General features: G+C 67.9%; 100 protein-coding genes, 1 tRNA gene, 1 pseudogene and 2 riboswitches (2 of these 104 only partly in view). Of the genes and pseudogenes, 57 read left to right on the top strand and 45 right to left on the bottom strand.

What is annotated here, in order from left to right:
• On the top strand, positions 1-1,964 hold the 3' portion of the coding sequence (locus AC3ARF_RS12360; protein ID WP_498928347.1) for a bifunctional diguanylate cyclase/phosphodiesterase. 628 nt of this gene lie to the left of the window's left edge; only the last 1,964 of its 2,592 coding nucleotides appear in the window; its start codon lies off the left edge, out of view; its stop codon occupies positions 1,962-1,964.
• 13 nt (positions 1,965-1,977) lie between these two features.
• Here AC3ARF_RS12360 and AC3ARF_RS12355 read toward each other — a convergent pair whose 3' ends face one another.
• The 5 genes from AC3ARF_RS12355 to rph form a co-directional block, all read right to left on the bottom strand.
• Positions 1,978-2,313, bottom strand: a complete 336-nt coding sequence (locus tag AC3ARF_RS12355; RefSeq protein ID WP_498928345.1) for a PilZ domain-containing protein — start codon at positions 2,311-2,313, stop codon at positions 1,978-1,980.
• Entirely contained in the window at positions 2,310-4,535 is a 2,226-nt protein-coding gene (locus AC3ARF_RS12350) for a DUF1631 domain-containing protein (protein WP_498928343.1), read from the bottom strand. The genes AC3ARF_RS12355 and AC3ARF_RS12350 overlap by 4 nt, the downstream gene beginning before the upstream one ends.
• 170 nt (positions 4,536-4,705) lie before the next feature.
• Positions 4,706-5,869 carry a radical SAM family heme chaperone HemW gene (gene hemW / locus AC3ARF_RS12345; protein ID WP_498928341.1) on the bottom strand — a complete coding sequence of 388 codons (1,164 nt, stop codon included), beginning with the start codon at positions 5,867-5,869 and terminating at the stop codon, positions 4,706-4,708.
• Between the two features lie 41 nt (positions 5,870-5,910).
• Entirely contained in the window at positions 5,911-6,528 is a 618-nt protein-coding gene (rdgB, locus tag AC3ARF_RS12340) for an RdgB/HAM1 family non-canonical purine NTP pyrophosphatase (protein WP_498928339.1), read from the bottom strand.
• Between the two features lie 26 nt (positions 6,529-6,554).
• Positions 6,555-7,298, bottom strand: coding sequence for a ribonuclease PH (rph, locus tag AC3ARF_RS12335; protein ID WP_498928337.1), 744 nt, complete (start codon positions 7,296-7,298; stop codon positions 6,555-6,557).
• Positions 7,299-7,375: 77 nt separating this feature from the next.
• Here rph and AC3ARF_RS12330 point away from each other — a divergent pair, with 77 nt between their 5' ends.
• The 10 genes from AC3ARF_RS12330 (at position 7,376) to AC3ARF_RS12285 (ending at position 17,754) form a co-directional block, all read left to right on the top strand.
• On the top strand, positions 7,376-8,236 hold the full coding sequence (locus AC3ARF_RS12330) for a YicC/YloC family endoribonuclease (RefSeq protein WP_498928336.1): 861 nt from the start codon (positions 7,376-7,378) through the stop codon (positions 8,234-8,236).
• Between the two features lie 2 nt (positions 8,237-8,238).
• Positions 8,239-8,853: a guanylate kinase gene (gene gmk, locus AC3ARF_RS12325; RefSeq protein ID WP_498928334.1), complete on the top strand. Its 615-nt coding sequence runs from the start codon at positions 8,239-8,241 to the stop codon at positions 8,851-8,853.
• Between the two features lie 140 nt (positions 8,854-8,993).
• Positions 8,994-9,293 (top strand): DNA-directed RNA polymerase subunit omega, encoded by a 300-nt coding sequence (gene rpoZ / locus AC3ARF_RS12320; protein WP_498928332.1) that lies wholly within the window; start codon positions 8,994-8,996, stop codon positions 9,291-9,293.
• Between the two features lie 122 nt (positions 9,294-9,415).
• On the top strand, positions 9,416-11,596 hold the full coding sequence (locus tag AC3ARF_RS12315) for a RelA/SpoT family protein (protein WP_498928331.1): 2,181 nt from the start codon (positions 9,416-9,418) through the stop codon (positions 11,594-11,596).
• Between the two features lie 69 nt (positions 11,597-11,665).
• The gene (locus AC3ARF_RS12310) at positions 11,666-12,049 is read left to right on the top strand and encodes a RidA family protein (protein WP_498928329.1); all 384 of its coding nucleotides are present in this window, start codon (positions 11,666-11,668) and stop codon (positions 12,047-12,049) included.
• 20 nt (positions 12,050-12,069) lie between these two features.
• Positions 12,070-14,202: an ATP-dependent DNA helicase RecG gene (gene recG / locus AC3ARF_RS12305; RefSeq protein ID WP_498928327.1), complete on the top strand. Its 2,133-nt coding sequence runs from the start codon at positions 12,070-12,072 to the stop codon at positions 14,200-14,202.
• 42 nt (positions 14,203-14,244) lie between these two features.
• Complete coding sequence (locus AC3ARF_RS12300) at positions 14,245-15,180, top strand: nucleoside hydrolase (protein WP_498928325.1); 936 nt, start codon at positions 14,245-14,247, stop codon at positions 15,178-15,180.
• Positions 15,181-15,253: 73 nt separating this feature from the next.
• On the top strand, positions 15,254-15,496 hold the full coding sequence (locus AC3ARF_RS12295) for a type B 50S ribosomal protein L31 (RefSeq protein WP_498928323.1): 243 nt from the start codon (positions 15,254-15,256) through the stop codon (positions 15,494-15,496).
• Between the two features lie 321 nt (positions 15,497-15,817).
• The gene (locus AC3ARF_RS12290) at positions 15,818-17,119 is read left to right on the top strand and encodes a citrate synthase (protein WP_498928321.1); all 1,302 of its coding nucleotides are present in this window, start codon (positions 15,818-15,820) and stop codon (positions 17,117-17,119) included.
• 5 nt (positions 17,120-17,124) lie between these two features.
• Positions 17,125-17,754 carry a hypothetical protein gene (locus AC3ARF_RS12285; protein WP_498928319.1) on the top strand — a complete coding sequence of 210 codons (630 nt, stop codon included), beginning with the start codon at positions 17,125-17,127 and terminating at the stop codon, positions 17,752-17,754.
• On the opposite strand, the gene AC3ARF_RS12280 is transcribed toward AC3ARF_RS12285, so the two are convergent.
• A complete protein-coding gene (locus tag AC3ARF_RS12280) occupies positions 17,726-18,352 on the bottom strand; it encodes a hypothetical protein (RefSeq protein ID WP_498931873.1) in 627 nt (208 codons plus the stop codon). The two genes, AC3ARF_RS12285 and AC3ARF_RS12280, sit on opposite strands and share 29 nt — an antisense overlap.
• Before the next feature lie 113 nt (positions 18,353-18,465).
• On the bottom strand, positions 18,466-20,988 hold the full coding sequence (locus tag AC3ARF_RS12275) for a penicillin-binding protein 1A (RefSeq protein ID WP_498928317.1): 2,523 nt from the start codon (positions 20,986-20,988) through the stop codon (positions 18,466-18,468).
• A 220-nt stretch (positions 20,989-21,208) separates the two neighbouring features.
• Between AC3ARF_RS12275 and AC3ARF_RS12270 the strand changes: the two genes are divergently transcribed.
• The 15 genes from AC3ARF_RS12270 (at position 21,209) to AC3ARF_RS12200 (ending at position 37,858) form a co-directional block, all read left to right on the top strand.
• On the top strand, positions 21,209-22,267 hold the full coding sequence (locus AC3ARF_RS12270; RefSeq protein WP_498928315.1) for a pilus assembly protein PilM: 1,059 nt from the start codon (positions 21,209-21,211) through the stop codon (positions 22,265-22,267).
• Complete coding sequence (locus AC3ARF_RS12265; protein ID WP_498928313.1) at positions 22,267-22,989, top strand: PilN domain-containing protein; 723 nt, start codon at positions 22,267-22,269, stop codon at positions 22,987-22,989. Before AC3ARF_RS12270 ends, AC3ARF_RS12265 begins: the two co-directional genes overlap by 1 nt.
• A complete protein-coding gene (locus AC3ARF_RS12260; protein ID WP_498928311.1) occupies positions 22,986-23,663 on the top strand; it encodes a type IV pilus inner membrane component PilO in 678 nt (225 codons plus the stop codon). Before AC3ARF_RS12265 ends, AC3ARF_RS12260 begins: the two co-directional genes overlap by 4 nt.
• A gap of 1 nt (position 23,664) precedes the next feature.
• Entirely contained in the window at positions 23,665-24,219 is a 555-nt protein-coding gene (locus tag AC3ARF_RS12255) for a pilus assembly protein PilP (protein WP_498928309.1), read from the top strand.
• Between the two features lie 17 nt (positions 24,220-24,236).
• Entirely contained in the window at positions 24,237-26,204 is a 1,968-nt protein-coding gene (locus AC3ARF_RS12250; protein ID WP_498928307.1) for a type IV pilus secretin PilQ, read from the top strand.
• A gap of 171 nt (positions 26,205-26,375) precedes the next feature.
• Positions 26,376-27,371 (top strand): AAA family ATPase, encoded by a 996-nt coding sequence (locus AC3ARF_RS12245; RefSeq protein ID WP_498928305.1) that lies wholly within the window; start codon positions 26,376-26,378, stop codon positions 27,369-27,371.
• Positions 27,372-27,381: 10 nt separating this feature from the next.
• A complete protein-coding gene (locus AC3ARF_RS12240) occupies positions 27,382-28,374 on the top strand; it encodes a DUF58 domain-containing protein (protein WP_498928303.1) in 993 nt (330 codons plus the stop codon).
• A 2-nt stretch (positions 28,375-28,376) separates the two neighbouring features.
• Complete coding sequence (locus tag AC3ARF_RS12235; protein WP_498928301.1) at positions 28,377-28,829, top strand: DUF4381 family protein; 453 nt, start codon at positions 28,377-28,379, stop codon at positions 28,827-28,829.
• Positions 28,829-29,845 carry a vWA domain-containing protein gene (locus tag AC3ARF_RS12230; protein ID WP_498928299.1) on the top strand — a complete coding sequence of 339 codons (1,017 nt, stop codon included), beginning with the start codon at positions 28,829-28,831 and terminating at the stop codon, positions 29,843-29,845. The genes AC3ARF_RS12235 and AC3ARF_RS12230 overlap by 1 nt, the downstream gene beginning before the upstream one ends.
• Before the next feature lie 2 nt (positions 29,846-29,847).
• Complete coding sequence (locus AC3ARF_RS12225) at positions 29,848-31,551, top strand: VWA domain-containing protein (protein ID WP_498928297.1); 1,704 nt, start codon at positions 29,848-29,850, stop codon at positions 31,549-31,551.
• Positions 31,548-33,341, top strand: a complete 1,794-nt coding sequence (locus tag AC3ARF_RS12220) for a BatD family protein (protein ID WP_498928295.1) — start codon at positions 31,548-31,550, stop codon at positions 33,339-33,341. The genes AC3ARF_RS12225 and AC3ARF_RS12220 overlap by 4 nt, the downstream gene beginning before the upstream one ends.
• A 51-nt stretch (positions 33,342-33,392) precedes the next feature.
• A complete protein-coding gene (locus tag AC3ARF_RS12215; RefSeq protein ID WP_498928294.1) occupies positions 33,393-34,715 on the top strand; it encodes a dicarboxylate/amino acid:cation symporter in 1,323 nt (440 codons plus the stop codon).
• A gap of 111 nt (positions 34,716-34,826) precedes the next feature.
• Positions 34,827-36,815 (top strand): transketolase, encoded by a 1,989-nt coding sequence (gene tkt, locus AC3ARF_RS12210; protein WP_498928291.1) that lies wholly within the window; start codon positions 34,827-34,829, stop codon positions 36,813-36,815.
• A 240-nt stretch (positions 36,816-37,055) separates the two neighbouring features.
• On the top strand, positions 37,056-37,523 hold the full coding sequence (locus tag AC3ARF_RS12205) for an Hsp20/alpha crystallin family protein (protein WP_498931871.1): 468 nt from the start codon (positions 37,056-37,058) through the stop codon (positions 37,521-37,523).
• 65 nt (positions 37,524-37,588) lie between these two features.
• Entirely contained in the window at positions 37,589-37,858 is a 270-nt protein-coding gene (locus AC3ARF_RS12200) for a hypothetical protein (protein WP_498928289.1), read from the top strand.
• Between the two features lie 48 nt (positions 37,859-37,906).
• Here the strand turns inward: AC3ARF_RS12200 and AC3ARF_RS12195 are convergent, their stop codons facing one another.
• The 10 genes from AC3ARF_RS12195 to AC3ARF_RS12150 all read right to left on the bottom strand — a co-directional run bounded on the left by AC3ARF_RS12195 (position 37,907) and on the right by AC3ARF_RS12150 (position 47,610).
• Complete coding sequence (locus AC3ARF_RS12195) at positions 37,907-40,189, bottom strand: DUF5916 domain-containing protein (protein WP_498928287.1); 2,283 nt, start codon at positions 40,187-40,189, stop codon at positions 37,907-37,909.
• The gene (locus tag AC3ARF_RS12190) at positions 40,182-41,195 is read right to left on the bottom strand and encodes a hypothetical protein (protein ID WP_498928285.1); all 1,014 of its coding nucleotides are present in this window, start codon (positions 41,193-41,195) and stop codon (positions 40,182-40,184) included. Before AC3ARF_RS12190 ends, AC3ARF_RS12195 begins: the two co-directional genes overlap by 8 nt.
• A 43-nt stretch (positions 41,196-41,238) precedes the next feature.
• Positions 41,239-41,670 (bottom strand): nuclear transport factor 2 family protein, encoded by a 432-nt coding sequence (locus tag AC3ARF_RS12185; protein ID WP_498928283.1) that lies wholly within the window; start codon positions 41,668-41,670, stop codon positions 41,239-41,241.
• 107 nt (positions 41,671-41,777) lie between these two features.
• On the bottom strand, positions 41,778-42,596 hold the full coding sequence (locus AC3ARF_RS12180; RefSeq protein ID WP_498928281.1) for a LytR/AlgR family response regulator transcription factor: 819 nt from the start codon (positions 42,594-42,596) through the stop codon (positions 41,778-41,780).
• A gap of 1 nt (position 42,597) precedes the next feature.
• Positions 42,598-43,674 carry a sensor histidine kinase gene (locus AC3ARF_RS12175; RefSeq protein ID WP_498928280.1) on the bottom strand — a complete coding sequence of 359 codons (1,077 nt, stop codon included), beginning with the start codon at positions 43,672-43,674 and terminating at the stop codon, positions 42,598-42,600.
• A gap of 224 nt (positions 43,675-43,898) precedes the next feature.
• Positions 43,899-44,282, bottom strand: coding sequence for a nuclear transport factor 2 family protein (locus AC3ARF_RS12170; RefSeq protein ID WP_498928278.1), 384 nt, complete (start codon positions 44,280-44,282; stop codon positions 43,899-43,901).
• Between the two features lie 136 nt (positions 44,283-44,418).
• Entirely contained in the window at positions 44,419-45,327 is a 909-nt protein-coding gene (locus AC3ARF_RS12165; protein ID WP_498928276.1) for a type 1 glutamine amidotransferase domain-containing protein, read from the bottom strand.
• Positions 45,328-45,398: 71 nt separating this feature from the next.
• The gene (locus AC3ARF_RS12160; protein WP_498928275.1) at positions 45,399-46,436 is read right to left on the bottom strand and encodes a helix-turn-helix transcriptional regulator; all 1,038 of its coding nucleotides are present in this window, start codon (positions 46,434-46,436) and stop codon (positions 45,399-45,401) included.
• A gap of 258 nt (positions 46,437-46,694) precedes the next feature.
• Positions 46,695-47,120 (bottom strand): PspC domain-containing protein, encoded by a 426-nt coding sequence (locus AC3ARF_RS12155; protein WP_498928272.1) that lies wholly within the window; start codon positions 47,118-47,120, stop codon positions 46,695-46,697.
• A gap of 112 nt (positions 47,121-47,232) precedes the next feature.
• Complete coding sequence (locus AC3ARF_RS12150; RefSeq protein ID WP_498928271.1) at positions 47,233-47,610, bottom strand: DUF5329 family protein; 378 nt, start codon at positions 47,608-47,610, stop codon at positions 47,233-47,235.
• Between the two features lie 213 nt (positions 47,611-47,823).
• Between AC3ARF_RS12150 and AC3ARF_RS12145 the strand changes: the two genes are divergently transcribed.
• Together AC3ARF_RS12145 and AC3ARF_RS12140 are read left to right on the top strand one after the other, a co-directional pair.
• Entirely contained in the window at positions 47,824-48,195 is a 372-nt protein-coding gene (locus tag AC3ARF_RS12145) for a BlaI/MecI/CopY family transcriptional regulator (RefSeq protein WP_498928268.1), read from the top strand.
• Positions 48,182-49,855 (top strand): M56 family metallopeptidase, encoded by a 1,674-nt coding sequence (locus AC3ARF_RS12140; protein ID WP_498928267.1) that lies wholly within the window; start codon positions 48,182-48,184, stop codon positions 49,853-49,855. The genes AC3ARF_RS12145 and AC3ARF_RS12140 overlap by 14 nt, the downstream gene beginning before the upstream one ends.
• A 65-nt stretch (positions 49,856-49,920) precedes the next feature.
• Here AC3ARF_RS12140 and AC3ARF_RS12135 read toward each other — a convergent pair whose 3' ends face one another.
• Genes AC3ARF_RS12135 through AC3ARF_RS12125 form a run of 3 tightly spaced genes read right to left on the bottom strand, consistent with a single transcriptional unit; the run spans position 49,921 to position 51,546 of the window.
• Positions 49,921-50,799: an MBL fold metallo-hydrolase gene (locus AC3ARF_RS12135; RefSeq protein WP_498928265.1), complete on the bottom strand. Its 879-nt coding sequence runs from the start codon at positions 50,797-50,799 to the stop codon at positions 49,921-49,923.
• Positions 50,799-51,152, bottom strand: coding sequence for a metalloregulator ArsR/SmtB family transcription factor (locus AC3ARF_RS12130; RefSeq protein ID WP_498928263.1), 354 nt, complete (start codon positions 51,150-51,152; stop codon positions 50,799-50,801). Before AC3ARF_RS12130 ends, AC3ARF_RS12135 begins: the two co-directional genes overlap by 1 nt.
• A gap of 7 nt (positions 51,153-51,159) precedes the next feature.
• Positions 51,160-51,546: a rhodanese-like domain-containing protein gene (locus tag AC3ARF_RS12125; protein ID WP_498928261.1), complete on the bottom strand. Its 387-nt coding sequence runs from the start codon at positions 51,544-51,546 to the stop codon at positions 51,160-51,162.
• A 123-nt stretch (positions 51,547-51,669) separates the two neighbouring features.
• On the opposite strand from AC3ARF_RS12125, the gene AC3ARF_RS12120 reads away from it, so the two are divergent.
• From AC3ARF_RS12120 to AC3ARF_RS12090, 7 genes are all read left to right on the top strand, one after another.
• Positions 51,670-52,953, top strand: a complete 1,284-nt coding sequence (locus tag AC3ARF_RS12120; protein ID WP_498928259.1) for an NAD(P)/FAD-dependent oxidoreductase — start codon at positions 51,670-51,672, stop codon at positions 52,951-52,953.
• A gap of 43 nt (positions 52,954-52,996) precedes the next feature.
• Positions 52,997-53,209: a YgaP family membrane protein gene (locus tag AC3ARF_RS12115; RefSeq protein WP_498928258.1), complete on the top strand. Its 213-nt coding sequence runs from the start codon at positions 52,997-52,999 to the stop codon at positions 53,207-53,209.
• A gap of 81 nt (positions 53,210-53,290) precedes the next feature.
• Positions 53,291-54,388 carry an efflux RND transporter periplasmic adaptor subunit gene (locus AC3ARF_RS12110; protein ID WP_498928256.1) on the top strand — a complete coding sequence of 366 codons (1,098 nt, stop codon included), beginning with the start codon at positions 53,291-53,293 and terminating at the stop codon, positions 54,386-54,388.
• Positions 54,381-57,620, top strand: coding sequence for an efflux RND transporter permease subunit (locus tag AC3ARF_RS12105; protein WP_498928254.1), 3,240 nt, complete (start codon positions 54,381-54,383; stop codon positions 57,618-57,620). The genes AC3ARF_RS12110 and AC3ARF_RS12105 overlap by 8 nt, the downstream gene beginning before the upstream one ends.
• Positions 57,621-57,706: 86 nt before the next feature.
• Entirely contained in the window at positions 57,707-58,186 is a 480-nt protein-coding gene (locus tag AC3ARF_RS12100; RefSeq protein ID WP_498928252.1) for an OsmC family protein, read from the top strand.
• Positions 58,183-58,629 carry a thioredoxin TrxC gene (gene trxC / locus AC3ARF_RS12095; RefSeq protein WP_498928250.1) on the top strand — a complete coding sequence of 149 codons (447 nt, stop codon included), beginning with the start codon at positions 58,183-58,185 and terminating at the stop codon, positions 58,627-58,629. The genes AC3ARF_RS12100 and trxC overlap by 4 nt, the downstream gene beginning before the upstream one ends.
• Positions 58,630-58,743: 114 nt before the next feature.
• Entirely contained in the window at positions 58,744-59,340 is a 597-nt protein-coding gene (locus AC3ARF_RS12090) for a protein tyrosine phosphatase family protein (protein WP_498928249.1), read from the top strand.
• Between the two features lie 7 nt (positions 59,341-59,347).
• Here AC3ARF_RS12090 and AC3ARF_RS12085 read toward each other — a convergent pair whose 3' ends face one another.
• Complete coding sequence (locus AC3ARF_RS12085; protein WP_498931869.1) at positions 59,348-60,076, bottom strand: S1/P1 nuclease; 729 nt, start codon at positions 60,074-60,076, stop codon at positions 59,348-59,350.
• Between the two features lie 182 nt (positions 60,077-60,258).
• Positions 60,259-60,879: an OmpW/AlkL family protein gene (locus AC3ARF_RS12080; RefSeq protein ID WP_498928247.1), complete on the bottom strand. Its 621-nt coding sequence runs from the start codon at positions 60,877-60,879 to the stop codon at positions 60,259-60,261.
• Between the two features lie 224 nt (positions 60,880-61,103).
• Between AC3ARF_RS12080 and gap the strand changes: the two genes are divergently transcribed.
• The 4 genes from gap to AC3ARF_RS12060 all read left to right on the top strand — a co-directional run bounded on the left by gap (position 61,104) and on the right by AC3ARF_RS12060 (position 65,022).
• Positions 61,104-62,108 carry a type I glyceraldehyde-3-phosphate dehydrogenase gene (gene gap / locus AC3ARF_RS12075; protein ID WP_498928245.1) on the top strand — a complete coding sequence of 335 codons (1,005 nt, stop codon included), beginning with the start codon at positions 61,104-61,106 and terminating at the stop codon, positions 62,106-62,108.
• A gap of 73 nt (positions 62,109-62,181) precedes the next feature.
• The gene (locus AC3ARF_RS12070; protein ID WP_498928243.1) at positions 62,182-62,607 is read left to right on the top strand and encodes a group III truncated hemoglobin; all 426 of its coding nucleotides are present in this window, start codon (positions 62,182-62,184) and stop codon (positions 62,605-62,607) included.
• 496 nt (positions 62,608-63,103) lie between these two features.
• Positions 63,104-64,276, top strand: coding sequence for a phosphoglycerate kinase (locus AC3ARF_RS12065; protein ID WP_498928241.1), 1,173 nt, complete (start codon positions 63,104-63,106; stop codon positions 64,274-64,276).
• A 95-nt stretch (positions 64,277-64,371) separates the two neighbouring features.
• Positions 64,372-65,022, top strand: coding sequence for an HAD-IIIA family hydrolase (locus AC3ARF_RS12060; protein WP_498928240.1), 651 nt, complete (start codon positions 64,372-64,374; stop codon positions 65,020-65,022).
• A gap of 7 nt (positions 65,023-65,029) precedes the next feature.
• On the opposite strand, the gene AC3ARF_RS12055 is transcribed toward AC3ARF_RS12060, so the two are convergent.
• Complete coding sequence (locus AC3ARF_RS12055; RefSeq protein ID WP_498928238.1) at positions 65,030-65,620, bottom strand: GNAT family N-acetyltransferase; 591 nt, start codon at positions 65,618-65,620, stop codon at positions 65,030-65,032.
• A gap of 62 nt (positions 65,621-65,682) precedes the next feature.
• Between AC3ARF_RS12055 and pyk the strand changes: the two genes are divergently transcribed.
• The 3 genes from pyk (at position 65,683) to AC3ARF_RS12040 (ending at position 69,171) form a co-directional block, all read left to right on the top strand.
• A complete protein-coding gene (gene pyk / locus AC3ARF_RS12050) occupies positions 65,683-67,149 on the top strand; it encodes a pyruvate kinase (RefSeq protein ID WP_498928236.1) in 1,467 nt (488 codons plus the stop codon).
• 66 nt (positions 67,150-67,215) lie between these two features.
• Positions 67,216-67,974: a hypothetical protein gene (locus AC3ARF_RS12045; RefSeq protein ID WP_498928234.1), complete on the top strand. Its 759-nt coding sequence runs from the start codon at positions 67,216-67,218 to the stop codon at positions 67,972-67,974.
• Positions 67,975-68,163: 189 nt separating this feature from the next.
• Positions 68,164-69,171: a class I fructose-bisphosphate aldolase gene (locus tag AC3ARF_RS12040; protein ID WP_498928232.1), complete on the top strand. Its 1,008-nt coding sequence runs from the start codon at positions 68,164-68,166 to the stop codon at positions 69,169-69,171.
• Positions 69,172-69,234: 63 nt separating this feature from the next.
• Here the strand turns inward: AC3ARF_RS12040 and cysK are convergent, their stop codons facing one another.
• Positions 69,235-70,191, bottom strand: a complete 957-nt coding sequence (cysK, locus tag AC3ARF_RS12035; protein WP_498928230.1) for a cysteine synthase A — start codon at positions 70,189-70,191, stop codon at positions 69,235-69,237.
• A 295-nt stretch (positions 70,192-70,486) separates the two neighbouring features.
• On the opposite strand from cysK, the gene AC3ARF_RS12030 reads away from it, so the two are divergent.
• The 4 genes from AC3ARF_RS12030 (at position 70,487) to AC3ARF_RS12015 (ending at position 77,590) form a co-directional block, all read left to right on the top strand.
• Positions 70,487-71,653 (top strand): efflux RND transporter periplasmic adaptor subunit, encoded by a 1,167-nt coding sequence (locus AC3ARF_RS12030; RefSeq protein ID WP_498928229.1) that lies wholly within the window; start codon positions 70,487-70,489, stop codon positions 71,651-71,653.
• A gap of 6 nt (positions 71,654-71,659) precedes the next feature.
• Positions 71,660-74,785 (top strand): efflux RND transporter permease subunit, encoded by a 3,126-nt coding sequence (locus AC3ARF_RS12025; RefSeq protein ID WP_498928227.1) that lies wholly within the window; start codon positions 71,660-71,662, stop codon positions 74,783-74,785.
• Between the two features lie 227 nt (positions 74,786-75,012).
• Positions 75,013-76,521: an alanine/glycine:cation symporter family protein gene (locus AC3ARF_RS12020; RefSeq protein WP_498928225.1), complete on the top strand. Its 1,509-nt coding sequence runs from the start codon at positions 75,013-75,015 to the stop codon at positions 76,519-76,521.
• Positions 76,522-76,771: 250 nt separating this feature from the next.
• Positions 76,772-77,590, top strand: coding sequence for a TrmH family RNA methyltransferase (locus AC3ARF_RS12015; RefSeq protein WP_498931867.1), 819 nt, complete (start codon positions 76,772-76,774; stop codon positions 77,588-77,590).
• Between the two features lie 97 nt (positions 77,591-77,687).
• Here the strand turns inward: AC3ARF_RS12015 and AC3ARF_RS12010 are convergent, their stop codons facing one another.
• The 4 genes from AC3ARF_RS12010 to AC3ARF_RS11995 all read right to left on the bottom strand — a co-directional run bounded on the left by AC3ARF_RS12010 (position 77,688) and on the right by AC3ARF_RS11995 (position 80,778).
• A complete protein-coding gene (locus AC3ARF_RS12010; RefSeq protein ID WP_498928224.1) occupies positions 77,688-79,106 on the bottom strand; it encodes a M28 family peptidase in 1,419 nt (472 codons plus the stop codon).
• Positions 79,107-79,215: 109 nt separating this feature from the next.
• Positions 79,216-79,623 carry a large-conductance mechanosensitive channel protein MscL gene (gene mscL, locus AC3ARF_RS12005; protein ID WP_498928222.1) on the bottom strand — a complete coding sequence of 136 codons (408 nt, stop codon included), beginning with the start codon at positions 79,621-79,623 and terminating at the stop codon, positions 79,216-79,218.
• 46 nt (positions 79,624-79,669) lie between these two features.
• Positions 79,670-80,404: a fumarylacetoacetate hydrolase family protein gene (locus AC3ARF_RS12000; protein ID WP_498928218.1), complete on the bottom strand. Its 735-nt coding sequence runs from the start codon at positions 80,402-80,404 to the stop codon at positions 79,670-79,672.
• Between the two features lie 80 nt (positions 80,405-80,484).
• Positions 80,485-80,778 (bottom strand): hypothetical protein, encoded by a 294-nt coding sequence (locus AC3ARF_RS11995; protein WP_498928216.1) that lies wholly within the window; start codon positions 80,776-80,778, stop codon positions 80,485-80,487.
• A gap of 73 nt (positions 80,779-80,851) precedes the next feature.
• Between AC3ARF_RS11995 and AC3ARF_RS11990 the strand changes: the two genes are divergently transcribed.
• Positions 80,852-81,205 (top strand): Rieske (2Fe-2S) protein, encoded by a 354-nt coding sequence (locus AC3ARF_RS11990; protein WP_498928214.1) that lies wholly within the window; start codon positions 80,852-80,854, stop codon positions 81,203-81,205.
• Between the two features lie 44 nt (positions 81,206-81,249).
• Here the strand turns inward: AC3ARF_RS11990 and AC3ARF_RS11985 are convergent, their stop codons facing one another.
• From AC3ARF_RS11985 to thiS, 4 genes are all read right to left on the bottom strand, one after another.
• Complete coding sequence (locus AC3ARF_RS11985; RefSeq protein ID WP_498928212.1) at positions 81,250-83,091, bottom strand: SLC13 family permease; 1,842 nt, start codon at positions 83,089-83,091, stop codon at positions 81,250-81,252.
• Positions 83,092-83,114: 23 nt separating this feature from the next.
• Positions 83,115-83,858, bottom strand: coding sequence for a tRNA (guanosine(46)-N7)-methyltransferase TrmB (gene trmB / locus AC3ARF_RS11980; protein ID WP_498928210.1), 744 nt, complete (start codon positions 83,856-83,858; stop codon positions 83,115-83,117).
• Between the two features lie 30 nt (positions 83,859-83,888).
• Entirely contained in the window at positions 83,889-84,695 is an 807-nt protein-coding gene (locus AC3ARF_RS11975) for a thiazole synthase (RefSeq protein ID WP_498928208.1), read from the bottom strand.
• A gap of 185 nt (positions 84,696-84,880) precedes the next feature.
• A riboswitch (cyclic di-GMP riboswitch) is annotated at positions 84,881-84,970 on the top strand.
• 97 nt (positions 84,971-85,067) lie between these two features.
• Positions 85,068-85,268 carry a sulfur carrier protein ThiS gene (gene thiS, locus AC3ARF_RS11970; RefSeq protein WP_498928206.1) on the bottom strand — a complete coding sequence of 67 codons (201 nt, stop codon included), beginning with the start codon at positions 85,266-85,268 and terminating at the stop codon, positions 85,068-85,070.
• 220 nt (positions 85,269-85,488) lie between these two features.
• On the opposite strand from thiS, the gene AC3ARF_RS11965 reads away from it, so the two are divergent.
• The 6 genes and pseudogenes from AC3ARF_RS11965 to AC3ARF_RS11940 all read left to right on the top strand — a co-directional run bounded on the left by AC3ARF_RS11965 (position 85,489) and on the right by AC3ARF_RS11940 (position 91,457).
• Positions 85,489-87,285: an autotransporter domain-containing protein gene (locus AC3ARF_RS11965; RefSeq protein ID WP_498931865.1), complete on the top strand. Its 1,797-nt coding sequence runs from the start codon at positions 85,489-85,491 to the stop codon at positions 87,283-87,285.
• A 74-nt stretch (positions 87,286-87,359) separates the two neighbouring features.
• Positions 87,360-87,433: transfer RNA gene (locus tag AC3ARF_RS11960), tRNA-Gly, on the top strand.
• A 162-nt stretch (positions 87,434-87,595) separates the two neighbouring features.
• Positions 87,596-88,072, top strand: a complete 477-nt coding sequence (locus AC3ARF_RS11955) for an ATP-dependent zinc protease family protein (protein WP_498928204.1) — start codon at positions 87,596-87,598, stop codon at positions 88,070-88,072.
• Positions 88,069-88,938 (top strand): annotated as a pseudogene (gene rimK, locus AC3ARF_RS11950) (30S ribosomal protein S6--L-glutamate ligase); the annotation flags it as partial. The gene AC3ARF_RS11955 and the pseudogene rimK, both read left to right, overlap by 4 nt.
• Positions 88,939-89,455: 517 nt before the next feature.
• Positions 89,456-90,139: a response regulator transcription factor gene (locus tag AC3ARF_RS11945; protein WP_498928202.1), complete on the top strand. Its 684-nt coding sequence runs from the start codon at positions 89,456-89,458 to the stop codon at positions 90,137-90,139.
• A complete protein-coding gene (locus AC3ARF_RS11940) occupies positions 90,126-91,457 on the top strand; it encodes a sensor histidine kinase (protein WP_498928200.1) in 1,332 nt (443 codons plus the stop codon). The genes AC3ARF_RS11945 and AC3ARF_RS11940 overlap by 14 nt, the downstream gene beginning before the upstream one ends.
• 108 nt (positions 91,458-91,565) lie before the next feature.
• On the opposite strand, the gene AC3ARF_RS11935 is transcribed toward AC3ARF_RS11940, so the two are convergent.
• From AC3ARF_RS11935 to metF, 5 genes are all read right to left on the bottom strand, one after another.
• Entirely contained in the window at positions 91,566-92,486 is a 921-nt protein-coding gene (locus AC3ARF_RS11935; protein WP_498928198.1) for a branched-chain amino acid transaminase, read from the bottom strand.
• Positions 92,487-92,590: 104 nt separating this feature from the next.
• Positions 92,591-93,862, bottom strand: a complete 1,272-nt coding sequence (locus AC3ARF_RS11930; RefSeq protein WP_498928196.1) for a M12 family metallo-peptidase — start codon at positions 93,860-93,862, stop codon at positions 92,591-92,593.
• Positions 93,863-93,965: 103 nt separating this feature from the next.
• The gene (locus AC3ARF_RS11925) at positions 93,966-94,526 is read right to left on the bottom strand and encodes a DUF4124 domain-containing protein (RefSeq protein ID WP_498928194.1); all 561 of its coding nucleotides are present in this window, start codon (positions 94,524-94,526) and stop codon (positions 93,966-93,968) included.
• A gap of 119 nt (positions 94,527-94,645) precedes the next feature.
• Positions 94,646-95,284, bottom strand: a complete 639-nt coding sequence (locus tag AC3ARF_RS11920; protein ID WP_498928192.1) for a hypothetical protein — start codon at positions 95,282-95,284, stop codon at positions 94,646-94,648.
• A 93-nt stretch (positions 95,285-95,377) separates the two neighbouring features.
• On the bottom strand, positions 95,378-96,211 hold the full coding sequence (gene metF / locus AC3ARF_RS11915; RefSeq protein WP_498928190.1) for a methylenetetrahydrofolate reductase [NAD(P)H]: 834 nt from the start codon (positions 96,209-96,211) through the stop codon (positions 95,378-95,380).
• A gap of 148 nt (positions 96,212-96,359) precedes the next feature.
• Between metF and AC3ARF_RS11910 the strand changes: the two genes are divergently transcribed.
• Positions 96,360-96,755 (top strand): DUF3224 domain-containing protein, encoded by a 396-nt coding sequence (locus AC3ARF_RS11910; protein ID WP_498928188.1) that lies wholly within the window; start codon positions 96,360-96,362, stop codon positions 96,753-96,755.
• A 110-nt stretch (positions 96,756-96,865) separates the two neighbouring features.
• On the opposite strand, the gene ahcY is transcribed toward AC3ARF_RS11910, so the two are convergent.
• Positions 96,866-98,308 carry an adenosylhomocysteinase gene (gene ahcY / locus AC3ARF_RS11905; protein ID WP_498928187.1) on the bottom strand — a complete coding sequence of 481 codons (1,443 nt, stop codon included), beginning with the start codon at positions 98,306-98,308 and terminating at the stop codon, positions 96,866-96,868.
• A gap of 79 nt (positions 98,309-98,387) precedes the next feature.
• Positions 98,388-98,484, bottom strand: a riboswitch (S-adenosyl-L-homocysteine riboswitch).
• Positions 98,485-98,635: 151 nt separating this feature from the next.
• Here ahcY and AC3ARF_RS11900 point away from each other — a divergent pair.
• A complete protein-coding gene (locus AC3ARF_RS11900) occupies positions 98,636-101,158 on the top strand; it encodes a S9 family peptidase (RefSeq protein WP_498928184.1) in 2,523 nt (840 codons plus the stop codon).
• 178 nt (positions 101,159-101,336) lie between these two features.
• Here the strand turns inward: AC3ARF_RS11900 and metK are convergent, their stop codons facing one another.
• Positions 101,337-102,572: a methionine adenosyltransferase gene (metK, locus tag AC3ARF_RS11895; protein WP_498928182.1), complete on the bottom strand. Its 1,236-nt coding sequence runs from the start codon at positions 102,570-102,572 to the stop codon at positions 101,337-101,339.
• A gap of 228 nt (positions 102,573-102,800) precedes the next feature.
• Between metK and olsF the strand changes: the two genes are divergently transcribed.
• Complete coding sequence (gene olsF / locus AC3ARF_RS11890; protein ID WP_498928180.1) at positions 102,801-104,573, top strand: bifunctional ornithine lipid synthase OlsF; 1,773 nt, start codon at positions 102,801-102,803, stop codon at positions 104,571-104,573.
• Positions 104,570-105,397: a UDP-2,3-diacylglucosamine diphosphatase gene (locus AC3ARF_RS11885; RefSeq protein ID WP_498928178.1), complete on the top strand. Its 828-nt coding sequence runs from the start codon at positions 104,570-104,572 to the stop codon at positions 105,395-105,397. The genes olsF and AC3ARF_RS11885 overlap by 4 nt, the downstream gene beginning before the upstream one ends.
• An 8-nt stretch (positions 105,398-105,405) precedes the next feature.
• On the opposite strand, the gene AC3ARF_RS11880 is transcribed toward AC3ARF_RS11885, so the two are convergent.
• The 6 genes from AC3ARF_RS11880 to AC3ARF_RS11855 all read right to left on the bottom strand — a co-directional run.
• Entirely contained in the window at positions 105,406-109,656 is a 4,251-nt protein-coding gene (locus tag AC3ARF_RS11880) for a WD40 repeat domain-containing serine/threonine protein kinase (protein ID WP_498928176.1), read from the bottom strand.
• 6 nt (positions 109,657-109,662) lie between these two features.
• Positions 109,663-110,364, bottom strand: coding sequence for an RNA polymerase sigma factor (locus AC3ARF_RS11875; RefSeq protein WP_498928174.1), 702 nt, complete (start codon positions 110,362-110,364; stop codon positions 109,663-109,665).
• Positions 110,365-110,459: 95 nt separating this feature from the next.
• Entirely contained in the window at positions 110,460-111,113 is a 654-nt protein-coding gene (locus tag AC3ARF_RS11870) for a YkvA family protein (protein ID WP_498928172.1), read from the bottom strand.
• 126 nt (positions 111,114-111,239) lie between these two features.
• A complete protein-coding gene (dusB, locus tag AC3ARF_RS11865) occupies positions 111,240-112,253 on the bottom strand; it encodes a tRNA dihydrouridine synthase DusB (protein ID WP_498928170.1) in 1,014 nt (337 codons plus the stop codon).
• Between the two features lie 32 nt (positions 112,254-112,285).
• Positions 112,286-113,263 (bottom strand): ribokinase, encoded by a 978-nt coding sequence (locus tag AC3ARF_RS11860; RefSeq protein WP_498928168.1) that lies wholly within the window; start codon positions 113,261-113,263, stop codon positions 112,286-112,288.
• A 3-nt stretch (positions 113,264-113,266) separates the two neighbouring features.
• Positions 113,267-113,539: the 3' end of a NupC/NupG family nucleoside CNT transporter gene (locus tag AC3ARF_RS11855; RefSeq protein ID WP_498928167.1), read on the bottom strand. The gene runs 1,023 nt beyond the window's last position; only the last 273 of its 1,296 coding nucleotides appear in the window; its start codon lies off the right edge, out of view; its stop codon occupies positions 113,267-113,269.

Genomic DNA, 113,539 nt, shown 5'->3' with positions numbered 1-113,539 from the left:
TGCAACGCGAGAGCCGCGACGCGTTGCGTGTGCGGGTGGCGGATGTGACCGATGGGCCCGCCACCTTGCTGTTCGATTCCAATCCGCAGCATCGCGTCGTCGCCAACGCGCCGGCCTTTGATCGATTGCTGCGGTACGGTGGGCGAACCTGGCAGGTGCAGATCCAGCCCTTGCACTACCAGCCGGCGGGGCTGGGCTGGCGCGAGTCGGTGTTTTGGCCAGGGTTGCTCGCAAGCGTGCTGCTGGCGCTGCTGGTGTGGTCACTGGCCACCACTCGTCATCGCGCACTGCAGCTGGGTTTGCGAATGAGCCATCAGTACCGGGAGAGCGAGGAGCGCTTCCGCGCGCTCAACGAGCTGCTGCCGGCACTGGTGCTTCTGGCTGATCGCAAGGACGGCCAGATCAGTTATGCCAACCAGGCGGCACGCGCACGATTGGGTCGTGCACGACTGGGTCAGGGCTTGGCCGCACTCTTCGAAGACCCGGCGGTCCACGAGGAGTTGGTGTCCGAGGGTAGCGAAGGAATTGACACGGTGGAGGTGGCCCTGCGCGACGCTGAGGGGCAACGGTTCTGGGCGAGCCTGTCGCTGTCCCCCGCCATGCTCGACGAGCACGAGCAATGGCTCATGGTTGCGACCGACGTCTCCGAGCAGCGTCAATTGACCGAGATGCTCAGCTACCAGGCGAGCCACGATGGACTGACCGAGCTGTTCAACCGGCGTGAGTTCGAGCGGCGCGCGGAGCTGGTCGTCGAGTCCGTGGTGGCCGGCGGTTTGGCTGCCGCGCTGTTCTACATCGACCTGGACCAGTTCAAACTGATCAACGACACGTCCGGCCACATCGCGGGCGACCAGTTGCTGATCCAGCTGGCGACGCTGATGCACGAACAACTGCGCGGCGGCGACATCCTGGCACGCTTGGGCGGCGATGAGTTTGGCGTGCTTGCCTGCCATGTGGGTGATCGCGAGGGAGCGCGCCTGCTGGCCGAGCGCATCCGCGAGCATATCGACGGATTCGTCTTCGTATGGGAGCAGAGCACGTACACCATCAGCGCGAGCATCGGCGCGGTGATGATCGACCATCCCGGGGTAACGCTGAAGGATGTGATGGCGCAGGCGGATACCGCCTGCTACCTCGCCAAGGAAGCCGGACGCAATCGGGTGCACTTCTACTCCGAACAGGATGACGAAACCACCCGGCGTCGCAGCGAAATGGAATGGGCCAACCGCCTGCGATGGGCGATCGATGAGGGCCGGCTGCAACTGCTGTACCAGGAAGTGCGCGCTCTGGATCCGGCCGACGGCGGCGAACCACGCGTCGAGCTGCTGTTGCGTTTCCGCGACGAAGCGGGACGGCTCGTCGTGCCGGGTGCCTTCATCCCGGCGGCGGAGCGCTACGGCCTGATGCCGATGATCGACCGCTGGGTGATCGAGAATGCGTTGGCCAATTTCGATCGTCTCCATCCCAGCGGCGAGGGCCTGGCGCTGGCCACCATCAACGTATCCGGCGCAAGCCTTGAGGACGAGTGGCTGACCGAGTTGATCCTGCAGTTGCTCCAGCGATACCGCGTGGCGCCGCAGCGGGTGTGCTTCGAGATCACCGAGACGGTGGCCGTGCGCAACCTCTCGCAGGTGTCGCGTTTCATCGAGCGGTTGCGCGAGGCCGGTTGCCGCATCGCGCTGGACGACTTTGGCGCCGGCATGTCCTCGTTCGGATATCTCAAGAACCTGCCGGTCGACATCATCAAGATCGACGGTAGTTTCATCCGCGACCTGCTGAACGATCCGATGAGCCATGCCATTGTCCGCGCGGTGACAGACATCGGTCATCAGCGGGGTCTGCAGGTCGTGGCCGAATGGGTCGCCAGCGAGGAAATCCTGCAGGCGCTGGTCGCGCTGGGCGTGGATTACGCGCAGGGATTTGCCTTGCACCAGCCCACGGTGGTGCCGTTCCAAGCCGACTGAGGACTGGCGAGTTTCAGCGTGCGGGGGCGAGCCACGTACGCAGGCGGGCCTGCGAGGCGTCGGTGAGGGTAATGAAGCGAAGACCCGCCCACGCCTGCCCGGGGGCGCTGGCGAGGTTTTGCCACAGCAGGTGCGCACCGACTTCAATCGGGTCGTTGCCGTTTGAGTCGGGTAGCTGGAAGCGCAACTGGTACAACGCATCATCGACCAGCGAGCTGCCCGAGATCAGCAGCATGCCGGTTTCGGAAAGATTGCCCAGTCGGCCGATGACCCGGTCGGTCATCGTGTCGACCACGTCGATGTCTTCCGGCGTGGGCTGACGCGGCGCTCGGCGGAATTCCTCGGTCATCTCGACACCTCGGCGTTTCGGGCAGGGTGGGCGAAGTTGCGCAGCGCGGACAGGGTGGCCTGCCAGGCACGATCGATCAGGCGGCCGCGGGTCGCGGTGACCACCCGGGCCTGACTCTTCGCCATCATGCGAGCGAGGCTGTCCAGTGTCTGCTCGTCGGCGCGTTGTCCGCGCTGGTTGACGAAGAGCACATGGCCCGTGATGGAGCTGAACCAGGCCAAGCGTCGGCGAACCACGTCGCCCTGCTGGTTGGTGACGAACTCGAACCAGGTGCCGAACGGCAGCTGCGACAATTGCTGGAAGCAGGCTTCTTCGGCGTCGTCGCGGGGCGGCGGTGGCGCCTTGTCGTTCTGGGCCTGTTCGCCCAAGCGCGCGCGAGCCTTGAGCTTGACTGCCAGTTCGGTCCGCGAGGCGGGGTCCTCGGTGGTTTGCACACTCGACCCGCACAGCCGGCCGGCGATCAGCGCCGCCTCCTCGCCGTGGTAACCGACCAGCCCCAGGCCCTGCATCACACGCTGCTCCAGCCCATTGGGCGCCGCGACGCCATCGCCGTTGGCGGCGACGATGCTGCGCGTGTCCTCGCGCTGGCGTTGCCACGCTTCGGATTCCTCGCCGCTGCGCAACAGCGTCAGCGTCAACACGTCCGTCCAGGCCTGCTCGAGCAGGGCGAGGATGAAACGAGGCAGCACTCGGGGGCCGATGAGTTCGTGGAGCACTTCCTGGGCGCGCCGCTTGGAAACCTCCAGCTTTTCCTTGCCGCGCGCGGCTTCGACGTGGCGACGTTCGCTGACCTCGGCCTTCCGCGCCATCGAATGGAGGTGGTCCTGCAGCGGCTGGTTGGCCGCCGCAAATACCGATGCATCGCCCCGGTAGTGCTCCACCACGTGGTCGACGGCACGCTTGAGGTGCTCCTCCAGCACCGGGTCGCGCTCGTCATCCGCGAGCCAGCTGGCGCCGGATTCGGCCACCGCGTTCAACAGCTGGCGGGCAGGGTGGTGGGTACGCGCGAAAAAGCCGTGATCCTGCAGTGCGACGCGCAGCAGAGGCACCTGCAGGCGCTCAAGCAGGGAGCTGCTTGGCGACTCGCGGCGCACGTCGCGTGCCAACTCGCCGTACAACATTCCCAACAGCTCGATGGCGTCATTGTCCTCCTGCGACAGCGAGATCGCCTCGCCGTACTTGCGCCGGCCATGGGCGAGCAGGGTCTGGCGCAAATCCGACAGCCCTGCGGGGCCTGGGCGGGGCGGGCGGGCCTGGCTCTGCTGGGCCTCCAGGGCCGCCTGGACGTCGCTGGGCGACATCTGCTGGCGCAGGGGGGTCGAGACCTCCGGCCGCAACTTGCCGATCAGGCCGCTGCGCCCGGAAAGCAGCTCCTGCAGCAACGGGAAGGTGACACTGTCTTCGTCCTTGCTGCTGCCGTCGTCCTCGTCCCCCATCCAGGCGGTGTGGGGACGCAGCAGCGCAGGTGCGGGCGTCGCGGTGGCGCGCTGGCCGGCCGGGGCGCGTTGCGCGGAAGCGGCGGCGGCCACCGGGTTGACCGCCCGGGTACGCAGCGGCACGTAGGACAGGTTGGGCAGCACGCCTTCCTGGGCCAACAGGCTGTTCAGCGCTTCCACGAGGTGGGCATAGCCGCCCAGGACATGGGTGTCGAAGCTGTGGAAGAGCTCCAGCCGTGCCTCCTGGCTGATCTGCAGCACATGGCTGGCTTCGGCGAGGATGCGCGACAGCTGTTGCGGGCCCACGGGCAGGTGCTCGGCTTCAACTGCCGGCGACCCGGCCAGCACGCCGAAGCGCTGGCCCAGCAGCAACAGCGGCAGGCTGCAGCGCGCCTCGTGGCGCACCGCCATGGCCCGCAGCGCGCCCGCCTCGGTCACCACTTCGTCTTCGACCAGGCGCAGGTGACCAAACCCGGCCACGGGGTGCGGCGCCTCGATGGCCTTGACCGCAGGCTGGCGGATGCCACTGAGCGAGCGCTCCACCTCGTGCAGGAAGCGCGGAATCAGGTCCGAGCGATTGACCCGCACGCTGCGCAGCGTTTCGAAGTGCACCGTTTGCTGGGTCGGATTGCGCGCCTGCTCCGCGTGGCGGAACAACTGCTCCTCATAATCGGCCAGCATCCGCTCCAGGCGGCGGGCCAGGTCATCGGACAGCAGGGCCAGGACGCGTTCCAGGATGCGCTGTACGCGGGGTGGCAGCCGAGCCGATTCAAGCGTGGACCGCATGGGAAGCACTCCCGGGGCTGCATAGGTATCCATGGCTGCACCTGGCCTGACGAAGATCCTGAGGCCACGGGCCGGAAGTCCGCGACGACCTCCGGTCGGACGGATGCGGCAGGTGAAGCCCCCCCTGATGGCCCTTACGTTACACCGACTCGGGACCGGACAGGAGCCCGTCAGGCGGCTTCGTCCAGGAACAGGCTGACCACGTCATTGGTGAAGCGGCGACCCAGCTCGGTGGGGCGGACCAGGTCGGCACTGCGTTCCAACCAGCCGGCCTTGCAGGCGGCATCGATGCGGGGAGCGATGTCTGCCGGAGCCAGCCCGGTCCGCGCCGCGAACTCCGTCAGGGCGAAACCGTCCACCAGCCGCAACGCATTGAGCATGTACTCGAACGGACGCTTGTCCAGCGCCACCCGTTCCTCGCCGCCGATGGCCGCGGCACTGCCTGCATGCGCCATGTAGGTGGCCGGGTGCTTGTGCTTCCAGCGCCGCAGGATGTCCTGTTCGCTGCCCAGGGTGAGCTTGCCATGGGCCCCGGCACCGATGCCCAGGTAATCGCCGTAGCGCCAGTAGTTGAGGTTGTGGTCGCAGCGCCGGCCCGCTTGGGCATAGGCACTCACCTCGTACTGCGCGTACCCGGCGTCTGCCAGCAGGGCCTGGCAGTGCTCCTGCATGTCCCAGCTGGCATCGTCATCGGGAATGCCTGTCGGGGGACGCGCGGCGAACACCGTGTTCGGCTCCAGCGTCAACTGGTAGTGCGAAACATGGGTAGGTCGCAATGCGAAGGCGCGTGCCAGATCTTGCTCGGCCATCGCCAGACTCTGGCCGGGCAGTGCGTACATCAGGTCAAGATTGATGTTGTCGAAGCCCGCGTCCTGCGCCAGTTTGATCGCGGCTTCGGCTTCCGCGCTGTCGTGGATGCGGCCCAAGCGCTGCAGGCAACCGTCGTCGAAACTCTGCACGCCGAAGCTGAGGCGATTGATGCCCGCCGCGCGGTAGCCCTCGAAGCGGCCGTGCTCGGCGGTGCCCGGGTTGGTCTCCAACGTGATCTCGCAGCCCGGCGCGAAGCGCAGCCGCGCGCTGGCGCCCTGCAGAAAGCGGTCGATGGCCTCCGGCGGCATCAGGCTGGGCGTGCCGCCGCCGAAGAATACGGTGCGCACGTTGCGACCCCAGACCAGCGGCAGGTCGTGGTCGAGGTCGGCCAGCAACGCGTCCACATAAGCCTCGAAAGGCGGCTCGCCGCGCCGCTCATGCGAATTGAAGTCGCAGTACGGACATTTGCGCACGCACCACGGGATGTGGACGTACAGGGACAGCGGCGGGGTGGTGAGCGTCATCTGAGTATTGTCCCACCCCGGCACGTGGGCTGCTGGCCGTTTCAGCGCGGCCGCAGCGGGTCGTTCAGCGACAGCGTCCGCAGGCGGGCTTTGAGTTCGGCCAAGGCCTGGCCGCGGTGGCTGACACGGTTCTTGGTGGCAGGATCGAGCTCCGCCGCAGAACGCCCGGACGCGGGGTCCAGGAACACCGGGTCGTAGCCAAAACCGCCGGCGCCACGACGGGCATGCAGCACGCTGCCATGCCAGCGGCCCTCGACCACGAGCGGCTGCGGGTCGTCGGCCGCGCGCAGCAGCACCAGCACCGCATGGAAGTGGGCGGTACGTGCCTCGTCCGGCACACTTTCCAGGACGGCCAGCAACTTGTCGATGTTGGCCTGGGCATCGGCTCCGGGCCCTGCATAACGGGCGGAGTACAGGCCCGGCGCGCCCCCTAGCGCATCCACGCACAGCCCGGAGTCGTCGGCCAACGCGGGCAGGCCCGTGAGCTGCGCCGCATGGCGTGCCTTGAGCAGCGCGTTCTCGATGAAGGTCAGCCCGGTTTCCGGCACGTCGCCTACGCCCAGGCTGGCTTGGGTGACGAGCGTGCAGCCCTCATCGCGGAGGATCGCGTTGAGCTCGGCGAGCTTGCCGGGATTGCTGGAGGCGAGGACCCACTTCATTCGAGATTCCAGCGTGGGCGACGGCCTCAGCCGGCCAACGCAGCGCGCTGCAGCTCGACGAGGCGGGCAATGCCGGTCTCCGCCAGCGCGGTCATCGCGTGGAGTTCTTCCCGGCGGAACGCATGGCCCTCGGCGGTGCCCTGCACCTCGATGAAACCGCCGCCGTCGTTCATCACCACGTTCATGTCGGTGTCGCAGTCGCTGTCCTCGGCGTAATCCAGGTCCAGCACGGGCACCCCGCGGTAGATGCCCACCGACACCGCCGCCACCGCGCCGAACACCGGGTCGCGGGTGATCTCCTTGCGCGCCTGCAGCCAGCGAACCGCGTCCACCAGTGCCACGTAGGCGCCGGTGATTGCCGCAGTGCGGGTGCCGCCGTCAGCCTGCAGCACGTCGCAATCCAGGGTGATGGTGCGCTCGCCCAGCTGCCTGCGGTCCACGCACGCGCGCAGCGAGCGGCCGATCAGGCGCTGGATCTCCAGCGTGCGTCCGCCCTGCTTGCCGCGCGCAGCTTCGCGGTCGGTGCGGGTGTTGGTGGCGCGGGGCAGCATGCCGTACTCGGCGGTGACCCAGCCTTCGCCTTTGCCCCGCAGGAATGCCGGCACCCTGTTCTCGATGCTGGCGGTGCACAGTACCCGCGTGTCGCCAAAGCTGACCAGTACCGAGCCCTCGGCGTGGCGGGTGTAGCCACGCTCGATCCGCACCTCGCGCAACTGGTCGGGGGCGCGGCCGCTGGGCCGGGTGACGCCTTGCGGCAGGGTGCTGGTCATCGACGTGATTACCGTGATCGGGGCCGGCGAGTTTACCATTCGCCCCTCACCGCCCCGGTTCCGGACAGGACAAACGCATGATCCGCAGCATGACCGCCTTCGCCAATGGCGAGCGCGACACCGAATGGGGCACGCTTTCGTGCGAACTGCGTTCGGTAAACCACCGCTTCCTCGAAGTGGGCCTGCGCCTGCATGACGAGCTGCGCGCCATGGAGCCTGCCTTGCGCGAACGCGTCGCCGCGCGCGTCGCACGTGGCAAGCTGGAACTGAGCTTGCGCCTGCGCACGCCCGAAGGCGAGGGGGAGCTGCACGTCAACGCCGACCGTATCGGCGAGCTGTCGGACCTGGCGTTGAAGCTGTCCTCCCGCTTCCCCGCCATGCGCACCGATTTCACCGACCTGATGCAATTCCCCGGCGTGCTGCAGGCCAAGGCGACCGATCCGGCGGCGCTGCAGGCCGAGGCGCTTACGCTGCTGGACGCGGTGCTGGACGAATTCGTCGCTGCGCGCGAACGCGAAGGCGCCAAGCTGGCCGCCGTGATCATCGAGCGCGTGGATGGCATCGCGGCGATCACCGCTGAGGTGCGCGAGCTGATGCCAACGATCCGCGCCGGCCAACGCGCCAAGCTGGAAGCGCGCCTGTCCGAACTCGCCCAACCCGCCGACCCCGGCCGCTTGGAACAGGAGCTGGTGATGTGGCTGCAGAAGCTTGACGTGGAAGAGGAGTTGGATCGGCTCAACGCCCACGTTGGCGAGGCGCGGCGCGTTCTCAAGCTCAAGGAAGCCGTCGGTCGCCGGCTTGACTTCCTTCTGCAGGAATTCAACCGCGAGGCGAATACGCTGGGCTCCAAGTCGGTGGATGCCCGTACGTCGTCCGCGGCCATCGAGTTGAAGGTCCTGATCGACCAGGTCCGCGAACAGATCCAGAACATCGAATGACCATGCGCGGAACCCTGTTCATCGTCGCGGCGCCGTCGGGCGCGGGCAAGTCAAGCATCGTCAACGCGGTGCTGGCACGCGACCCCAACATCGCCCTGTCGATCTCGTTCACCTCCCGCAAGCCACGGCCCGGTGAACGACATGCGGAGCATTACCACTTCGTCAGCGCCGCGGAGTTCGAAGGCATGGTCGCCGCGGGTGACTTCTTCGAGCACGCCCTGGTGCACGGCGACTGGAAGGGCACCGCTCGCCAGTCGGTGGAGCCGCAGCTCAATGCCGGCAAGGACGTGCTGCTGGAAATCGACTGGCAGGGCGCGCGCCAGGTGCGCGACAAGGTGCCGGGCGCGGTCAGCGTGTTCATCCTGCCACCGTCGCGCGAAGCGCTGGAACAACGGATGCGCAACCGCGGCCAGGACTCCGAGGACGTCATCCAGCAACGCTTGGCCGCCGCGCGCGAGGAGATGTCGCACTACGGCGAGTTCGACTACGTGATCGTCAACGAGCACTTCGCGGTGGCGGTGGACGAGATGTGCTCGGTCTTCACCGCCAGCCGGTTGCGGCGCGAGCAGCAGGTGGCGCGCCATGGGCGGCTGATTACCGCGCTGTTGGCCGATTGAACAGACGGTTGCGGGCGGGAGAATGCCCGGGGGGGCAGAAACGTGTTCTGAAACAACGGGTTGCGCCATGGGCTGGCGGACCCGTATAATCACCGGTCCCACCGAGTCTGTACGGACGGCCCCCGGCCGCCAGGAGCCCCATGGCCCGCATTACCGTTGAAGATTGCCTGGAAGTGGTCAACAACCGCTTCGAACTCGTCATGATGGCCGCCAAGCGCGCCCGCCAGCTGGCCAACGGCGTCGAGCCGCAGCTGGACAACAGCGAAGCCAATGACAAGCCGACCGTGCTTGCCCTGCGCGAGATTGCGGCGCGCCGCATCGATCTCGAGTACATCGACGCGGTCGAGAAGGCCGAGCGCGAGCGCAAGGAACGCGAGGCGCTGGAGTGGGCCGCCGCTGAAGTCGTGGCCGACGACGACATGTCCAAGGGCGACGACTGATTTGCCCGTCGCGCGCTTCGGCGCGTGAATGGAATCCTGCGGCCCCGCCTACGCGGGGCCGCGTCGTTTCCGCCATTCAGCTTTGCGTTGCCGCCCCGCGCTGCGCCGCGTAGATTGCAGGTATGAACTCCCGCGAGACCGCCCTGCGTCCGGCCCCGTCGCCCGCGTCCGATGACGCAGGCGTGCCGGACTACGTGCGTGACCTCGAGCGCGTGGCCGCGTACCTGCCGCCGGAGCAGTTGCGGCTGCTGCGGCGCGCCTGGGTTGTCGGTGCTGCCGCGCATGCCGGGCAGACGCGCAAGTCGGGGGAGCCCTACATCACCCACCCGGTGGCGGTTGCGCAGGTACTGGCCGAACAGGGGCTGGACGTCGAAACCCTGGTCGCGGCGATCCTGCATGACACCATCGAGGACACCCCGCTGACCTATGACGGCCTGGCCGCCGAGTTCGGCGAAACCGTGGCCGAACTGGTGGACGGCGTCACCAAGCTGGACAAGCTGCAGTTCCGCGACCGGCAGGAAGCGGCCGCGGAAAGCTTCCGCAAGATGCTGCTGGCCATGGCGCGCGACCTGCGTGTGATCCTGATCAAGCTGGCCGACCGCCTGCACAACATGCGCACACTGGGTGCGCAGAGCATCGAGGCGCGGCATCGCATCGCCCGCGAGACGCTGGAAATCTACGCGCCCATCGCCCAGCGCCTGGGCATGAATCTGATCAAGGCCGAGCTGCAGGACCTGGGCTTCCGCGCCCTCCATCCGTGGCGGCATGCGGTTATCGAGAAGCGCATCCGCACCCAGCCGGTCGTGCGTCGCGAGGCGCTGGTGCAGATCGAAGCCACCTTGGCCCAGCGACTGGCCAAGGAGAAGCTGATCAACCGGCTGGTGAGCCGGGTCAAGTCGCCGTGGAGCATCTACGGCAAGATGCGCGCCGAGCACAAGAACTTCGCCCAGGTGATGGACGTGTTCGGCTTCCGGATCGTGCTGCGTAGCGTGGCCGACTGTTACCACGCGCTGGGTGTCGTGCATGCGGCATACAAGCCGCTGGATGCGCGTTTCCGCGACTTCATCGCCATTCCCAAGGCCAACGGCTACCAGTCGTTGCACACCGTGCTGTTCGGCCCGTATGGCTCGCCGATCGAAGTGCAGATCCGCACCGAGGACATGGACCTCATCGCCGAGCGCGGCATCGCCGCACACTGGTCGTACAAGCACGGGGGAGAAGGCTCGTCCAGCGCGCAGAACCGGGCGCAGAACTGGATCACCGGGCTGGTTGAGGCTCAGCACGCCACCGGCTCTTCGCTGGAGTTCCTTGAGAACGTCAAGGTCGACCTCTTCCCCGACGAGGTGTACCTGTTCACGCCCCAAGGCGACATCCTCGCATTGCCGCGCAACTCCACCGCGCTGGACTTCGCCTACGCGGTGCACACGGACGTCGGCAACCGCGCGGTGGCAGCGCGCGTCGACGGCAAGCTGGTGCCGCTGCGCAACAAGCTGGCCAGCGGCCAGCGCGTGGAGATAATCACCGCCAAGTCGTCCGCGCCCAAGCCGCAGTGGCTGGAGTTCGTGGTGTCCGGCAAGGCCCGCACTTCGATCCGCCAGCAGCTCAAACAGCTGGAGCATGAGGACGCCGTACAACTTGGCCACCGCATGCTCGACCGCGCGCTGGAGGTGCTGCAAACCTCGCTGGAGCGCGTGCCCGCGGTGCGCATGGACGCCTACCTGGGCGAGCAGCGTTACGCGCGCCTGGAAGCCTTGCTGGCCGATATCGCCCTCGGCAACCGCATGCCCGCCCAGGTTGCGCAGGCGCTGGTGCGCTCCGCGCCGGAAAAGCTGGACCGCCGCGAAGTGCGCGCGCCGACGGCGGAAGACCGCATCCTCATCACCGGCCGCGAACGCGGCGTGATCAGTTTCGCCAACTGCTGCCTGCCGGTGCCCGGCGACGAGATCATGGGCTACCACACCGCGGGCAAGGGCATCGTGGTGCATCGCCTGGACTGCCCCAACGTGGTGGAGTACCGCAAGTCGCCCGACCGCTGGGTGCCCATTGGCTGGGACCGCAAGGTGGAAGGCGATTTCGGCGCAGCGCTCAAGATCGAGGTCGACAATCGCCCCGGCGCGCTGGCCCAGGTCGCCGCCGCGATCGCCGAAGCGGATTCCAACATCGACCGCGTGGAATACCTGGAACGTGATTCCAACATGGCGGTGATGCGTTTTGGCGTGGAAGTGCGCGATCGCCGCCACCTTGCCGACGTCATGCGCCGGGTGCGCCGACTCGGCGTGGTGCTCGGCATCCAGCGATTCTGACCTTGGACACGACCGGGCCGGCGCTCCGCTAAACTGGGCCATTGCACGCCGCTTCCCGAGGAGCCCCCGATGTCCCGCCAGATCATCCACACCGACAAGGCCCCCGCTGCCATCGGTCCGTATTCGCAGGCCGTGCGCGCCGGCAACACCGTGTACCTGTCCGGCCAGATTCCGCTCGATCCGGCCACGGGCCTGGTGGTCGAAGGCGGCATCGATGCGCAGACGCGTCGCGCCTTCGATAACCTGGTCGCCGTCTGCGAGTCCGCGGGCGGATCGCTGGAGAAGATCGTTCGCCTCGGCCTGTACCTGACCGATCTCGGCGAGTTCAGCACCGTCAACGCGGTGATGGGCGAGTACTTCAATGCCCCGTTCCCCGCGCGCTCCACCATCGAGGTGTCGGGCCTGCCGCGCGGCGTGCTGTTCGAAGTCGATGCGGTGATGGTGCTGGACTGACGCCGCACCGCGCCTGACGGATGCCCCGCGCCGCCCGACCCGCACCCGCACTCGCCGCCATCGGTGAAACGCCGCTGACGGCGCTGCCCGGTTGCGGCCCGAAGGTGGCGGAGAAGTTGGCGGCGCGCGGCCTGCTCACGCTGCAGGATCTGTGGCTGCAACTGCCGCGTCAATATGAGGACCGCACCCGACTGACGCCGATCGCCATGCTGCAACCCGGCGTTCCCGCGCAGGTGGAAGGGCGGGTTGAGGCGGTCGAGCGCGGCTTTCGCTACCGCCCGATGCTGCGCGTCGCGCTGGGCGACGAGTCGCGCGGCACGCTCGTCTTGCGTTTCTTCCATTTCCGCGCCGCGCAGGTGGCGCAGTTCCGCCCCGGCGTTCGCGTGCGCTGCTACGGCACTCCTCGGCCGGGACAGCATGGACTGGAAATCGTCCATCCCAGCTATCGGGTCGTAGGTGACGTCGAGGACGCGCTTGGCGAATCCCTGGACCCGGTCTATCCGGCGGTCGAAGGCATTGGCCCCGCGTCCCTCCGCCGCCTGATCGGGCTGTCACTGGACCGGCTGCCGGCAGCCGAAACGCTGGAGCTGTTGCCCGAACAGTTGCGTCGCGACCTCCAGTTGCCGACGCTGCGCGAGGCCCTGCTCACCGTGCACCGGCCCCCGCCCGACGCCGACGTGGCCGCGCTGCTCGGCGGGACGCATCCGGCGCAGCGTCGCTTGGCACTGGAAGAGTTGCTGGCGCATCACCTCAGCTTGCGGCGCCAGCGCATCGCCCAACAGGCGCATGCCGCCGTGGTCCTGCGCGAGATGGCGCTGGCCGAGCGCCTGCGTGCCGCGCTGCCGTTCGCGCTGACCGGTGCGCAGCAGCGCGTTTTTGCGCAGATCCGCGCGGACCTTGCGCGGCCGTCGCCGATGCTGCGGCTGGTGCAGGGCGACGTCGGCTCCGGCAAGACCGTGGTGGCCGCGCTCGCGGCAATGATGGCTGTCGCGGCCGGCCGCCAGGCCGCGCTGATGGCGCCCACCGAATTGCTCGCCGAGCAGCACCTCAGCAACCTGCGCGGCTGGCTTGAGCCGCTGGGCGTCAACGTGGCATGGCTGGCCGGCAAGGTCACCGGCCGCGCGCGCGCCAAGGTGCTGCAAGCCGTCGCGTCTGGCGAAGCGCAGATGGTAGTCGGGACCCACGCGCTGATGCAGGCGGGAGTCGCGTTCCACGACCTTGCCTTGGCCATCGTCGACGAGCAACACCGCTTCGGCGTGCACCAGCGACTAGCGCTGCGCGACAAGGGCGCGGGCGTACTGGCCGGCGACGTGGGTGACCGCATCGAGGTGGTGCCGCACCAGCTGGTCATGACCGCCACGCCGATCCCACGCACGTTGGCCATGGCCGCCTATGCCGACTTGGACGTGTCCGCCATCGACGAACTCCCGCCAGGCCGCACGCCGGTCCAGACCGTCGCCCTCGGCGCGGAGCGTCGTCCCGAGCTGGTGGAACGCATCCGCAAGGCGTGCGCCGAAGGCCGCCAGGCCTATTGGGTGTGCACGCTGATCGACGACAGCGACGAGGTCGCGGCGCAGGCCGCGCAAAGCACGTACGAGGAGCTCGGTCGCCAGTTGCCCGGACTGCGCGTGGGGCTGGTGCACGGCAGGATGAAGGCGGCCGACAAGCAGGCCACCATGCTGGCGTTCAAGCGCGGCGATATCGAGCTGCTGGTGGCCACCACCGTCATCGAGGTCGGCGTGGACGTGCCCAACGCGTCGCTTATGATCATCGAAAATGCCGAGCGCCTCGGCCTTGCGCAGTTGCACCAGTTGCGTGGCCGGGTGGGGCGGGGCAGCGCCGCGTCCAGTTGCGTGCTGCTGTACCAGCCACCGCTTTCGCAACTCGCGCGGCAGCGGCTGGAGACCATGCGCGAGACCAACGACGGCTTCGTCATCGCCGAGAAGGACCTCGAGTTGCGCGGCCCCGGCGAGCTGCTCGGCACCCGCCAGACCGGGCTGGCGGCATTCCGGTTGGCCGACCTCGCCCGCGACGCGGACCTGTTGCCGCGCGTGCAGCTGCTGGGCGAACGCCTGCTCGCCGAATCACCGGACATCGCGGAACGCATCGTCGCGCGCTGGGTCGGCGGCGCCGCACGCTATGCGGCGGCATGACGTTCGTCCGACAGCTTTGATGGAAATGCGCATAATCAACGCATGACCGACCCGATTCCGTTGCTGATCGACACCGACCCCGGCGTGGACGACGCGCTGGCCCTGCTCATGGCGTTCAACGATGCCGACCACCGCGTGGTTGGCCTCACCATCGCCGCTGGCAACGTCGGATTGCGCCACACCGTGGCCAATGCGCTCAAGCTGTGCGAGGTCGCTGGCGTGGACGTGCCGGTGTTCGCCGGCTGTGCTTCGCCGCTCGTGCACGAGGCGGAGGATGCTGCGCACGTACACGGTCAGGACGGGTTCGGCGACATCGGCTACCCGCCCGCCAGCGCGCAGGTGCAAGCCGAACATGCCGCGCTGGCCATCCTGCGGCTCTCCCATCAGCACGCGGGCCGGCTGCTGCTGGTCGCGCTGGGGCCGCTGACCAACGTTGCCTTGGCCCTGCGCCTGGATCCCACCCTGCCGCAGCGCATCGGGCGCCTGGTGGTGATGGGGGGCGCGGTGACCGCGCACGGCAACATCACCCCCGCCGCCGAATTCAATGTCGCCTTCGATCCTGAAGCAGCGCACGTGGTATTCAGCGCCTTCCCGCGGTTCGACCTGGCCGACTGGGAGGCGACCGTCGCCCACGGCCTGCTGCATGACGAAGTGGTGGGCTGGTTGCGCGCCGATTCGCCACGGGCGCGCTTTTACGAAGGCATTTCACGCAAGACCCGGGAATGGTCGGCCGACCGCCGCGGCGCCTACTGGCATTCGGCTGATGCGTTGGCGATGGCCTTCGCCCTGCAGCCCGATGGCGCTATCGAGCAGGTGGCGCGGCCGGTGGTGGTGGAACTGGAGGGCCGGCACACCCGGGGTGCCACCGTGGTCGACTGGAGCCGCCAGACGGGGCGCGCGGACAACGCCCGCGTGCTGCGGCGCTATGACCAGGGGCGGTTCCAGGCCTTGATCCGGGACGCCCTCGCGGCCGTTTGAGGGTTGGGGCTTGCCCAAGACCAATTTGCCCGCTAGAATGCCGCTCTTTCCCGTTTACAGATTGGTGAGTGCCATGAAGGCCGGCATCCATCCCGAATACCGCGACGTCGTCTTCCAGGACGTCACCACCGAATTCCAGATCCTCACCCGCTCGACGCTGGGTTCCAAGGAGAAGGTCAAGTGGGAAGACGGCAACGAGTACCCGCTGATCAAGGTCGATATCTCCTCGGCCTCGCACCCGTTCTACACGGGCAAGCACAAGATCTTGGATACTGGCGGTCGCGTGGATAAGTTCCGCAAGCGTTACGGCAAGTAATCCTCGTCGTTGCGCGATGCATTACGGCCGCCTCCGGGCGGCCGTTTGCATTTGCGCCCGTCGCTTCGCCGATGTCTTCCGGGCCACGCCCAGTGTGGTCCCACGCCCGCGATAGCGTGTTTCCGCGCCGGTCGGCAAGGGTCCGCCAGCGCCGCCACATGCCCTCCGCCTGACTAAAGTCAGAGTCCGGACTCAGGGGCATTGTGCGATAATTCAGGATCGCAAGTCCGGGCCGGCTGTGCATCCGCCGCCGGGTCGACCTGCTCCCTTCCCCCTTACGTTCCGCGGGTTTCCCGCCGTACGCAGACCGAGGAGTGCTTCGTGTCCGATACCAAGTCTGGCCTGACCCAGGTCACCCTTGCCGCTGGCGACAAGAGCGTCGTCCTGCCCGTGCAGCACCCGACTCTGGGCGCGCCCTGCATCGACATCGCCAAGCTGCCCAAGGAAACGGGTTGCTTCACCTACGACCCGGGCTTCGGCGCCACCGCCAGCTGCAAGTCGGCCATCACCTACATCGATGGCGACGCCGGCGTATTGCTGTACCGCGGCTACCCGATCGAACAGTTGGCCGAGCACTCGAGCTTCCTCGAAGTCGCCTACCTGCTGATGCACGGTGAGCTGCCGACCAAGGAGGAGTTCTCCTCGTTCGAGCACGAGGTCACGCATCACACGATGATGCACGAGGCCTTCCGCACCTTCCTGTACGGCTTCCGCCACGACGCCCACCCGATGGCCATGCTCACCGGCATGCTGGGTTCGCTGGCCAGCTTCTACCACAACGATCTTGACCTCGAGGACCCGGACCAGCGCCGCCTGGCCGCGATCCGCCTGATCGCCAAGATCCCGACGATTGCCGCCGCCTGCTACCGCTACTCCATCGGCTGGCCGATCCGCTATCCGAAGAACAACCTCGAATACACCACGCGCTTCCTGCACATGATGAAGGAAGTGCCGTCGGAGCCGCTGGAACTCAGCCCGATGGCCGCCAAGGCCATGGACCTGCTGTTCATCCTGCACGCCGACCACGAGCAGAACGCCTCGACCTCGACCGTGCGCCTGGTCGGCTCGACGGGTGCCAACCCGTACGTCAGCGTTGCTGCCGGCGTGGCCGCGTTGTGGGGACCTGCCCACGGCGGTGCCAACGAAGCCGTGCTCAAGATGCTGGAAGAGATCGGCCGCCCTGAGAATGTCGGTTCGGCGATTGCCAAGGCCAAGGACAAGGAGTCGGGCTTCCGCCTGATGGGCTTCGGCCACCGCGTCTACAAGAACTTCGATCCGCGCGCCAAGATCATTCGCGAGATGACCCACAAGGTGCTGGGTGAGCTGGGCATCAACGACCCGCTGCTGGAGGTCGCGATGAAGCTCGAGGAGGCTGCGCTGAAGGACGAGTACTTCGTGCAGCGCAAGCTCTACCCGAACGTCGATTTCTACTCGGGCATCATCTACAAGGCGCTGGGGATCCCGACCGAGATGTTCACGGTCATGTTCGCCATCGCCCGCACCGCGGGCTGGGTCAGCCACTGGCTGGAACAGCAGACCGATGCGGAAGCCCGCATCGGCCGCCCGCGCCAGATCTACACCGGCTCGGCGGTCCGCGACTACAAGGGCATGGACCAGCGCTGATCCGGATGGGTCTTCCGTTGGCCGGCGCCCGCGCCGACGCGATGATGGAGCCGCGGCCTCGCCGCGGCTTCGTCGTTTTCAAGTGGCTGATGTATGCGCTACTGGCCGGCGACGTGGTGCTGTACGCGCTGTTCGGACGACTGACCGAGCTGGTCGACACGGCGGCCTGGCTGGTGCTGCTGCTGTTGTTCGAATGGGAGACGGGGGGCTGGTCGCTGCCCTCGCGGTTGCGTCCGGCGCTGCACAGCGTGCGTGCCATCGCGGCACTGGCGGTGCTGGTGGCCTGCGTCGGTTATGCGCTGGAACGGCAGTGGCTCGACTTTTCCAACGAGATGGTGTGGCTGGGCGTGGTGGCGCTGCTGGAGCTCGAGGTGCGGTTGCCGGCTGACGCCGTGCGCCTGCACCGGTGGCGGCGCGGGGCCGCCGCCGCGCTGTACCTGGTCCTTGTGGCTTTCCTGGTGTCGTGGGCGGTGGAGGGCGCCACCGGCCCGCAGCCCATGCACGCCTGGTTGGACGCCTGGGACGCGCTGTTGTGGCTGGCGGCTTTCGTGGTGATCGAACTCAACGTGTTCGGCTACGGGCACCCTCGTCAAGGCGACCGTGGAATCAGCCGCGGCCCTGTTCGAAACCACTGATGTCCTCGTCCACCAGCATCTGTCGCAATTGCAGCACGGTTGCGCGTCGCATCGGCTTCTCATCCACGCTGGACAGGGGCGCCTGACGCAGCACGGCCCGCGGCAGCACGGTGACGTCGAAGGCCAGGTCCTCGGCAGTGAACACCCAGACCGGGAAATCGCCCTCGCGTTCACGGTCCAGCCGCAGGCGGCGACTCCGCGCCTCCGCGGGAATGCCGTGCTGCTCCAGGAAACGGGGCACCGCGTCGGGATCGTCATCGTGCAGGTGCAGCGCCACGGGGCTGCGCACGTCGGCGGTGCCATCCAGCACCGGCCCGACCAGCCGGGGGTCGAACCCGTTGAAGAATTCCATGGCGCGCAGCGCGACTTCGCGTCGCTGCCGGATCGCGTCGACATTGCCGGGCTGGAACAGTCGCTGGTACTCGCGCAGCGCCTCCTCGATCTCGCGGTTGCGGGGAAGGGAGGCGTCGTCATGGATGCCCAACCGCTCAGCGGCCTTGAGCTTGGCTTGGTGGAAGTCGCGGATACCGCCTTCCGCCATCAGGCGGGCCGCTTCATGCGCCAACCGGTGGCGGCGCTCGCGGGTGCGCGTCTGCATGTGCAGGTGTGCGTGCTGTCGGGCGTGGCTCACGAGGACCTCCGCGGCTGCACTGCGCGGGCGGGAACCGCCGCGGTCGGCCACGAGGGCCGACCATCAAACCCTACCACACGTCAGAAAATGTCGAAGGACTCTTCTTCCGTCGGAGCTTCAGCTTCTTCCGGGCCGTAGTCCACATAGGTTTCCATGCGTTCCAGGTCTTCGGCCTTGACCCACTCGACGATGCCACTGCCGCCGTCGGGGATCAGGCGGCCGCCCGGGCCAACCGACACCTGCACCATCCCATCGGGCGGATCGTTGGCGCGGATCGGCTGGTCCTTGAGGGCCACCCGCATGTAGTCGATCCAGATCGGCAGGGCGGCCTTGCCGCCGTACTCGCGGTAGCCCAGCGACTGGAAGTTGTCGCGGCCGACCCACACGGTGGTCACCAGCGGTCCGCCGAAGCCGGAAAACCAGGCATCGCGATGGTCATTGGTGGAGCCGGTCTTGCCGCCGACGTCCTCGCGCTCCAGGACCTTGGCCGCCGTTCCGGTGCCGCGCAGCACCACGTCGCGCAGCATCGACACGATCTGGTAGGCGATGCGGTTGTCGATCGCGCGCGGGGCCAGGGACAGCTTGTCGAGGTCCAGAGGGGCCGCCGCGGGCGCCGGTTTGGCCTCGGGCTTGGCTTCCGCCGTGTCCGCCGGTTTGGTTGCCGCGGAGGCGCCGCCCGCCGGGCCGAGGTCAAAGCCATCCACCACCGTGCCGGTAGCCGGCGCGGCTTTCGCCGTGGTCGCGCCCACCGCGCAGGTACGACAGGCCACGGCCGGCTTCTCCTTGAACACCACCGCGCCGTCGCGGTCCTTCACTTCGTCAATGAACCACGGCGTGATGCGGAAGCCGCCATTGGCGAACGCCGCGTACCCCTGCGCCACGGAGATCGGGGTCAGGGATGCCGTGCCCAGCGACATCGACAGGTTGGGCGGCAGTTCCGACTCGGGGAACCCGAAGTGGCTGATGTACTTGCGGGCGTAGTCCACGCCGATCGCATCGAGCATGCGCACAGAGACCAGGTTGCGCGATTGCACCATTGCCTCGCGCAGGCGCATCGGGCCCTTGAAGTTGCCGGTGTCATTCTGCGGGCGCCAAATATGCCCGCGCCGGTCCTGGAACACCACCGGCGCATCCAGCACGATGGAGGCCGGGTTGAAGCCGCGCTCCATCGCCGCGGCGTACACAAACGGCTTGAAGCTCGATCCCGGCTGGCGCCGCGCCTGGGTGGCGCGGTTGAACTTGTTGCCGGCGTAGCTGTAGCCGCCCGAGAGCGCGCGCAGCGCGCCCGTGTCGGCATCAAGCGACACGAGCGTCGCCTGTGCCCGCGGAATCTGCGACAGCCGGTAGCGCACCGGGGGCGCTGGGGCCTCTGGCTTCGCGTCGGCAGGCGCTTCGACCCGGGTCACGCGGACAATGTCGCCACGCTTGACCAGGCTGGCCGGGCTGCGCCCACCCCAGCCCTGGTCGGCGCCCAGCTCGACGGTGGTGCCGTCGGCCAGCACCACGGTCGCGGCACGGTCGGCGGTAGCCAGCACCAGCGCCGGCCGCAGTGCCGCTTGTGCAGAGATGCCGCGCAGCCGGGTGCGCGCCTGGGCCGCGGTCTCGCCCGCGGCCAGTTCCACATGTTTCTCGACGCCGTGCCAGCCATGGCGTACGTCGTAGACGTGCAGGCCGTCGCGCAGCGCCTTGTCCGCCGCGGCCTGCAGCACCGGGTCGATGGTGGTGGTGACGTGGTAGCCCTTGGTCAGCGCCTCGGCGCCAAACTTGTCGACCATGGCCTGGCGCACCATTTCGGCCACATAGGGGGCCTCGATCTCGACCGGCCGCTCATGCGGGGAGGCGTGCATCGGCACGGCCTTGGCCGCCTCGGCTTCGGCGCGGGACACGAACTTCAGTTCCGCCATGCGCTGCAGGATGTAGTCGCGGCGTTCCTTGGCGCGCTCGGGATTGCTCAGCGGGTTGCCACTGGACGGGAACTTGGGGATGCCGGCCAGCGAGGCCATTTCGTCCAGGGACAGCTCGCTCAGGTTCTTGCCGTAGTAGAACTCTGCGGCCGCGGCCACGCCGTAGGCGCGGTTGCCGAAGAAGCTCTTGTTGAGGTACAGCTCGAAGATCTCGTCCTTGCTCAGCTCGCGCTCCATGCGCATCGCCAGCAGCATCTCGGTGAGCTTGCGGGTGTAGCTGACTTCCGAGCTCAGATAGAACTGGCGCGCCACCTGCTGGGTAATGGTGGAGCCGCCGGGGACGCGCTTGCCATCGGTGGTGGCCAACAGCCACACGGCGCGGAACGTGCCTTTGTAATCCACGCCATGGTGCTGGTAGAAGCGGGCGTCCTCGATGGCGATGAAGGCCTGCTTCAGCCGCTGGGGCACCTCCTCGATCTTCACCGGATAGCGTCGAGTCTCGCCAAAGAGGGCCATGAGCTTGCCGTCCCGGGAGTAGACGTACATCGGCTCCTGCATCTCCACGTCGCGGAGGGTTTCCACGTCCGGCAGGTTGGGCGCGATCAGGTAGTACAGGACGCCAACGGCGACCAGGCCCAGCAGGAACAGGCCGGCGGCGGCGACCAGCGCCCAGCGGAACAGGCGGCGAAGTGGGGGCATCTGGGAAGCGGTCCGATTGCGGGTGTATTGGCGGAGGAGTATAGATGAGGCGGGGGTCGGGCCCGGGCGTCCGGTCACGCTTCCAGATGCCGTTTTGGGGGAAGACGGAATCGGCTCGTCAGTTTCTGACAAGAAGTGGTTGCCAGCCGGGGGAAAGTCCGTTATTTAAGACGCGGCCACACAAAGTTCGCGCAAGCGCTTGTGGCAAGGGGAGAATATTGTGGGCGTCATCACGAAAAGCCAGCCGGCCCTCGTCGGCGTGGACATCAGTTCGACTGCGGTGAAGCTGCTGCAGTTGTCCCGGTCGGGCAACCGCTACCGGGTGGAGCACTATGCCGTGGAACCGCTGCCGCCCAATGCGGTGGTGGAAAAGAACATCGTCGAGGTCGAGGCGGTGGGCGAGGCCATCAAGCGTGCCGTGGCACGCTCGGGCACGCGCGCCAAGTTCGCGGCGGCGGCCGTCGCCGGCTCGTCGGTGATCACCAAGATCATCCCGATGCCCGCCGACCTGGACGAGGACGACCTCGAATCGCAGGTCGAGTTGGAGGCGGTCAACTACGTGCCGTACCCGATCGAGGAAGTGAACCTCGATTTCGAGGTGCTCGGCCCGATGCCCAACAGCCCCGATTCGGTGCAGGTTCTGCTGGCGGCCTCGCGCGCCGAGAACGTCGAGGTCCGCTCCTCCGCGCTGGAACTTGGCGGCCTGACGCCCAAGATCATGGACGTGGAAGCCTTTGCGGTCGAGAACGCGTTCGCGCTCATCGCCGACCAGTTGAAGACCCCTCGTGATGGCCTGGTGGCCCTGATCGACTCGGGTGCGACCATGACCACCCTCAACGTGCTGCGCAACGGCCGCACCATCTACAGCCGTGAGCAGGTGTTCGGTGGCAAGCAACTCACCGACGAGGTGATGCGCCGGTACGGCCTCAGCTATGAGGAAGCGGGCCTGGCCAAGCGCCAGGGCGGTCTGCCGGAGAGCTACGAGGCCGAGGTGCTGGAACCGTTCAAGGAGGCGATGGTCCAGCAGATCAGCCGCCTGCTGCAGTTCTTCTATGCGGGCAGCGAGTTCAACCGCGTCGACCAGATCGTCATCGCCGGCGGCGGCGCCTCCATCCAGGGCATCGCCCAGATGGTGGAGGAGCAGCTCGGCGTGCCGACCGCGGTCGCCAACCCGCTGGCGCAGATGACGCTGGGACCGCGCGTGCAGGCGCACGCCCTGGCCCAGGATGCCCCGGCGCTGATGATTGCCTGCGGCCTGGCCCTGAGGAGCTTCGACTGATGGCACGGATCAACCTGCTCCCCTGGCGCGCGGAGCGCCGCAAGCAGCGGCAGAAGGAGTTCGCCACCATGCTGGGCCTGTCGGCCCTGGGCGCGGTGCTGCTGTCGTTCCTGATCATCAGCTTCTACAACGGCCAGATCAGCGGCCAGAACGAGCGCAACCAGTTCCTGCGCGACCGCATCACCGAGGTCGACAAGCAGATCGTCGAGATCGAGGAGCTGGACAAGAAGAAGGCCAAGCTGCTGGCGCGCAAGGAAGTCATCGAGCAACTGCAGGCCAATCGCTCGCAGATGGTGCACCTGTTCGATTCGCTGGTGCGGACCATTCCCGACGGCGTGATCCTCACTTCGATCAAGCAGGACACGGAGATGTTGACGTTGGAAGGGCGCTCGCAGTCGAACGCGCGCGTGTCCACCTACCTGCGCAACCTCGAAAGCTCGGGCTGGATGACCAACCCCGACCTGTCGATCATCGAGGCGAAGGGCGCGGACAAGGGCCTGCCGTACATGTTCAGCCTGCAGGTCAAGCTGGCCAACCCGAACGCGCCCAAGGACACGGATGGAGATGGCGTGCCTGATGCGCCGGCGGCACCTCCGCCGGCTGCCGAAAGCGCGACGCCGGCTGGATCTCCGACCGCTACTCCGGCCCAGCCCGCGCCGTCCACGACCGCGCCGGCAACGGCCCCGAACACTGCAGCGCCGGCAACAGGAGCCTCGTCGTGAGCCAGAAGAAGGTTTCACTCAAGGAACTCGATTTCAACAACATGGGCGCGTGGCCGCAGCAGGCCAAGATCGGCTTTTGCGCGCTGGTGGCCATACTCATCGTCGGCCTGGCCTGGTACCTGTTCGTACGTGACAAGAAGACCGAGCTGGAGGGGCTGGAGCGCCAGGAGTCAGACCTGCGCACGGAGTTCGAGACCAAGCAGGGGCGCGCCGCGAATCTGGAACCGCTGAAGCAGCAGCTCGCGCAGATGGAACAGCAGTTGCAGCAGATGCTGCGCCAGTTGCCCAGCAAGACCGAAATGCCGGACCTGATCGTCGACATTTCGCAGACCGCGCTGGCCACCGGCATCACCAATGAATTGTTCCAGCCCGGTCCGGAACAGCCCAAGGAGTTCTACGCCGAGAAGCCGATCGCGCTGCGCATGGTGGGTACCTACCACCAGTTCGGGGGCTTCGTGAGTGGCGTCGCGTCGCTGCCCCGCGTGGTCATCATGACCATGCACGACATCCAGTTGCGACCGCGCGCGACCCAGGGCAAGGACGGCGCAATCACGCCGAACAGCCCGCTTGAGCTGGCCGGCACGGTAAAGACGTATCGTTACCTCGACGAAGAGGAAGTGGCCGAGCAGCAGAAGACTGCGGCCGCGCCTGCGTCGGGCCAGGGGGGAACCTGAGATGGGTGAATTGACTGTCCGCAGTGGGTCGCCCAGGGTGCGCCACGCTCTTGCGATTGCGCTGGTGGCCACGCTGGCCGGTTGCGCACGCGGTGTGACCAGCACGCCGGGCGAGGCGCCCAACCTGGAAACCTGGGTGGCCGAGGTGAAGGCACGGCCCGCGCCGCCGCTGGATCCCCTGCCGGTGATGCAGCAGTTCGAAACGTTCGAATATGCGGCGCAGGCGCTGCGCGACCCGTTCAGTACGGCCTTCACCGATGACGGTGGTGGCAGCGGGCCGCGCCCGGATGCGTCCCGACGCAAGCAGGTGCTGGAGCAGTTCCCGCTCGACAGCCTCGACATGGTCGGCACGCTCGGCCGCGGTGGAGGTTTGGTGGCGCTGGTGATGGCGCCCGACAAGGTGACATATCGCGTGCAGCCCGGTGCCTACATGGGCCAGAGCGACGGTCGAGTGACCGGCGTTTTCGAGGACCGCATCGAGCTGGTGGAACTGGTGCCGGATGGCGCGGGTGGTTGGCTGGAACGTCCAGCCACGGTCGCGTTGGAAGATCAATGATTCTGGGGGATAGGAAGATGACCGATTTCAACGCCAACCGCTCCCGGCCCGGCCGGCGCCCGTTGATCCTCCGGACGGGGGGCATTGGCCTCGCGATCGGCGTGGTCGCGGCACTGAGTGCGGCCCATGCGGCAGCGCCCTCGGCCCCGGCAACGGTTTCCATGCCGGTCTCGCTGGCCAACGGCGCGACCGTGGCAACCGATCCTGCCAAGCAGGTCCCGGGTGCCGTGCAGGTGTCCAACATCGACTTCAAGCGAGGCGATGGTGGTTCGGGCCGACTCGTGATCAAGTTCGACGGCAACGGCGCCGCGCCGGACCTGAAGAACCAGGGTCAGAAGATCGTGATTGATGTCGGCAACGCGCAGTTGCCGGCGTCTCTGCAGCGACCGCTGAATGTCACCGACTTCGCCACGCCGGTGCAGCGCATCGATGCGCGCTCAGCAGGTGCCGGTACCCAATTGGTGCTGGATACCCGCGGCGGATTCGAGTCGATGGCGTACCAGATGGGCAACGAGTACATCGTCGAAGTGATGCCCAAGGCTGCGGTGGCCAGTGCCAAGGCGGCCGGCGGCCGCGCGGTCGGCGCGACGGGCACGGTGATTCCGAGCAAGGCCTACGCCGGCAAGCCGGTAACCTTCAACTTCCAGGACGTGCCCGTGCGCACGGTGCTGCAGTTGATCGCCGAGGAATCCGGACTCAACATCGTCGCTTCTGACACGGTGCAGGGCAACGTCACCCTGCGCATGATCAATGTGCCGTGGGACCAGGCGCTGGACATCGTCCTGCAGGCCAAGGGCCTGGACAAGCGCCGCAGCGGCAACGTCGTGTGGGTTGCGCCCCAGGCCGAACTAGCCAAGTACGAGCAGGACAAGGAAGACGCGCGTATCGCCCTGGACAACCGCGTCGACACGGTGACCGAGTACATCCAGATCAACTACCACAATGCTGCGCAGATCTTCAAGGCGCTGTCCGAGGCCAAGGGTGTGGGCAGTGCCGGTAGCGGCGGGGGTGGGGCCGGTGGCCAGGGTGGTAGCAATCAGGACAGCGGCTTCATGTCGCCGCGCGGCCGCATGGTGGCGGACGAGCGCACCAATACCCTGATGATCAGCGACATCCCGAAGAAGGTTGCGCAGATGCGCGAACTGATCCGGGTGATCGATCGTCCCGTCGACCAGGTGGTGATCGAAGCCCGCGTCGTCATCGCGACGGAAAGCTTCTCGCGTGAATTGGGCTCGCGCTTCGGCATCAATGGAGCGGCGGGTAAGGACGGTGACCGCAGTACCTTGGGTTTCGGTGGCAGTGCCGATGCCTCGTCGGAAACCGCGCTCTCGCGTTCCAATGCGCTTATGGCTGGCGAGCCGGGCTTTACCGTTACCCGTCAGATGATGACGAATCTGGCAGTGAACAACCCCGCTGGCGCCGTGGCGCTATCGATACTGAATGCGGGCTACCTGCTCGACGTCGAATTGTCGGCCATGCAGCAGGAAGGCCGCGGCGAAGTCATCTCCAACCCGCGCATCGTCACCGCCAACCAGCGGGAAGCGGTGATCAGCCAGGGCCAGGAAGTGGGCTACGTGACCATTTCGCCCCAGCAGGGTGGCAACTCGATACCGATCCCGAACGTGCAGTTCAAGGATGTGCTGCTGGAGATGAAGGTGGTCCCGACCATCACCAATGACGGCCGTGTGTTCCTGAACATGGACGTCAAGAAGGATGAAATCGACGGATTCATCAACACCTCGATCGGTGACGTGCCGCAGATCAGCAAGCGTGCGATCAACACGGCGGTGCTGGTCGACGACGGCCAGACGGTCGTCATTGGCGGCGTGTACGAGTTCCGTGATCGCAACGACGTTTCCAAGGTTCCGTTCCTGGGTGACATTCCGTTCCTGGGCAACCTCTTCAAGAAGAAGGGTCGTCTGAAGGAGAAGGCGGAGCTCCTGATCTTCGTGACACCGAAGGTCTTGCGCGTCTCGCAGCGCTGACCTGTACTGCAAATTGTTGCGCCAAGGGCTCCTTACGGGAGCCCTTGGCGTTTCTAGGCCACCTGAATCACCATCCAAAGGCAATGGCCCCCAGCTGAACCTGAGACATCGTCGTTGAACCATGCGGCACGCGATGGGTCAGAATCCAAGCATCACCGGCATGGAACGACGATGGACGGAGCGGACAATCAGCCAGCGGCGCTGCACGCGACCTTTTCGGCCCTTCGGGACGATCTGGGCAGGCGCATCATTGGCCAGGTGGCGCTGGTCGAGCGCTTGTTGGTCGCCTTGCTCGCCGATGGCCACCTGCTGGTGGAGGGCGCGCCCGGCCTGGCGAAAACCACTGCCATCCGTGCGCTGGCCGCGCGGCTGGATGCGGATTTTGCCCGCGTGCAGTTCACCCCGGACCTGCTGCCGGCCGATCTGACCGGCACCGAGGTGTGGCGACCGCAGGAGGGACGCTTCGAGTTCCAGCCGGGTCCGATCTTCCACTCGATCCTGCTTGCCGACGAGATCAACCGCGCCCCGGCGAAGGTACAGTCGGCGCTGCTCGAGGCAATGGGCGAGCGCCAGGTTACGGTGGGTCGGCACACCTATGGGTTGCCGCCGCTGTTCCTGGTGATGGCGACGCAGAATCCCATCGAGCAGGAGGGCACCTTCCCGTTGCCCGAGGCGCAGCTGGACCGGTTCCTGATGCACGTCCGCATCGGTTACCCGCAGGTCGACGCGGAAGCCGAAATCCTGCGCTTGGCGCGTGAGCAGGCGCGGATGGCCGTGACACCCACCCCACACTCCGAGCCCCACAGGATTACCCAAGCTGAGGTGATCGCTGCCCGCGCTGCCGTGCTGGATCTGCACGTGGCGCCCTCGGTCGAGCGCTACATCATCGAGCTCGTCGTCGCCTCGCGCGATGCGGCGCGCTACGACCCGAACCTCGCCCGGCGAATCGGCTGGGGTGCAAGCCCACGTGGTTCGATCGCCCTGGAGCGCTGCGCGCGCGCCCACGCCTGGTTGGCCGGGCGCGACTTCGTGACGCCGGACGACGTTCGCGCGGTGGCGCCTGACGTGCTGCGCCACCGCATTCTTCCTTCCTACGAAGCCACGGCCGAAGGTTGGGACGGCGACCGGCTGGCTGCCGAGCTGCTGCGGCTGGTGCCGCTGCCCTGAGGACTGCTGCGTGCGACCGCGTCCGCCTTCCAACACCCCAGGTCCGCCGCCGTCGACGGAATCGAAGGATGCGGCTGTGACTCCGGGATCGATACAGGCGCGGGGGGATTACGAGGGCGTAGTGCCCTCCCTGAAGGAGTTGGTGGCGCTACGGTCCGTGGCGCTCGGGCGCCATCAGGCGCGACACGGCCGTCACGGCGTCACCGGCCAGGCGCTGTCCCCGTTGCGGGGGCGGGGCATGGAGTATGCCGAATCACGCGAGTACATCCCCGGCGATGACGCTCGCCACATCGATTGGCGTCTGACCGCGCGCAGCGGTCGCCCCCACACCAAACTTTTCCAGGCCGAACGCGAACGGATGACTGTCGTGGTGGCCGACACCGCCCCTTCGCTCTATTTCGGTACCCGGACCCGTTTCAAATCTGTGCAGGCCGCGCGGGCCGGCGCCCTGGCGGCGTGGGTCGCCACCGCTGAGGGCGATCGCATCTGCGCGTTGCGTGGCTCACGCCGCGAGGCGCCCCTCGTGCCGGCGGCAGGCGCCCGAGGGGCCTTGCGGGTGCTGGATGCCTTGGTCCGCTGGTACCGTGAACCCCCCGCCGATGACGAAGGCCTAGGCGCCGCACTCGACCGCGCGCGACGCATTGTGCGGCCCGGTTCGCGAGTGATTGTGCTCGCCGATCCCGCCAGCCTCGTCGAAGTGCCGGCCGATCGCTGGCCACCGCTCAGTCAACATCACGAAGTCATCGTGTTGCTGTTCACCGACCCTCTGGAGCTGCAGCCGCCTGCGAAGCTGCTGCCGCTGGCTTCCGGTACTTCACGGCTTGAACTGGACCTGGGCAGCCCGACGCAACGCAGGCAGTGGATGGCTGCCTTCTCGGAGCCCGTGCGCGCCGCAATGGCCGCACTTCCCCTGCGAGGAGTGCGCGTGCAGGCGGTATCCACGGATGAGCCCAGCGACGCGTGGCTTCCGCTGCTGGGGCGGCTGCGGCCATTGGTGGCGTGAACATGGATCCCACCCTCGTACTGCGCGACATTCATCTCTCGCCGGCCCCTTCGTGGTGGCCGCCCGCTCCGGGCTGGTGGCTGGTGGGCGCCGCGCTACTGGCGGCGCTGGGTGCTGTCGCCTGGCTTCACGGGCGGCGCCGTCGGCGGCACGCGCGCATCGCCGCGATGTTCGATCAGGCGATGGTGGCGGCGCCCTCCCGGCCACAGGCCGTCGCGGCGATGTCGGAGTTGTTGCGGCGAGCGGCCCGATTGCACGATCCGGAGGCCGATCGCCTGCAGGGAGACGCGTGGCTGACCATGCTCGACCGCGGCCATGACACTGCCGTCTTCAATACTCCCCAGGGCCGCCTGCTGCTCGACGCGCCGTTCCGCCCCGACGTGCGGCCCGACGATGTGCAGGCGCTGCAGCGGATCGCACGTGCCCGCTTCATCAGCTGGATGATCAAGCGGTGATGGAGTGGCTGCCGCTGCCCTTGCACTGGCGCGATGTATCGCTGGCATGGCCGTGGCTGCTGCTGGCACTGCCGTTGCCGGCACTGGTCTCGTGGTGGGCCAAGCCCGCGCCCAGCCACGATGCGGCGTTGCGTGTCCCCTATGGCGAGCGCGTGCAGGCGACCCACGCGGCGCGTGGCAGCCCGCGACGGCTGCTGGCGGCGGGCGGTGTGGCATGGGCGGCATGGGCCCTGCTGTGCCTGGCCGCAGCGCGTCCGCAGCAACTGGGTGATGCGGTGCAGCCGCCGCATGCGGGGCGCGAACTGATGCTCGCCCTCGACTTGTCGGGAAGCATGAGCGAGCCGGACATGGAGCTGGGTGGGCAGCGCGTGGATCGATTGACCGCCGCGAAAGCCGTGCTAGCTGACTTCCTCGACCGTCGCGCCGGTGACCGCATTGGCCTGCTGGTGTTCGGCCGAAATGCCTACGTGCTCACCCCGGCCACCCTGGACCACCAGTCGGTGCGTGAGCAGTTGCAGGACAGTGTGGTCGGCCTTGCGGGGCAGGAGACGGCGGTGGGCGATGCCATCGGTTTGGCCGTCAAACGCCTGCGCACCCAGACGGAGGGGCAGCGCGTGCTGGTGCTGCTCACCGATGGCGTGAACACCGCCGGAGCCCTGCAGCCGGCCAAAGCCGCGGAACTGGCGCGCGACGCCGGGGTGCGCGTGCACACCATCGCGTTTGGCGGCGAGGGTGTGCTGTCGCTGTTCGGGTTCCAGCTACCGATGCCGGGCGGGGGCGACGAGATCGACGAGAAGGGCCTGGCCGCCATCGCCAGGACCACCGGGGGGCAGTTCTTCCGCGCCCGCGACACCGCCCAGCTCGCGGGCATCTACGCCGAGATCGATCGTATCGAACCCATCACCCGTGCCGGGGAAGCGGTGCGACCGCGCCTGGAACGCTACCCGTGGCCGTTGGGTGCCGCCTGGCTGCTGGCCATCGTAGCCTTCCTGCGACCACAGCGAAGGCGGGCCTGAGCATGGACGCCGGATTGGTGTACTGGCTGCGCCCGCTGTGGCTCTGGGCCTTGTTGCTGTTGCCACTGGGCTGGTGGTTGGCGGCGCGCCGCGCCAAGCGAACCGAAGTGTGGCGCGGGGTCGTGGACGCGCACCTGCTCCGCCACCTGCTGGCAAACGAGGCAGCACCCGCGCACAGGCGCGGTCGTTGGCTGGCGGGCGTCGCCTACGTGCTGGCGGTGCTGGCCTTGGCCGGGCCGAGCTGGCGCCAGGTCGAGCAGCCGCTGTGGCAGGACCATGCGCCACTGGTGGTGGCATTGGACCTGTCGAGTGCGATGGGTCGACGTGATCTTCCTCCTTCCCGGCTCGCGCAGGCCCGGGCCAAGTTGGCGATGCTCCTGCAGCAACGCCGTGGCGGCCAGGTAGGCCTCGTCGCCTACGCCGGCGATGCCTTCACCGTGGCCCCGCTCACTGACGATGCTGGCAATGTCGCGGTGTTCCTGGATGCGTTGTCCCCGGAGGTGATGCCGGTGGATGGCCAGCGGATCGACCGGGCCATTGCGTGGTCGGTGAAACTGCTGCGCCAGGCTGGGTTCGCGCAGGGCGACATCCTCGTCATGGGCGACCACGCTACCAGCGCAGATGTGGCCGCCAGCACCGCAGCTGCCTCGGCGGGGTTTCGCGTGTCCGTCCTCGGCGTGGGCGCAGCGGCGGGCGTGACAGGCGGGTTCGATGAACCCTCCCTGCAGAGGCTGGCAAGTGTGGGCAACGGCCGCTACCAGCGCATCACGATCGACGACGCGGATCTGCGCGCACTTGGCGTGCTGGCGCCGCGTGGCGCCACCGGCTCGGGCGACGCGGAAAGCGGCGGGCGCCATTGGTTGGATGAGGGCTATTGGCTGCTGCCCTTGTTGATGTTGTTGGTGCTGCCGCTGTTCCGCCGCGGTGCGGGGGTGGCGGTACTGGTCCTGGCGGTCGGTTGGCCGCTTGGCGCCGCGCAGGCAGCCGAGCTCTGGCGGCGTCCTGACCAGGTGCAACATGCGGCCATGGAGGCAGCCACGCGGCGATATCGGCAAGGCGACTTCGCCGGCGCGGCCCAAGGCTTCGCCCAGGTGGATAGCGCAGACGCGCACTACAACCGGGGCAACGCGCTGGCCCGTGCGGGGCGTTACCGGGAGGCCATCCGTGCCTACGACCAGGCATTGCAGCGTGCGCCTGGCATGGCCGACGCGGAAGCGAACCGCCGCGCGGTAGAAGCGGCGATGAAGCGCAAGCCGCCGCCGGGCGCCCAACCGGCTGCGGGCAAGGGGCGTCCCGGGGCCGGCGAGGGTCGGCCTGGTGAACGTGGTTCGGCGGGAGCCGATCAGGGACAGGGCAATCCCGCTGCGCCAGGGCAAACAGGCGCATCGCCCTCCAGTCCTGCGACGGGCACGACACCGCGACCGACGCCTGCGCAGGGTGCTGACGCGGCCGCGCAAGCCAAAGCCGATGCGGCCCAGCGCGCGCGCATGCGCCAAGCCATGACCCAGGACGCGCAGGCGGGCAAGGGCGGGAAGCCGCGGCAGGGCGACCGCCCGGCAGCGACCGAAACTGCCGCCGAGCGTGAACGACGGATCGCCAACGAGGCGTGGCTGCAGCGTGTGCCCGATGAGCCGGGGGGGCTGCTCCGGGAAAAGTTCCGGCTGGAGTACCAGCGACGGCAGCAGCAGGGAGGTTCATCGCGGTGACCGTTGATTGCACTGTCCGCCAACACGCCATCCCAGCGATCTGGATCGGCGTAGCATTGCGCGCGCGCCGATGGGCCAACGCCCGGGTTGGATGGACGCTGTGCTGCGCCCTGGTCCTGCAGTTCGGCCTCGTTGCGGCGGCTTCGGCACAGACGCGGGCATGGCTGGACCGGGACCGGATCGGCGCCAGTGAAACTGTCACCCTCAACGTGGAAACCACGCAGTCGGGGAACCCCACGCCGGACTTCGCACCGCTGCAGCGTGACTTCGTGGTCAGCGGCAACACCAGCCGCCGCGAGTTTGTCGTGCGCAATGGGCGGACAACGGTACGCGCACTGTACGGCGTTGCGCTGCGCCCCCGCCGCGACGGCGTGCTCACGGTGCCCGCATTGGCCGTGGGCGCGGCGCGTACCTCGCCACTGACCCTGGTGGTTTCCGCGGCTTCGGCCCGGATTCCAGCGCCAACGCGCGCGGGAGACAACGTCTTCATCGAAAGCGAGCCGGATGACGAGACGCCGTACGTGCAGCAGGCGGTGGGCTGGGTGGTGCGGCTGTACTCGGCGGTGCCGCTGGTCTCCGGCCAGCTTGACCAGCCCGCACCCGATGGCGCGACGCTGCAGCGCGTGGGCGAGGACGCGCAGTACACGCGTGACTTCGGTGGCCGTCGCTACATGGTGGTGGAGCGGCGCTACCTGCTGCTGCCCGAGCGCAGCGGCACGCTGACGCTGCCCGGTGCGGTTTTTGAAGGGCGCGGCACCGGGGGCTTCTTCGACGACCTGTTCGGGGATCGCGGCGGGGTGCTCAAGGCGCAGGCCCGCCCGCGCTTCCTCCAGGTGCAGGCGCCGCCGGCCACCGCGCCGCAACCCTGGTTGCCCTTGCACGCCCTCGAGCTGCGCTATCGCGCCGCACCGGGCGTATTGCGCGTGGGTGAAGCCACCGACCTGGTGGTCGAGATCAGCGCCGATGGCGCGATGGCCGCGCAGATGCCCGAGGTGCGGTTGCCGACCATCGACGGCGTGCAGGTCTTCGCCGAACCGGTGAAGAGCGACGAAGGCTTCGCGGGCGGTCGACCGCGGGTGAAGCAGTTGCGGCGATTCTCGCTGGTGCCCGCGCGCCCCGGCGCGGTGCACGTGCCCGCACTGAAATTGGCGTGGTGGGATGTGCGTAGCGGCAGTACGCGGGTGGCCAGCCTGCCCCCGCTGCAGCTCAACGCATCCCCGGCGTCGGCAGCGAAGGCGTCATCGCCCGCGCCCGCCACTGCGAAGGACCGGGCAGATGCCCTTTTGCCGCCGGTACCTGGCGACTCCGACGGGGCAACCTGGCGCGGCCTTCGCAATCCGTGGGTGGTCGCCACCGTGGTTTTCGCGGCGTTGTGGCTGCTGACGCTGCTGTGGTGGCTGAGCCATCGTGGGGGGCGTGCGGCCGCGGCCGGACGTCCAGCAGGGGACGCCGGCACCACGCGGATCCCACCGGCGGCCGCGAACACCCTGTCCGCCAATCCCGATGTGCTGCGCCGCGCACTCGACACCGGCAGCCTGGGCGACGTGGCCGAGGCGCTGCTCGCGCTGGCACCGCAGCCCTGCATTGGCATGGACCCGTTGCGCGAGCAGCTGGCTGATCCCCGCCAGCGTGATGCCGTTGATCAGTTGCAGCGGGCCCGCTGGTCCGATGGCGATGGCCGGGCTGCGCGCGTTGCGCTGCGGGAGGCTTTCGCCAAGGGCGCGCGTTGGCGGCCCGCTCCGGCAGCAGGCAAGGCCGACCCGCTGCCGCCGCTGTACCCGGAGCGCTAAGCCCCTCGAGCGGGTTTGCTAAGCTCCCCGGATTCCACCGGGGACCCCACGATGACCGAAGCCCACGCCGCCGCCCAGGGCAAGAAGAAGCTGCCGCTGCACTGGAAGATGGCCATCGGCTTCTTTGCGGGTCTGTTGTTGGGCATGTTCGTGCACTACAGCGCCGGCGCCGACGCGGCCTGGGTGCAGTGGCTGACCACCTACGTGACGCAGCCCGCCGGTACGCTGTTCCTGCGGTTGATCTTCATGCTGGTGATCCCGCTGCTGTTCTCCGCGCTGGTGGTCGGCATCGCGGAAATGGGCGACATCCGTTCACTCGGCCGGGTGGGCTGGCGGACGCTGGCCTACACCGTGGTGGTGTCCGCGATCGCAGTGCTGATCGGCCTGGTGCTGGTGAACTGGCTGCAGCCGGGCGTGGGCGTGGACCGCGCCGCGGCGCAGCAGATGCTGGCCGAAGGTTCCGAGCGCGCGCAGTCCATCATCAGCAGCAGCGCCGAGCAGCCCAAGGGCATGGACATGCTGCTGTCCATCGTGCCGGACAACGTGGTCGCCGCCGCATCCAACAACGCCATCCTGGCCGTGATGTTCTTCGCGCTGATGCTCGGCATCGGCCTGGTCGCCACGCGCAGCGAAGCCGCCGATACGCTCAAGCGCGGCATCGAAGGCCTGTTCGAAGTGTCGATGACGCTGATCGGCATGGTCATCAAGCTGGCCCCGTATGCGGTGTTCTGCTTCATGTTCAACCTGGCCGCGCTGTTCGGCTGGGACCTTCTGGTGCGGCTGGGTGCATACGTCGGCGTGGTAGTGCTGGCGCTGGCGCTGCACATGTTCGTGACGTACTCGCTGGCGCTGAAGTTCGTGGGCAACTACTCGCCGGCGAAGTTCTTCAAGGGGTCGCAGGAAGCGATGGTGATGGCGTTCTCGACCGCGTCGAGCAACGCCACGCTGCCGACCGCGTTGCGCGTGGCGGAGGAGAACCTGGGCCTGCCGAAGCGCGTGTCGCGTTTCGTGTTGACCGTCGGCGCGACCGCCAACCAGAACGGCACGGCGCTGTTCGAGGGCGTGACCGTGCTGTTCCTGGCGCAGTTCTTCGGCGTGGAGCTGTCGATGGCGCAGCAGGTGACAGTGATGTTCGTATGCATCCTCGGCGGCATCGGCACTGCGGGCGTGCCCGCCGGTTCGCTGCCGGTGGTGGCGCTGATCTGCGGAATGGTGGGGGTGCCGCCCGAAGGGATTGGCCTGATCCTCGGCGTGGATCGGTTCCTGGACATGTGCCGGACTACTTTGAACGTCACGGGTGATTTGGCTGCGGCGGCGGTGGTGTCTCGCGGGGAAGTGGATTCGCCTGCGACAATGAAAGGCTGCGAAACCTGAACGGCCCCGAGGGCGACACGGGGGGCTGCCGGATGGGACAATAGGCGTCCGGCCCGCCCGTCCAGGCCCGGCCGCGCCTCCTTCCGCCTCCCAGAAAGCCCCCGCCGACCCATGACGACGCCCAGCCGCCGCGATCTCGCCAACGCCATTCGTTTCCTCGCCATTGATGCCGTACAGGCCGCCAACTCCGGCCACCCCGGCATGCCGATGGGCATGGCCGACATCGCCGAGGTGCTGTGGAACGACTATTACAGCCACAACCCCAACAACCCGAAGTGGTTCAACCGCGATCGCTTCGTGCTGTCCAACGGCCACGGCTCGATGCTGCAGTACGCGCTGTTGCACCTGTCCGGCTACGACCTGCCCCTCGATGAGCTGAAGAACTTCCGCCAGTTGGGCAGCAAGACCGCCGGCCACCCGGAGAACACCCACACCCCGGGCGTTGAGACCACCACCGGCCCGCTCGGCCAGGGTTTCGCCAATGCCGTGGGCATGGCGCTGGCCGAGAAGCTGCTCGCGCAGCGCTTCAACAAGCCCGAGCTCGAGATCGTCGACCACCGCACCTGGGTGTTCATGGGTGATGGCTGCCTGATGGAAGGCGTCTCGCACGAGGCCGCATCGCTGGCCGGCACGTGGGGCCTGCACAAGCTGGTCGCGTTCTGGGACGACAACAAGATCTCGATCGATGGCAACACCGACGGCTGGTTCACCGACAACACCCCGGCGCGTTTCGAGGCCTATGGCTGGAACGTGATCCGCGGCGTCGATGGCCATGACGCCACCGAGATCAAGACCGCGATCGAAACCGCGCTGAAGTCCACCGACAAGCCGACCCTGATCTGCTGCCGCACCACGATTGGCTTCGGTTCACCGGCGAAGGCGGGCAAGGAATCCAGCCACGGCGCACCGCTGGGCAAGGACGAAGTGGTCGCCACCCGCGCCGCGCTGGGCTGGGAGCACGGTCCGTTCGAGATCCCGCAGGCCATCGCCGATGGCTGGCGCGCGGGCAACGCCGGCCTGGTGCGCGAGGACCAATGGAACCGCGTGTTCGACAGCTACGCCAGGCAGTACCCGGAACTGGCCGATGAGTTGGTGCGCCGCTCGCACACCGAGCTGCCGGCCAACTTCGTCGCCGACGCCGACGCCTACATCGCCAAGCTCCAGGCCGAAGGCCCGGTCGTGGCCTCGCGCAAGGCTTCGCAGATGGCCATCGAAGCCTATGCGCCGCTGCTGCCGGAACTGGTCGGCGGCTCGGCCGACCTGGCGCATTCCAACCTGACCCTGTGGAAGGGCAGCAAGTCGGTCGCGACCGACGACCCCAACGCCAACTACATCTACTTCGGCGTGCGCGAGTTCGCGATGACCGCGATCAGCAACGGCCTGAGCCTGCACGGCGGCTTCATCCCGTACGACGCCACCTTCCTGGTGTTCAGCGACTACGCGCGCAACGCGGTGCGCATGAGCGCGCTGATGGGCGCGCAGGCCATCCACGTCTACACCCACGACTCCATCGGCCTGGGCGAGGACGGCCCGACCCACCAGCCGATCGAGCACCTGGCCAGCCTGCGCTACATCCCGCACAACGACGTGTGGCGCCCGTGCGATGCGGTGGAATCCGCTGTGTCGTGGAAGGAAGCGATCATGCGCCATGACGGCCCGAGCTGCCTGGTGTTCTCGCGCCAGAACCTGGCGCACCAGCCGCGCAGCGCGCAGCAGGTGGCTGACATCGCGCGCGGCGGTTACGTGCTGAAGGACAGCGTCGGCGCGCCGGAGATCATCCTGATCGCCACCGGTTCGGAAGTCGGGCTGGCCACGCAGGCCGCCGAGCAGCTGGGCGACAAGGTGCGCGTGGTGTCGATGCCGTCGACGGACGTGTTCGACCGCCAGGACGCGGCTTATCGCGAGGCCGTGCTGCCCAGGGCCTGCCGCAAGCGCGTGGCCATCGAAGCCGGCGTCAGCGACTTCTGGCGCAAGTACGTGGGCCTGGACGGTGCGGTGATCGGCATCGACGAGTTCGGCGCCAGTGCGCCGGCGGAGAAGCTGTTCGAGAAGTACGGCTTCACTGTGGAGAAGGTGGTCGAGGCGGCGAAGGCGCTCTGAGCGCCGCCCCTTGGCGGGATCAGGACGGGGCCTGCGGGCCCCGTTCTTTTTGCACGCGCGGCGGGATTCACGCCGAAGAGGTGGCGAGGGGCGCAGCCCCGCTTCGGGAGCATGAATGCATCTTGAATGAGTCGCCGACTGCGCACCCCACCTGCTTGAAAGTGTGGGGGCCGCTCACATCTGCGCATCGGACGGACGTTCCACCGTCCCTACCATCCAGGAGACCATGCTATGAACAAGATGGTTCGCAACCCCCAGTGGCAATCCCCAAGCTTGGCGCAGGACCCCATCAAGCAGATATTCGACCGCCTCTTCGAGGGGAGCCTGATGCAGGCCGGATCCTCGGACGAATCCTCCGTGGTGACCAGTCAGTGGGTCCCCCTCGTCGACATAAAGGAAGAGGGCGATCGATTCGTGTTGTACGCCGACCTGCCCGGCGTCGATCCCCAGGACATCGAAGTGCAGATGGACAAGGGAATGCTGACGATCAAGGGCGAACGCCAGAGTGAAGCGATCGTGGAAAGCGAGCGTTTTTCCCGGGTCGAACGCCGCCACGGCAGTTTCCATCGTCGTTTTGCGCTGCCCGACAGCGCGGACCCGGACGGTATCACTGCCTCTGGTCACAACGGCGTGCTGCAGATCGTGATTCCAAAGCGCCCCGAGACCACGCCTCGCCGCATCCAGGTCGGTTCGGTGCTCAACTCGTAAGGCGATTTCCCGGCTGCCCGGGGCATCTCCTCGGGCAGTCCTGCAGGCTGCTGGCGGAGATGCCCATGGATCGAGAGACCGAAGAGGCCGTGTGCGACCTCCAGGCGCAGGTGTATGTGCTCCGATTGGCCTTGCGTGCGTTGCTGCGCACGCACCCGGATCCGGATGCCGCGCTGGTCGCATGGCGGCAAGCCTTGGCCGAGGCGGCCACGACCAGCCCCGCAGCACCTTCCAACGCCCGGGCCAGCGAATACCTGGCCGATCGCTGCCAGGTGTTCGCCGAGGATTGGACCGCCGAGCTGGTGGATCGTGCCGTGCGGGCGCAACCCAGTTGATGTCCGCTCGGGCGTGAGTCGCGACGCGGGCGGTGCATCGATCCCGGGCTACAGCTCCCAACGCAGCTTGACCAGCAGCTGATCCGCATCGCGCAGGTCACTCGCACCGCCCACCAGGTCGCCCAAGCCCTGGCTGGACTGCAAGTCGCCAGCGCGGGCGAGGGTCTCGTCGCCCCCACGCGCATAGACCACGTACAGCTCCCGCCGCTGCCCCAACTCGTAGCGATACCGCAACTGCATGCCGAAGTTGTTGACCGTGAACGCATCGACCGAGTCGGAGCTCTCAACCAGAAGACCATCCGTGCCGATGCGGTACGCCACCGGGTCTTCAGCCTTCAGGCCAAGCCACTGCAGTTTCAAGCGCAGTTCGTGACGCCGGCCAGGGAACCAGTTCACGTTCATCGACGCCTCGCGTCGCTGGCTGTGGTAGCTGGCGAACAGGTTGTCCTCGCGCCACAGCAGCCAGTCGCGCGACCAACGCGGCATGAAGGTGAGCCCGATATCCAGGTCGTCGCGCGGGTAGTAGCGAAGCTCGCCGGTCAGTTGCGCCGCCAGACCCTCGTTTCCCTCCTGCAGCAAGGCCGCCTGCAGTTGCCAGGTCCAGTGCCCGATGCGGGGGCTGAAATAGCCATGCGACAGCGTCTGCAGTCGTGGCTCCTGCCACACCAGTCCGTGGCCCCGTGAGCTGAGGTCGTCGTAACCGCTGCTGGTCCAGGTCAGCTTGCTTTCCTGGTATCCGCCCGCCCGCAAGGCCGCGCCGCGCCGCACTGCGACCGCCGCCGGCAGGCGAACACCGGCGTCGTTGTAGCGGATCCGCGGCTCCACCTCCCACTCCACGTTGCGCCGACGATCGTCCTCGGCGAAGGCGGAGAAGCTGCGCGTGGTGCTCCAACCCGCTTCGCCGTACTCGCCACGGCGCTGGTAGCCCATGTCGTTGAAGTCCAGCCCACGCCCGTAATACGTCAACTCCAGCTGGTGCTGCCAATCGCTGTTGGGCAGGTACGTCCCCCGCAACCAGCCACCCATCCCGGACGCAGTGTCGTGCTGGCGCACGCGGCTGCCGAGCAACTGTCCACTGAGGGACCAGCGTTCATCGGGTCGCCAGCTGACATCCAGCGCGTTGACCAGCGCGGAGCGCTCGAGCCATGGGCGATCCACCCAGGTGCTCAGCCAGCCCAGTCCCACCGTGCCGAACTGGCGCCCGGCGCGTTGGGCGAAGAACGCACGACCGACGTCATCGGCGTAGTCGGACTCCATCGCCACCAGCGTCCCCAACTCGAACCCGCCCACATTGCTACTCAGCTTGACCGCCGCATCGATGTCCGAAGCCTTGCCATCCGCGTCGGATGGCCCGCCGATGCGCCGTGTGTACACCAGTCGGCCAGCGTCGGGCATGTCGAAATCGAAGATGCCCTGGTTCTCGGTGAAGAACGGGCGCTTGTCCGAGAACAGGAACTCGGTCGCGCTGAAGTCCACCACCAGGTCATCGGCCTCCACCTGCCCGAAGTCCGGATTCAGCGTCGCGAGCAACTGGAACCTGCCTGATGGCTTCCAGAACAGGTCGCCGCCCAGCCGGTGTGACAGTCCGCCGCCGATCAAGTCATGGGACAGCGACGTATAGGGGATGACCGAGAGCAGGCCCTGTCCGCGGTGGCGCGCCACTTCCACCTTGGTGAACTCCGACAGGTAACGCGGCCGCAAGAAGCTGATGTTCGCGGGAGCGCTGCGTTCGTTGAGGCTGGCGATCACCCGGTCGAAGTGAACCCCGACCGTCCGTGCCGGACCGTCGCCCTCGCGCATTGCCGCGACTGTCCAGGGGATCAGCATCTCCACCGACCAGCCATCCTCGTTTTCGTTCAGTGCGTGGTCCCAGACGCCATCCCAGTCCGCGTTGAAGCGGTTCTCGTTGCTGAGCGACTCATCGCCGATCGCGTTGCCCAGAGTGACCCGGAAGTTGTAGGCCTGGCGCCCGTCGCCGTCGAAATCCACGGTGAAGTTGACGCGGTCCGCTTCGACGAAAGCGTCCCGCCCCGCGCGTGGGCGGAAACGCACGGTGCCCGCCGGCTGGCTGACCACGAACGCCACCGCCAGCCCTTCGGGCAGCGACTGGAGGAGCGCCTTGGTGGGGTGGGTGGGCGCCGACTGGGTAAAGGGCTGGGTGACACGGAAGTTGTCGAAGACTTGCGCCTGTGCCCACAGCGCTTCATTCGGGATGCCGTCCAGCTGTAGTGCGCCGGTGGTTGTCGCAGCAACGGGCAGGGCGCTGGCCCACAGCGAGACAGTCAGAACTGCGCGAATCCACACGGGCTTCCAAACTGCCGCCTCAAACATCGCACTCTCCCGCGCGCAGCGCTGCATCGACCAGCGCTACCGGGGCGGTGTACAGGTTGGACTGCCCGTTCAACAGGCCACCGGCATCGGCGGCGCCATCACCGGCGCGCAGGCTGGCGAAGTACAGCGTGCTGCCATCGGCGCTGAAGGCCGGGGTGAAGTCCATGCCCGTTCCATTGATCGGCGCCGGCAGTCGCACCGCCCGGGACCAGGCTGTCGGTCGCCTGCACGCGGCGAACAGGTCCAACTCGTCGGAGTCCTCGCGCCTGCTCCAGAACACCGCCACACGGCCGTCGGGCGACAGCGTGAGATCGCCCTGGATGTCGCCGTCGTTGAACGGTGCGGGCAATGCCAGTGGCGTGTCGAATCCATTGCCATTCACGCGGGCCTGGTAGATCGACAACTTTGCGGGCCCGCCCTGGCGGGAACTGTTGAAGTACAACCAGCCCTCGTGGAGTTCGGGGCCGAGTTCTTCGCCGTCCGACGCTACCGCCGCAAGGTGTTCCGGCGTTCCAAAGTTCCCGGCATTGGCGGTGACGCGCCAGATGTCGAGGCTGGCGTTCGGCGCTTCGCCCGCCACGGGCCGATTGGAGACGAAGTAGAGCGTTTCTCCATCGGGTGTCAGCCAAGGATCCGAGTCCTTGTAGCGCGTGTCCGAGAAGGGCACTTCCACCGGCATACTCCAGCCCTGACCTTCGCGGCGTGCGAACCAGATGCGGCTGTCCTTGAAGTCCGCGTCCGAGCGGGCAAACACCATCAGCCGCCTCCCCGCATCCATGCCCAGGTTGTAGTCGTTGCGCGGGCCGGACAGCCAACCCTCACCGGTCAAGAGAGAGACACCGGCCTGCGCGGCAGGCAGGGTGCGCACTGCAGCCGCAGTAGTTGCCTGCGCGGCGACAGCGGCAAACGGGCTGGTTCGACCGGATGCCGCCGTTTCGGCTGCCTGTTCCACCGCGCCGCAGCCTGCGGCCAGCAGCCCCACCATCATCATTGCGATAAGACGCATTCGTCCTCCATTACGTCGCCGCGCGCATGCACGGGCGTTGTGATCACTTGGGTTTGCTGTACCAGAGCGCGTTGACGATGATCCAACGCTCGCCGAACTTGCCCATGTGGAAGTAGTCGACGAACCAAGGCGTTTCCAGCCGCACGGAAGCGGCATCGCCGGTCACGTCGAGCACGCGGCACTTGCGGTTCCACTGTTCCTTCGGTGTCTTCAGCGCGCCCTGCCGGGTCAGCCCGACCAGCTCCTCCTTGCCCATGCGGCGAAGGCCGAGCCGCTCGTAAGGCGTGTCGCCAATGACCATGCGCTTGGCGAGGTCCGGATGTAGCGCGCGCGCCACACGCTCGGGGTCGGCTTCAAGCTGGCCGTCGACATAGTCGAAGCAGGTCGCTTCGATGGAAGCGAGCGTGGCCGCGTCGGGCGGGGGCGGGGTGCTCGCCGCTGCGGCAGCGGCAAAAATCAGGGCAAGCGTTGACATCGCTCCTCCAAACAGGCGCGTGGTGGGGTACCCGTGCATTGGACGCTGCCGGTATGCCCCCTGTCTGCGGGGCCTGCGACGAAGCGTTGGCGGTTTGCGGCGAAGCGTTAGGCGGCGACGACCAGCCGCCCGTTGATCAGCCGGACCTTGTCGCGATAGCTGCGCGACAGCTTGAGTTCATGGCCGGAATCCAGCGACAGGAAGCACTCGCCGTTGTGGTGCGGACGCAGCGCCTTGACCCGTTCCAGGTTGACGATGCTGGAGCGATGCACACGCGCGAACCGGTGCGGGTCCAGCCGCCGCTCCAGCTCCTGCATCGTGCCGCGCAGGACGTGGGTTTCGCCGTCGGTGTGGATGCACATGTAGTCACCGGCCGCGTCGATCCAGCGGATCGTGTCGAGCTCGATGCGCAGCAGGCGCTGCCCATCACGGATGCTCAGCTTGCCGCCAGTGCGTGCGTCCTCCTCCTGCAACAGCGCGTCGAGCTGTGCGCGGGCGACATCCGGCAGCGTGGCCACCAACTTGAGTAGCCGCTCGTAATGGTCTTCGGCCTTGCGCGCGGCGAGGCGCGCGCGCGCGCGTTCCACCGCTTCGCTCAGGCGCCGGTTGTCGACCGGCTTGAGCAGGTAATCCAGCGCGCTGGCCGCGAACGCCGCCAGCGCGTACTGGTCGAACGCCGTCACGAACACCGTCAGCGGGATCTGCGTGGCCGGCAGTGCGCGGAAGAGGGCGAAGCCGTCCATGCCCGGCATTTGCACGTCCAGGAACATCAGTTGCGGGCGCAACTCGGCGATGGCCTGCATCGCCTGCCTGCCATTGCCTGCCTCGCCGACGATCTCGATGTCGGCATGACGCTGCAGGTGAAGTTGCAGGCCGCGCCGGGCCAGCGGCTCGTCATCGACGATGAGGGTGCGGATGCCGCCCATCTCAGCCCACGCCATCGGTCGCGAACGGCAGCCGCAGGTGGACGTCGGCTCCCCGTGGCTCACGGTTGGTGACGTCCACATGCTGGCGATCGCCGTAGATCAGGCGCAGCCGCTCACGGGTATTCGCCAGCCCCACGCCGGCGCCTCCTGCCGACGTTGCGGCGGTGATGCCCGGCCCGTCATCCCGCAGGTGCAGATCCAGCATGTCACCGAGGCGGCGTGCGACCAGCTCGATGCGCCCGCCTGCTTCGCTCGTGGAGACCGCGTACTTGATCGCGTTCTCGACCAAGGGCTGCAAGATCAGGCTGGGCACCAGGGCGTCGCGCGTGTCCCGGTCGATGTCCACCACGACCGAAAGTCGTTCACCGAAGCGCACCCGCTCGATGCCCAGGTACAGCTCCAGCGCCTCCACCTCCTGCGCCAGGGTTACGGATTGCTCCGGATCGGATTCCAGCGAATGGCGCAGGAACGACGACAGGCTGCAGATCATGCGATAGGCCGCGTCGCGCCGGTCATCCAGCACCAGCGTCGAGATGGCATTGAGCGTGTTGAACAAGAAATGCGGATTGAGCTGGTATCGCAGCATCTTCAGTTGTGCGGCATGCGCCGCGTTGGCCGTCCGCAACGCCGCCTCCTTCTGCTGCTGCAACTGCTGGGCCAGCCTGATGCCGAAATACAGGCCGCTCCACGACAGCAGCAGGTACAGCGCAGAGGCGAAATACCACAGGTACCCGAAGAGGCTGTGGATCTCGCAGTCTTCGCAATGTCTGAAGGTGATGATGACGTGCAGCTTCATCTGCACAATGGTGGCGAGGACCAGCATCAGCGCGGCGGCCGGCACCATCACCCGCGGCGGCTTGCCCCACAGTCGGCGATATCCCAAACGCAGCACGCTGGTCGTGGCGAAGCCGCACAGCGCGACGGAGAGTGACACCAGCACGTAGCTCAGTGGCCGGCCATCGCCCATCGCCACCAGGAAGTTGAGCACGAAGTAGGCGCACCAGCCGCCGATCTGCAGCGGCCAGAAGAGGTGCCTGGGCGCGGCCTGGGACGTCGTGGGCAGGGCAATGGTGTTCAAGCGGCGGGCTCGCTGACTGGGCAGGGTCTATGTACATAACTGGGGTGCGTTTGGAAAGGTCGGCGGCGGGCAACGGCGTCCCGGCCTGTGGCCAGCCGCCTACCGTACATCCGCTCACGCGTGGCGCAGCCATGAGCGATGCAAACCCACCGTCGCACAGGGGCACGCCGGAACATTCCAGCGCGTGCGTTCCCCGGCATGCGAAGCGGTGCGCTTGAGTCGCGTTACTTTGCGGGTTTACGTCGCCCGCTCCACGACTTGCTCAGGATCATCCATTGGCCGTCGATCTTCGACAGCGCCAGGTAGTCCAGACCGTCCCAGCCTGGATAATCCAGCCGTACTTTGACCACTGCGGCATTCTCGTTCACATCGAGGATTTCGTAGCTGCGGTGGCGCTGGTCCTCGTCATCGGCCGGCCGGCCGGGGAATCCCTTCGCCCATTCTTCCGCGGTTTCCGTGACCACCTGGCGCTTGGTTGTGGAGTAGCCCAGGACCATGCCGTCCTTTCTGAGTACTTCGTAGGCCAGGTTGGCGTCGCCCATTTCGAACGCGCGCATCATCTTCTGCATGGCGCGGTCCACGGCCTCGCGCTCGCTGGTCTGTGCCATGACGGACGCGGGCAGGAGGAGGGCTGCGGCGAAAACAACGGATCGGAAAGTGAGTTTCATGGTTGTCCTGGTTTTGTTGGGTGCAGGGTTGAAGGCCGGCGCTGGCCGGCGATGGAGGGTGTTGTGCAACGCAGGCTTACTTCGCGCCGCGGGTTGAGGGTGCAGCGGCGCGTTGGCGCAGGATCTCGACCACGGCCTGCGCCACCGGCGTCGCCGACGCGTAGTTCTGGCCGGTCACCACCGCGCCGTCGACCTCGATGTACGGATCGTCGCGCTCGCCCGCCTGGAAGGAGCCACCGCGCGATTCGACGGTCTGGCGGATCAGGAACGGAAACTGCTTGAAGTAGTCGGCGCCATGGTCTTCGTACTCCTCGGGAAACCCGGTGATGCGCTTGCCCGCGACCAGGTGCCGGCCGTCGGCGAGCTTGAGGTTCACGATGCCGGCCGTGCCGTGGCAGACGGCCGAGACCACGCCGCCGTTGCGCTCGTAGACATGCATGGCGATGCGTTGCAGGACGGGGTTCTCGGGCACGCCGTACATGGCATTGCTGCCGCCGACGTAGTACACGGCGCGGTAGCGGGCGGGGTCGACCTGGTCGGGTTTGGCGGTGTTGCGCAGGCCGTCCATGATCCGGTCGTCCTTCAGGCGCGGCTCCATGTCGGTGCTGACATAGCGGTCAAGGATCGGCACGGCCCCGCCGTCGGGCGACACGAAGTCCACCGAATAGCCCGCCGCCTGGAACGTGTCCCACGCATTCACGACCTCGCCGAAGCTGACGCTGGCCGGCAGGGTCGAGGCCCCGTGGAACTTGCTGCTGGCGAGGATGAACAGGATGCGGCCCTGGCCGCCACGGGCGGTCGCCTGGACGTCGGTGCCGGCGACCGGGTGCACGGTGCCGGCGGCGTTGGCCGTGTTCGTGTCCGGCGCACGGTCGGAGACGACAGGCCCCGTGGTGGTCGGAGCCGCATGGGCGGTGGAAAAACCACCCAGCCCAGCCGCCAGCAGGAGCACCAGAAGGGATTGGAGGAAGTGGGATGTTCGCAAGGGGGCAGGCTCGTTGGAGAGGAGCCCGCACCCTAATCGATCGCTTTCAGATCAATGTCTTGCAATCGCTTTCAGGAGTGCTGGAATCGGTTTTCGGAGTCGGTCCGGGTCGCGCGAAACGCCGCCGGGGTGACCCCCTCCAGCTTCTTGAACGCGCTGTGGAAGGTCGACATAGATCGGAAGCCCGCCTCCTCGGCCACGAGTTCGAGCGGCTTTGGCGGGGTCAGCCGCAGCAGGGTCTTTGCCTCCACGACGCGCAGTTGCGTCAGGTACTGCTTGAACGAGGTCTGGTTGTTGTCGTTGAGCAACTGCGACAGCCGGGTCTGGGGTATCCCGAGCCGGCGGGCGACGCGGGGCAGGGTCAGGTCGGGGTCCAGGTGCAGGCGCTCGCGCGCCATCAACTCGGCCAGGGATTGCAGCTGCGCGGCCGCTTCGGACTCGGGGATGCGGCGGTCCTGGTAGGGCTCGATCGGCGCCTGGCCGGACCGGAGGCGCAGGTAGACCAGCACGCTGGCCGCGAGCACGAAGGTGAAGGACAGCGCGCCGACGATGTAGGAGGTGTAGCCGGAGGTGTAGTACGCGATCCAGATGATCCAGATGCCCCCCGCCGCCCCCAGCAATAGCGGGCTCGACGACGTCTGCACAAGCTGGGTGCGATGCAGGTACAGCTGTCCGGTGGCAAGCAGGAGGTAGCCCAGCCACGAGTAGGTGATGCCGGGCGTGATCACCTGCCGCCAGAGCTCGACATTCCCGGCATAGGGCAGCAGCACGTTGATGGCGGCGGCGATGGCCAGCAACGCGGCGATGTGCCAACGGTCCGCGCGCGCGAGGCCGGGGCTATCACCGCGGCTCGAACGCACCAGGAAGTACAGGCAGGGCCCGATCAGGAAACACGCGGTCAGACCGACCTGCAGGACGATCCGGGGGATGTCCGGCCAGAAATGGAAGGCCGCGGATTTGCCCGTCCGCACACTGACCACCAGGACGAGCAGTGCCAGCCAGCGCTGCGTGGGCTTGCCCTTCGCCTGCCACCACAGGACGGAGGCCAGGACGATGCCGTTGAAGGTGCCCAGCATCGCGAAGAAGAACAGGAAATGTTGGCTGAGCATGATCGATGGATTGGAAGGAATGACATTCGGGTCGCGGCCGCGCAGCGATGGCGACTCGCGCTGGCCGAGGACGGGCGTCGCATTCTGCCATTGCCTCGTTGCGCTGCGCTGACGCTGTCCACGCAAACGGGGCCTCTCGGCCCCACGCGGTGTCACGCCATAGGTCTGCTTCTGGCTCGGCTTGAAAAAGGGGCGCGTCCGCCGCCCGGTGTGGTCAGGGGGAGCCCATGGACCGGACGGGCGGACGCAACGGGGGAATCAAACGCGAGCGAGAGACTTGTTGCCAGCGGGCACGAACATCCACATCAGCAGGTAGGCCACCGCGCCACCGCCACCCGCCAGGCCCAGGCAGAGGAAGGCCGCGCGCCACAACCAGGTGGGCACGGGCGTGTGTTCGCCCAGGCCGCCGCAGACGCCACCCACCTGCACGTCGGTGGTGGAGCGCTTCAGGGCCTGCAGGTCCCAGGTCGCGGCGGCGGGTGCGCCCGCGCTGCCGGCCTTGGGCATGAACAGGCTGATGATCAGATAGACCACCACGCCGGCACCGCCGGCAAAGCACAACGCGACGAAGACGATGCGCCACATCCAGCTGGGCACGGGCGTATGCTCGCCCAGACCGCCGCAGATGCCATCAAGCTGGCGGTCGGTGGAGGATTTGCGCAGTTGTTGCAGGTTCCAGTCCATGGTGGGTTCCGGTGGCCGCGAACACCGCGGCATTGAAAACATCCTCCCAGCCGGGCCGAATGTGCCCCAGTGTCGAAAGGCAGGGTGACCAACGTGACCCCGCCGCCGGCACTCAGCGCTTGCGCTGCGCGGCGCGGATCTCCGTCAGCGCGGCAAGGAACCAGGCCTGGCTGTCCTGCGCGGGCGCGCGCCCGCACTGCACGCGATAGGCCTTGCCGCTAAGGCTGCTCCGACTGGCGGCGCGCTCCACAAAGGCTTCGGCGGTGGGCGCCAGGTCGCGCTTGCGCAGGTAGTCGTACTTGCGCCGCAGGTGCGCGGTGGCATCGCGCGCGTCGTACCAGTCGCCGTTGCGCTGGAAGCGGCACGGCGATTGCGCCAGGTGCTGGAACAGCGCTTCGATCTCGCGCTGGGCCGTGGCGCTCGGCGTCTGCGCGAAAGCCGACGAGGTCAGGAACAGTGCGAGCAACCACGGGGTGAAGCGTGCAGCCATGTCGAGCCTCGTTGCGTGGGGCGCCACGCGCCAAGGCGCGAAGCAGGCAGAGCGTCCGCGAGGCGCGCCGCAGGTGTCAACGACGGTACGGCGGCGGCGGTGCACGCGATCTGAACGGGAATGGTGCGGGGCTCGCGCACGACCAGCGGCGCTTGACACCAATGTTTACGCGTGTAATCTCAATTGCAATTACGAGTGTAATCGGAGAGCCCGATGCAGATCAGCGAAGCCGAATCGGTCGTCATGGACGTGCTCTGGCAGCGGCATCCGCTGGCCGCTGAGGACGTTGTGGCCGCCTTGGGCGATGCGCAGCAATGGCAGGAAGCCACGATCAAGACGCTGCTCAACCGCCTGCTGAAGAAAGGCGCGATCACCGCGGAGAAGGACGGACGCCGCTACCTGTACGCACCGGTGCTGCAACGCGGGGACTGGGTGCTGGACGAGAGCGAAAGCCTGCTCGATCGCCTGTTCGGTGGGCGCGTCGCACCGCTGGTCGCGCACTTCAGCCAGCACCGCAAGCTGAGCCGCAAGGACATCGCGGAACTGCGCCAACTGCTCGAGGAGATCGACGATGGCAAGCACTGAACTGCTGGGCACGCTGATCGAGGCCACGCTGGCGGTGAGCGCGGCGGTGGCGTTGGTGCTGCTGCTGCGCCGGCGGCTGCGCGAGGCCTTCGGCGCGCGGGTAGCCTATGCCGCGTGGTGGCTGGTGCCCGCCGCGCTGGTGGCGGTGTTGTTGCCGGCAGCGGTGCAGCCGGTGGGGCCGGTGGTGTTCACCCCGGTCGCCACGGCGGCTGCAGTGGCCGTCGCGCCGGTGATCATCGCCACGCCGATGGACACCACGCCGTGGTGGCTCGCGGCGTGGGGCCTGGGCGCAATGCTGATACTGCTGCGGATGGTGCGGCTGCAGCGCCGATTCCACCGCGCGATGGGGCCGGTGCGCGCGCGCCCGGACGGACTGCACGAAGCGGCGGCCGTGGTGGGCCTGCCGGCTGCGATCGGGCTGGTGCGGCCGCGCGTGGTGGTGCCCGCGGACTTCGAGCAGCGCTACGACGCCGGAGAGCGCGAACTGATGCAGGCCCACGAGCGCCTGCACATCCGCGCCGGTGACCTGCACAGCAACGCGCTCGCGTCGGTATTGCGCTGCGCCTTCTGGTTCAACCCTCTGGTCCACGTGGCTTGGTTCGCCTTCCGCCACGACCAGGAGCTGGCCTGCGACCAGCGCGTGATCGCCCGTTATCCGCATGCCCGCCGCCGCTACGGCGAGGCGATGTTCAAGATCCAGCTGGCCGCGCAACCGCTGCCGCTGGCCTGCCATTGGGGCTTCGGCCACCCGCTCAAGGAGAGAATCGCCATGCTGACCCGACCCGTTCCCTCGCCTACCCGCCGTGTGGTTGGCGCGTTGTTGACGACCGCGCTGGCGCTGGGCGTGGGCTTTGCCGCTTGGTCGGCGCAGCCGGCGCGCACCGCCGAGGCGCCCATGGCGGCCACGCGCCCGCTGCCCAAGGGTCACTTGATGGCCACCATCGAAGCGAGCGTGGCACCGGGGCGCGAGGAGTCCTTCGTCATCGTCAATCGCGCGGGGCAGCCGTTCGCAATCTCGTTGGGTGAAGGCGCCGACGCCTTCCACATGGACGCCACGATGAAGCCGGTGGGCGGCGACCGCATCCAGCTGGATGGCGTCGTGACCCAGGGCGGCAAGGTGGTTGGCAAGCCTAGGCTGGTCGTGACCGATGGCACACCGGCGGTCATCCAGATCGGCGAGGAATTCGGAGGCGCGTTCAAGGGCCTGAAGCTGGCGATGACCCTGACCGCGCGCGGTGAGCTGCCGATGCCACCGGCGCCACCCGCTCCGCCGCAGCCCCCAGTGGCGCCTGTCGCGCCGCCTGCACCGCCGGCGTTGGCCAATGGGCCGGACCTGCCCGCGCCTCCGGCCCCGCCGGCACCGCCTGCGCTGCCCGCACCCGCCACGAAGGTTGCTCCACTTCCCCCGGTTCCGCCGAGCCAGCCTGTGCGGGTGGAGGCAAAGCGCGTCATCGTTCACAGGGATGTGCATGCTGAGGGTCAGTCCCGCATGCAGCGGCAGTCCCGGTTGCGCATCGAGGGCGCTCAGGCCACCTTCGAAGGTGCTTGGGGGCCGGCGCAGGCCGATGGCACGCGTGTGTGCAACGGCACCGTGCAGGCGGACAACGTGCGCCGTCACTTCACGTGCGCGGCCGATCCGAAGGACGCTGCGGGGCCCTGAGTTTGCAGCGGCCGGCGTCGCAGCCGCCGCCTTCCAGCGCGTGGAGACCCAGCGCTGGCAGCGGACTAGAGCCCGTCGGCCGGCGCCTCGATCCGCAGCGGCGTGGTCAGGTGGCGCCGGCCGTGTGCATCTTCCCGTGGCAGGCGCCCGCCGCGGATATTCACCTGCAGCGACGGGTACAACAGGTTGGGCGCAGGCAGCCCCGCGTCGCGCGCATGACGCGCTTCGGCGAACGCCTCCAGCGACGTGTCGCCATCCAGCATGCGGTTGTCGCGCTTCTGCTCGCCCACCGAGACGCTGGCGCGGCGCTCGCGCCCGGCCGGCGGGTAGTCGTGGCACAACCACAACGTGGTCTCATCGGGCAGCGCGTAGAACCGGCGGATCGATGCATACAACTGCTCCACGCTTCCGCCCGGGAAGTCGCAGCGCGCGGTGCCGACGTCGGGCGCGAAGATCGTGTCGCCGACGAACACGTTGCCATCGATGCGGTAGCTGAGGCTGTCGGCGGTATGGCCTGGCGTCGCCAGCACCTCGAAGCGCAGCGCGCCCGCTTCGACCACGTCGCCCTCCCTGAGCAGCGCATCGAAGGCGTCGTGCAGCTCGGGGTGGTCGGTGGTCAACTGGAACAGGTCGGCGAAGTGCGCCTGCACCGAGCGGATGCCATGCCCGATCGCAACCTGTGCACCGGTCTGCGCGCGCACGAAGGCGGCTGAGGTGAGGTGGTCGGCGTGCGCGTGGGTCTCGAGGATGCGGTGCACGGTCAGGCCGTGCTCGACCACGTACGCCAACAGGTGGCGGGCGCTTTCCGTACTGATGCGGCCCGAACGCGCGTCGTAATCCAGTACCGGGTCTATCACCACGGCATCGATGCCGCGGTGTACGACATAGCTCCACGTGCCGGTGGCATCGTGGAAGAACGGCTCGATGTGCATCGCTTCGTTCATCACGTTCCCTCGCATAGCGGGCGCTCGCCCGCGCAGTAGATGCCGTGCAGCGTATCGATGATGCGCTGCGCTGGGCCTTCAACCAGTGAATAGTAGATCGTCTGCGCCTCGCGGCGCGTTTGCACCAGCCCGTCCTCGCGCAGCACGGCCAGGTGCTGCGACAGCGCCGGCTGGCTCAGTGAAAGCCGCGCGTTGAGTTCGCCGACCGAGCGCTCGCCTTCCACCAGCAGGCACAGCAGCATCAGCCGGTTCTCGTTGCCCAAGGCCTTGAGCAGGCGTGCGGCATCGCCGGCGTGGGCGCGCATCGACTCGGGATCGATCGGCGGCGTGGAGGGCTTGCGGGAAGCGGCCATGGCGGGATCAGCGTTGGGTCACGGGCAGGCCGGCGTTGGCCCATTCGGTGATGCCGCCGGCAACGGAGCGCACGTCGGTGAAGCCCATGCGCTGCAGGTTCAACGCGGCCAGTGCGGAACGGCCGCCGGTGCGGCAGTACACCACGAGCGGCTGCTCCTTGTGCGACAGCGCGGGGTCGCTGACGTTGGCCACGGCGGGGTGCGCATCCACCTGGAACTCCAGCACGCCACGCGGAATGTTGACGGCGCTGGCGATGTGCCCGGTCTCGAACTCGGCGGGCTCGCGCACGTCGATCAACACGCTGCCGAGTGTGTCGGCGGCGAATTCGGAAGGGCTGATCTCGCGGATCTGGCGGCGGGCATCGGCGACAAGCTCGGCGGCGGTAAGGGCCATGGGGACTCCATCGGGTGGGGGACAGGGGGAATATATCACTTGACGCTAATATAAGACAGGTCTAATGTAATATTCGTGAACCGTCGCGCCGCGGCGGAACCGGACTCCGGACGGAGGTGGGTAATGGCCAGGATCGTGGTGTTGGGCGCTGGGCTCGGCGGCATGGCCGCTGCCTACGAACTGCGGGAAACGCTGGGCAAGGACCACGCGATCAGCGTGGTCGGGTTGGGCGACCGCTTCAGTTTTACTCCGTCGAATCCGTGGTTGGCCGTGGGCTGGCGCACCCCGGAAGCGATCACCCTGCCGGCTGGCGAGTACCTGGGCCGAAAGGACATCGCCTTCCATGCCTCCGGTGCGCAGCGTATCGATGCCGAGGCACGCCAGGTCCATACCGGGGCGGGCGAGGTGTTGGACTATGACTACCTGCTGGTGTGCACCGGGCCCAAGCTCGCCTTCGACGAGGTGCCGGGCAGCGGGCCAGAGGCCGGGCATACCCAGTCGGTATGCACCACGCCGCATGCGCAGCACGCGTGGGAGGCCTACCAGGCGTTCGTGCAGGATCCGGGCCCGATCGTGATCGGTGCGGTGCAGGGCGCGAGTTGTTTCGGCCCGGCATATGAGTTCGCGATGATCCTCGACGCCGACCTGCGCAAGCGCAGGATTCGCGACAAGGTGCCGATGACCTTCGTCACCAGCGAGCCGTACATCGGCCACATGGGCCTGGGCGGCGTGGGGGACTCCAAGGGCCTGATGGAGTCGGAGATGCGCCAGCGCCACATCCGCTGGATCACCAACGCCAAGGTGCAGGAAGTGCGCCAGGGCGAAGTGGTGGCAGTGGAGCATGACGCACACGGCCAGCCGGTCCAGGAGCATGTCCTGCCCTTCAATTTCGCGATGCTGCTGCCGGCATTCAAGGGCGTGGAGGCAGTCGCCGCCGTCGAAGGCCTGTGCAACCCGCGCGGCTTCGTCATCGTCGACAAGCACCAGCGCAGCCCGAAGTACCCGCAGATCTTCGCGGCCGGTGTATGCGTGGCGATTCCGCCGGTGGAGGCGACGCCCATCCCCACGGGCGCACCCAAGACCGGTTTCATGATCGAGTCGATGGTCACCACCATCGTGCGCAACATCCAGGCTGAACTCGAAGGCAAACCCGCGACCTTCGAAGGCACGTGGAATGCCGTGTGCCTGGCGGACATGGGCGACACGGGCGCCGCGTTCGTCGCGCTGCCGCAGATTCCGCCGCGCAACGTGACATGGACGAAGATCGGCAAATGGGTGCACCTGGCCAAGGTCGCGTTCGAGAAGTACTTCCTCTTCAAGATGCGCAACGGCACGTCCGAGCCGATCTACGAAAAATACCTCATGGGCCTGCTCGGCATCGAGCGGCTCAAGCACAACGGCAAGTGAGCCGGATCCGTCGTCCACTCCAATCCCCTGCAGGAGAAATTCCATGAATCTCGACCGCGCCGTCATGGCCTTCGCCGGCGTCATGATCCTCGTCAGCCTCGTGCTGACCAAGTTCGTGCATCCCAACTTCTGGTGGTTCACCGCCTTCATTGGCGCAAACCTGTTCCAGTCGGCGTTCACGGGTTTCTGTCCTGCCGGCATGGTGATGAAGAAGCTGGGCATTGGCCGCAACGCCCAAGGCACCTGCTGCAACTGACCCGCTGCGGCTGACCTGCCCCCCATGGTTCACCCGTTCCGCAAGAAGCGGGCGGTCCCTTCCCCCCGGATTGCACTTTCCATGAAGCCCTTGCGTACCTTCCTGATCGCCTCCGCGTTGCTGGTCCTGGCGGCCTGCGGCAGCGAACCCACCGCGCCCAGATTGCCGCCGCTGCCCCAGCTGCAGACCCTGACCGTTGGTGCCAGCGCCGACGCAGCGGGACGCAGCTGGGACGGCGTGGTGGAAGCGGTGCAGCAGGCCGACCTCACCGCACAGACCGCCGGCCGCGTGACCGTGGTCAACGTGGACGTCAACGACCGGGTGGCCAAGGGTGACGTGCTGCTGCGGCTAACCGCGGTCGAGCAGGAAGCCGGCGCCAACACCGCGCGCGCGCAGTTGCGCGCCGCCGAGGCTGCGGCCTCGGAAGCGGAGGCCAATTACCGCCGTTACGCCGCGTTGGCGAGTGGGCAGTATGTGTCCCGCTCGCAGATCGACCAGGCCCGCGCCGCGCGCGACAGTGCGGTCGCCGCGCGCGATGCCGCGCGTGCGCAGGTGGCGCAGGCCAGCCAGCAGACCGAGTACACCGTGGTGCGCGCACCTTTCGCTGGCCTCGTCAGTGCACGACGCGTGGAGCCGGGCGAGAGCGTTGCCCCGGGACAGCCGCTGATCGCGGTGTATGCGCCGGGAGCGCTGCGCATCGACGTGCAGGTGCCGCAGTCAGAGGCCGAGGCCATACGCGCCGCAAACCGCGCACGCGTGGCCTTGGCCGACGGCCGCACCGTCGACGCCGCCGAAGTGGTGGTGTTCCCCGCCGCCGATCCCGCGACGCACAGCGTCGGCGTGCGCGTGACGCTGCCCGACATGCAGAAGGCGCCGGCTCCGGGTGTCACCGCCAAGGTGCTGTTCCCGATTACCATCCGCGCCGACACCGCCGTGGTCAGCATTCCCGTCGGCGCACTGGTACAGCGCGGGGAGGTCAGCGGCGTGTATGTCATCGCGGCCAACCGCATCGCACTGCGCCAGGTGCGGCTTGGGCAGCGCAGCGGCGATCGCGTCGAGGTGCTGGCGGGCCTGAAGGCCGGCGACGTGGTCGCTGCGGACCCCTTGGCCGCGGTGCAGGCCATGGCCGCGCAGCGCAAAGCCGCCGCAACGAGCTACGCGGAGCGCGGTCATGACTGAACCGCGCAACCGCTTCGGCCTGTCCGGGCGTTTGGCAGCGGCGTTCCAGGCCAACCCCCTCACGCCGATCCTCGCGATCCTCGGCCTCTTGCTGGGCCTGGTGGCGGTGCTCATCACGCCGCAGGAGGAAGAGCCGCAGATCGACGTGACCATGGCCAACGTGTTCGTCCCGTTCGCCGGCGCGAGCGCACGCGACGTCGAGCAACTGATCAGCACGCCGCTGGAACAGAAGCTTTCGGAGATCGAGGGCGTCAAGCACGTGTACTCGGTCAGCCGCCCCGGCATGGCCGTGCTCACCGTGGAATACACCGTGGGAGTGGAGCGCCAGCCGGCGATCGTGCGCCTGTACAACCAGGTCTATTCCAACCAGGACTGGCTGCCGCCGGGCATGGGCGTGGGCCAGCCGCTGATCAAGCCCAAGGGCATCGACGACGTGCCGGTGATGGCACTGACGCTGTGGACCGATGATCCGCAGCGGGGCGCCAGCGAACTGGCCGAAGTCGCGCACACGCTTGAAACCGAGCTCAAACGCATTCCCGGCAGCCGCGACGTCTACACCATCGGCGCGCCCGACCGCGTCGTGTCGGTGACGCTGGATCCGGCCAAGCTCGCCAGCTACGGACTCACCGTGGCAGACCTCGGCCAGGCGCTGCGTGCCGCCAACGCGGTGCAACAGGTAGGCGAGCGTGTAGGCGACGGCAGGACGGTGCCCGTCACCGCCGGCACCTTCCTCGCCAGTGCCGACGAAGTGCGCGACCTGGTCATCGGCCTGTCCGGTGGCCAACCGTTGCGCCTGTCCGACGTGGCCGAAATCCGCGCCGGCGGCGACATCGCCAGCCGCTACGCGTGGCACGGCTCGCCCGCTGGCAAGGGCGGTCCCGCCGAGGGCATCGCGCCCGCGGTGACGATCGCGATCGCCAAGAAGCCCGGCAGCAACGCCGCCGACATCACCACCGCCGCCACCCGGCGGGTGGAGCAACTCAAGGGCGAGTTGATTCCCGAGGGCATCAACGTCACCGTCACCCGCGACTACGGCCTCACCGCGTCCGACAAGGCGCAGAAGCTGATCCAGAAGCTGGTCTTCGCCACCGGCTCGGTGGTTCTGTTGGTGCTGTTCGCGCTGGGCTGGCGCGAGGCCATCGTGGTCGGCAGCGCGGTGATCCTGACGCTGGCCCTGACCCTGTTCGCGTCGTGGGCGATGGGCTTTACCCTCAACCGCGTGTCGCTGTTCGCGCTGATCTTCTCGATCGGCATCCTGGTCGACGATGCGATCGTGGTGGTGGAGAACATCCACCGCCACATGACCCAGGGCGGCAAGAGCCTGCGCGAGGCCATCCCGCCCGCCGTGGACGAAGTCGGCGGTCCCACCATCCTCGCCACGTTCACCGTCATCGCCGCGCTGATGCCGATGGCGTTCGTGTCGGGGCTGATGGGTCCGTACATGCGGCCGATCCCGATCAACGCCTCGGTGGGCATGCTGCTGTCGCTGGCGATCGCGCTGATCGTCACACCGTGGCTGTCGCTCAAGCTGCTGGGCCGCCATGTCCCGGGCCGCGGTGATGGCGGCCATGCGCCCGAGAGCCAAGACACCTGGTTGCACCGGCTGTTCGGTCGGGTCATGCGCCCGTTCCTGGACCCGAGGACAGGTGGGCGCCGCCGGCTGATGCTGTTCGGCGGCATGGCCGCGCTGGTGGTGCTGGCCGCATCGCTGGCGGTGTTCCAGCTGGTGGTGATGAAGATGCTGCCGTTCGACAACAAGTCGGAGCTGCAGGTAATCGTCGACCTGCCCGAAGGCCGCACGCTGGAAGACACCAACGCGCTGCTGACCGAGCTGGCCACGGTGCTCGACAACGTCCCTGAAGTGCTCGACTACCAGGGCTATGCCGGCACCGCCGCACCCATCAACTTCAACGGACTGGTGCGCCAGTACTTCCTGCGCAGCGGCAGCAACGTGGGTGACCTGCAGGTCAATCTGGTGGACAAGCACGAGCGCGATCGCCAGAGCCACGACATCGCACGCGAGCTGCGCCCGATGCTCTCGGAGATCGGCCGTAGCCATGGTGCTTCGGTGAAGGTGGTGGAAGTGCCGCCCGGGCCCCCAGTGCTGTCGCCACTGGTGGCGGAAATCTATGGCCCGGATTACGCCACCAGCCGCAGGCTCGCCAAGGACCTCGAGCAGCGTTTCCTCAAGACCGAAGGCATCGTCGACGTGGACACCAGCGTCGAGTCCGATGCGCCGCGCGAGATCATGGTGGTCGACCGCGCCCGGGCCGCACGCCTGGGCGTGTCGCAGGCCGCGATCAGTGACGCGCTGGCCGCCGCCGTGGCGGGTTTCGACGCCACCTACATTCACGATGGCACGTCCAAGTACCCGCGGCCGGTCCGCCTGCGCCTACCGCCGGGCGAACAGGCCAGCTCCGATCGCCTGCTCGCGGTGAAGGTTCGCGGTGGCCAGGGCCAGCTGGTCCCGTTGTCCGAGCTGGTGACCGTGCGCAAGGCGACGTGGGATGGCGCCATCCACCACAAGGATCTGCTGCCCGTGGTGTACGTCATGGGCGACGAAGCAGGCGCGCTGGACAGCCCGCTGTACGGCATGTTCGACCTCGTGGGGCAGGTGACCGAGCACCAGGTCGGCGGCCAGACGCTGGCACAGACCTTCATTGCCCAGCCGGAAGACACCAGTGGCTTCGCCATCAAGTGGGACGGCGAATGGCAGATCACGTATGAGACCTTCCGCGACATGGGCATCGCCTACGCCGCCGGCATGGTGCTGATCTACCTGCTGGTGGTGGCGCAGTTCCGCAGCTACGTGGTGCCGCTGGTGATCATGGCACCGATCCCACTGACCGTGATCGGCGTGATGCCGGGGCACGCCCTGCTGGGCGCGCAGTTCACCGCCACCAGCATGATCGGCATGATCGCGCTGGCCGGCATCATCGTGCGCAACTCGATCCTGCTGGTTGATTTCATCAACCAGGAAACCGCACGCGGCGTGCCGTTGGCTGAAGCAGTCGTGGACGCCTGCGCGGTGCGCGCCAAGCCGATCGTGCTGACCGGTGTGGCGGCGATGATGGGCGCGTTCTTCATCCTCGACGACCCGATCTTCAACGGCCTGGCCGTGTCGTTGATCTTCGGCATCCTCGTCAGCACCGTGTTGACGCTGGTTGTGATTCCATTGCTGTACTACGCGCTGCTGTCCGTCCGCGAGCGGAGGACAGGGCAGGTGGCCTGACCGACCCGACTGACGCCGCCGCGCCCGGTGGCCGATTGTGCAATTCCCTGCGAGTGATGTTTGCGTGTCCCCAAGGAGAATCACCAATGAGCGCCGAATCCCCGATCCGCATCACGCTGGAGCAGGACCGCGACTACGCCTTTCGGATCCAGTTCGACGAAACGTCGCTGGACCCGTTGTTGGCCGATGAGGCCTCGCCGCTGGGCAGCGACCGCGGCCCTACGCCTTCGCGCCTGCTGCTGGCGAGCATCGCCAATTGCCTCAGTGCCAGCCTGCTGTTTGCGCTGCGCAAGTACAAGAACCAGCCGGGTACGTTGCGCGCGGAGATCACCGCGACGCCGTCGCGCAACGCCGACGGTCGGCTGCGGATCCCGAAGGCGTTCGTCACCCTGCAGTTGCCCGAAGGCAACGAGGATTACCAGCACCTGGAGCGCATCCTCGACCAGTTCGAGAATTTCTGCACCGTGACCGAAAGCGTGCGCCATGGCATCGAGGTGGAAGTCACGGTGAAGGACGCGCACGGTCGCACGCTGCTGGGCGACAAGAGCTTCGAGGCGGGTTCATGAGCGAGTCGTTGCACATCGCCTGCCCGCATTGCCATGCGCTCAATCGGGTGCCATCCGCGCGGCTGGGTGAAGCGCCGGCCTGTGGTCGCTGCCACCGCGCGCTGTTCGATGGGCGGCCGCTGGAGCTGGGCGTGGATCACTTTGCCACGCATTACACCCGCAGCGACGTCCCGTTGCTGGTGGATTTCTGGGCGCCCTGGTGCGGGCCGTGCCGGATGATGGCACCGCAGTTCGAGCAGGCCGCGACGATGCTGGAGCCGCACGTGCGCCTGGCCAAGGTCAATACGCAGAACGAGCCGACGTTGGGGCAGCAGTTTGCCGTGCGCAGCATCCCCACATTGGCGCTGTTTCACCGTGGCCGGGAGCTGGGGAGGCAAGCCGGCGCGATGGGCGCCGCCGACATCGTGCGCTGGACGCAACAGCACCTCACCGCTCGGACGTAGAATTGCCGTAGGGCGAAGATTTCGCGGGAGCTCGGGTCAATCGACCCGGATCAATCGCCTTTGCGCCTCCGGCTTCCGCATTCAATCTGCACCGCACCCATAGGAGAACGCGCCGTGACCCAACGCACCCATGCCCCCATCGTGATGTCGGGCCTGCTGGCGGCTGCGCTGTGCGCCGCGTGCGCGTCCGCGCCGGAGGCCGTCTCCAGCGCTGCGCCGGAGCCGGCCAGCGTGGTCGAACGCCAAGCCGTCGCTGGCCCCGAGCTTCCGGGTCTGCGCCAGCCGCGCCCTGGCCTCTACACCGGCGGCCAGCCCGCTGCGGATGCATGGGCGGCGCTGTCTGCTGCCGGCGTGGGCACCGTGATCAACCTGCGCCCCGAAGCTGAACTCGCCGGGCGTGATGAAGCCGCCGAGGTGCGGGCGGCAGGCATGGCCTACCACCAGATCCCGGTGGCCGGCGCCGAAGGCATCACGGCCGAGAATGCCGACCGGCTGTGGTCGCTGCTCCAGGCCGCCAAGGGTCCGGTGGTGGTGCACTGCGCGTCGGGCAATCGTGTCGGTGGACTGTTGTCGGTGGCGCTGGTGCGCCACGGAGGGCTGGAGCCCGAAGCCGCGCTGGCGCTGGGTCGCGAGGCGGGCATGGCCAGCACCGAGGCCAAGGCGAAGACGGTATTGGCGTCCGACGAAGGCCGCTGCGTTTCGGAGTGCTGAGCCGCCTTCAGGGCGACAGCGCGGCGTTGAGCACCCACGCCAGTTCGGTGCCGGCCCGACGCAGTCGCTCTTCCAGCACCGGCCGCCACGTGTCGGCGTAATCGGCCGGCAGCTTGGCAGACGGCGGGTAGACCCCCGCCCGGGTGGCGATGCTGCACGACTGCCGCGCCCAGGAGGCGCTGTCCGGCGGCAGCGCCCGTGCCGGCACCGGCACCACCATGGGGAGGGCGCGCAGGCGCTCCAGGTACGCCGTCTCGTCCAGCGATGCCGCGGCCAGCAGCTTGCTGTCCCACAGCGAATGCAGGTTCGTGCCCTTGCCGTCGAAATTCACCTGCACCGTGTTGCCACCCTTGTCGCGCAGGTAGCCGGCATGCAGCGGCTGGTGCACGTCACCGACGAAATGCACCACGAACTTCAGGGCCTGCGCGCGCTCGGCGCGGCTGCGTTGGCGGTCGGCGAGGATGGCGACCTGCGACTCCAGCGCGCCCACCACGCAATCGCCGTCGGGGCAGTCGCGTGCCGGCTCGTAGGTGCACTGTTGTTCGCCGAGATTGACGAAATGCCAGCGACTGCTGCGCCTGCCCAGGTCCGGATCGTGCTTGCGCAGGTCATCCGCCCAGGCCGCGATGCCAGGCAGGCTGGGATTGGCTTCACCCTCTAGCAGCGTGGCGACTTCGGCGCTGGCCGCGGGCGTCAATTCGTCCGCCGCCAGCGCAGCCACCAGTCGGTGTCCCATCGCGCCCCAGGCCAAGGCCGTGCCGGGGACGGTCGCCAGCAAGGCGACGACCAATGCGGCGCACTTCAGGACGCCGGAGCGCGGAACGGGGGAGTAGGAAGCAGAAAGACGAAGGGCCATGTCCGCAAGGGTAGCGGACATGGCCCCTCGGGGCAGCCCTGACCTTGGTCAGGGCAGGGGGCTCAGAACGAGAACACGTAGGCCGCGCCGTAAACCAGCGGGTCGATGTTGACCGTGCCCAGGTCCTGTCCTTCCACGGACACGTCGCTGTCGATGTCGATCCAACGCGCGTCGACGCGGATCGCGCCCTTGTCGCCGACCTTGAAGTCGACGCCAGCGTGCGCGGCCAGGCCCCAAGAGGCGCTCAACTCCAGGTCCGCGCCTTCCAGCGCGCCCGAGGTCTCCTCGCTGAAGAACTTGGTGTAGTTCACGCCGGCGCCCACGAACGGCTTCACCTTGCCCTGGCCGAAGTGGTACTGCAGCGACACGGTCGGCGGCAGGTGCTTGGCCTCGCCCACGGTGCCCAGGCCGTCGATGGCGATGTCGTGCTTGAACGGCAGCGAAGCCAGCACCTCGATGCCAAGGTTGTCGGCGACGAAGTATTCGCCGGTGAAGGTCGGGCGGACATTGCTCTCGACTTCGACCGGCAGGGCGCCGCCAGCGAGCGTGCCGTTGTCGGACTTCGGGTTGACCTGGTGGGCGCCGATGCCAACGGTCCAGGTGCCGGCGGACTGGGCCAGGGCCGGGGTAGCGGCGCCGCCGAGGACGAGGGCGAGGGCAAGGGCGGATGTGCGGAACTTCATGTGCAAACCTCTGTGGGAGATGACGTGGGAAATCGGTTGGCGTCATTGTCCGCAGCGGTTCCAACGCGCGCTTGATCATCGTCAAGTGCTTGTTTGACGCGGATCAAGCCGGTACTCCGCGAAGGCTGGTAGGCGGGCCCCGGCACCCCGGCCACGGGGCAGGGGCCGCCGGGATGGGGTAAAATGGCGGTTTCTCAAGCTCGCCCCACTCAGGAGCCCCGGTAATGGCGATCAAGGTTGGTATCAACGGTTTCGGCCGCATTGGCCGTAACGTGCTGCGCTCGGCCGTGCAGAATTTCGGCAACGACATCGAGATCGTGGCCATCAACGATCTGCTGGAGCCGGACTACCTGGCGTACATGCTGAAGTACGACTCGGTGCATGGTCGCTTCGACGGCGACGTGTCGGTCGAGGGCAACACCCTGGTCGTCAACGGCAAGAAGATCCGCCTGACCCAGGAGCGCGACCCGGCCAACCTGAAGTGGGACGAAGTCGGCGCCGACGTGGTCATCGAGTCCACCGGCCTGTTCCTGGACAAGGCCACCGCGCAGAAGCACCTTGATGCGGGCGCGAAGAAGGTCGTGCTGTCGGCCCCGTCCAAGGACGACACGCCGATGTTCGTGTACGGCGTGAACCACGCCAAGTACAACGGCGAGGCCATCATCTCCAACGCCTCGTGCACCACCAACTGCCTCGCGCCGGTGGCCAAGGTGCTGAACGACAAGTGGGGCATCAAGCGCGGCCTGATGACCACCGTGCATGCCGCCACCGCCACGCAGAAGACCGTCGACGGCCCGTCCAACAAGGACTGGCGCGGCGGCCGCGGCATCCTCGAGAACATCATCCCGTCGTCCACCGGTGCCGCCAAGGCCGTGGGCGTGGTGATCCCCGAGCTCAACAAGAAGCTCACCGGCATGTCGTTCCGCGTGCCGACCTCGGACGTGTCGGTCGTCGACCTGACCGTCGAGCTGGAGAAGCCGGCCACTTACGCCGAGATCTGCGCCGAGATGAAGGCCCAGTCGGAAGGCGCGCTGAAGGGCATCCTCGGCTACACCGAGGACAAGGTCGTCGCCACCGACTTCCGCGGCGACACCCGCACCTCGATCTTCGACGCCGAGGCCGGCATCGCGCTGGATGGCACCTTCGTCAAGCTGGTCAGCTGGTACGACAACGAGTGGGGCTACTCCAACAAGTGCCTGGAGATGGTCAAGGTCGTCGCTGGCAAGTAAGCCGCAACGCCCGCTGACTGGAGCACCCCGGAAGCCCCGCATCTGCGGGGCTTCTTCGTAGAATGGACATGGCATGACATCCAACTCCGAAGACAACGTCGCGCTGGACGAGGCGCAGATCGCCCAACTCGTCGACCACTTCTACGCCAAGGTGCGCCGGCATCCCGAACTCGGACCGGTGTTCAACGCGGCCGTGCATGACTGGGACGACCACCAGCGCACGCTGACCTCGTTCTGGGCGTCGGTGGCGCTCAAGGCCGGTTCCTACCGCGGCAACCCGATGGCCAAGCACCACGGCCATCCCATCCGTCACGAGCATTTCGACCAGTGGCTGGCGCTGTGGCGCGAGACCACGGCCGAGGTGCTGTCGCCCGAGGACGCGACGCAGTTCAACCACTACGCCGAGCGCATCGGCCAGAGCCTGCGTTACGGGCTGGGGCTCAATGGGGGCGTGGGGGCGCGTTCGCTCGGATTGCCGGTGGTCGGTTCCGGGCGCTGAGTTCGCGTCATCCGGCAGGCCTGCGCTGGCCCGGCGTTGGGGTGCGGCGCTGTGCATCAACACGCGTTCGAATGGGGCAGCGGCATCCCTGCCGCCCTCCCGCCGGCGTCCCGCCGGTTCCCCGCCTTCCTGGCTCTGCGACGCCGGGTTCCTTCCGGCGCGGGCGCGCGTCCTGCCGCCCTGGGCCCCCACGGCCGTGTGGGGACGTCCAGCCGGACCGCCACATCCTGCGGTGTCCGACGACGGCGTTTCCGCCGTGCTGCGCCTGCCTCCCCGAAGTACCAGGCCGGCGCGGATGCCTTGCTCCCGGTTGGCAGCGCCAGACGGGGTCGTGCAAACCCCTAGAACGCGTCGGACGCCCCTCCCCCCTACCCGGGATCCTCCGGTGCTTGCGGGAGAGGTGAGTGTTTGCCCCCCGGGCGAGCGGGCGGGACAATAGCCGGCTGATGCCGGGCGAGCCCCCGGTCCCCCCACTAGCCATCCACCGGAACCGCCCATGTCCATCGTCCGCATGACCGACCTCGACCTCGCCGGCAAGCGAGTGTTGATCCGTGAAGACCTCAACGTGCCCATCGAGGACGGCCGCATCACTTCCGAGCAGCGCATCACCGCCTCGCTGCCGACGATGAAGCTGGCGCTGGAGAAGGGTGCGGCCGTGATGGTCACCTCGCACCTGGGCCGCCCGAAGGAGGGCGTGTGGTCCGAGGCCGACTCGCTGGCACCGGTGGCCAAGCGCCTGTCCGAACTGCTGGGCATCGACGTGCCGCTGGTCAAGGACTGGGTCGATGGCGTGGACGTGCAGCCGGGCCAGCTGGTGCTGCTGGAAAACTGCCGCATGAACGTCGGCGAGGGCAAGGACGATGAAGCCCTGTCGAAAAAGTACGCCGCGCTGTGCGACGTCTATGTCATGGACGCCTTCGGTACTGCGCACCGCGCGCAGGCCTCGACCCACGGCGCGATCCGCTTCGCCAAGGTCGCCGCCGGCGGACCACTGCTGATGGCGGAACTGGATGCGCTGGCCAAGGCACTGGAGCATCCGGCGCGCCCGCTGCTGGCGATCGTCGCCGGCAGCAAGGTCAGCACCAAGCTGGAGTTGCTGTCCTCGCTCGTGGGCAAGGTCGACCAGCTGATCGTCGGGGGCGGCATCGCCAACACCTTCATCGCCGCCATGGGTCATTCGGTCGGCAAGTCGCTGGTCGAAATGGACCTCATCGATACCGCCAAGCAGATCATGGCCGATGCCAAGGCCCGCGGCGCCGACATACCGGTGCCGACGGACGTGGTGGTCGCCCCGGCGTTCGCCGCCGACGCACCGGCCACGGTCAAGGCGGTCGACGCCGTCGCGGCCGACGACATGATTCTCGACATCGGTCCGGACACGGCCGCTGCCTACGCCGCGCTGATCGCAAAGGCGGGCACGGTGGTGTGGAATGGCCCGGTAGGCGTGTTCGAGTTCGACGCGTTCGGCAAGGGCACCGAGGTGCTGGCGCGAGCGATCGCGGCGTCGGAGGCATTCTCCATCGCCGGCGGCGGCGACACGCTGGCGGCCGTGGACAAGTACGGCATCGAGCAGGAGGTGTCCTACATCTCCACCGGCGGTGGCGCGTTCCTCGAATTCCTGGAAGGCAAAGAACTGCCGGCAGTGACGGCGCTCAAGGCGCGCGCCTGAGTCGGACCGCACCTGCGCGGCGCCGATTGACGGCAACGATCACGCGGCGGGCCGGTGCAGACCGGCCCGCCGCGTTTCCCCACCCAGAGGTTCCGATGGCACATCCCGCGCCCACGCTGTTCTTCGACATGGACGGCACGCTGATCAACTCGGCCGTCGGCATCACCCGCTGCGTCGCGCATGCACTCTTGTGCATGGGCCTGGAGGTACCTCCGCACGAGGAACTGCGACGCTGGATCGGCCCCTCGCTGCGCACCAGTTTCGCGCCCTTGCTGCATGACGCGGCGCGGGTGGAACAGGCGGTGGAACACTACCGCGAGCGATTCGAGACCCACGGCTGGGCCGAGCATGAGTTGTATGCCGGTATCGATGAGGCCGTGCGCTCGCTGCATGCCGCTGGCCACCGCCTGGCCATCGTCACCGCCAAGAACGAGCCACACGCGCGCAAGATCGCGGCGCACCTGCCGTTCGGCCACCTGTTCGAGGATGTCATCGGCGCGACGCCCGACGGCAGTCGCAGCCACAAGCCGGAACTCATCGAAGAGGCGTTGCGCCGGCTGGCGTTGCCCCCGGAGCAATGCGTGATGATCGGCGACCGGCACATGGACATCGAGGGCGCGCGCCACCATGGCATGCGCAACATCGGCGTGCTGTGGGGCTTCGGCGGCGAGGTGGAGTTGCGCGCGGCGGGTGCGGTGCACCTGGCGTCATCGCCCGCGCAATTGCCGCAGTTGGTGGCTGCCTAGTCGCTCGTCATCGCGACGCGCCTAACCACTCCCGGGCCAGCAAGCCGTACATCGCTGAATCCTGCAGGTCGCCGCCGACGCGCCAGCGCTCACGCAGCAGACCTTCGCGCACGAATCCCAGCCGCTCGACCAGTCGGCACGATGCGGCGTTGCGCGGATCGATGTCGGCCTCGATCCGCCGCAGCCCGAGCGGGCCGAACGCATGGTCGAGTACCTTGCCCAGCACGTTGCGCGCATGGCCGCGTCCCCACTGCGAGGAGTGCAGGGCGTAGCCGATTTCGGCGCGGCCCTGCTCAAGGTTGATGGCGAACAGGGTGATCCCGCCGATGAGGCGATCACTGTCCGCGTCTGCCACCGCCCAGCACAGCAGTCGCGCTGGATCATGCCCAGCGAGTGCACCGGCGAACCGCTCCCGTGCCTGGTCGACGTGCGTCCACGCCGGGAAGCTCCAGTAGCGCATCACCTGCGGGTCCGAATACAGCGCGAAGAAGTCCTGGAGGTCGTCTTCCCGGTGCGGACGCAGGCGCACGCCGCCGGCATCGACTGCGGGCAATGCGGGCGCATCGCGCCGGGCTTCGGGGGGGATCGCGTCAGGCATACGTATTCAATCCAGTCGGTGGCAGGGCTGTGCTAGCGTGAGTCCATTCAGGAAAGTCTGACATGCCCATGACGCTTCGACGCACCAAGATTCTCGCCACCCTCGGCCCGGCCACCGACGCTCCGGGCGTCCTCGATGCGCTCCTCGCCGCCGGCGTCGATTGCGTCCGTCTCAATTTCTCGCACGGGGATCCGGCCAGCCAGATCGCGCGCGCGCACGCGCTGCGCGAAGCCGCAGGCCGCGCCGGGCGCGAGGTCGGCATCCTGGCCGATCTTCCGGGCCCCAAGATCCGCATCGAGCGTTTCGCCGAAGGCAAGGTGCAACTCAAGGCCGGCGACCGCTTCGACCTGGTGGCCCGCGCCGACGCACCGCCGGGCAACACGCAGGAAGTCGGCGTCAGCTACCTCGGCCTGCCGGGGGACGTGAAGCCCGGCGACGTGCTGTTGCTGGACGACGGCATGATGCAGCTGCGCGTGGAGGCGGTGGAGGGCGATCGCATCGTCAACATCGTGCTCAATGACGGCGCGTTGTCGGACCGCAAGGGCCTGAACAAGCTGGGTGGTGGCCTGTCGCTGGGCGCGCTGACCGAACGCGACCGCGAACTGATTGCGGTCGCCGCCGAACTGGGCGCCGACTTCATCGCGGTATCGTTCTGCCGCACCGCCGAGGACATGCACGAGGCCCGTCGCGTGGCCCGTGCAGCCGGCAGCAATGCCGCGCTGGTGTCCAAGATCGAGCGTGCCGAGGCGATCGAGAACCTTGCCGAAATCGTCGATGCCAGCGACGTGGTGATGGTCGCGCGCGGCGACCTGGGCGTGGAGATCGGCGATGCCGAGCTCCCCGGCCTGCAGAAGAAGATCATCCGCGAGGCGCTGGAGCGCAACCGCGTGGTGATCACCGCCACGCAGATGCTGCAGTCGATGGTCGACAGCCCGATCCCGACCCGCGCTGAGGTGCTGGACGTGGCCAACGCGGTCATCGACGGTACCGACGCGGTGATGCTGTCGCAGGAGTCGGCCGCGGGCCGCTACCCGGTCAAGGCGGTGGAGGCGTTGACGCGCATCTGCCTGGGCGCGGAGCGCCAGTTCAACCACGACACCGACTTCGAGGAAGCACCGCGCGGGCTCGAGCGTGCCGACCACGCCATCGCCATGGCGGCGATGTTCCTGTCGGAGCACATCGGCGTGCGCGCCATCGTGGCGCTCACCGAATCCGGCGGTACTGCGCGCTTCCTGTCGCGGTTCCGTGCGCCGTCGCCGGTGTTCGCGCTGTCGCGCCATGCCGACGCGCGCCGGCGCATGGCGCTGATGCGCGACGTGACCCCGATCGCGTTCGACAGCCGCGGCATGGCCTCGCGTGACGCGGCCCGTGGCGCCATCCGCCAGTTGTTCGATGCGGCCCACCTGGTGCCGGACGACCGCGTCATCTTCACCAGCGGCGACACCATGGAGCAGCACGGTGCCACCAACACCCTGCGCCTGCTGCAGGTGGGGCCGGACGGCAGCGCCCAGGGCCTGGGCGAGCTGTAACCGCCGTTCGTCGGCCGCCGGCCATGGCGGTGGCCGATCGGCAGCAACCCGGCCGTTGGCCTGGGCATGTCCCGGAATGGGGAGAGTGCCGTGGCCTGTGCAGCAGCCGTGGGTGCGTCAGAACGGGCTGGCGGTCGCCAGCGTGCCGGCCGAAGCGCGTGGCGGGGCCTGGTGGCCCTGGCTGGCGCGATGGTGATGCTGCTGACCGGCTGCACCACCGTCGGCATGCACACGCGCGAACTCGCAACGGTGGACTACGGTGCGCCGGTCGAGATGCGCGTGTGCATCCTGCAGGCGCCACGGGTGACCGACGCCCGCGTGGCGGAACTGATCGCCGCGGTCAACGACGAGTTCACGCCTTACGGCATCCGCGTGACCGTGCCGTGGGTGCGGCCCTGGGTGCGCCCCGCCCAATCGTTCAAGCACATGTTCGACGACGTGATGCGTCGCGACCTGGAACCGCCGTGCGACCGGTTGGTGGTCTTCGCCGACCGCAACGCCGGCGACGCCCTGCGCGGCATGCTGATGCCCGAGATCCTCGGGGCGGTGGACGACACCACCCACACCCGCGGAATGGTCATCGCCAACCGCGCGACGCTCAACCAGTTGCTGCAATCACCCGAAGGCACCGCGGTCCACGAGTTCTACCACCTGCTGGGCTGTCCCCACGCGATGTCGCTGTCCAAGTGCTACACGCGGATCGCCCTGGTCAAACGCCAGTTCGCCCGCGACCCGCAGTTCTTCCCGGGGGTGCGGGCCGACGGGCGGCTGCTGGTCACCCGCGACGCGGCCAATTCCATGCTGCGCCAAGCACTGGGCCGCTGAGCCGGACCACGGGCGGCGACCCACGAAAGCCGCCAGCGGAATGGGCCCACCACCCGGCCACCAGAATCGAGCGGGCCCGTGAAGGCGAACTTTTCGCTTTTTCCCCAACGACTTGCGCGGGGCGGGCAGGCACGCCCGCGCCGGGCCGGGCTATAATCCCGCCTTTCCCAGCCGCTTCTTCAGGATCCCATGAGCATCGAACAGCTTGCAGAAACCGCCCTGGCCATGGTCGCCCCGGGCAAGGGCATCATCGCCATCGACGAGTCCAACGCCACCTGCAAGAAGCGCTTCGACGGCGTCGGCATCGAGTGCACCGAGGAGAACCGCCGCGCCTACCGCGAGCTGCTCCTGACCACGCCGAAGCTGGGCGACTACATCTCCGGCGCGATCCTGTTCGACGAGACCATCCGCCAGTCGACCAAGGACGGCGTGCCGTTCACCAAGGTCATGATGGACAACGGCGTGATTCCGGGCATCAAGGTCGACAAGGGCACCTTCCCGCTGGCCGGTTTCCCGGGCGAAGTGGTGACCGAGGGTCTGGACGGCCTGCGTGCCCGCCTTGAGGAGTACTACAAGCTCGGCGCCCGCTTCGCCAAGTGGCGCGCGGTGATCAACATCAGCGACGAGACCCCGTCGGGCACCTGCATCGACGCCAACACCCACGCGTTGGCCCGCTACGCCGCCCTCTGCCAGGAGCAGGGGCTGGTGCCGATGGTCGAGCCGGAAGTGATCATGGACGGCAACCACGATCTCGACACCTGCTACGACGTCACCGAAGTGACGCTGCGCTCGCTGTTCGCCTCGCTGCACGAGCACAACGTGATGCTGGAGGGCACCATCCTCAAGGCCTCGATGGTCATCTCGGGCACCACCTGCGCCGAGCAGGCTGGCATCGAGGAAGTGGCCGCGGCCACGCTGCACTGCCTGAAGGCGACCGTGCCGGCCACCCTGCCGGGCGTCGTGTTCCTCTCGGGCGGCCAGTCCGACACCGCCGCCACCGCGCACCTCAACGCCATGAACCAGATGGGCCCGAAGCCGTGGCCGCTGTCGTTCTCCTACGGCCGCGCCATGCAGCAGGCCGCGCTGAAGCTGTGGGCGCAGGACATGGTCGGCAACTACGCCGCCGCGCAGCAGACCGTGTACGAGCGTGCCCGCGACAACGGCCTGGCCGCGCTGGGCGAGTGGAAGGCCGCGTAAGCGACCTCGCCACGTTGCACGACGGAAAACGCCGGTCTCGCGACCGGCGTTTTCTTTAGGGGATCAGGGCAGGCTCGCCAACCACTCGTCGTCCGAGCCCTCGTTCACGTCCTCGAAGAGGAAGGTGCTGAGGTAGCGCTCGCCGGTGTCGGGCAGCATCGCCAGGATCGCCGTCCCGGGGTCGGCGCTGCGCGCCACTTCCAACGCCGCGGCCACGGTCGCGCCTGCGGAGATGCCGACGAACAACCCTTCCTCCGCAGCCAGGCGGCGGGCGGTATCGCGGGCCAGTACGTCGTCGATCGGCAGGATCGCGTCGGCCACGTTGCGGTTGAGCACCTCGGGCAGGAAGTCCGGCGTCCAGCCCTGGATCTTGTGCGGCTGCCACTCCTTGCCCGACAACATCGCCGCGCCCGCCGGCTCGCAGGTGGTGATGCGCACCTCGGGCCGCGCCGCCTTCAGCACCTCGCCGACGCCGGTCAGGGTGCCGCCCGTGCCCCAGCCGGTGACGAAATGGTCCAGCCGGCGCCCGGCGAAGTCGCGCAGGATCTCGGCCGCGGTGGTCTGGCGGTGGTACGCCGGGTTGGCCGGATTGGCGAACTGGCGGGCGAGGAACCAGCCGTGTTCACTGGCCAGCGCCTCGGCGCGCCGGACCATGCCGCTGCCGCGCTCCGCCGCGGGGGTCAGGATGACCTTGGCCCCGTAGGCACGCATCAGCTTGCGCCGCTCGATCGAGAAGGTCTCGGTCATCACCGCCACGAACTTGTAGCCGCGCGCCGCGCAGACCATGGCCAGCGCCACGCCGGTGTTGCCGGAGGTGGCTTCGACCACGGTGTCGCCAGGCTTGAGCAGGCCCTGGGCCTCGGCGTCGAGGATGATCGCGATGGCAAGTCGGTCCTTGACCGAGCCGCCCGGATTGAATGCCTCGACCTTGGCGTATAGGTCGATGCCCTGCGGACCGATGCGGTGGAGTCGCACGACCGGGGTCCGGCCGATGGTGTCGAGGATGCTGTCGTGGATCATGGGGACCTCGGTCGTCGGGGGCCGGCGCGGTGGCCCGGCCGTCAGGGGGAATGACGCGGCACGGGGCGGTGGGAGGCCGAGTCCCACCCGTGCACCAGCCTACGACCGGGGCCGTTCAGGGCTTGTCACGTCCGCCCCGCATCCGAAAGCCGCCCAAACCCGTAAGGGAGGTTGGAAGCCGTCGCCCCAGGCTGGCCGAATCTGGCGGTTGACCACACGGTCAACCAACGTCCTACGCGGGCGTTAACCAGCTGCTACTAGAATCGGGGTCCCCCGCCCGAAATCGGCCCAACGCATGCCTATCCCTTCCCTGTCCCGTGCCGCCTGCGTCCTCGCGCTGGGAGTCACCCTCGGCGCCTGTGGTGGGGACAAGGAAGGCCCGGGCAAGGGCGGCGGTGACCGGCCGACCACCGTCACCACCACGGTCCTGCAGCCCCGCGCCTGGAACGACACCGTCCAGGCGCTGGGCACGGTGAAGGCGCACGAATCGGTCACCGTCACTGCCAAGGTCAGCGAGACCGTGGACGGCGTGCATTTCGACAGCGGCGACGTGGTGCCGAAGGGCGCAGCGCTGGTGACGTTGAGTGGGCGCCAGCAGCAGGCGGCACTGAGCGAAGCACAAGCCAACGCCAATGAGGCGCAGCGCCTGTTCAAGCGCCAGGAAGAACTCGCGGCGCAGCAATTGATCGCGCGGGCCTCGCTGGACAGCCAGCGTGCCACCCGCGATGCGGCCAACGCCCGCGTCGCGCAGATCCGCGCAAACTTGGGCGACCGTGTCATCCGGGCGCCGTTCTCCGGCGTACTGGGCCTGCGCCAGGTCAGCCCCGGTGCGCTGGTCACGCCTGGCACGGTCATCACCACCTTGGATGACACCTCGCGCGTATTCGTCGACTTCCCGGTGCCGGAGGCGGTGCTGGGCCAGGTCGCGCCGGGCCAACGCGTGAGCGGCACCAGTGTGGCCTGGCCGGGACGCACCTTCGACGGCAGCGTGGCCACGGTCGATTCGCGCCTGGACGAAGCCACCCGCGCCGTCATCGTGCGCGGCGACTTCCCCAATGCCGACCGCGCGTTGCGGCCCGGCATGCTGCTGCAGGTCACCCTGAGCCGTCCCGAACGCCAGGCGCTGCTGCTGCCGGAAATCGCCGTGGTACAGGTAGGCAACGCCAGTTATGTGTTCCGGGTGGACGCCGATGGCACCGCCCAACGCGCGGACGTGAAGGTGGGGGCGCGTCGCGACGGTTTGGCGGAAATCATCGAAGGACTCAAGTCCGGCGACCGCGTGGTGGTGGACGGCACCGGCAAGCTGCGCCCAGGCGCGAAGACCGTGGAGGCCAAGGCTGCTCCCGGCGAAGGGGGCGGAACGCCTGGGACACAGCGCGCGGCCGAAGGCGCCAAGGCCCCGGCCCCGCAGGCGGACGCCGGCGCCACGGCGTCATCCACGCCCCCGGCTTCCAGGGGCTGACCGCCCATGCTGCTCTCCGACATCTCGATCCGTCGTCCCGTCTTCGCGACGGTGATGAGCCTGCTGCTGATCGTGCTCGGCGTGATGGCATTCTCGCGCCTGACCCTGCGCGAGCTGCCGGCCATCGACCCGCCGGTGGTCTCGGTGTCGGTCAGCTACCCCGGCGCCTCGGCCGCGGTGGTCGAGACCCGCATCACCCAGGTTCTGGAGGATGCGTTGGCCGGCACCGAGGGCATCGAGACCATCGAGTCGCGCAGCGTCAACGGCCGCTCCGGCATCACCATCGAGTTCAGCCTGGAGCGCGAGATCGAAGCCGCGGCCAACGACGTGCGCGATGCGGTCAGCCGCGTGGTGGACCGCCTGCCTGACGAGGCCGACGCGCCCGAGATCGAAAAGGTGGAAAGCGACGCCGAGACCATCATGTGGCTCAACATGAGCTCGGAGAAGATGGACACCATGGAGCTCAGCGATTACGCCGATCGCTACGTGGTGGACCGCCTCTCCAGCATCGATGGCGTGGCCCAGGTGCGCCTGGGCGGCGGCCAGCGGTACGCAATGCGCGTGTGGCTGGATCGCGACGCGCTGGCGGCGCGCGGGATCACCGTTGGCGACGTCGAAAGCGCCCTGCGCGCCGAGAACGTCGAGTTGCCCGCCGGGCGCATCGAGTCGGCGGACCGTGACTTCACCCTGCGCGTGGCCCGTGGTTACCAGCGTGCCGAAGAGTTCGCGCAGATGCCGCTACGCAAGGGCAACGACGGCTACGTCGTCCGCCTGGGCGACGTGGCCAAGGTGGAACTGGCCTCGGCCGAGCGGCGCGCCTACTTCCGCAGCAACGGCGCGCCGAACGTGGGCCTGGGCATCATCAAGACCTCCACGTCCAATGCGCTGGACGTTGCCAAGGCGGTGCGCGCCGAGGCCGAGCGCATCCAGCCGAGCCTGCCGCAGGGCACGAAGATCTTCGTGGCTTTCGACAGCACGGTGTTCATCGAGGCCTCGGTGGAGCGCGTGTACAGCACGCTGTTCGAGGCGATCGCGCTGGTGCTGATCGTGATCTGGCTGTTCCTGGGCAGCGTGCGTGCGGCGCTGATCCCGGCGGTGACCGTGCCGGTGTGCCTGGTGGCGGCGTTCATCCCGCTTTACCTGTTCGGTTTCTCCATCAACCTGATGACGCTGCTGGCGCTGGTGCTGTGCATTGGCCTGGTGGTGGACGACGCCATCGTGGTGCTGGAGAACATCCAGCGCCGCGCCGACCTGGGCGAACCCCGCCTGGTGGCCTCCGCGCGCGGTACGCGGCAGGTGGCCTTCGCGGTGATCGCCACAACCGCGGTGCTGGTGGCGGTGTTCCTGCCGGTGGGTTTCATGGAAGGCAACACTGGCCGCCTGTTCCGCGAGTTGTCGGTGGCGCTGGCCGGTGCGGTGGCGATCTCGGCGTTCGTCGCGCTGACGCTGACGCCGATGATGTCGTCCAAGCTGGTGCGACCGCACAACCAGGAAAAATCGTGGCGCCTCAACCGCTGGATCAACGGCCGGTTGGACGCGCTGGGTGTGCGCTACCGCCGCTTCCTCGACGGCAGCGTCGAGCGCCCGTGGTTGTTCGGTGCGCTGATGCTGGCGTCATTGGCGGTCAGCGTCGTGCTGTTCAAGGTGGTGCCGTCCGAACTGGCGCCGCCCGAGGACCGCGGTTCGTTCTTCGTCTCGGTGCAGGGGCCGGAAGGCGCCGGCTTCGACTACACCGTGGGCCAGATCCAGCAGGTGGAAAAGGTGCTGGCCGGGCATATCGGCGAGGGCCAGCCGATCCAGCGCGCCAACACGCGCGTGCCCGGTGGCTTCGGCGCCAGCGAGGAGATGCACACCGGGCAGGTAATCGTGTTCCTGCAGGACTGGGACAAGCGCGACGTCAGCACCAACGACGTGGTCGACAGCCTGCGCGCGGAGTTGGGCAAGCTGCCGGGCGTGCGTGCCAACCCGTCGGTGCGTACGGGCCTGGTGCGCAGCCGCGGACAGCCGGTGCAGATCGTGCTGGGTGGGCCGGACTATGCGGAGCTGGCGCAATGGCGCGACCGCCTGTTGGCACGCATGGAGCAGAACCCGGGCCTGTTCTCGGTCGACTCGGACTACAAGGAAACCCGTCCGCAGATGCGTGTCGACATCGACCGCCAGCGTGCGGCCGACCTGGGCGTCAGCGTGACGGCAATTGGCAGCGCGCTGGAATCGATGATGGGCAGCCGTCGTGTCACCACCTTCGTGCAGGACGGTGAGGAGTACGACGTGGTGGTGCAGGCCGGCCGCGAGGGCCGCGCCTCGCCCGCCGACTTGGCCGCGATCCAGGTCCGGGCCCGCGATGGCAGCCTGGTGCCGTTGTCCAACCTGGTCACCCTGCGCGAACTGGCCGAGCCGGGCAGCCTGAACCGCTTCAACCGGCTGCGCGCGATCACCATCAGTGCGGGCCTGTCGCCGGGCTACCGCATGGGTGACGCCATCGAGTGGCTGCAGGGCGTGGTCCGCGAGGAGCTGCCGGAGCACGCGCAGATCGACTGGAAGGGCGAGTCGCGCGAGTACCAGCAGGCCGGCGGCGCGGTGCTGCTTACCTTCGCGCTGGCGTTGCTGATCGTGTTCCTGGTGCTGGCGGCGCAGTTCGAAAGCTTCATCCACCCCCTGGTGATCATGCTGACCGTGCCGCTGGGCGTGCTCGGCGCATTGCTGGGACTGTGGCTGACAGGGGGCACGCTCAACCTGTTCAGCCAGATCGGCATCGTGATGCTGGTGGGCCTTGCGGCGAAGAACGGCATCCTGATCGTCGAGTTCGCCAACCAGTTGCGCGACGAGGGCCGCCGCATCCACGACGCCATCGTGGAAGCCTCGGCCGTGCGCCTGCGGCCGATCCTGATGACCTCCATTGCCACCGTGGCCGGCGCGCTGCCGCTGGTCCTGGCCGGCGGTCCGGGCTCGGCCAGCCGCGCCACCATCGGCGTGGTGGTGATCTTTGGCGTGTCGTTCTCCACCTTGCTGTCGCTGGTGGTGGTGCCGGTGTTCTACGTGCTGCTGGCGCGCTACACCCGCTCACCCGAGGCCGTGACCCGCGAGCTGGAAGAGCAGGAGGCCACCACGCCGCAGGCCGGCGGGCACGCCTGATCCGGCGCGGCCCTTGGCCGTCGTGGCGTCCCGGCACTGCCGGGCGCCACCGGCCGGCGCCATCTACTGGTCCGTGCTGATCCGCCCAGCGTTGCGGTTTTCCCCTGGAATGCGGTCGTCGTGACGGCGCAAACCTGCACCGGACCGTGTCGTACGCCGCCCGATGCGGTTATCGTGGGCGCCTCAAACGCGCCTCCGGGGGGCGCGCCATTTTCGGGGAGACACTGGTGGAATCACTGCTCGCATCAATCAACGGCATCATCTGGAGCAAGGCACTGATCTTCATGTGCCTGGGCGCCGGCATCTTCTTTACCGTACGCACGCGCTTCATGCAGGTGCGCGGGGTCGTCGAGATGTTCCGGCTGACCGTGACTGGGCAGAGCTCCGCGGCGGGCGTCTCCTCCTTCCAGGCGCTGGCCATGTCCATGGCCGGCCGCATCGGCATCGGCAACATCGCCGGCGTCGCCACGGCCATCGCATTCGGTGGTCCGGGCGCGGTGTTCTGGATGTGGGTGATGGGCTTCCTGGGCGCGTCGACGTCGTACGTGGAATGCACCCTGGCGCAGATCTACAAGGTCAAGGACGCGGAGGGGCGCTACCGCGGCGGCCCGGCGTACTACATTGAAAAGGCCATGGGCCTGAAGTGGTACGCGCTGCTGTTCGCGTTCGCCACCATCATCGCCACCGGCTTCCTGATGCCGGGCGTGCAGGCCAACGCCATCGCCGACAGCGTGGCCAACGCCTGCCAGGGCACCGCGCTGTGCGGACCGATGGACGGGCAGTGGATGGGCATGCCGGCGCGTGAGGCGCTGAAGCTGGGGATCGGCACCGGTGTCGCGCTGATGCTGGCTGTCATCATCTTCGGTGGCGTCAAGCGCATCGCCAACTTCGCCGAGGTGGTCGTGCCGTTCATGGCAGGCGGCTTCATCCTGATGGCGCTGACGGTGATGGTGCTCAACGCCGAGCAGGTGCCGGAGATGTTCAAGCTGATCTTCAGCAGCGCCTTCGGCACGCACGCCGCGTTCGGCGCGCTGCTGGGCCTGGCGGTGGAGTGGGGCGTGAAGCGTGGCGTGTATGCCAACGAGGCCGGCCAGGGCACGGGCCCGCACGCCGCCGCCGCGGCCGAGGTCTCGCACCCGGCCAAGCAGGGTTACGTGCAGGCCTTCGCCATCTACATCGACACCATGCTGGTGTGCACCTCCACCGCGTTCCTGGTGCTGGCCTCGGGCATGTACAACGTGCACGCACCCGATGGCGTGGCGATGCTGCACAACGCCCTGCCGGGCGTGGAGGCGGGCCCTGGCTTCGCCCAGGCAGCGGTGGAATCGATCCTGCCGGGCTGGGGCGCCGGCTTCGTGGCCGTGGCGCTGTTCTTCTTCGCGTTCACCACGATCATGGCCTACTACTACATGGCCGAGACCAACCTGACCTACGTGGCCGGCACCGGCCGCACGCACCCGCTCGCGATCCTGCTGCTGCGCCTGGGCATCATGGCGATGGTGGTGTTTGGCGCCTTCCACAACGCCACACAGGCCTGGGCGCTGGGTGACATCGGCGTGGGCCTGATGGCGTGGCTCAACATCATCGCCATCCTGATCCTGCACAAGCCGGCGATGCTGGTCCTGCGCGACTACGAGGCGCAGAGGAAGGCCGGCAAGGATCCGGTGTTCGATCCGGACGCGCTGGGCATCCGCAACGCGGACTTCTGGCGTCGTCCGGGCGGCGGCAACCCCTGACCGGACCATTGTCATGAGCGAACGTCGTCCTCCCCGCCCGGGCCACGGCCGTGGCCAACCGCCGCGACCGGACGGGCCCGCGCGCCCGTGGGGTGAGCGGACGGAACGGCCGCGGTCGGCCCAGCATTCGGACCGTCCGCGCCCGGATGAGCGGCCCGCACCGCCGCGTTCCGCCGATCCCGCGGATCGTGGCGACCGGCCATGGGCGGAACGCGCCCCGCGCGGTCCTGCTCCAGCGCGGGGCCGCGACCTGCCGCCGCGCACCCGGCCAGCCGTCGAATCGACAGAGTGGTCCCCCGCCGAGCCCGGCGGCGACCCCGCCGCTACGCGCGGCCCCCGCGAGCTGCGGCTCTATGGGCTCAATGCCGTGCACGCCGTGTTCGCCAAGCGTCCCGAGGCCATCCGCAAGTTGTATCTGGTCGAATCGCGTATCCCCGCGCTCAAGCCACTGCTGGCGTGGTGCGTGGCGAACCGCGTCGGCTACCGGGTGGTCGAGGACGCCGATCTGGACAAGCTGTCGGCCAGCGCCCACCACGAAGGCGTGGTCGCCGACGTGCTGCGCGCCGAACCGGAATCCTTGTCCACCTGGTTGCGCGACCTGCCCGCGGGCCCGCAACTGGCAATCTGGCTGGACGGCGTGGGCAACCCGCACAACCTCGGCGCAATCCTGCGCTCGGCCGCGCATTTCGGCGTGTCGGCCGTGCTGTTGCCCAAGCATTCGCCGCTGGCCCTGTCAGGGGCTGCCGCGCGGGTGGCAGAAGGTGGCGCCGAGCACGTGCCGCTGGTCCGGCTGGGCCGCACCGACAACGCCCTCGCCCAGTTGCGCGGCGCCGGTTTCATCCTGGCCGCCACGGTGGTGAAGGGTGGACGCGACGTGTTCGCCACTGACCTGCCGCAGCGCGTGGTGTACGTGATGGGCGCCGAAGGCGAGGGCATGGACCGCGAACTGGCCCTTGCCTGTGACCTGCAGGTGTCCATCCCCGGCACCGGCGTGGTGGAGAGTCTCAACGTCGCCTCGGCGACGGCGGTGCTGCTTGCGGCATGGCGCGCACGCCAGCGCAAAGCCTGAAGCCACCTCGTCTGCAGGCGGGGCCTGGTTTGCCCGCGCCGCCAACAACAACGCCCGGCTTGAAGCCGGGCGTTGTTCATTGGTACGTGCTGGCCGGTCAGTCCGTCGCCTGGGCCTTCGGCGCGCTGCCAAAGTCACCCTCGGCCTGCGCCGCAAGATAGGCAAACACCGCGTACGCGGCCACGTTCTGCGCCAGCGCCTGCGGTTCGATCTTGTCGAACGTGTCGTCGGGGGTGTGGTGCAGGTCGAAGTAGTCGCTGCCGTCCTGCGCAAGCCGCGCCCAGGCCAGGCCATCGGCGGCGAAGGGGCTGATGTCCGGGCCGGGGCCGCCTTGGCCGGGCACATGTTCGATGCCCAGCGGAGCCAGCACTGTCGCGATCTGCCGGTCGGCTTCCTGCGCATGCGCTGGTGCCGAACTGGAGTAGGCGTAGATCCGGCCCGCGCCGAAATCGCTCTCCGCCGCGATCTGGTGCTGCCGCAGCGCCTTGGCGTGCTGCTGCGCATAGGCCTTGCCGCCGTACAGGCCCTGCTCCTCGTTGGCGAAGGCCACCACGCGGACGGTGCGCGCGGGCGCCTTGGGCAACTGGCCGATGAGCGCGCCGGCGGCCATGGTCAGGCCCACGCCGGCGCCATCGTCCACCGCACCGGTACCCAGGTCCCAGGAGTCCAGATGGCCGCCGATCAGCACCACCTCATGCGGGCGCTTGCTGCCGCGGATCTCGCCGATCACGTTGTAGGAGGTGGCGGTGCCGGTCCAGCCGCAGTCCAGGCTGATGCGTACCTGCTGCGGGCCACGCTGCAGCAGTCGGGTCAACTGCTGCGCATCGGGCACCGACAGCGCCGCCGACGGAATCGGCGTGAGCCCCTCGTCGAAACGGGTGATGCCGGTGTGCGGCTGGCGGTGCGAGTCGGTGCCCGCCGAACGCATCAGGAAACCGATCGCGCCCTTGCTGATGGCCACCGACGGGGCGCGGCTGCGCACGCGCGACCCAGGGCCGTAGCCGCTGCCATCCCGCGCACGCTCCATGCGGTAGTCCACGAACGCGATCTTGCCTGCCAGCGAGCCCGCGGGGGCGGCTTCCAAGGCCGCCAGGTCGGCAAAGCGCACCACTTCGCCCTCCACCGTGCCGCCCGGGCTGCCGCCCAGCGCGGTCAGCGTCAGCGGCTGCGCGTGCGGCCCCAGCACCTGCGCGTGCTCGGAACGGCGCTCCCATTTCGGAAACGTCACCGGTTCGATCCACACCTTGTCGTAACCGAGCTCACGGAACTTGGCCTGTGCCCATGCGACCGCACGGGCATCGCCCTCGCTGCCCGCCATGCGCGGGCCCACCTCGGTGGTGAGAGATTCGGTGACGCGGTAGCCAAGGTCGCTGGCCAGCGCCGCCTCGCGCAACTGTACGGCCGTAGTGAGGGCCGAAGCGGGTATGCGGGTCTGGCGTGGTGCCGAGGCGGCGGATGCGGCAAAAAGGGTGGCGCTGGCCAGTGCGATGCCAATCGCCGCGGATAGTGCGCGCATTCCGGGTACCTCGAACAGAAAAGACGAAGCCACGAGCGTAACAACCCGTGGCTTCGGCGTGCTGTGCCAACCGTCATGCCACTTTGGTGGCACGGCGGGGCTGGCCGCGTTACTTCTTCAGCGCGTCGCGGATGTCGCGCAGCAGCAGTACTTCCTCGCTGGGCCCGGCGGGCGCGGCATCGGCAGGCTTGCGCATCCGGTTGTAAGCCTTCAGGAACAGGAAGATCACGAAGGCGATCAGCACGAAATCAATCAACGTCTGCAGGAACAGGCCGTACTTCACCGCCACTTCCGCCGCGACTTCCTTGCCCGCAGCGTCCAGTTGCGCCGGGCTGAGCACGTACTTCCAGTCGCTGACACTCACGCCGCCGCTGGCCGCGCCAATCACCGGCATGACGATGCCATCCACCAGCGCCGTGACGATCTTGCCGAAGGCGGCACCAATGACGACACCGACCGCCAGGTCGACGACGTTGCCGCGCGCAATGAACTCCTTGAATTCGCTGACCATGCCCATGGACCGTTGCTCTCCTCTAGGTGGAACGGTGGGTGACGCGGCCCGACTATAACGTGCCGGTGGAAGGCGCCGTCACCCGTCCCTCCAGCGTGACCACGCCGTCCAGCGAGGCCGCGAACGCGTCGCCCACCTGCAAGGGACCCACACCAGCGGGCGTACCCATGAACACCAGGTCGCCGGCCTTCAGCGCAAACAGCTTGGACAGCTCGTGGAGGATTTCCGGCACGGTCCAGATGAGGTCGCTGAGCGCACCGTGCTGGCGCACCGAGCCGTTGATGGTGAGCGTCAGCGAGCGGGCGGCAAGATCGGCGACTTCGCCGGCCGGCACGATCGCACTGACCGGCGCGGACTGGTCGAAGGCCTTGCCCGTGTCCCACGGCAGTCCCTTGGCCTTGGCCGCAGCCTGCAGGTCGCGGCGGGTCAGGTCCAGTCCGACGGCATAGCCATAGACCAGTGAATCGGCATGCGCGGGGTCGAGGATGCCATCGGGAGCATCCGCGCCCAGCGCCACGACCAGTTCCACCTCGTGGTGCAGGTCATGCGTGCCGCGGGCGTAGGGCACCTGCCCATCCAGCACCAGCGCATCGGCCGGCTTGCAGAAGAACACCGGCTGCCCGCGTTCGGCGTGGGAGGCGGGAACGGCCGCGCCCATCTCGCGGGCATGGTCGGCAAAATTGCGGCCCACGCAGAAGATGCGGCGGACCGGGAACGTGGCGGAGAGGTGGCCGCCGAGGCGGACCGGGACGCGGGGCGTGGCCGCCGCCGGGATGACGTCGCTCATGGGAACTCGTGCTGGGGCGAAGCGGCTAGTGTGCTACGCCGCGCGCCTGTCGTCAGCGGCCTTGGGGCCGCGGACCCGCTTCAGCGGTTCTGCGACAAGGCCTGCCGCGTGACCACGCGGTATTCACCTTCCACCACGTTCGCCGCGCGCGCGATCGGCTTGCCACGACGGGCCCACAGGCGGTAGAGAAGGCCGCCACCGATCATGACCGCGCCAATCACCAGGCTGAAGGCCAGCAGCACCAGCACAAGACCCAGTCCGACCAGGCCCAGGGCGAAACGCAGCAGGCGGTGGCGTGGCTTGCGCGGCTCAAAAGCGGAGCGCATGCGCGACTGGAAGGCGAAGCTGTCGAAACGGAAGGCTTGGGCGGACATTCGGTACGTCATGACACAATGGCGCAATACGCCGGTCACCGAAGTATCGTCGACCCCTACCGGCAGAGGTGTGATGGAAGTGTTAAACACGAGCCCCGACCCCCGCCCTTTGCTGGCACTGGATCACATTTCCGAGGGTGGCTTTGCCGAAATCGAGGTCGTGCTGGACGGCGACGCGGAGTCGCTGATCCTCTACCGGGAGGGCGATGCGGTGCGCGCCTGGCTCAACATCTGCCCACATGCCGGGCGCCGCCTGGACTGGGCACCGGGTGAGTTCCTGCGCAGCAAGGATGGACTGCTGGTGTGCGCCGCCCACGGCGCCAGTTTCGAGTTGGGCGGTGGGGAATGCGTGGCGGGCCCCTGCCGCGGCGAAGCGCTGCGCGCCGTCCCGGTCGTGGTGCGCGATGGCGCGGTGTTCCTGGCGTAGCCCAGCGGGTTGGAAGGCCGCATCACGCGCCAACGACACCCAGATCAGAACATCAGGTTGACCATCACCACCGCGATCACGGTGTAGATCAGCGACAGTGGTCCGCCGACTTGCCACAGCTCCTTGCCGGTGTAACCGGCCGGGCCGGTAACCATCGAAATCACCGGGTTCGAGGCGGTCATGAAGTTGTTGGAGGCCGACAACGCCACGATCAGCGCATAGGCAGTGGGGTTGCCCCCCGCGGCCAGGGCCAGGTTGATCGCCAGCGGCACCATCACAATGGTCGCGCCCACGTGGCTGATCACCAGCGAAAACGCGGTGGTCAGCAGGGCCAGCGACAGTTGCAGCACCCACGACGGGGTCCCGTCCGGGAACTGCTCGATGCTGTGTCCGGCCACCCACGCCGCCGCACCACTGGAATCCATCGCCCAACCCAGCGGGATCAGGCACGCCATCAGGAACACCGTCTTCCAGTTGATCGAGGCATAGGCCTCGTCGATGTTGATCACCCCGGTGATCAGCATGCCGGCCACGCCGGTCATCAGCGCGATGGACACCGGCAGCCGCGAGGACAGCGCCAGCAGCATTGCCAGGGCGAAGATGCCCAAGGCGATCTTCAGCTTGTGCGGGCGCTGCTCGCCCTTGGGATAGTCGGTGACCACGACCAGATCCTTGGACTTGGCCGTCTCGGCCAGGTCGGTCCAGATGCCGTGGATGACCATCATGTCGCCCGCGCGCAGGGCCACGTCGCGCACGTTCTCGCGCAACACCGTCTTGTCGCGGTTCACCGCCAGCAGGTCCAGGCCCATCTGCCGGCGCAACGCCAGCGCACGCGCGGTCTTGCCGATGAAGGCGGACGTGGCCGGGATCACCGCCTCGGCGATGCCGGCGCGGCTGGGGTTGAACAGGTCGCCGAAGTTGCGTAGCCGTGCACTCAGGCGCAGGAACTGGTTCTGCGCGAAGTCGCTCACCTGCTCCTTGGGGCCCATGGCGCCCAGCACGCTGCCCACCCACAGGCGCGTGTCGGCCGGCGGCGCCAGGCGCGCGTCATCGCCGCTCTTGAGCGCCAGTATCAGAGGCGCGCCGTGCAGCGCCTCGGCTTCACCCAGCGACATGCCCACCAGCGGGCTCTCGGCGGTGACGGTCAACTCGTAGACATCGCCCTCGATGCCGTAGGCCTTGGCGAAGTAGCTCTGGGTGCGGGCAGGCGTGGCGCCGGTGCCGTCGTCCTCGCGCTCCAGCTTGCTGCCGCGGAAATGGAAGTAGGTCAGCGAGCCGGCCAGCAGCACCAGGCCGATGGGCAGCGGCGCGAACATCTTCAGCGGTTCGATGGTTGCCGCACCCGAGGGCAGGTTGCCATTGGCCGCCAGTAGCAGGTCGTTGAGCAGGATCAGCGGCGAGTTGCCGACCATGGTCAGTCCACCGCCCATCACGATGGCGGCGGCGATGGGCAGCAGCAGGCGGGGCAGGGTCAGGCCGGTGCGCGAGGACAACCGCGAGGCAACCGGCAGGTACAACGCCATCACCGACGGGTTCTGCATGATCGAGGAGTTCAGGCCCGCCACGGCGCCGGTCAGCAGCATCAGCCGCGACTCCACGCCATGCGCGCGACGGAGCAGCCATCCCGCGAGGCGGTTGAGCGCGCCGGTGCGGTCCAGCCCGGCGCCCAGGATCATCGTGGCGATGATGCTCATCACCGCGTTGGAGGAGAAGCCGTTGAAGATCTCCTCGGGGGCCACCAAACCGGCCAGGCCGAGCATCACCAGCACCACCAGCGCCACGACGTCGGCGCGGATGCGCTCGAACAGGAACATCACCATCGTGAAGCCCACCAGCCCGAGCACGAGCATCATGTCGGTGGTGAGCGTCAGCGCGGTGTCTTCCATGCCGTTCGGGTCAGGCTCTCAGGTCAGGTGTCCGCGACGCGGTCGTAGACAAGATCCCACACGCCGTGCCCGAGCTTCTGGCCGCGCGTCTCGAAATGGGTCTGCGGACGCCATTCCGGACGCGGCACCGAGCCACGCGGGCCGGCACGGTTGCTGATGCCGGGCGTCGCGTCGAGCACGTCCCACATCTGCTCTGCATAGTCGTGCCAATCGGTGGCGAGGTGCAAGCGGCCCGTGGGCGCGAGCTTGCGCACCAGCAGGGCGGCGAAGTCCGGATTCACCAGCCGGCGCTTGTTGTGCCGCTTCTTGTGCCACGGATCGGGGAAGTAGATGCGGATCTCGTCGAGGCTGCCGTCGGCGATCTCGTTCTCCAGCACTTCCACCGCGTCGTGGTGGTACACGCGCACGTTGTTCGAGCCGTCCTCGGCCAGGGCATTGAGCACGCGGCCCACGCCCGGGGCATGCACTTCCAGCCCGATGAAGTCGCGCACCTTGTCGTTGGCGCCGGCAAACCGCAGGGCCTCGCCGTTGCCGAAGCCAATCTCCACCACCCGCGGCGCCTGGCGCCCGAACACGGCATCGAAGTCCTTGGGTGTGCCGGCGTAATCCAGGCCGAAGCGGGGCCACAGCGCGTCGAACGCACGCTGCTGCGCCGGCGTGAACCGGCCCTGGCGCAGCACGAAGCTGCGGATGCGGCGGTGCCCTTCCTCGACGGTGAATGGCTTGGGCGGCACCTTGGCGCCTTCGCTGTTGAACGGGTCAGTCATCGATCGCGTGGTCTGTGCAGCGGGCCGATATCAGCCGATGAGGCCGTCGACCGGCGAGGAGGCGCTGGCGAAGCGCTTGCGCGGGATGCGGCCGGCCTTGAACGCGGCGCGGCCGGCTTCCACCGCCAGCTTCATCGCGTGCGCCATCAGCACCGGGTCCTTGGCGCCGGCGATGGCGGTGTTCATCAGCACGCCGTCGCAACCCAGTTCCATCGCGATGGCAGCGTCGGAGGCGGTGCCCACGCCGGCGTCGACGATGATCGGCACGTTGGCGTTCTCGACGATCTCGATCAGGTTGTACTTGTTCTGCACGCCCAGGCCCGAGCCGATCGGCGCGGCCAGCGGCATCACCGCCACGCAGCCGATCTCCTCCAGGCGCTTGGCCAGGATCGGGTCGTCGCTGGTGTAGACCATCACGTCGAAGCCGTCCTTCACCAGCAGCTCGGCGGCGGCGAGCGTCGCCACCACGTCGGGATACAGCGTCTTCTGGTCGCCCAGCACTTCCAGCTTGACCAGCTTGTGGCCGTCCAGCAGCTCGCGCGCGAGGCGGCAGGTACGCACCGCGTCATCGGCGGTGTAGCAGCCGGCGGTGTTGGGCAGGATGGTGTAGCGGTCGGGCGGCAGCACGTCGAGCAGGTTGGGCTGGCCCGGGTCCTGGCCGATGTTGGTGCGGCGGATGGCGACGGTCACGATCTCCGCACCCGCGGCCTCGGTGGCCAGGCGGGTCTGCTCCAGGCCGGTGAACTTGCCGGTTCCGGTCAGCAGGCGGGAACGGTAGGGCTTGCCGGCAATGACGAGCGCGTCGTCGGCCAGCGGAGTAAGGGCGTGCAGGGTCATGCGGGTATGTTAGCAGCGCCGCCCGTCGGTCGAAGCGCTCCGGTGGTCGCGCGTGCCTTGTACTGCCCGTCACGTTGGCCGGATCCCGTGGGCTACCGCGTATCCATAAGTGGGCAGCGCATCGACATCGCCGGCGTTCCCCCCTGTACCCGGCGCAGATCGCGGCCCGCGGCGCAGGCTCGCGAGGTACGAAATGGCACCGCTGGCGCAAGCCAGCTTCGCAAAGCTTCGGGTCCGGACGCTCAGGAGGAGTGGCGGGCGGCCGGGTTACCTCACCTCGCGTGCCTGTCCGCATTGGGTCGCCCCCCCGCCGGGGGCGCGGACTTCGTGCGCACATGCCACCAGCTGCGTTGTTCGCCGGAGCGGGGTCTCTCAGCCGCCGCCCAGCGCGTGCACGATCTCCACCCGATCACCCGCCACCAGCGCCCACTCGGCGTGACGGCTGCGCGGCACGATCTCGCCATTGACTTCGACCGCCACGCGGCGTTCTTGCAGCCCTTCGGCCTGCAGCAGCTGCTGCACGGAGGCGGGCGCCGCCAGCGTGCGCGGCTCGCCGTTCAAGAGAATGTCCATCCGCGCATTGTCGGCGCTTGTTCGCGGCGGAGCCAGTCATGGGAGGCCGCCGGCGCAATTTGTTAAGGAAATGTCGCGGTGCACCTTGTTCCGTGACCGGGGACATGTTTCGATGCGCCATCCGTGCGGGTACGGAGGGGATTCCGTCGCGCGGCAATGATTGCCAGAACGTCTCAACACCATTTCGGGGAATTGAATGAAGAAGCCTGTCCGTACCGCCCTGGCTGCCGCGCTCCTGCTGGCCGCCGCTCCTGCTTTTGCCCAGACCTTCACCCAGACCGTGTTTTTCGGTGACAGCCTGACCGATGCCGGCTATTTCCGTCCGCTGCTGCCCGCCAGCGTGCGCGCGGTGACCGGCCAGTTCACCACCAACCCCGGTTATGTGTGGGCGCAGCACCTGGCGGACTACTACGGCACCACCGCGTCCCCCAACGGCAATGGCCAGACGGGTACCAACTACGCCGCGGGCGGAGCCCACGTGGGCCTCAACGTCACCGGTCAACTCGGTCCAATCCCCTCGCTCGCCACGCAGGTCAATAATTACCTCACCAGCACCGGTGGGCGTGCGGATCCCGGCGCGCTGTACACGGTGTGGGGCGGGGCGAACGATCTGTTCTCCATCACCAATGGTGGCGCCGACCACCAGACCACCATTGCGGCCGGCGTCGCAGCGGAGGTCGGGATCGTCGCCCGCCTGACCGGCGCCGGCGCTCAATACATCCTCGTTGCCACCGTGCCCGACCTGGGTGCCACCCCGGCGTTCCGCGCGCAGGGCCCCTCGGCGCAGGCCATTGGTACCTCGCTGACCACCGCGTACAACAATGCGCTGTTCGGAGGCCTCGCCAGCAACGGTCTGCGCGTGATCCCGATCGACACCTTCAACCTGCTGCGCGAGATCATGGCCTCGCCGGGCACCTACGGCTTCACCAATGTCACCGGCACCGCCTGCCAGCCGCAGATCACCGCCAATTCGCTGACCTGCAACCCGACCAGCCTGGTCACGCCGGATGCGCCCAATACCTACCTGTTCGCCGACGGCGTGCACCCGACCACGCGTGCGCACCAGATCGTGTCGCAGTACGTGGTTTCGGTGATCGAAGGTCCGCGCCAGATGGCGCTGCTGCCCAACGCCGCCTCGATGGTGGGCCGTGCCCGCGCCGAGCGCGTCGCCGCGCAGCTGACCCCGGCCGAGGCCGACGGCATGCGCTGGTGGGCTGACGTGCGTGGCGACTTCCAGCGTTACGGCGAAGGCAACACCTATGACGGCGCCGGCCCGACCCTGAGCGTGGGCGCCAACTGGACTCGCGGCAACGTGGTGTTCGGTGCGTTCGGTGGCTACGGCCAGCAGGCGCAGGACTGGGGCCGCCGCGGTGGCAGCTTCGACCAGTCCGACGCCAGCCTCGGCGGCTTCATCGGCTGGAAGGCCGACGGCGGCCTGTGGGCCAACGCGCAGGCCAGCTACACCCAGCTGGGCTTTGACACCGACCGCGACGTGGTCCTCGGTCCGGTGACCCGCACCCACTCGGCCTCGGTCGATGGCAGCAACGTCAGCCTCGGCGCCAGCGCGGGTTGGGAGTTCGGCGAAGGCTCGCTGCGCCACGGTCCGGTGATTGCCGTGCTGTCGCAGAAGATCGAAATCGATGCATTCGCCGAGAACGACGCGGCCCTGTCGACCTCGCTGGCGTATCCGGAGCAGAGCTTCGACTCGCTGATCGGCTCGGCCGGCTGGCAGGTCAGCGGCACCATCCACGAGCATCTCAAGCCCTACGCCCGCGTCACCTGGGACAAGGAGTTCGAGGATGCGCCGGCGCAGGCCTTCGCGCAGTTGCAGTCGATGCCGAACACGCTGCCGTACGCGGTGCCGGGCCATAGCTTCGACCAGTCCTACGGCACGCTGACCTTCGGTGCGCGCACGCAGCTGCTGGGCATGGATGCCAACCTCGGCACCAGCCTCACCGTTGGCCAGGAAGCTGGCAACCACGCCACCGTGTTCGCCTCGGTGGGCATGGGCTTCTAAGCCCACCGCGCGGTGCCCGGAAGTCGGGCGCCGCGTTGCCAAGCGTGTGGCCCGCGGCATAGACTTGTCGTGTCGCGGGTGTAGTTCAATGGTAGAACTGCAGCTTCCCAAGCTGCTAGCGTGGGTTCGATTCCCATCACCCGCTCCAGACACAACGGCGGTCAGCCTCTTCGGGGTTGACCGCCGTTTTTGGTTTGCAGGCGGCGGCATGTGCTGCCACCGGCGTGCCGGCCGGATGCGTCTGATTCATCGAAGTGTATTCATGCGGCTGGATGCTGGGTGGCGTGGTTGAACGATGCCGGGAGGCGCCATGGGAACGACGGTCGTGCTGGGTTGGCGGGAGTGGGTGTCACTGCCGGGACTGGGCATCGATGCGGTGCGGGCCAAGGTGGACTCAGGCGCGCGCACCTCCGCGTTGCATGTGGATGCGCAGTGGCGGTTCCATGAGCAGGGCGCGCCGTGGGTGGGCTTCCGGGTGAGTCCCGGGGCGCCCGGTCAGGTGGCGGTGGAAGCCGCCGCCCCGATCTGGGACGAGCGACCGGTCACCGATTCCGGCGGGCATCGGACCTTGCGGGCCTTCCTGCGCACGACGTTGGTGCTGGGTGGCGTCGAGCGCGAGATCGAGATGAACCTCGCCGCTCGCCACGGCATGTTGTTCCCGATGCTGCTTGGCCGGACCGCCATGGCGCGCGCGTTCACCGTCGATCCGGCGCGTTCTTTCCTCCACGGCCGCGCGCGTCCTGCCGCTGCGCCGTTTTCCCCGTTTCCTCGGATACCCCTGTCATGAAGCTCGCGATCCTCTCGCGCAACACCAAGCTCTACTCCACCCGGCGGCTGGTGGAGGCTGGCCGCGAGCGCGGCCACACCGTGCGGGTGCTGGATCCGCTGCGCTGCTACATGCGCATCGCCAGCGAGGGCTTCCACATGCACTACAAGGGCCACGAACTGCGCGGTTTCGACGCGGTGATCCCACGCGTGGGCGCATCGGTGACCCGGTACGGATCGGCCGTGCTGCGCCAGTTCGAATTGATGGGTACCTGGTCGCCCAACCCGTCGGACGCGGTGCTGCGCGCGCGCGACAAGTTGCGCAGCCACCAGTTGCTGGCGGCCCAGGGTATCGGCCTGCCGGTCACCGTGTTTGGCGACAACCCCGACGACACAGTCGACCTGCTGTCGATGCTCGGCCCGCCGCCGCACGTGATAAAGCTCAACGAGGGCAGCCAGGGTGCAGGGGTGATGCTCACGGAGAAGCTGTCGGCATCGCGCGGGGTGATCGAGGCGTTGCGCGGGCTGTACGCGCAGTTCGTGGTGCAGGAGTTCATCGCCGAGGCGAAGGGCGCGGACCTCCGCTGCTTCGTGGTCGGCGATCGGGTGGTGGCGGCGATGAAGCGTCAGGCCCCCAAGGGCGACTTCCGCTCCAACCTGCATCGCGGCGGCCAGGCCAAGGGCGTCAAGCCGACCGCGTTGGAGCAGGAGACGGCAATCCGCGCCGCGCAGTCGCTGGGGTTGGGCGTGGCCGGCGTCGACCTGATCCGCTCTGCGCGCGGTCCGCTGGTGCTGGAGGTCAACGCATCCCCGGGGTTGGAGGGGATCGAGGAGGCGTCCGGGGTGGATGTGGCCGGCGCGGTGGTGGAATACGTCTCGCAATCTGTTGCGACGGCCCGACAGTCTTCCCCCAGGAAGATTGCCAAATCGACATTGACGACGCGTTCGGCGATTTTAGGCGAGGATGACTCCAGATCTCCTCGCAGTCCGCGCAAGCGCACCGTCGCGGCCCGACGTTCCTGACCCCGTCTCGGCGATTCGGGTCACACGATTTTAACGGCGCTTTAATCGCACCCTGAGTAGGCTCATCGGTACCGCAGCTTTGCCTCTCCGCGTCAGGTATGGCCCGGGACAGCGGGCTTCGGTATCGGGGCAACACCTTTTGGCCCAGGCGTGGCGATCCCACGTCTGGGTCTTTGTTTTTCCTGCACGCACCGCTTGCCGATCACGCACCGCTTGCCGATTGCACCGTTTCCACTGCACCGTATACCGGTGCGGCGCGCATGAAGCGGATACTGACGGGCGCTCTGGCAGAATCGAGTCGCACGATGGCGACGCTGCCATCGCGGTCATCGGAACCCGGGCGCGGCAACGCGGTCGAAGGACCCACCAACAGGACGATTCGATGCGCATCCTAGTCATTGAAGACAACCAGGACATCGCCGCCAACCTTGGCGACTTCCTCGAAGACCGCGGACACACCGTGGACTTTGCCGCCGACGGCATCACCGGCCTGCATCTGGCGGTGGTGCATGAGTTCGACGCCATCGTGCTCGATCTCAACCTGCCCGGCCTCGATGGCCTGGAGGTGTGCCGCAAGCTGCGCAACGAAGCGCGCAAGCAGACCCCGGTGCTGATGCTGACCGCGCGCGACAGCTTGGACAACAAGCTCGCCGGCTTCGATTCCGGCGCGGACGACTACCTGATCAAGCCCTTCGCCCTGCAGGAGGTGGAGGTCCGGCTCAATGCACTGGCACGCCGCGGTCGTGGCGTGCAGACCCGCGTGCTGAACGTGGGCGACCTGGAATACAACCTGGATACGCTGGAAGTGCGGCGCCAGGGCAAGCTTCTGCAACTCAACCCCACGGCGCTGAAGATCCTGCAGGCGCTCATGGAAGCGTCACCGGCGGTGGTCACCCGGCAGGAGTTGGAGACGCGGGTGTGGGGCGAGGAGCTGCCGGACTCGGACAGCCTGCGCGTGCACATCCATGGCCTGCGCGCGGTGCTCGACAAACCCTTCGGCGAGCCCATGATCCAGACCCGTCACGGCATCGGCTACCGAATCGCCCCGTACGATGGCGCCACCTGACCGGGCTCCAGCGTCGCGTCGCCACCGGCGGCGCTACCGCAGGCGGCTGCGCAGCCGCATCATCCTCGGCTTCGTCCTCCTCGGCTTCGGGCTGACGATGCTGTTCGCGTTCGCGACCAACTGGACCCGCACCCGGGTCGAGAACACGCTGGTCGAGGACGTGATGAACCGCAACATCGACGAGTACGCCCGTCAGTACTTCGCCAAGCCCGACCAGAAGCCCGAGTTTGGCGTGCAGCAGATGCTGGGGCGGGTGGTCAAGCGCGAGAACTTCCAGGCGCTCCGCCTGGAGCAGCCCGACTGGTACGAACTGGGCGATGGCATCCACAGCATCACCGGTCGCAACCCGGATGGCAGCCCGTTTGCGTACAAGCTGGCTGTGCGCAAGACCCAGGACGAGTGGTTCTTCCTCGCCTACGACATGACCCAGTCGATGCGCGGCGAGATGCAGTTCAATCGGGCCATCTACAGCTCGGTGGTGGTGTTCACCCTGCTGTCGCTGCTGGTCGGATGGTGGTCGGCTTCACGGGTGATGAGCCCGGTGTCGGAGTTGGCGACGCGGCTGAAGCGTTCCGGCCGCACCGCGCAAGCCGAAGCGCTGGCCAGCCATTTCCCCGACGACGAGGTGGGTCAGTTGGCGGCCGCGCTGGATGATTACGCCGAGCGGCTGACCGAGGTGGTGCAGCGCGATCGCGAGTTCAATGCCGACGTCAGCCACGAACTGCGCACGCCGCTCGCCGTGATCCGTGGCGCGGTGGAACTGCTCCTGTCCAAGCCCGAACTGGACGACAAGACCCGCGGCCGCCTGCAGCGCATCCAGCGTGCCGAGCAGCAGTGCACCGACCTGATCAGCGCGCTGTTGCTGCTGTCGCGCAATGAACGTGGCCACGGTGCCACCGATGTGGCGCGCCAGGCCGAACAGTTGCTGGACGTGCATCGCACGCAACTGGGCGGCAAGGCGCTGGAGCTGCGAATTGAAGGCGAGCGGGGCTTGGTGGTGGATGCGCCCGAGGCGGCAGTTGCCGTCGCCTTGGGCAACCTGATCGGCAACGCGGTGAAGTACACGCCCAGCGGCGAAGTCGTGGTGCAGGTCACCGGGAACGCGGTGGAGGTGGCCGACTCCGGGCCTGGGCTGAGCGCGGAGGATGCCGCCAAGCTGTTCCAGCGCGGCTACCGAGGCACCCATGCCGGGCACTCGCAGGGCGGTGGCATCGGGCTGTCGATCGTGCGCCGGCTCTGCGACCTGTACGGCTGGAACGTCAGCGTGCGCCCGGGCGAAGAGCGGGGCGTCGTCGCGACCCTGACCTTCGCCCGCTGAGGGGCGGAAACGACAACGCCGCCGGGGTTGCCGGCGGCGTTGAGGTGGTACGCGCGCATCGACGCGACACGTCAGCGGGGAGACGCAGCGCGGGCGGCCCCAAGTGCCTCAGTCCAGCATTTCCAGCCAGCCGTGCTTGTCGGCCGTGCGGCCGTCGAACAGGCCGAAGAACAGTTCCTGGATGCGACGCGTGACCGGGCCGGCGTGGCCGGCGCCGACCTGACGGCCATCGACCGAGCGGATCGGGGTGATCTCGGCGGCGGTGCCGCACATGAACAGCTCGTCGCACAGGTACAGGTACTCGCGCGGCATGTCGCGCTCCACCACTTCGATGCCGGCGTCCTTGGCCAGGGTGATGATGGTGTTGCGGGTGATGCCGTTGAGCAACGCGGCGCTCACCGGCGTGGTGTGCAGCGCGCCGTCGAACACCAGGAACAGGTTCTCGCCGGCGCCTTCGCTCAGCAGGCCGGTCGAGGCCAGCGCGATGCCTTCGCCGAAGCCCAGGCGACGCGCCTCACGCGCGATCAGCTGGCCGGACAGGTAGTTGCCGCCGGCCTTGGCGCCGGCTGGGATGGTGTTGGGCGCGAAACGCTGCCAGCTGGACACGCAGGCGTCGATGCCGGCTTCCAGCGCGCCGTCGCCCAGGTACGGGCCCATGAACCACGAGGCGACCGACATCTCCACAGGCGTGTCGGCCGACAGGCCGAAGCCGCCGAGGCCGCGGTAGGCAAACGGGCGCAGGTAGGCCTTCGTCAGGTCGTTCTTCTTGATGACCTCGCGGCAGGCCGCGTTGAGCGTCGCCAGGTCGTACGGCATGGGCATGTCGTAGATCCGCGCCGAGGCGTACAGCCGCTTGTTGTGGTCGGTCAGGCGGAAGATCGCCGGGCCGTTGGGGGTCTCGTAGCAGCGGATGCCTTCGAATACCGATGAGCCATAGTGCAGGGCATGCGACATCACGTGGGTGGTGGCATCGGCCCAGCGCTTGATCTCGCCGTTGTGCCAGATCCATTCGGGGTATTGCATGCTCATGCCAGCGTCTCGATGGGTACGAAAGCGCACATTTTACCCCGGCCCGCAAAAGAAGGCGCCGCACGGTTTCCCGTGCGGCGCCCGAGGTGTTGCGCTACCGCGGATCAGCGGAAGCCGGCGACGGTCGCCTTGGTTTCCACCAGCACGCGCTGGTTGTGGCTCTTGTCGTAGGTGCCCATCGGCACGCCGCCGTAGGTGACGGCCGGGTTGGACCAGTAGTTCAGGCGCGGGCAGCCGGCGCCCGTGCAGTTGTACGCCATGACGGTGCGCCAGCTGTTGTCAGGGGCGCGGTAGCCGTGGCCATACGCGTACGGCGAGGTGGTCGGGTCGGCAGCCGGATCGTGGCGGGCCGACTGCAGGTGGCCCACTTCATGCGCGAAGCTGTAGTAGCCGGTGATGCAGTCCCAGTAGGCCACGGCGAACGCGGTCGAGGCGGTGGAGCCGATGCCCGAGGCCAGGCCGCACGACGAGGCATCGTTGTTCACCAGCACGCCGACGTCAGCGGCATTGGCGTCACGGGTGGCATGGACGGTGTCCATGTAACCGTCGGTGGTGCTGCGGAAGCGGCTCAGGTCCGTGCTCATGCCCGCCGTGGCGTACGTGGTGGTCGAATAGTTGGCCAGCACCATGTTGATGCCCACGTTGGAGTTCACGTAGCCCTGGTTGGACTCGGCCACGGCCAGTTCCACCAGCGCCTGCATGTCGCCGCCGTAGGCGGTGATGGCATCGCTGGTGGCGACCACCATCACGCGGATGGTCTGGGTCGGACCCGGGTCGACCGGGGTGCCGCCACCGCCACAATTGGTGCGGCACGGCTTGCCACTGGCGGTGATCTTCTTGGCCGCGGCGTCGAAAATCTGCTGGTAGGCATTGGCCGGATGGTCGGCCGGCATGCGCGACTCATCGACCTCGATCACCGCCGTCTCGCCGCTGGGCAGCGGGCGGATCCGATACAGCTGGCCGGCGACGCGCGCGGTGCCGGTGATCTGCTCGCCGTGGCGAACCAGCACCACGTCATTGAGTGGGTCGGCGGTGGTGTCACGCGGGGCGTAGCCGCGCTGGGTGGCCGTCTCGCGGACATGGCCCACCCACACGGTGCTGCCGCGCGCGGTGCGCTCAGTGCGGGCGCGGTCGACAGTGAGCCGACGGCTGCCCAGCTGCAGTTCGATCTGGCTGCTGTCGCTGGCGCTCGCATCCACGGAGACAATGCGCAGGTCACGGGTGCTGGGGTTGGCCAGCAGCGTCTCGAGCACGCGCTCGTTGCGGGCGTCGGCGTTGGCGGACTGGGCGACGAACAGCGGCTTGCCGGCCGCGACCGCCGAACCGGCGAGCACAAAGCCCGCCAGCCCCGCGGCAAAACGAAGGGTGTGGTTCATGGTTTGGATTTCCCGAATAGTGACGCACGAATCCGTCGTGCGGCGCCAAGGGTCGTTCAGCAGCGGCGGAGCGACAAGCTGCGCTGCAACATCGGGGCGCCGATCAGAAGCTGATCCACAGGCAATCCAGGTGGCGGCGCAGGCCGAAGTGCGTGCGCGATGGTGTGCTTCCATTCGCCAGCGTCTGTTCCACGCGCAATCCGACCGGCGCCTGCCGCACCGTGGTCTGCGGGTAGTACTCGCCATCCACGCCCTCCGGGGAGGTTGGCATCACCGCGGACACGTCCACCAACGGTCGCTCAACGATGACCGACAGTCGCTCCATGATGCGGTAACCCTGCTCACTGGACATGCCGGGCCAGTGATATAGCGCTGCGAGCCGATTCGCGTCGCGGCGGTCGATGGCGCTCGTCACCTCGTAGATGAGGTCCTGCACGTTGCGTGGGCAGCGCGCGGCGCGAAGGCCCTTGGCCACGGCCCCGGGTGCGGCCGGGGTTGGCGACGCTTCCACGGCGTTGACATCGCGACAGCGCTTGTCAGTGAAGGTGGTGCTCCCATCGGCGCCAGTGCAGCGGTGGACCTGGGCCGACGCGGTACCGGGCAGCCCCATCCCGACGCCTACCGCGAGCAGCGAGATCAGGATGGCGGTGGGATTGCTCGACATTGACGCAGCCTAGCGCCGGGCTCCGAAGCCGAACAGTGCGCTTCTCGACGCTTCGGTGCCCCGGTTGCACCCGGGTTCAGCCCACAGAGCCGACCGGGTGGCTGGAATTGCGAAGTCGATCAGAATTCCACGAAGTAGCAACCCTGGTAGCGCTTGACCTCCAAATCGACGATGCGCTGGGCGCCGCCTTCACCGAACCACAACTGCATGATGCCGGCATTGGCGTCGCCCGCACTGGTGGAGGCATCGGCGAACTGCAGGCCTGCGGAACCGATCGTGGCATCCATATAGCGAGCATCCGCGAGCGGGGCGTCCGTGAGCCGGTCGATGCGTTCCATGCCCATCTGCCCTTCGCGGTGGGTCTTGCCCGCCCATTGGAAACTCTCGGCGATGCGGTTGATGTCGCCCAGCGCAAAGGCGCCACGCAAGTCCATCGCAAGCTGCGTCGCCGAGCGCGCGCACCCGGCGGCGGCCGAGCGGCGGCCCGGCGCAGGGAGGGCAAGCGGTTGGGTCGCATCGGCGAGGTCGTAGTGCGCTTCCGACATCGCCTCTTCGCGCGCGATGCGGGTCAGCAGATCACCGGACATCGGTTTCGCGGTGGCGCCGTGCACCGAGCATGGTTTGTCGGTGTAGACCGTGGTGCCGTCGGTCGCTTGGCAGCGCTGGATGCCCGTGGCGGCATTGACCGGCATCGACGCCGGCATCGAGGCGGCGAGCAGGGTGAGTGCGGCGGCAGCAGTGGCATGGAGCGTTTTCATGGCACGAATGACGAACAACGTGGGGGTACGCGCATGCTCCCCGCGTTGTCGTCAACGCCGTGTCTGAAAACAGCCCGTGGGGCTGAACCCCGCTCAAACCGCGTCGATTCTCGCCAGTACGTTCAGTGTTGGTTTCGACAGGTTGAGCGTGTAGAAGTGCAGCCCCGGCGCACCGCCCTCCATCAGCCTCGTGCAAAGCTGCGCGACGACTTCCGCGCCGAACTCGCGAACGCTGTCCGCGTCATCGGCATAGGCCTGCATGCGCTGTGCGACCCAACGCGGAATTTCCGCGCCGCACAGGTCCGAGAAGCGGCGGATCTGGCTGAAGTTGGAGATGGGCATGATGCCAGGCACGATCGGGATGTCGATCCCGGCTTTGCGCGCATCATCGACGAAACGGAAGTACGCATCCGCGTTGTAGAAGTATTGGGTGATGGCGCCGTTGGCCCCGGCCTTGACCTTGGTGACGAAGGCCTTGAGGTCGGCGTGCGCATCGCGCGCCTGCGGATGCGTTTCGGGATAGGCGGCCACTTCAATGTGGAAATGATCGCCGGTTTCGCCGCGGATGAATTCGACCAGCTCGCTGGCGTAACGCAGGTCGCCGGGGCTGACCATGCCGGAGGGCAGGTCGCCGCGCAGGGTGACCAGGCGGCGCGCGCCCAGCGCCTTGTACAGCTTGAGCAACCCGCGGATCTCCTCGCGCGAGCCGCCCATGCAGGTGATGTGCGGTGCGGCGTCATAGCCATGCTGGCCGCGCAGGTGCTGGATGGCCTCGGGCGTGTGGCTGAGGGTGGAGCCGCCCGCGCCAAAGGTGACGCTGACGTAATCGGGCGAATGCGCCTTCAGCTTGGCAGCGGTCTTGTCCAGCTGTGCGCGCTGCTCGTCGGTCTTCGGCGGGTAGAACTCGAAGCTGATGGGGAACGACATGCGGAAGTCCGTGGCTGGCGTGGCCGTGATTATATCGCTTCATCGCGATGAAGCAATGCGCTTTTGACGACTTCTGAACGACTGCATTGGCAGATTGATGCGCATCGGGCGGCCCGTACCGCCCAGGTCTGGGGACAGGAACCCGCACATGAGGCAGGTAAACGGGACATTCGAGGTGGCGCTGACGCCCTTGGCCGACGCAGCCCAGACCGCGGTGATCAGCCGGATGGCGATCGACAAGCGCTTCCACGGGCCGCTGGATGGCCAAAGCCAGGGACAGATGCTGGCGACCCGCACGCCGGTGGACGGCTCGGCTGGCTACGTGGCGCTGGAGCGGGTGACGGCGACGCTGGAAGGGCGCAGCGGGAGCTTCACCCTGCAGCACAGCGGGACGATGAATCGGGGCGCGGCGACGCTGCAGCTGACCGTGGTCCCGGACTCCGGCAGCGAAGGGTTGGCGGGAATCGACGGACGCATGGCCATCACCATTGCCGGTGGCGAGCACTACTACGAGTTCGATTACACCTTCGACGACGGCGACTGAGGCCGGGTGCAAGCGATGCGCGGAACCCCCGCAAACAAAACGGGCGCCGAGGCGCCCGTTTTGTTGCCCAACCCGCAGATGTTGCCGACGGGCTGGAGACCGCACGCGGGTCAGTAGCGGTAGTGGTCCGGCTTGTAAGGACCGTCCACCGGCACGCCCAGGTAGGCCGCCTGGTCGGCGGTGAGCGTGGTCAGCTTCACGCCGATCTTCTCCAGGTGCAGGCGTGCGACTTCCTCGTCCAGCTTCTTTGGCAGGATGTAGACCTTGGGGTCGTAGAAGTCCTTGTTGGCCCACAGGTCGATCTGCGCCAGCGTCTGGTTGGAGAAGCTGTTGCTCATCACGAAGCTGGGGTGGCCGGTGGCGCAGCCCAGGTTCACCAGGCGGCCTTCGGCCAGCAGGAAGATGCTGTTGCCATTGGCGAAGGTGTACTTGTCGACCTGCGGCTTGATGTTGGTGCGAACCGCACCGGAGGCATTGAGCGCATCGACCTGGATCTCGTTGTCGAAGTGGCCGATGTTGCAGACGATCGCCTGGTCCTTCATGCCCTGCATGTGCGCCAGGGTCAGCACGTCCTTGTTACCGGTGGTGGTGACGTAGATGTCGCCGCGGCCGAGGGTGCTCTCGACGGTGTTGACCTCAAAGCCTTCCATCGCGGCCTGCAGGGCGTTGATCGGGTCGATCTCGGTGACCACCACGCGCGCGCCGTAGGCCCGCAGCGAGTGCGCCGAGCCCTTGCCGACGTCGCCGTAACCGCAGACGACGGCGACCTTGCCGGCCAGCATCACGTCCATCGCGCGCTTGAGGCCGTCGGCCAGCGACTCGCGGCAGCCGTACAGGTTGTCGAACTTGCTCTTGGTGACCGAGTCGTTGACGTTGATCGCGGGGACCAGCAACTGGCCTTCCTGCGCGAGCTGGTACAGGCGGTGGACGCCGGTGGTGGTCTCCTCGGAGACACCCTTCCAATCGCGCACGACGGTGTGCCAATAGCCCGGGCGCTCGGCGGCGACGCGCTTGAGCAGGTTCTTGATCACCTGCACTTCGTGGTTGTCGGACGGGGTGTTGACCCAGTCGCTGCCGTTCTCCAGCTCGTAGCCCTTGTGGATCAGCAGGGTGACGTCACCACCGTCGTCCACCACCAGTTGCGGGCCGAGGAAGCCGCCGTTGCCGTCGGGGAAGCTCAGCGCGTCGAGGGTGCAGTCCCAGTATTCCTCCAGCGTCTCGCCCTTCCACGCGAACACCGGGGTGCCGGTGACGGCGATGGCGGCGGCGGCGTGGTCCTGCGTGCTGAAGATGTTGCACGAGGCCCAGCGCACGTCGGCCCCGATGTCCTTCAGCGTCTCGATCAGCACGGCGGTCTGGATGGTCATGTGCAGCGAGCCGGTCACGCGCACGCCCTTGAGCGGCGTGGTGGCGGCGTACTTCTTGCGGATCGACATCAGGCCCGGCATCTCGTGCTCGGCGATGTCGATTTCCTTGCGGCCCCAATCGGCCAGCGAGATGTCGGCAACCTTGTAGTCGCCTTCCGTGGAGAAGGTCTTGGCAACAGCGTTCATGTAAAGCTCCGAATGTTGGAAGTCCGCGCGGGGCGGGCTTTGCGGGGCACGGCCGGTGGGGCTGGGCGGTGCGATCCGCGGACATCGGGCGCCGTTGGTGCGCGGCAGGAGGCCTGCCGCCGGTTCGCCGAGCCTGGCCGTGCTCGTACGTCACGGTCGCAGCGCCCCTCGGCGAAGCGCCTATTGTACTGCGGTTGGGGCGTGGCTGGATGCAGCCCGGGGGTGGCCTTCACCATGGCCGGCAGGGGGACGGTCAGGACTTTTGTCATTTCCCGGTCGCCGCGCGGCGTGCGACCCTCGGGTGGTTCTCCATTCAGGGGTTGATGCATGAAGAGTCTGGCGCGGCGGGGTTACGCCGCTGGGTTGATGGTCGCGTTGTTGCCGTTGGGCACGTTTGCGCAGGCACTGCCGGCTGGGTCGCTGCCTGCGGCCAATGACGCGACCGCGTCTGGTTACAAACTCCCGCCACAAGCGTTGCATGCCATCGTCGACGCACCACGCGCGCCGCAACTGTTGCTCAGCCCCAAGCGTGATTTGGCCGTTCTGCAACGGATTCCGCCCCTGGCCGGCATCGACGTGGTGGCGCAGCCGGAACTGAAACTGGCCGGCCTTCGCATCAACCCGCGCGCGTACGCCGCCAGCCGCTTCTCGTTTGGCACGCAGCTGTGGCTGATGGACGTGGCCACCGGCGCCGAGGTGCAGCTGGAGGGGCTGCCGGCGTCGCTGGCGGTGGCCAGCCTGGCATGGTCGCCCGACCAGCGCCACCTGGCGTTCAACCACGTGGACAACCGCACCGGTGCCAACGAGTTGTGGGTGGTGGACGTGGCGGCGCGCTCCGCCCGCCGGCTGCTGTCCCAGCCGCTGAACACCGTGGCGGGCCAGGGCTACAGCTGGATGCCCGACAGCCAGCGCCTGCTGGTGCAGTTGCAGCCCGAAGGGCAGGGTACCGCGCCCACGGCCAGCGTGATTCCCTCCGGACCCAACATCCAGCAGACCGAGGCCGGTGCCGGCGTACGCCAGTTGCGCACCTACCAGGACCTGCTGAAGAACGAAGCCGACGCGCAGCTGCTGGAGCACTACCTGCGCTCGCAGCTGGCCCTGGTGGACCTGCAGGGCGGCGCGCGCAACGTGGCTGCGCCCGCCCTGTACCTGGGCGTGGCACCCTCGCCCGACGGGCGACATCTGCTGGTGCAGCAGGTGGAGCGGCCGTTTTCGTACCAGGTGACGGTGGGCAGCTTCCCGCGCCGCATCGAAGTGCTGGATGTGGACGGCAAGCGCCTGCACGAAGTGGCCCGCCTGCCGCTGGTGGAAGGCCTGCCCCCGGGCAACGACGCGGTGCCCACCGGCGTGCGCAGCGTCAGCTGGCGCAGCGACGCGCCGGCCACGCTGGTGTGGGCGCAGGCGCAGGATGGCGGCGACCCCAACCGCGAGGCGGCGGTGCGCGATGCTGTGTACCTGCATGCGGCGCCATTCAAGGCCAAGCCCGTGCTGCTGGCGCGGCTGTCCTCGCGCTATGCCGGCACCACCTGGGGCCGCGGCGACCTGGCCCTGGTCAACGAGTACTGGTGGAAGACGCGCCGCGAGAAGCAGTGGCGCGTGGCGCCCGACCGCCCCTCCAAGGCACCGGAACTGATCCACGAAGGCTCGCGCGAGGACCGCTACAACGACCCCGGCGAGCCGACGACGGTGCGCGACGCCAACGGCTTCGACCGGCTGCAGATTGCCGGTGACGGCCAGAGCATCTTCCTGCGCGGTGCGGGCGCATCCCCCGAGGGTGATCGTCCCTTCCTGGACCGGTTCAACCTGGCCACCAAGCGCAAGACGCGGCTGTTCCACTCGCAGGCGCCACACTTCGAGGTGCCGGCTGCGATCCTGGACGACGAGGCCACGCGCCTGTTGATCACCCGCGAATCGCCCAGCGAGCCGACCAACTTCTACCTGGTTGATCGGGGCGGCGCGGCGCCGGCGGCTCCGCAGGCGCTGACCCGCTTCCCGCACCCCACGCCGCAGCTGAAGGACGTGCGCAAGGAGCAGATCCGTTACAAGCGCAAGGACGGGGTTGAAATGACCGGCACTCTCTACCTGCCGCCCGGGTATGACGCCACCCGCGACGGCCCGCTTCCGGTGCTGATGTGGGCCTACCCGGCGGAGTTCAAATCGGCCGAAGCCGCCAGCCAGGTGCGCGACTCGCCCCACCGCTTCAACACCATCAGCTACTGGGGCCCGCTGCCGTTCCTGGCGCGCGGCTTCGCAGTGCTTGACAACCCCTCCATGCCGATCGTGGGCGAAGGCACCGCCGAGCCCAACGACACCTACGTGGCACAACTGGTGGCCAATGCCGAAGCCGCGGTGGATGAACTGGTGCGCCGCGGCGTGGGCGACCGCAACCGCATGGCCATCGGCGGGCATTCCTACGGCGCGTTCATGACCGCCAACTTGCTGGCCCACACCCGCCTGTTCAAGGCCGGCATTGCCCGCAGCGGCGCCTACAACCGCACCCTGACGCCGTTCGGTTTCCAGGCCGAGGAGCGCAACTACTGGCAGGCCAAGGACGTGTACCGCGAGATGTCGCCGTTCCACCACGCCGAGCGCATCAAGGATGCATTGCTGATCATCCACGGCGAGGAAGACAACAACTCCGGCACCTTCCCCGTGCAGAGCGAGCGCATGTTTGCCGCGGTCAAGGGCATGGGCGGCACTGCGCGCCTCGTGATGCTGCCCAACGAGTCGCACGGCTATCGCGCACGCGAGTCGATCCTGCACATGCTGGCTGAAAGTGATGCATGGCTGGAGAAGTACGTGAAGGCGGCCGGTGCCGCTTCGACTGCGGGGGCCGCTGCCGCCAAGTAACCCGGGCAATCGTCAGGTTGCTTCCGGAACGGCGCCGACTTCGGCGCCGTTCCTCTTTGCGAAGAACTGCTCTCAGTGTCTGCGGAGTTGCCTCCGTCCGTCACGCCCATCAGGCGCAAAAAGAAAACGGGCCGCCAAGGCGACCCGTTCTCATCAACACACTTCAGCGCTGAATAACTTACTTCAGCTTCGCCGCCTTGCGCAGTTCCTCGGCCTTGTCCGTCTTCTCCCACGAGAAGGCGGTCGCCGTCTGCTTCTTGCCGGCGCCGTCCACGTACGACACTTCCTTCGGCTTGCGACCGAAGTGGCCGTATGCGGCCGTGTCCTGGTAGATCGGGTGGATCAGGTCGAGCATCTTCACGATGCCGTACGGGCGCAGGTCGAAGTGCTTGCGGATCAGCTTCTCGATCTGCTCGTCCGGGATCTTGCCGGTGCCGAAGGTGGTGACCGAGATCGAGGTCGGTTCCGCCACGCCGATGGCGTAGGAAACCTGCACCTCGCACTTGTCGGCCAGGCCGGCGGCGACGATGTTCTTGGCCACGTAGCGCGCGGCGTAGGCGGCCGAACGGTCGACCTTGGACGGATCCTTGCCCGAGAACGCGCCGCCACCGTGACGGGCCATGCCGCCGTAGGTGTCGACGATGATCTTGCGGCCGGTCAGGCCACAGTCGCCCACCGGGCCGCCGATCACGAAGATGCCGGTCGGGTTGATGTGGATCTTGTTCTTGGGCAGCGACTCCAGCCACTTCTTCGGCAGCACCGGACGCAGGATGTGCTCGTACACGCCCTCGACGATGTCCTTGTGCTTCAGGCCCGGGTCGTGCTGGGTCGACAGCACCACGGCGTCGAGGCCGGCCACGTTGTGGTTGGCGTCATAGCGCAGGGTGACCTGCGACTTGGCGTCCGGGCGCAGCCACGGCAGCTTGCTGTTCTTGGCCTTGCGCACCTTGGCCTGCTGCTCGACCAGGCGGTGCGAGTAGTAGATCGGGGCGGGCATGAACTCCGGCGCCTCGTTGCAGGCGTAGCCGAACATCAGGCCTTGGTCGCCCGCGCCCTGCTCTTCCGGCTTCTTGGCCTTCTTGCTGGTGCCGTCGACGCCGGCGGCGATGTCGGGCGACTGCTTGCCCAGCATGTTGATGATGGCGCAGGTGTGGCCATCGAAGCCGACATTGGAGTTGTCGTAGCCGATGTCGTTGATGACCTTGCGCGCCAGCGACTCGATGTCGACCCATGCCGAGGTGGTCACCTCGCCGGCGACGATGGCGGCACCGGTCTTGACCAGTGTCTCGCAGGCCACGCGGGCACGCGGGTCCTGGGCGATGATCGCGTCGAGCACGGCATCGGAGATCTGGTCGGCGATCTTGTCCGGATGGCCTTCGGACACCGATTCGGAGGTGAAGAGGTAGGTCGACATCGAGGCTATATCCTTGCATTCGGATAAAAGGATGGGCGCGCATGATACAGCGTCGGGCGCGTGCGTGCATTCTGCCCGCTTCGAGCGTTGCCGTTCAGTTAACTAGCCCAGCCGGCGTTTGCACGGCGTGACTGGGCCGCGGCTGTCACCTGGCTGAAGCCAAAGCGCCACGGGATTGTCGCGCCTCCGTCTCAGGCTGGCGGCCAACAGGGGCCGACGGTGCGAGCGATGCAGCCACTCGAGCAACAACTCCAGCAGCGTTTTCCGCATTGGTTCAGCGGTCGCCGCGCGACGCTGGCGCGACCGCTGCTGCGCACGATCGGGCGCTGGTCGCGCCTGGACGAGGTGGCGGAGTTCCTCCAGGCCAACCGCCACCTTCGCGACTTCGACTTCGTACAGGCAGCGCTGGACTTCCTGCAGGTGCGGCACGAGGCCGACCCGGCGGAGCTGCGGCGGATCCCTTCGACGGGACGACTGCTGATCGTGGCCAACCACCCGTCAGGGGCGTTGGATGCACTGGCGCTGCTGCAGCAGGTGGGCCGGGTACGTCGGGATGTGAGAATCATGGCCAACGATCTGCTGGCGTCGCTGGAGGGGTTGAGCGGGTTGCTGCTGCCGGTGCGCATCCTGGGTGGGCGACCCAGTGCGGACAGCCTGCGCGCGGTCGAACAGGCCTTGGAAGCCGAGCAGTGCGTGATCATCTTCCCCGCGGGCGAGGTGGCCCGGTTGGGCCTGCGCGGTGTGAGGGACGGGCGCTGGCGGCGCGGGTTCCTGCGCTTTGCGCGGGTCACCGGCGCACCGGTGCTGCCGATCCGGGTGGAGGCGCGCAACTCGGCGCTGTTCTACGGAGCTTCGGCGCTGTTCAAGCCAGCGGGTACCGCGTTGCTGGCACGCGAGATGTTTGCCCGGCGCTCGCGGCGGATCCTGCTACGGATCGGGCGGCCGTCGCAGGTGCCCGCAACCGGCGACCCCTCGCGTCACCTGCGCGCGGTGCGCCGGGAACTGCACGCTATCGGCACCCTGCGCGAGCGTGCTGTCGAGGCGGGGCCGGAGCCGCTGGTCGATGCGGTACCCGCGGACCAGGTTTGCGCCGGCATCCAGGCGATGCCGCTGCTGGGGCACACCACCGATGGCCGGGAGATCCGCTGCGGCCGCCTCCTCACCGGCTCGCCCGTGTTGCGCGAGATCGGGCGGCTGCGCGAGCTGACCTTCCGCGCGGTGGGCGAGGGTACCGGCCGAGGTCTGGACGTGGACATCCATGATGGCTGGTACGAACACATTGTGCTGTGGGATGCCACGGCGACGCGCATCGCCGGCGCCTACCGCGTCGCCCGCGGCGCGACCGTGCTGGCCGAGCGCGGTCTGGCCGGGCTGTACACCGCGTCGCTGTTCCGCTACGCCGACGATGCCATCCCGCGCATCGCCGCGGGGATGGAACTCGGGCGCAGTTTCGTGGCTCCCGCTTACTGGGGCAGCCGCAGCATCGACTATCTGTGGCAGGGCATCGGCGCGTACCTGGCGCGACACCCCGGCGTGCGTTACCTGTTCGGGCCGGTGTCGATCAGTGCCGCGTTGCCGGCCGATGCACGGGAGCAGATCGTGGCGTACTACGACCGCTTCTTTGGTGCACGCGAACTGCATGCCGAATCCCGGCAACCATTCGTCTACCGTGCAGCACCACCGGCGTTTGGCGAACTCGACGCAACCACCGCGTTCCGGGTGCTGAAGGCCAACCTGGATGCGCTGGGGGCGACGCTGCCCATGCTGTACAAGCAGTACACCGAACTCTGCGAGCCCGGTGGCGCCCGCTTCCTCGCGTTCGGTGTGGATCCGGATTTCAGCGATGCGGTCGATGGCCTGATCGAGGTCGACCTGCACCGCTTGCGGCCGAAAAAGCGCGAGCGCTACCTCGGCCGCCCCGCCGCCGCACCACCCTCTGCTGGTTCGGTTCCCCAGCCGATATGCGAGGACGCGACGACCCCGGCTCGGGTGCTCGCATGACGCCGCCGGTGGTGTCACTGCCCCCGCGCCGCCGCGCGGTCTTCATCTCCGACGTTCACCTGGGGTCCAAGCACTGCCATGCGGCGGAGCTGGCCGCGTTCCTGGCCGGCCTGCGCTGCGACCGCCTGTACCTGGTGGGCGACATTATCGACCTGTGGTGGATGTCGCTGCGGCGCGCGGTCTGGACCCCGGCGCAACAGCGGGTGTTCGAGAGCCTGCACGCCTTGGCGCGCTCGGGCACAGAACTGGTGTACGTGCCCGGCAACCACGACCGTTCGGCGCGGCGCTTCTGCGGGCTGCTTCTGCCCCGCGTTCAGGTGCGCCGAAGGGCCATCCACACCACCGTCGATGGCCGGCGCCTGCTGGTGACGCATGGCGACGATTACGACGGCATCACCCACTTTGGTGGGCTGCAGGAACGCTTCGGCGATTGGTTGTACTACCGCATCCTGACGGGCAACCATTGGCTCAATCGCATTCGCCGCCGATTCGGACTGCGCTACTGGTCGCTGTCGGAGTTCCTGAAGCGCCGGAGCGGGGCCGCGGAGCGCTACATCGAGCGCTTCGTACAGGCGGGGCTGGACGACGCCCACCGGCGCGGACTGGATGGCGTGATGTGCGGACACATCCACCGCGCCGCACTGTTCGAACGCGATGGCCGCGTCTACGCCAACGATGGGGACTGGGTGGAGAGCCTCACTGCACTGTGCGAGGACCTGGATGGCTCGTTGCGACTGCTATCGCACAGGCATGAGACGTTGGCCTGGCTGCCGCCGCGCTCGCTGGACGAGGCGGCGCCGCGCCGCCTGCCGAGGGCGGCCTGACGTGAGCCTCAGGGCCGCACGTGGGGCGCCAGCGTGATTGCCGCCACCAACACACGGTCGTCGTATGCCGCGGTGTCGGTGGCGTGCAGGCCCAGTTCCACCACGATGCGCTGCGGATGCGGATTCTCCACGCGGGTCGTGTAAACGCTGAGGCCCATGCTGGGAGCCACCTCGTCCCGCGGCGTCATGCCTTGCCAGGCAAGCGCAACCTGCGGCCAGTACGCAGGACGATCATCGCGTTCGATCTCCAGCTGGCTACGCCACGATTGCAGGGCGCGGCTGCCGTCGGCATAGCGGAACTCCAGTTGCGCCACCGGGTCGGTCAGGTTGAAGTCATAGGGCGGGGCGCCAATCGCCGACAGCAGGTGTGCCGCGGAGTAATGTCCGGCTGGCACCTGGATCTGCAAGGGCGCCTCAGCCTGCGCGGGCAGGCGCAGCAGGCCGCGCACGTCGTAATCCACGCCGCGCAGTCGCTGCAGGCCCATCGGCAACCCGCACGGGTTGCCCAGGGCCTTATTGTGGATCATGAAGCTGGTGGCGACGTCCAGCCGGTCGTGGATCGGGTCGGTGTAGTAGCGGCCCAGGTCCAGCACGTGCGCGGGAGTGTCCGGCAGCCGCGGCGGCGTGGCGCTGGACAGGCAGGACCAGACAGAGGGCAGGCGATCCGGCCGCGGTGGTAGTCGCGATGCGCTGCCCAGCCAACTTGCGCGAAGTGCGTCCGAGGGCGCTTGGTAATGGGTGCTGGGGGGTGGCGCGAGCATCGCTGCCTCTTCTTCGATGACGCGGGTAGGGCGAGTATCGGGGGCCAACGCCCATACCAGCCAGCGCCCCAGCGCAGTGCGTGCCAGCAATGAGTGGCTATCGGGGGCGAAGGCCACCTGCGCGACGATGTCGTTGCCGGGCAATGGCGCCTGCAGTGGGGGCCCGAGGGCGGCACCCGTGGCGGCGTCGACCAGCATGACGCCGTTGAACAACGCCTGCGCCAGGATCGTGCCATCGGCCGACAACGCCTGCGCCCGTGCCAGCCGACCTTCGCCGGCGAGCATGACCGGCAATCGCGTGCCGTCGTGGCGGATCAGCACGGACAGGTCGGTGCTGGCGGTGCCGCCAGGACGGCCACTGATGGCGACCGTGCCACTGGACGGTTCCAGCTGCAGGCTGTCGATGCTGGCGTTCAATGGCGTACTGCTCACCCGGCGCCCATCGTCCAGTGACCAGCGCTGCAGTTCGCCGCGCAGGTTGCCGTTGGGGTCCTCAACAGCCTGCACCACCTCCTGGCGCCCCTCGTCCAACTCGGCGGCCACCACCATCGCGTCGGCTGCGGGAGGGCGGAGCACGAACCGCGGCTGCCGCAGGTCGCGGAGGTCGAAGACGCACGTGGCTTCGGTGCTGGTGACCAGCAGCCGCTGGCCATCCTCCGACATTCGGGCGGACACAAAGGGCATGTCCCCGGCGGGACCGAGCGGGTGGCCGAGGGCAAGGTCGAAGGCCTGCACCCGGCTGTCGTCGGGCGAGCGGGCATCGGCAGGCAGCCAGCGTGTCAGCAGCACGCGCCCATCGCTGCTGGTCAGCAGGTCCATGGGGGCGCCCTCCAGCAGGATGGGGGGATACCGCGGCTTCAAGCGCACCCCATCGAGAACATGCAACTCGCGCCCGGCCGTGGCGACCAGCGTCTGGCCATCCGCGACGAGCGCTGCAAATCCTATCGGTTTCGCGAACACCACCCAGTTGGACGCGGGGCGGGCGTCCAGGGCATCGACCAGACGAAGGCGCAGCCCATCGACGTCCACCAGCCTGCGCCCGTCGAAGCGGAGGGGCCACTCCCGCTGCGGCGCGGCGCGTGCGCTGTGCTCGGGCGATGGCGGCAGTTGCCACAGGCGCAGGAGACCGTCCTGGCTGCCGGTCGCAAGTACGCCGGTTTCTAGATCGAAACTGCTGGCAAATCGCGGAATCACCGAGTGATGGGTGATTTCCGGCGCGACGCGCACGGTCCGTCCCCCTTGGCCATCCACCGAATCCATCGCCCACATCGCGACGCGGTCCCAATGCATCGCCAACAGCAGGCAGTGGTCACCATTGGCGTTGCAGTCCAACTGGTGGCCCCACAGTTCGCGCCTCAGCACCACCCGGCTGATGGGCGTGCCGTCAGGCAGGGACCACAGCGACAGGTCGCCATGCCGGGTAGACACCGCCAGCCGCGTGCCATGCGCACTTGTGGACAGCCAGGTGATCTCGCCGCCAGCGTCGGCCAGCAGCAGTCGCGTGGCCCCGGTCGTGGGATCCACCTGCAGCACGCGCCCATTGCGGGTTCCGAGCAGCAGCCAGCGGCCGTCGGGAGTCGCGGTCCACGCGTTGAAGCCGTCGCCCGCCTTGTCGATATCGATGCGACGGCGCAGCGCGAGCGTGTCCGCCTCCAGGATGTCCACCGTTTCGGGCCGCACTCGATACCCCACGAACGGCACGCCGGCGGGAAGCAGCCACCCCGGCCGTTCCGGGTGGCCCGGAATCGCGACCCGGGTCCGCGCACGCGGTTTTCCTTCAGCGGTGTACAGCACCACGCCGCCGTCCCTCGCCAGCGCGAGAACATGGCCGCCGTCGTCGCTCCAGCTTTCGCCGATCAGTGCTTCGCCGCCCGCGACAGGGGTCTGCGCGCCGTCCGCAAGCGCGAGCCGGTAGGTCTGGTAGCCGCCGGGACGCATCTGGCCCATCGTCCAGTGCTCGCTGACGATGAGGTGGTCTCCATCGGGCGTGAACAACAAGCGCCGGAGTTGCCCGTCCCAGGACTTGCGGTGTTGCCGCAACACCACGCGCCAGCGTTCCCTTCCGGAAACGCGCTCGTACAAGGCGACGGTCAGGGGATCCAGCCCCACTGCAATCAATGTCCCATCGGGGCTGAGCGCGGCCACGTGGATCGGTGCGCGCGCGTCGATGATGCCCACCAGCGCCGGCATCCGGGCGCGGGCCAGCCCGAGTCGCAGGCGTTCGCGCTGGGCCTCGCCCACCGCACCGGAGGCCTCCTTTTCGCGCAGGTTGGCGGCCAGTGAAGCCATGGCGGCATAGCCGCGCGAGTCTTCGAACAGGCGCCAAGCGCTCTCCTCGCGTTGCGCCCACAGGTTACGGCTGGCATCCAGGGAGTGCGCCTCGGCGCGACGCCATTCGCGGGCAGCCACCAGCACGCCGACCAGCAATGCAACCAAACCGAGTGCACTCACCGACGCCAACCTCGGTTCGCGCCGCATCCATTGCCACGCATGCTGCGCGGCGTTGAGCGGCCGCGCGCGCACTTCCCGCTCCTCGATGAAGCGTCCGAGGTCATCGGCCAGCGCACGGGCGCTGGGGTAGCGCCACGCCGGGTCCTTTTGCAGGCAGCGCAGACAGATTGCTTCAAGGTCACGTGGCAGCGCCTCGTTATAGCGACGCGGTCCTCGCACCGTGCCGGCGAGCACCAGCCCCACCACCGCCTGCGGAGACTCGCCTTCGAACGGAGGATGTCCGGTCAGTGCCTCGTACAAGATCGCGCCAAGTCCCCAGACGTCGGTGGCCGGGCTCAATTTCTGGCCATGCACCTGCACCTGTTCGGGCGCCATGTAACCGGGCGTGCCGGAGACGCGCTCGTTGTCGACGAGTCCATCGGCCCCCAGACGACGGGCGAGGCCGAAATCGGTGATGCGCGCGACGTGGTCGTTGCCAAGGATGACGTTGCCTGGCTTGAGGTCCAGGTGCAGCATCCCTTGTCGGTGCGCATAGTCCACCGCTTCGGCGACGGTGCGCAGCAACAGTGCGGCTTCCCGGGGAGGGAGCGGTCCTTCCTGCTGCAGGCGTTCGGCAAGGGTCCGCCCTTCCACCAGCTGCATCGCATAATAGATCTGGCCGTCGTAGTCGCCGATCTCATGCACCGCCACGATGTTGGGATGCTGCAGCAACGCGGCATGCCGCGCCTCGCTGCGCAGGGTGGCGACGAACTCGGGCGCCGCCCAGATTCCACCTGACAACAGCTTCAATGCAACTTCACGATCCAGCGAACGCTGGAAGGCGCGATACACCACGCCCATGCCGCCGCGGCCGAGCACGGCGCGCAGTTCGTAGTCACCGAACTCGCGCTGGACCGGATCGTCAGGGTCCAGCTCCGAGGCCCGAGGTGGCCCACCCGCTTCGGCCCCTCCAGGCAGCGTCTCCTGGCCGAACGCCAGCCGCACCACCGCGGAGTTCATCCACCAGCGTGTGTCGCGCGTGCCCGGTTGGCCGTGTTCGTCGGGCATGACCCGTTACCCAACGTGATCCACGTCGGCCAGTTCCCGCAGGGCGCTGAGTTCGGCGTCGAGGGATGGGGCGTCGCACACCGTTTCGGCCAGCTCCTCGCGGATCAGCTCGCGTAGTCGCTGACGCAGGCGATGGACGTGCACGGCGACGGTGTTGGGCTTCAGCCCCAGGGCCTGCGCCACCGTCGCGTAGTCACGCGCCTCCGGCGCCTCGGTCAGGAACCCGGACAATGCACGAAACAATGCCTCGCGGTCGCCGTGCCGCACCTCCTCCTCCAGCCTGCGCCGTGCCCGGTCGACCACGGTCAACATCCATAGCCGGTTGAACTCGCGCTCGGGTGAAGTCTCTACGGCTGCCGCCACGGTAGCCTCGTCAAACTCCACCCGCTTCAACTGGCCTCCGCGCTTGCCAGCCGCCCGGCTGGCCCACTCGTTGGCGAGGAAGTGCCGCAGCACCGACAACATGAAGGTACGGAAGCGGCCGCGTTGTGGATCGGCGCGGGCGTCCCAGCGCTGCTCCAGCAGTCGGGCAAAGAATTCCTGTGTGAGGTCCTCGGCGTCCGCGGCGCCGAAGCCATGCTCGCGGATGTATCCCAGCACCGGCTGGCGGTAATGCGTGCAGATGGATTCCAGCGCCGCGCGCGCCTCCGCCTGGCTGCCGTGGCCACGGAGGATGACACTCCATTGCGTGGTCGCGAAACGGGACACCTGCGGCTCCGAAGTGGGCGACGCTCAGGTGCCCCGCGACGGGGCACCCACGTCGTAGTCAACGGGGCGCGAGGCGGGGCTTCGGCCAACGATTGCTACACGATGTGGAACAGCGTCGCCCGCGCATCCACCGGCGCGAAGCGTGGCGCCGCCGGAGTGCCCCAGCCGTGATGCGAGCGCTGGGCCTGCTGCAGCGCTTCCAGCCACTCGTCGCGTCCCAGCCCGGTCTCGCGTGCATCGATGCCGGCGAAATCCGCAGCCACCTGCCGGAAGTGGCAGAAGCTCTCGTAGTCGGCGAGTTCTCCGCGCAGATTCTGCAGCGCGACGTCGACCAGCAATGCATCATCGAGCAGCCCGATGCTTGGCAGGTGGTCCGGAAGCACGTCGTCCGGGTTGTTGATGTAGTCGCGCAACGTGTTGGTTCTTGTCAGTACGTCCGCGTCGGCGCGCCAGTCACGATCTTCGGCCAGTTGCTGGAGGTGATCCCATGCCCGCATGCGTGATTCGACGAAGGCGGGCGTGACCCCGGTCGGGTAGCGCTCCAGCACCCGCCGCGCCGCCGTCACGAACTGGTCGGTGTCCAACGGCGCCGCTTCCGGATCCATGCGCCGCATCGCATCGTTGAACAGCGGCAGGCGCGCACTGTCCACCTCGTAACCGCCTGCATTGTGGCGACGGCCGAATTGGCTTCCGATCACGTCGCCCAGGCCGTTGGGAAAGGTATCGGTGATTCGCTTGGACACGTTCATGGCAGCCTCCGGAAGGAAGGGCTGTGGCCACCGGATCAGGTGGCGCCAACCGTCACACCTTGATTACGCATTCTTGAGCGGCGATGACGGGGCGGCGATGCCCCAATCGGGGGATGACGCAATGCGTCACGCCGCCGTGGGCAAGTCCCGCGCCACGCCCGCCACCAATGCGTCGAAATACTGCCGCGTCAACTGCAATTGGGATTTCGCATCCTCGGCGCGATTGACCACCGTGCGGAAGGCAGCGCGCTGCTCATCTGAATGTTCAGGTCGATCCTTCGCATACCAGCCCAGATGCTTGCGCGCGATGCGCACGCCCGCGGGTTCGCCATAGAACGCGTGCAGGTGTTCCAGGTGTCCCAGCAGCACATCGCGCACTTCACCCAGTGTCGGTGTGGGCAGGTGCTCACCCGTGGCCAGGTAATGGGCGATCTCGCGGAAGATCCAAGGGCGTCCCTGCGCCGCGCGGCCCACCATCACCGCGTCGCAACCGGTGTGTTCAAGTACCTGGGCGGCCTTGGTAGGCGAATCGATGTCACCGTTGGCAATCACGGGAATGCCAAGCGATGCCTTGATGGCCGCAATGGTGTCGTACTCCGCCACGCCGTTGTACTGCTGGTCGCGCGTTCGACCATGCACCGCCAGCGCCGCGATGCCCGCTGCCTCGGCTATCCGGGCGATGGCCAGCGCATTGCGCTGGTCGGCCGCCCAGCCCGTGCGGATCTTGAGCGTGACGGGCACGTCCACCGCGCCGACCACCGCCTCCAGGATGCGCGCGACCAGGGCCTCGTCGCGCATCAGCGCGGAGCCCGCCCAGGCATTGCACACCTTCTTGGCGGGACAGCCCATGTTGATGTCGATGACCTGTGCGCCGTGATCGACGTTGTAGCGTGCGGCCTCGGCCATCACCTCGGGTACGGTGCCGGCGATCTGCACGCTGATGGGCGCGGGCTCCCCGTCGTGATCCATGCGGTGGCGCGACTTGGCCGTATGCCAGAAGCGCGGATCGCTGGTGGTCATTTCCGACACGCACAAGCCTGCGCCGAGCTGCTTGCACAGCACGCGGAAGGGCTTGTCGGTGACCCCGGCCATCGGCGCGAGGATGACCCGGGGCGCGATCTCGTACGGTCCGATGCGCATCCCTGACATTGTACGGGCCACGGCCCGTTGCGTCAGAACGGCCCGAACCGGCGTTCCACCTCGTCCCCGTGCGGCATCGAGATGGCCGCGCCGGCGTGTTCGGTGGAGACGCCCGCGTAGGCACCCGCAAAGCGCACGTGGTCCAGGAAAGGACGCCCGGGCGCGCGCGCCAGCGACGCGGCGAGGGCCCCATTGAACGCATCCCCGGCGCCCGTGGTATCCACCGGCACGACCGCCGCGGCGGGCACGCGGTAGTGCTGAGCGGTGTCGCCGCGCAGGTTCCCCGCCGGGTGCGAGATGAAGCAGCCTGACGCGCCCAAGGTCACCACCACCGTCGCCGCGGGTTGCCAGCGGCGGCACACCGAGTGCAGCTCGGCGTCTTCGCACGCCCCAAGCAAATCCGGGTCCATCACCTCGCCGCAATCGTGCAGCAGATGCGCGCAGAACTCAGTCTCGTTGGGGGTGGCCACGTCCACGTCCGCCCATAGCTCGGGCGGGACCACCACGTTGGCCGGTGCCGGGTTCAGTAACGTCAATACGCCCCGCGCCCGGCCGATGCGCAGTGCCGCGGCGACCGCGTCGATCGGGGACTCCAATTGCGCCAGGACCACTGCCGACGCCTCGATCTGCGTCCGCTGCGACTCGATGAACGCCGGGGATAGCGCCGCGTTCGCCCCAGCCCCGATCACGATGCTGTTGCGGCCGGCATGGTCCACGTAAATGCCCGCCGTACCCGTCGGCAGCGCACTGCACTGCTCGTGCAGGTGGATGCCATCGGCGGCCGCCAGTGCGCGCGCCCATTGCGCACCCACGTCCTCGCCCAGGGCGCACACGAAGGTCGTGGCGGCGCCAGCGCGCGCGGCTGCCGTGGCCTGGTTGAAGCCCTTGCCACCGGGCCCGGTGCCGTACTCCCCGCTAAGGGTCTGCCCGGGCACCGGAAGCTCGGCGCAACGCCACACGTGGTCGATGTTGAACGACCCGACCACCGTCACCCGGCCCGTCACCTTCATGATTTATCCGAACTGCGTCAGCACGCCGGCGATGGTGGCGGTCATCAGCGTGGCGATGGTGCCGCCCAGCACCGCGCGCAGGCCGAAGCGCGCCAGGTCCTGGCGACGATCGGGGGCCAGCCCGCCGATGCCGCCGATCTGGATCGCGATCGAGCTGAAATTGGCGAAGCCACACAGCGCATAGGTGGCGATCAGCTTGCCCTGCTCGGTCAGCGTCACGCCGGCGACCTTGCCGTTGACGATGTCGGCCAACTGCAAGTACGCCACGAATTCGTT

The organism is Lysobacter sp. KACC 24251, from assembly GCF_057747755.1.
This window is presented reverse-complemented; position numbering and strand designations above follow the sequence as displayed.

What these genes read in the sequence shown, in the direction of transcription:
- AC3ARF_RS12355 (WP_498928345.1), bottom strand. Translation starts at nt 2,313, where the DNA reads ATGACCGAGGAATTCCGCCGAGCGCCGCGTCAGCCCACGCCGGAAGAC.
- AC3ARF_RS12350 (WP_498928343.1), bottom strand. Translation starts at nt 4,535, where the DNA reads ATGCGGTCCACGCTTGAATCGGCTCGGCTGCCACCCCGCGTACAGCGC.
- hemW (WP_498928341.1), bottom strand. Translation starts at nt 5,869, where the DNA reads ATGACGCTCACCACCCCGCCGCTGTCCCTGTACGTCCACATCCCGTGG.
- rdgB (WP_498928339.1), bottom strand. Translation starts at nt 6,528, where the DNA reads ATGAAGTGGGTCCTCGCCTCCAGCAATCCCGGCAAGCTCGCCGAGCTC.
- rph (WP_498928337.1), bottom strand. Translation starts at nt 7,298, where the DNA reads ATGACCAGCACCCTGCCGCAAGGCGTCACCCGGCCCAGCGGCCGCGCC.
- AC3ARF_RS12330 (WP_498928336.1), top strand. Translation starts at nt 7,376, where the DNA reads ATGATCCGCAGCATGACCGCCTTCGCCAATGGCGAGCGCGACACCGAA.
- gmk (WP_498928334.1), top strand. Translation starts at nt 8,239, where the DNA reads ATGCGCGGAACCCTGTTCATCGTCGCGGCGCCGTCGGGCGCGGGCAAG.
- rpoZ (WP_498928332.1), top strand. Translation starts at nt 8,994, where the DNA reads ATGGCCCGCATTACCGTTGAAGATTGCCTGGAAGTGGTCAACAACCGC.
- AC3ARF_RS12315 (WP_498928331.1), top strand. Translation starts at nt 9,416, where the DNA reads ATGAACTCCCGCGAGACCGCCCTGCGTCCGGCCCCGTCGCCCGCGTCC.
- AC3ARF_RS12310 (WP_498928329.1), top strand. Translation starts at nt 11,666, where the DNA reads ATGTCCCGCCAGATCATCCACACCGACAAGGCCCCCGCTGCCATCGGT.
- recG (WP_498928327.1), top strand. Translation starts at nt 12,070, where the DNA reads ATGCCCCGCGCCGCCCGACCCGCACCCGCACTCGCCGCCATCGGTGAA.
- AC3ARF_RS12300 (WP_498928325.1), top strand. Translation starts at nt 14,245, where the DNA reads ATGACCGACCCGATTCCGTTGCTGATCGACACCGACCCCGGCGTGGAC.
- AC3ARF_RS12295 (WP_498928323.1), top strand. Translation starts at nt 15,254, where the DNA reads ATGAAGGCCGGCATCCATCCCGAATACCGCGACGTCGTCTTCCAGGAC.
- AC3ARF_RS12285 (WP_498928319.1), top strand. Translation starts at nt 17,125, where the DNA reads ATGGGTCTTCCGTTGGCCGGCGCCCGCGCCGACGCGATGATGGAGCCG.
- AC3ARF_RS12280 (WP_498931873.1), bottom strand. Translation starts at nt 18,352, where the DNA reads ATGCAGACGCGCACCCGCGAGCGCCGCCACCGGTTGGCGCATGAAGCG.
- AC3ARF_RS12275 (WP_498928317.1), bottom strand. Translation starts at nt 20,988, where the DNA reads ATGCCCCCACTTCGCCGCCTGTTCCGCTGGGCGCTGGTCGCCGCCGCC.
- AC3ARF_RS12265 (WP_498928313.1), top strand. Translation starts at nt 22,267, where the DNA reads ATGGCACGGATCAACCTGCTCCCCTGGCGCGCGGAGCGCCGCAAGCAG.
- AC3ARF_RS12255 (WP_498928309.1), top strand. Translation starts at nt 23,665, where the DNA reads ATGGGTGAATTGACTGTCCGCAGTGGGTCGCCCAGGGTGCGCCACGCT.
- AC3ARF_RS12250 (WP_498928307.1), top strand. Translation starts at nt 24,237, where the DNA reads ATGACCGATTTCAACGCCAACCGCTCCCGGCCCGGCCGGCGCCCGTTG.
- AC3ARF_RS12245 (WP_498928305.1), top strand. Translation starts at nt 26,376, where the DNA reads ATGGACGGAGCGGACAATCAGCCAGCGGCGCTGCACGCGACCTTTTCG.
- AC3ARF_RS12235 (WP_498928301.1), top strand. Translation starts at nt 28,377, where the DNA reads ATGGATCCCACCCTCGTACTGCGCGACATTCATCTCTCGCCGGCCCCT.
- AC3ARF_RS12230 (WP_498928299.1), top strand. Translation starts at nt 28,829, where the DNA reads ATGGAGTGGCTGCCGCTGCCCTTGCACTGGCGCGATGTATCGCTGGCA.
- AC3ARF_RS12225 (WP_498928297.1), top strand. Translation starts at nt 29,848, where the DNA reads ATGGACGCCGGATTGGTGTACTGGCTGCGCCCGCTGTGGCTCTGGGCC.
- AC3ARF_RS12215 (WP_498928294.1), top strand. Translation starts at nt 33,393, where the DNA reads ATGACCGAAGCCCACGCCGCCGCCCAGGGCAAGAAGAAGCTGCCGCTG.
- tkt (WP_498928291.1), top strand. Translation starts at nt 34,827, where the DNA reads ATGACGACGCCCAGCCGCCGCGATCTCGCCAACGCCATTCGTTTCCTC.
- AC3ARF_RS12205 (WP_498931871.1), top strand. Translation starts at nt 37,056, where the DNA reads ATGGTTCGCAACCCCCAGTGGCAATCCCCAAGCTTGGCGCAGGACCCC.
- AC3ARF_RS12200 (WP_498928289.1), top strand. Translation starts at nt 37,589, where the DNA reads ATGGATCGAGAGACCGAAGAGGCCGTGTGCGACCTCCAGGCGCAGGTG.
- AC3ARF_RS12195 (WP_498928287.1), bottom strand. Translation starts at nt 40,189, where the DNA reads ATGTTTGAGGCGGCAGTTTGGAAGCCCGTGTGGATTCGCGCAGTTCTG.
- AC3ARF_RS12190 (WP_498928285.1), bottom strand. Translation starts at nt 41,195, where the DNA reads ATGCGTCTTATCGCAATGATGATGGTGGGGCTGCTGGCCGCAGGCTGC.
- AC3ARF_RS12185 (WP_498928283.1), bottom strand. Translation starts at nt 41,670, where the DNA reads ATGTCAACGCTTGCCCTGATTTTTGCCGCTGCCGCAGCGGCGAGCACC.
- AC3ARF_RS12180 (WP_498928281.1), bottom strand. Translation starts at nt 42,596, where the DNA reads ATGGGCGGCATCCGCACCCTCATCGTCGATGACGAGCCGCTGGCCCGG.
- AC3ARF_RS12170 (WP_498928278.1), bottom strand. Translation starts at nt 44,282, where the DNA reads ATGGCACAGACCAGCGAGCGCGAGGCCGTGGACCGCGCCATGCAGAAG.
- AC3ARF_RS12160 (WP_498928275.1), bottom strand. Translation starts at nt 46,436, where the DNA reads ATGCTCAGCCAACATTTCCTGTTCTTCTTCGCGATGCTGGGCACCTTC.
- AC3ARF_RS12155 (WP_498928272.1), bottom strand. Translation starts at nt 47,120, where the DNA reads ATGGACTGGAACCTGCAACAACTGCGCAAATCCTCCACCGACCGCCAG.
- AC3ARF_RS12150 (WP_498928271.1), bottom strand. Translation starts at nt 47,610, where the DNA reads ATGGCTGCACGCTTCACCCCGTGGTTGCTCGCACTGTTCCTGACCTCG.
- AC3ARF_RS12145 (WP_498928268.1), top strand. Translation starts at nt 47,824, where the DNA reads ATGCAGATCAGCGAAGCCGAATCGGTCGTCATGGACGTGCTCTGGCAG.
- AC3ARF_RS12140 (WP_498928267.1), top strand. Translation starts at nt 48,182, where the DNA reads ATGGCAAGCACTGAACTGCTGGGCACGCTGATCGAGGCCACGCTGGCG.
- AC3ARF_RS12135 (WP_498928265.1), bottom strand. Translation starts at nt 50,799, where the DNA reads ATGAACGAAGCGATGCACATCGAGCCGTTCTTCCACGATGCCACCGGC.
- AC3ARF_RS12130 (WP_498928263.1), bottom strand. Translation starts at nt 51,152, where the DNA reads ATGGCCGCTTCCCGCAAGCCCTCCACGCCGCCGATCGATCCCGAGTCG.
- AC3ARF_RS12125 (WP_498928261.1), bottom strand. Translation starts at nt 51,546, where the DNA reads ATGGCCCTTACCGCCGCCGAGCTTGTCGCCGATGCCCGCCGCCAGATC.
- AC3ARF_RS12120 (WP_498928259.1), top strand. Translation starts at nt 51,670, where the DNA reads ATGGCCAGGATCGTGGTGTTGGGCGCTGGGCTCGGCGGCATGGCCGCT.
- AC3ARF_RS12115 (WP_498928258.1), top strand. Translation starts at nt 52,997, where the DNA reads ATGAATCTCGACCGCGCCGTCATGGCCTTCGCCGGCGTCATGATCCTC.
- AC3ARF_RS12110 (WP_498928256.1), top strand. Translation starts at nt 53,291, where the DNA reads ATGAAGCCCTTGCGTACCTTCCTGATCGCCTCCGCGTTGCTGGTCCTG.
- AC3ARF_RS12105 (WP_498928254.1), top strand. Translation starts at nt 54,381, where the DNA reads ATGACTGAACCGCGCAACCGCTTCGGCCTGTCCGGGCGTTTGGCAGCG.
- AC3ARF_RS12100 (WP_498928252.1), top strand. Translation starts at nt 57,707, where the DNA reads ATGAGCGCCGAATCCCCGATCCGCATCACGCTGGAGCAGGACCGCGAC.
- trxC (WP_498928250.1), top strand. Translation starts at nt 58,183, where the DNA reads ATGAGCGAGTCGTTGCACATCGCCTGCCCGCATTGCCATGCGCTCAAT.
- AC3ARF_RS12085 (WP_498931869.1), bottom strand. Translation starts at nt 60,076, where the DNA reads ATGGGACACCGACTGGTGGCTGCGCTGGCGGCGGACGAATTGACGCCC.
- AC3ARF_RS12080 (WP_498928247.1), bottom strand. Translation starts at nt 60,879, where the DNA reads ATGAAGTTCCGCACATCCGCCCTTGCCCTCGCCCTCGTCCTCGGCGGC.
- gap (WP_498928245.1), top strand. Translation starts at nt 61,104, where the DNA reads ATGGCGATCAAGGTTGGTATCAACGGTTTCGGCCGCATTGGCCGTAAC.
- AC3ARF_RS12070 (WP_498928243.1), top strand. Translation starts at nt 62,182, where the DNA reads ATGACATCCAACTCCGAAGACAACGTCGCGCTGGACGAGGCGCAGATC.
- AC3ARF_RS12065 (WP_498928241.1), top strand. Translation starts at nt 63,104, where the DNA reads ATGTCCATCGTCCGCATGACCGACCTCGACCTCGCCGGCAAGCGAGTG.
- AC3ARF_RS12060 (WP_498928240.1), top strand. Translation starts at nt 64,372, where the DNA reads ATGGCACATCCCGCGCCCACGCTGTTCTTCGACATGGACGGCACGCTG.
- AC3ARF_RS12055 (WP_498928238.1), bottom strand. Translation starts at nt 65,620, where the DNA reads ATGCCTGACGCGATCCCCCCCGAAGCCCGGCGCGATGCGCCCGCATTG.
- pyk (WP_498928236.1), top strand. Translation starts at nt 65,683, where the DNA reads ATGCCCATGACGCTTCGACGCACCAAGATTCTCGCCACCCTCGGCCCG.
- AC3ARF_RS12045 (WP_498928234.1), top strand. Translation starts at nt 67,216, where the DNA reads ATGTCCCGGAATGGGGAGAGTGCCGTGGCCTGTGCAGCAGCCGTGGGT.
- AC3ARF_RS12040 (WP_498928232.1), top strand. Translation starts at nt 68,164, where the DNA reads ATGAGCATCGAACAGCTTGCAGAAACCGCCCTGGCCATGGTCGCCCCG.
- cysK (WP_498928230.1), bottom strand. Translation starts at nt 70,191, where the DNA reads ATGATCCACGACAGCATCCTCGACACCATCGGCCGGACCCCGGTCGTG.
- AC3ARF_RS12030 (WP_498928229.1), top strand. Translation starts at nt 70,487, where the DNA reads ATGCCTATCCCTTCCCTGTCCCGTGCCGCCTGCGTCCTCGCGCTGGGA.
- AC3ARF_RS12025 (WP_498928227.1), top strand. Translation starts at nt 71,660, where the DNA reads ATGCTGCTCTCCGACATCTCGATCCGTCGTCCCGTCTTCGCGACGGTG.
- AC3ARF_RS12010 (WP_498928224.1), bottom strand. Translation starts at nt 79,106, where the DNA reads ATGCGCGCACTATCCGCGGCGATTGGCATCGCACTGGCCAGCGCCACC.
- mscL (WP_498928222.1), bottom strand. Translation starts at nt 79,623, where the DNA reads ATGGGCATGGTCAGCGAATTCAAGGAGTTCATTGCGCGCGGCAACGTC.
- AC3ARF_RS12000 (WP_498928218.1), bottom strand. Translation starts at nt 80,404, where the DNA reads ATGAGCGACGTCATCCCGGCGGCGGCCACGCCCCGCGTCCCGGTCCGC.
- AC3ARF_RS11995 (WP_498928216.1), bottom strand. Translation starts at nt 80,778, where the DNA reads ATGTCCGCCCAAGCCTTCCGTTTCGACAGCTTCGCCTTCCAGTCGCGC.
- AC3ARF_RS11990 (WP_498928214.1), top strand. Translation starts at nt 80,852, where the DNA reads ATGGAAGTGTTAAACACGAGCCCCGACCCCCGCCCTTTGCTGGCACTG.
- AC3ARF_RS11985 (WP_498928212.1), bottom strand. Translation starts at nt 83,091, where the DNA reads ATGGAAGACACCGCGCTGACGCTCACCACCGACATGATGCTCGTGCTC.
- trmB (WP_498928210.1), bottom strand. Translation starts at nt 83,858, where the DNA reads ATGACTGACCCGTTCAACAGCGAAGGCGCCAAGGTGCCGCCCAAGCCA.
- AC3ARF_RS11975 (WP_498928208.1), bottom strand. Translation starts at nt 84,695, where the DNA reads ATGACCCTGCACGCCCTTACTCCGCTGGCCGACGACGCGCTCGTCATT.
- thiS (WP_498928206.1), bottom strand. Translation starts at nt 85,268, where the DNA reads ATGGACATTCTCTTGAACGGCGAGCCGCGCACGCTGGCGGCGCCCGCC.
- AC3ARF_RS11955 (WP_498928204.1), top strand. Translation starts at nt 87,596, where the DNA reads ATGGGAACGACGGTCGTGCTGGGTTGGCGGGAGTGGGTGTCACTGCCG.
- AC3ARF_RS11945 (WP_498928202.1), top strand. Translation starts at nt 89,456, where the DNA reads ATGCGCATCCTAGTCATTGAAGACAACCAGGACATCGCCGCCAACCTT.
- AC3ARF_RS11940 (WP_498928200.1), top strand. Translation starts at nt 90,126, where the DNA reads ATGGCGCCACCTGACCGGGCTCCAGCGTCGCGTCGCCACCGGCGGCGC.
- AC3ARF_RS11935 (WP_498928198.1), bottom strand. Translation starts at nt 92,486, where the DNA reads ATGAGCATGCAATACCCCGAATGGATCTGGCACAACGGCGAGATCAAG.
- AC3ARF_RS11930 (WP_498928196.1), bottom strand. Translation starts at nt 93,862, where the DNA reads ATGAACCACACCCTTCGTTTTGCCGCGGGGCTGGCGGGCTTTGTGCTC.
- AC3ARF_RS11925 (WP_498928194.1), bottom strand. Translation starts at nt 94,526, where the DNA reads ATGTCGAGCAATCCCACCGCCATCCTGATCTCGCTGCTCGCGGTAGGC.
- AC3ARF_RS11920 (WP_498928192.1), bottom strand. Translation starts at nt 95,284, where the DNA reads ATGAAAACGCTCCATGCCACTGCTGCCGCCGCACTCACCCTGCTCGCC.
- metF (WP_498928190.1), bottom strand. Translation starts at nt 96,211, where the DNA reads ATGTCGTTCCCCATCAGCTTCGAGTTCTACCCGCCGAAGACCGACGAG.
- AC3ARF_RS11910 (WP_498928188.1), top strand. Translation starts at nt 96,360, where the DNA reads ATGAGGCAGGTAAACGGGACATTCGAGGTGGCGCTGACGCCCTTGGCC.
- ahcY (WP_498928187.1), bottom strand. Translation starts at nt 98,308, where the DNA reads ATGAACGCTGTTGCCAAGACCTTCTCCACGGAAGGCGACTACAAGGTT.
- AC3ARF_RS11900 (WP_498928184.1), top strand. Translation starts at nt 98,636, where the DNA reads ATGAAGAGTCTGGCGCGGCGGGGTTACGCCGCTGGGTTGATGGTCGCG.
- metK (WP_498928182.1), bottom strand. Translation starts at nt 102,572, where the DNA reads ATGTCGACCTACCTCTTCACCTCCGAATCGGTGTCCGAAGGCCATCCG.
- olsF (WP_498928180.1), top strand. Translation starts at nt 102,801, where the DNA reads ATGCAGCCACTCGAGCAACAACTCCAGCAGCGTTTTCCGCATTGGTTC.
- AC3ARF_RS11885 (WP_498928178.1), top strand. Translation starts at nt 104,570, where the DNA reads ATGACGCCGCCGGTGGTGTCACTGCCCCCGCGCCGCCGCGCGGTCTTC.
- AC3ARF_RS11880 (WP_498928176.1), bottom strand. Translation starts at nt 109,656, where the DNA reads ATGCCCGACGAACACGGCCAACCGGGCACGCGCGACACACGCTGGTGG.
- AC3ARF_RS11870 (WP_498928172.1), bottom strand. Translation starts at nt 111,113, where the DNA reads ATGAACGTGTCCAAGCGAATCACCGATACCTTTCCCAACGGCCTGGGC.
- dusB (WP_498928170.1), bottom strand. Translation starts at nt 112,253, where the DNA reads ATGCGCATCGGACCGTACGAGATCGCGCCCCGGGTCATCCTCGCGCCG.
- AC3ARF_RS11860 (WP_498928168.1), bottom strand. Translation starts at nt 113,263, where the DNA reads ATGAAGGTGACGGGCCGGGTGACGGTGGTCGGGTCGTTCAACATCGAC.